This is a genomic window from Ruegeria sp. AU67 (assembly GCF_900312795.1).
Lineage (GTDB): Bacteria > Pseudomonadota > Alphaproteobacteria > Rhodobacterales > Rhodobacteraceae > Ruegeria > Ruegeria atlantica.
In genome coordinates, this window is record NZ_OMPH01000011.1 from 345,566 (window position 1) to 451,347 (window position 105,782).

100 protein-coding genes, 4 pseudogenes and 2 riboswitches (1 of these 106 cut by a window edge) are annotated in these 105,782 nt (G+C 56.6%); of the genes and pseudogenes, 64 read left to right on the forward strand and 40 right to left on the reverse strand.

Annotation, left to right across the window (positions count from 1 at the left end):
• From DK510_RS23195 to DK510_RS04625, 6 genes and pseudogenes are all read left to right on the forward strand, one after another.
• A pseudogene (locus DK510_RS23195) lies at positions 1-74 on the forward strand (GH1 family beta-glucosidase) (its annotated part extends 1,228 nt beyond the left edge of the window); the annotation flags it as partial.
• A 42-nt stretch (positions 75-116) separates the two neighbouring features.
• Positions 117-1,097, forward strand: a complete 981-nt coding sequence (locus tag DK510_RS23200) for an ROK family protein (protein WP_234998917.1) — start codon at positions 117-119, stop codon at positions 1,095-1,097.
• Positions 1,098-1,134: 37 nt separating this feature from the next.
• A complete protein-coding gene (locus DK510_RS04610) occupies positions 1,135-2,061 on the forward strand; it encodes a carbohydrate kinase (protein ID WP_109311100.1) in 927 nt (308 codons plus the stop codon).
• Between the two features lie 17 nt (positions 2,062-2,078).
• Entirely contained in the window at positions 2,079-2,744 is a 666-nt protein-coding gene (locus DK510_RS04615) for a D-lyxose/D-mannose family sugar isomerase (protein ID WP_109311101.1), read from the forward strand.
• Between the two features lie 170 nt (positions 2,745-2,914).
• Positions 2,915-3,178: a hypothetical protein gene (locus tag DK510_RS04620; RefSeq protein ID WP_109311102.1), complete on the forward strand. Its 264-nt coding sequence runs from the start codon at positions 2,915-2,917 to the stop codon at positions 3,176-3,178.
• Positions 3,179-3,188: 10 nt separating this feature from the next.
• The gene (locus tag DK510_RS04625) at positions 3,189-3,659 is read left to right on the forward strand and encodes a phage holin family protein (protein ID WP_109311103.1); all 471 of its coding nucleotides are present in this window, start codon (positions 3,189-3,191) and stop codon (positions 3,657-3,659) included.
• A gap of 6 nt (positions 3,660-3,665) precedes the next feature.
• On the opposite strand, the gene DK510_RS04630 is transcribed toward DK510_RS04625, so the two are convergent.
• Both DK510_RS04630 and DK510_RS04635 read right to left on the reverse strand, forming a co-directional pair.
• Positions 3,666-4,835: an acetate/propionate family kinase gene (locus tag DK510_RS04630; protein WP_109311104.1), complete on the reverse strand. Its 1,170-nt coding sequence runs from the start codon at positions 4,833-4,835 to the stop codon at positions 3,666-3,668.
• Entirely contained in the window at positions 4,828-6,267 is a 1,440-nt protein-coding gene (locus DK510_RS04635) for a bifunctional enoyl-CoA hydratase/phosphate acetyltransferase (protein ID WP_234998900.1), read from the reverse strand. Before DK510_RS04635 ends, DK510_RS04630 begins: the two co-directional genes overlap by 8 nt.
• 147 nt (positions 6,268-6,414) lie before the next feature.
• Positions 6,415-6,623, forward strand: a riboswitch (cobalamin riboswitch).
• Positions 6,624-6,723: 100 nt separating this feature from the next.
• On the opposite strand from DK510_RS04635, the gene DK510_RS04640 reads away from it, so the two are divergent.
• From DK510_RS04640 to DK510_RS04700, 13 genes are all read left to right on the forward strand, one after another.
• On the forward strand, positions 6,724-7,080 hold the full coding sequence (locus DK510_RS04640) for a DUF1636 family protein (protein ID WP_109311105.1): 357 nt from the start codon (positions 6,724-6,726) through the stop codon (positions 7,078-7,080).
• Positions 7,077-7,862 carry an ABC transporter ATP-binding protein gene (locus DK510_RS04645; protein ID WP_109311106.1) on the forward strand — a complete coding sequence of 262 codons (786 nt, stop codon included), beginning with the start codon at positions 7,077-7,079 and terminating at the stop codon, positions 7,860-7,862. The genes DK510_RS04640 and DK510_RS04645 overlap by 4 nt, the downstream gene beginning before the upstream one ends.
• A gap of 10 nt (positions 7,863-7,872) precedes the next feature.
• Entirely contained in the window at positions 7,873-8,823 is a 951-nt protein-coding gene (locus DK510_RS04650; RefSeq protein WP_109311107.1) for an ABC transporter substrate-binding protein, read from the forward strand.
• A gap of 1 nt (position 8,824) precedes the next feature.
• On the forward strand, positions 8,825-9,838 hold the full coding sequence (locus DK510_RS04655) for an iron ABC transporter permease (RefSeq protein WP_058272020.1): 1,014 nt from the start codon (positions 8,825-8,827) through the stop codon (positions 9,836-9,838).
• A gap of 149 nt (positions 9,839-9,987) precedes the next feature.
• Positions 9,988-10,503, forward strand: coding sequence for a ferredoxin-type protein NapF (locus DK510_RS04660; protein ID WP_109311108.1), 516 nt, complete (start codon positions 9,988-9,990; stop codon positions 10,501-10,503).
• The gene (locus DK510_RS04665; RefSeq protein WP_109311109.1) at positions 10,500-10,793 is read left to right on the forward strand and encodes a chaperone NapD; all 294 of its coding nucleotides are present in this window, start codon (positions 10,500-10,502) and stop codon (positions 10,791-10,793) included. Before DK510_RS04660 ends, DK510_RS04665 begins: the two co-directional genes overlap by 4 nt.
• Positions 10,790-13,282 carry a nitrate reductase catalytic subunit NapA gene (gene napA / locus DK510_RS04670; RefSeq protein ID WP_109311110.1) on the forward strand — a complete coding sequence of 831 codons (2,493 nt, stop codon included), beginning with the start codon at positions 10,790-10,792 and terminating at the stop codon, positions 13,280-13,282. The genes DK510_RS04665 and napA overlap by 4 nt, the downstream gene beginning before the upstream one ends.
• Before the next feature lie 27 nt (positions 13,283-13,309).
• On the forward strand, positions 13,310-14,128 hold the full coding sequence (gene napG / locus DK510_RS04675; protein WP_109311111.1) for a ferredoxin-type protein NapG: 819 nt from the start codon (positions 13,310-13,312) through the stop codon (positions 14,126-14,128).
• Complete coding sequence (gene napH / locus DK510_RS04680) at positions 14,125-15,042, forward strand: quinol dehydrogenase ferredoxin subunit NapH (protein ID WP_109311112.1); 918 nt, start codon at positions 14,125-14,127, stop codon at positions 15,040-15,042. Before napG ends, napH begins: the two co-directional genes overlap by 4 nt.
• Before the next feature lie 12 nt (positions 15,043-15,054).
• Positions 15,055-15,492, forward strand: a complete 438-nt coding sequence (locus DK510_RS04685) for a nitrate reductase cytochrome c-type subunit (RefSeq protein ID WP_058276667.1) — start codon at positions 15,055-15,057, stop codon at positions 15,490-15,492.
• A 29-nt stretch (positions 15,493-15,521) separates the two neighbouring features.
• Entirely contained in the window at positions 15,522-16,223 is a 702-nt protein-coding gene (locus tag DK510_RS04690; protein ID WP_109311113.1) for a NapC/NirT family cytochrome c, read from the forward strand.
• A 14-nt stretch (positions 16,224-16,237) separates the two neighbouring features.
• A complete protein-coding gene (locus DK510_RS04695) occupies positions 16,238-16,495 on the forward strand; it encodes a hypothetical protein (protein WP_058276668.1) in 258 nt (85 codons plus the stop codon).
• Between the two features lie 194 nt (positions 16,496-16,689).
• Positions 16,690-19,077 (forward strand): fatty acid cis/trans isomerase, encoded by a 2,388-nt coding sequence (locus DK510_RS04700; protein WP_109311114.1) that lies wholly within the window; start codon positions 16,690-16,692, stop codon positions 19,075-19,077.
• 42 nt (positions 19,078-19,119) lie between these two features.
• Here the strand turns inward: DK510_RS04700 and DK510_RS22735 are convergent, their stop codons facing one another.
• A complete protein-coding gene (locus DK510_RS22735) occupies positions 19,120-19,272 on the reverse strand; it encodes a hypothetical protein (protein ID WP_160116443.1) in 153 nt (50 codons plus the stop codon).
• A gap of 120 nt (positions 19,273-19,392) precedes the next feature.
• Positions 19,393-20,004 (reverse strand): TetR/AcrR family transcriptional regulator, encoded by a 612-nt coding sequence (locus tag DK510_RS04705; protein ID WP_109311115.1) that lies wholly within the window; start codon positions 20,002-20,004, stop codon positions 19,393-19,395.
• Positions 20,005-20,418: 414 nt separating this feature from the next.
• Between DK510_RS04705 and DK510_RS04710 the strand changes: the two genes are divergently transcribed.
• The 10 genes from DK510_RS04710 to DK510_RS04745 all read left to right on the forward strand — a co-directional run bounded on the left by DK510_RS04710 (position 20,419) and on the right by DK510_RS04745 (position 28,450).
• Positions 20,419-20,685: a hypothetical protein gene (locus DK510_RS04710; protein ID WP_109311116.1), complete on the forward strand. Its 267-nt coding sequence runs from the start codon at positions 20,419-20,421 to the stop codon at positions 20,683-20,685.
• Between the two features lie 66 nt (positions 20,686-20,751).
• Positions 20,752-21,816 (forward strand): hypothetical protein, encoded by a 1,065-nt coding sequence (locus DK510_RS04715; protein WP_109311117.1) that lies wholly within the window; start codon positions 20,752-20,754, stop codon positions 21,814-21,816.
• Positions 21,817-22,024: 208 nt separating this feature from the next.
• Complete coding sequence (locus DK510_RS04720) at positions 22,025-23,443, forward strand: MFS transporter (RefSeq protein WP_109311118.1); 1,419 nt, start codon at positions 22,025-22,027, stop codon at positions 23,441-23,443.
• Positions 23,444-23,613: 170 nt separating this feature from the next.
• Positions 23,614-23,886: a hypothetical protein gene (locus DK510_RS04725; RefSeq protein WP_108859614.1), complete on the forward strand. Its 273-nt coding sequence runs from the start codon at positions 23,614-23,616 to the stop codon at positions 23,884-23,886.
• A gap of 18 nt (positions 23,887-23,904) precedes the next feature.
• Positions 23,905-24,336: a DUF2141 domain-containing protein gene (locus DK510_RS04730; protein ID WP_109311119.1), complete on the forward strand. Its 432-nt coding sequence runs from the start codon at positions 23,905-23,907 to the stop codon at positions 24,334-24,336.
• Positions 24,337-24,501: 165 nt separating this feature from the next.
• Entirely contained in the window at positions 24,502-25,488 is a 987-nt protein-coding gene (locus DK510_RS23465; RefSeq protein WP_200833205.1) for a DUF1800 family protein, read from the forward strand.
• Between the two features lie 8 nt (positions 25,489-25,496).
• On the forward strand, positions 25,497-26,273 hold the full coding sequence (locus DK510_RS23470; RefSeq protein WP_255414859.1) for a DUF1800 family protein: 777 nt from the start codon (positions 25,497-25,499) through the stop codon (positions 26,271-26,273).
• Between the two features lie 4 nt (positions 26,274-26,277).
• Complete coding sequence (locus DK510_RS23475; RefSeq protein WP_200833206.1) at positions 26,278-27,309, forward strand: DUF1501 domain-containing protein; 1,032 nt, start codon at positions 26,278-26,280, stop codon at positions 27,307-27,309.
• A gap of 10 nt (positions 27,310-27,319) precedes the next feature.
• Positions 27,320-27,661, forward strand: coding sequence for a DUF1501 domain-containing protein (locus DK510_RS23480; protein ID WP_200833207.1), 342 nt, complete (start codon positions 27,320-27,322; stop codon positions 27,659-27,661).
• A 198-nt stretch (positions 27,662-27,859) separates the two neighbouring features.
• On the forward strand, positions 27,860-28,450 hold the full coding sequence (locus DK510_RS04745) for a TetR/AcrR family transcriptional regulator (RefSeq protein WP_109311120.1): 591 nt from the start codon (positions 27,860-27,862) through the stop codon (positions 28,448-28,450).
• 26 nt (positions 28,451-28,476) lie between these two features.
• Here the strand turns inward: DK510_RS04745 and DK510_RS04750 are convergent, their stop codons facing one another.
• The 3 genes from DK510_RS04750 to DK510_RS04760 all read right to left on the reverse strand — a co-directional run bounded on the left by DK510_RS04750 (position 28,477) and on the right by DK510_RS04760 (position 31,645).
• Entirely contained in the window at positions 28,477-29,538 is a 1,062-nt protein-coding gene (locus tag DK510_RS04750; RefSeq protein WP_160116444.1) for a ferredoxin--NADP reductase, read from the reverse strand.
• An 83-nt stretch (positions 29,539-29,621) separates the two neighbouring features.
• Complete coding sequence (locus tag DK510_RS04755) at positions 29,622-30,497, reverse strand: ABC transporter six-transmembrane domain-containing protein (RefSeq protein WP_109311122.1); 876 nt, start codon at positions 30,495-30,497, stop codon at positions 29,622-29,624.
• Positions 30,494-31,645, reverse strand: coding sequence for an aromatic ring-hydroxylating dioxygenase subunit alpha (locus tag DK510_RS04760; RefSeq protein ID WP_109311123.1), 1,152 nt, complete (start codon positions 31,643-31,645; stop codon positions 30,494-30,496). Before DK510_RS04760 ends, DK510_RS04755 begins: the two co-directional genes overlap by 4 nt.
• Before the next feature lie 335 nt (positions 31,646-31,980).
• On the opposite strand from DK510_RS04760, the gene DK510_RS04765 reads away from it, so the two are divergent.
• Positions 31,981-32,892, forward strand: a complete 912-nt coding sequence (locus DK510_RS04765; protein ID WP_109311124.1) for a LysR family transcriptional regulator — start codon at positions 31,981-31,983, stop codon at positions 32,890-32,892.
• A 28-nt stretch (positions 32,893-32,920) separates the two neighbouring features.
• Here the strand turns inward: DK510_RS04765 and DK510_RS04770 are convergent, their stop codons facing one another.
• The gene (locus DK510_RS04770) at positions 32,921-33,499 is read right to left on the reverse strand and encodes a TetR/AcrR family transcriptional regulator (protein WP_109311196.1); all 579 of its coding nucleotides are present in this window, start codon (positions 33,497-33,499) and stop codon (positions 32,921-32,923) included.
• A 193-nt stretch (positions 33,500-33,692) separates the two neighbouring features.
• Here DK510_RS04770 and DK510_RS04775 point away from each other — a divergent pair, with 193 nt between their 5' ends.
• Complete coding sequence (locus tag DK510_RS04775; RefSeq protein WP_109311125.1) at positions 33,693-34,880, forward strand: SRPBCC family protein; 1,188 nt, start codon at positions 33,693-33,695, stop codon at positions 34,878-34,880.
• 174 nt (positions 34,881-35,054) lie between these two features.
• Here DK510_RS04775 and DK510_RS04780 read toward each other — a convergent pair whose 3' ends face one another.
• Positions 35,055-36,605 (reverse strand): class I adenylate-forming enzyme family protein, encoded by a 1,551-nt coding sequence (locus DK510_RS04780; protein WP_109311126.1) that lies wholly within the window; start codon positions 36,603-36,605, stop codon positions 35,055-35,057.
• Positions 36,606-36,713: 108 nt separating this feature from the next.
• Positions 36,714-37,211, reverse strand: coding sequence for a flavin reductase family protein (locus DK510_RS04785; protein WP_109311127.1), 498 nt, complete (start codon positions 37,209-37,211; stop codon positions 36,714-36,716).
• A 186-nt stretch (positions 37,212-37,397) separates the two neighbouring features.
• Here DK510_RS04785 and DK510_RS04790 point away from each other — a divergent pair, with 186 nt between their 5' ends.
• Positions 37,398-38,837: a coniferyl aldehyde dehydrogenase gene (locus tag DK510_RS04790; RefSeq protein ID WP_200833208.1), complete on the forward strand. Its 1,440-nt coding sequence runs from the start codon at positions 37,398-37,400 to the stop codon at positions 38,835-38,837.
• Positions 38,838-38,947: 110 nt separating this feature from the next.
• On the opposite strand, the gene DK510_RS04795 is transcribed toward DK510_RS04790, so the two are convergent.
• From DK510_RS04795 to DK510_RS04815, 5 genes are all read right to left on the reverse strand, one after another.
• Positions 38,948-39,649, reverse strand: a complete 702-nt coding sequence (locus DK510_RS04795) for an ABC transporter ATP-binding protein (RefSeq protein ID WP_109311129.1) — start codon at positions 39,647-39,649, stop codon at positions 38,948-38,950.
• Complete coding sequence (locus tag DK510_RS04800; protein ID WP_109311130.1) at positions 39,649-40,413, reverse strand: ABC transporter ATP-binding protein; 765 nt, start codon at positions 40,411-40,413, stop codon at positions 39,649-39,651. Before DK510_RS04800 ends, DK510_RS04795 begins: the two co-directional genes overlap by 1 nt.
• Entirely contained in the window at positions 40,410-41,696 is a 1,287-nt protein-coding gene (locus DK510_RS04805; RefSeq protein ID WP_109311131.1) for a branched-chain amino acid ABC transporter permease, read from the reverse strand. Before DK510_RS04805 ends, DK510_RS04800 begins: the two co-directional genes overlap by 4 nt.
• Positions 41,693-42,649, reverse strand: a complete 957-nt coding sequence (locus DK510_RS04810) for a branched-chain amino acid ABC transporter permease (RefSeq protein WP_109311132.1) — start codon at positions 42,647-42,649, stop codon at positions 41,693-41,695. Before DK510_RS04810 ends, DK510_RS04805 begins: the two co-directional genes overlap by 4 nt.
• Before the next feature lie 81 nt (positions 42,650-42,730).
• Positions 42,731-43,975 (reverse strand): branched-chain amino acid ABC transporter substrate-binding protein, encoded by a 1,245-nt coding sequence (locus DK510_RS04815; RefSeq protein WP_109311133.1) that lies wholly within the window; start codon positions 43,973-43,975, stop codon positions 42,731-42,733.
• A gap of 379 nt (positions 43,976-44,354) precedes the next feature.
• Here DK510_RS04815 and DK510_RS04820 point away from each other — a divergent pair, with 379 nt between their 5' ends.
• The 11 genes from DK510_RS04820 to DK510_RS04870 all read left to right on the forward strand — a co-directional run bounded on the left by DK510_RS04820 (position 44,355) and on the right by DK510_RS04870 (position 56,613).
• Positions 44,355-45,188, forward strand: a complete 834-nt coding sequence (locus tag DK510_RS04820; RefSeq protein WP_109311134.1) for a xanthine dehydrogenase family protein subunit M — start codon at positions 44,355-44,357, stop codon at positions 45,186-45,188.
• Complete coding sequence (locus tag DK510_RS04825) at positions 45,181-47,931, forward strand: molybdopterin cofactor-binding domain-containing protein (RefSeq protein WP_109311135.1); 2,751 nt, start codon at positions 45,181-45,183, stop codon at positions 47,929-47,931. The genes DK510_RS04820 and DK510_RS04825 overlap by 8 nt, the downstream gene beginning before the upstream one ends.
• Positions 47,921-49,414, forward strand: coding sequence for a 6-hydroxynicotinate reductase (locus DK510_RS04830; protein ID WP_109311136.1), 1,494 nt, complete (start codon positions 47,921-47,923; stop codon positions 49,412-49,414). The genes DK510_RS04825 and DK510_RS04830 overlap by 11 nt, the downstream gene beginning before the upstream one ends.
• Positions 49,415-49,420: 6 nt before the next feature.
• On the forward strand, positions 49,421-50,284 hold the full coding sequence (locus tag DK510_RS04835) for a UPF0280 family protein (protein ID WP_109311137.1): 864 nt from the start codon (positions 49,421-49,423) through the stop codon (positions 50,282-50,284).
• Positions 50,277-50,858, forward strand: coding sequence for an amino acid synthesis family protein (locus DK510_RS04840; protein ID WP_109311138.1), 582 nt, complete (start codon positions 50,277-50,279; stop codon positions 50,856-50,858). Before DK510_RS04835 ends, DK510_RS04840 begins: the two co-directional genes overlap by 8 nt.
• Positions 50,855-51,436 carry an amino acid synthesis family protein gene (locus tag DK510_RS04845; protein WP_109311139.1) on the forward strand — a complete coding sequence of 194 codons (582 nt, stop codon included), beginning with the start codon at positions 50,855-50,857 and terminating at the stop codon, positions 51,434-51,436. Before DK510_RS04840 ends, DK510_RS04845 begins: the two co-directional genes overlap by 4 nt.
• A gap of 88 nt (positions 51,437-51,524) precedes the next feature.
• Positions 51,525-52,739 carry an ABC transporter substrate-binding protein gene (locus DK510_RS04850; RefSeq protein WP_109311197.1) on the forward strand — a complete coding sequence of 405 codons (1,215 nt, stop codon included), beginning with the start codon at positions 51,525-51,527 and terminating at the stop codon, positions 52,737-52,739.
• 67 nt (positions 52,740-52,806) lie between these two features.
• Positions 52,807-54,651 (forward strand): ABC transporter permease, encoded by a 1,845-nt coding sequence (locus DK510_RS04855; protein WP_109311140.1) that lies wholly within the window; start codon positions 52,807-52,809, stop codon positions 54,649-54,651.
• On the forward strand, positions 54,648-55,421 hold the full coding sequence (locus DK510_RS04860) for an ABC transporter ATP-binding protein (RefSeq protein ID WP_108859587.1): 774 nt from the start codon (positions 54,648-54,650) through the stop codon (positions 55,419-55,421). Before DK510_RS04855 ends, DK510_RS04860 begins: the two co-directional genes overlap by 4 nt.
• Positions 55,414-56,115: an ABC transporter ATP-binding protein gene (locus DK510_RS04865; RefSeq protein WP_109311141.1), complete on the forward strand. Its 702-nt coding sequence runs from the start codon at positions 55,414-55,416 to the stop codon at positions 56,113-56,115. The genes DK510_RS04860 and DK510_RS04865 overlap by 8 nt, the downstream gene beginning before the upstream one ends.
• A gap of 72 nt (positions 56,116-56,187) precedes the next feature.
• Entirely contained in the window at positions 56,188-56,613 is a 426-nt protein-coding gene (locus tag DK510_RS04870; protein WP_109311142.1) for a MarR family winged helix-turn-helix transcriptional regulator, read from the forward strand.
• Here DK510_RS04870 and DK510_RS04875 read toward each other — a convergent pair.
• Entirely contained in the window at positions 56,608-57,720 is a 1,113-nt protein-coding gene (locus tag DK510_RS04875) for a CaiB/BaiF CoA-transferase family protein (RefSeq protein ID WP_109311143.1), read from the reverse strand. The genes DK510_RS04870 and DK510_RS04875 overlap by 6 nt on opposite strands.
• Before the next feature lie 269 nt (positions 57,721-57,989).
• On the opposite strand from DK510_RS04875, the gene fdxA reads away from it, so the two are divergent.
• Complete coding sequence (fdxA, locus tag DK510_RS04880) at positions 57,990-58,319, forward strand: ferredoxin FdxA (RefSeq protein WP_109311144.1); 330 nt, start codon at positions 57,990-57,992, stop codon at positions 58,317-58,319.
• Between the two features lie 9 nt (positions 58,320-58,328).
• Positions 58,329-59,135: a ferredoxin--NADP reductase gene (locus DK510_RS04885; RefSeq protein WP_109311145.1), complete on the forward strand. Its 807-nt coding sequence runs from the start codon at positions 58,329-58,331 to the stop codon at positions 59,133-59,135.
• Between the two features lie 77 nt (positions 59,136-59,212).
• Here DK510_RS04885 and DK510_RS04890 read toward each other — a convergent pair whose 3' ends face one another.
• Together DK510_RS04890 and DK510_RS04895 are read right to left on the reverse strand one after the other, a co-directional pair.
• Positions 59,213-59,983 carry a crotonase/enoyl-CoA hydratase family protein gene (locus DK510_RS04890; RefSeq protein WP_109311146.1) on the reverse strand — a complete coding sequence of 257 codons (771 nt, stop codon included), beginning with the start codon at positions 59,981-59,983 and terminating at the stop codon, positions 59,213-59,215.
• 9 nt (positions 59,984-59,992) lie between these two features.
• Positions 59,993-60,754: an SDR family NAD(P)-dependent oxidoreductase gene (locus DK510_RS04895; RefSeq protein ID WP_109311147.1), complete on the reverse strand. Its 762-nt coding sequence runs from the start codon at positions 60,752-60,754 to the stop codon at positions 59,993-59,995.
• A 208-nt stretch (positions 60,755-60,962) separates the two neighbouring features.
• Here DK510_RS04895 and DK510_RS04900 point away from each other — a divergent pair, with 208 nt between their 5' ends.
• Genes DK510_RS04900 through DK510_RS04915 form a run of 4 tightly spaced genes read left to right on the forward strand, consistent with a single transcriptional unit; the run spans position 60,963 to position 66,022 of the window.
• Positions 60,963-62,807: a feruloyl-CoA synthase gene (locus tag DK510_RS04900; RefSeq protein ID WP_160116445.1), complete on the forward strand. Its 1,845-nt coding sequence runs from the start codon at positions 60,963-60,965 to the stop codon at positions 62,805-62,807.
• Complete coding sequence (locus DK510_RS04905; RefSeq protein WP_109311149.1) at positions 62,804-64,432, forward strand: acyl-CoA dehydrogenase family protein; 1,629 nt, start codon at positions 62,804-62,806, stop codon at positions 64,430-64,432. The genes DK510_RS04900 and DK510_RS04905 overlap by 4 nt, the downstream gene beginning before the upstream one ends.
• Before the next feature lie 16 nt (positions 64,433-64,448).
• Positions 64,449-64,862 (forward strand): Zn-ribbon domain-containing OB-fold protein, encoded by a 414-nt coding sequence (locus DK510_RS04910; RefSeq protein WP_109311150.1) that lies wholly within the window; start codon positions 64,449-64,451, stop codon positions 64,860-64,862.
• Positions 64,863-64,873: 11 nt separating this feature from the next.
• Positions 64,874-66,022 (forward strand): acetyl-CoA acetyltransferase, encoded by a 1,149-nt coding sequence (locus tag DK510_RS04915; RefSeq protein WP_109311151.1) that lies wholly within the window; start codon positions 64,874-64,876, stop codon positions 66,020-66,022.
• Positions 66,023-66,232: 210 nt separating this feature from the next.
• Here DK510_RS04915 and DK510_RS04920 read toward each other — a convergent pair whose 3' ends face one another.
• The 11 genes from DK510_RS04920 to DK510_RS04970 all read right to left on the reverse strand — a co-directional run bounded on the left by DK510_RS04920 (position 66,233) and on the right by DK510_RS04970 (position 79,117).
• Positions 66,233-67,402 (reverse strand): amidohydrolase family protein, encoded by a 1,170-nt coding sequence (locus tag DK510_RS04920; RefSeq protein ID WP_109311198.1) that lies wholly within the window; start codon positions 67,400-67,402, stop codon positions 66,233-66,235.
• A gap of 286 nt (positions 67,403-67,688) precedes the next feature.
• A complete protein-coding gene (locus DK510_RS04925) occupies positions 67,689-67,838 on the reverse strand; it encodes a hypothetical protein (protein ID WP_160116446.1) in 150 nt (49 codons plus the stop codon).
• A gap of 70 nt (positions 67,839-67,908) precedes the next feature.
• Complete coding sequence (locus tag DK510_RS04930) at positions 67,909-68,322, reverse strand: LLM class flavin-dependent oxidoreductase (protein WP_109311153.1); 414 nt, start codon at positions 68,320-68,322, stop codon at positions 67,909-67,911.
• A gap of 189 nt (positions 68,323-68,511) precedes the next feature.
• The gene (locus DK510_RS04935) at positions 68,512-70,281 is read right to left on the reverse strand and encodes an acyl-CoA dehydrogenase family protein (RefSeq protein ID WP_109311154.1); all 1,770 of its coding nucleotides are present in this window, start codon (positions 70,279-70,281) and stop codon (positions 68,512-68,514) included.
• A gap of 12 nt (positions 70,282-70,293) precedes the next feature.
• On the reverse strand, positions 70,294-72,591 hold the full coding sequence (locus DK510_RS04940; protein WP_109311155.1) for a 3-hydroxyacyl-CoA dehydrogenase/enoyl-CoA hydratase family protein: 2,298 nt from the start codon (positions 72,589-72,591) through the stop codon (positions 70,294-70,296).
• Positions 72,592-73,773, reverse strand: coding sequence for an acetyl-CoA C-acyltransferase (locus tag DK510_RS04945; protein ID WP_109311156.1), 1,182 nt, complete (start codon positions 73,771-73,773; stop codon positions 72,592-72,594).
• A 23-nt stretch (positions 73,774-73,796) separates the two neighbouring features.
• On the reverse strand, positions 73,797-75,446 hold the full coding sequence (locus tag DK510_RS04950; RefSeq protein WP_109311199.1) for a long-chain-fatty-acid--CoA ligase: 1,650 nt from the start codon (positions 75,444-75,446) through the stop codon (positions 73,797-73,799).
• Positions 75,447-75,484: 38 nt separating this feature from the next.
• The gene (locus tag DK510_RS04955; protein ID WP_109311157.1) at positions 75,485-76,873 is read right to left on the reverse strand and encodes an amidase family protein; all 1,389 of its coding nucleotides are present in this window, start codon (positions 76,871-76,873) and stop codon (positions 75,485-75,487) included.
• A 26-nt stretch (positions 76,874-76,899) separates the two neighbouring features.
• Complete coding sequence (locus DK510_RS04960; protein ID WP_109311158.1) at positions 76,900-77,277, reverse strand: nuclear transport factor 2 family protein; 378 nt, start codon at positions 77,275-77,277, stop codon at positions 76,900-76,902.
• Between the two features lie 48 nt (positions 77,278-77,325).
• A complete protein-coding gene (ribB, locus tag DK510_RS04965) occupies positions 77,326-77,973 on the reverse strand; it encodes a 3,4-dihydroxy-2-butanone-4-phosphate synthase (RefSeq protein WP_234998902.1) in 648 nt (215 codons plus the stop codon).
• A gap of 10 nt (positions 77,974-77,983) precedes the next feature.
• Entirely contained in the window at positions 77,984-79,117 is a 1,134-nt protein-coding gene (locus DK510_RS04970) for an LLM class flavin-dependent oxidoreductase (RefSeq protein ID WP_109311159.1), read from the reverse strand.
• Between the two features lie 179 nt (positions 79,118-79,296).
• Between DK510_RS04970 and DK510_RS04975 the strand changes: the two genes are divergently transcribed.
• The 5 genes from DK510_RS04975 to DK510_RS04995 all read left to right on the forward strand — a co-directional run bounded on the left by DK510_RS04975 (position 79,297) and on the right by DK510_RS04995 (position 86,077).
• A complete protein-coding gene (locus DK510_RS04975) occupies positions 79,297-80,268 on the forward strand; it encodes a TetR/AcrR family transcriptional regulator (protein ID WP_160116447.1) in 972 nt (323 codons plus the stop codon).
• 262 nt (positions 80,269-80,530) lie between these two features.
• The gene (locus tag DK510_RS04980; RefSeq protein ID WP_109311201.1) at positions 80,531-82,627 is read left to right on the forward strand and encodes a hydantoinase/oxoprolinase family protein; all 2,097 of its coding nucleotides are present in this window, start codon (positions 80,531-80,533) and stop codon (positions 82,625-82,627) included.
• The gene (locus DK510_RS04985) at positions 82,627-84,279 is read left to right on the forward strand and encodes a hydantoinase B/oxoprolinase family protein (protein WP_109311202.1); all 1,653 of its coding nucleotides are present in this window, start codon (positions 82,627-82,629) and stop codon (positions 84,277-84,279) included. Before DK510_RS04980 ends, DK510_RS04985 begins: the two co-directional genes overlap by 1 nt.
• The gene (locus DK510_RS04990; RefSeq protein WP_109311161.1) at positions 84,276-85,343 is read left to right on the forward strand and encodes a histidinol-phosphate transaminase; all 1,068 of its coding nucleotides are present in this window, start codon (positions 84,276-84,278) and stop codon (positions 85,341-85,343) included. The genes DK510_RS04985 and DK510_RS04990 overlap by 4 nt, the downstream gene beginning before the upstream one ends.
• Complete coding sequence (locus DK510_RS04995; protein ID WP_109311162.1) at positions 85,340-86,077, forward strand: Asp/Glu racemase; 738 nt, start codon at positions 85,340-85,342, stop codon at positions 86,075-86,077. The genes DK510_RS04990 and DK510_RS04995 overlap by 4 nt, the downstream gene beginning before the upstream one ends.
• Positions 86,078-86,232: 155 nt before the next feature.
• Here DK510_RS04995 and DK510_RS05000 read toward each other — a convergent pair whose 3' ends face one another.
• The 6 genes from DK510_RS05000 to DK510_RS05025 form a co-directional block, all read right to left on the reverse strand.
• Positions 86,233-86,964 carry an amino acid ABC transporter ATP-binding protein gene (locus tag DK510_RS05000; protein WP_109311163.1) on the reverse strand — a complete coding sequence of 244 codons (732 nt, stop codon included), beginning with the start codon at positions 86,962-86,964 and terminating at the stop codon, positions 86,233-86,235.
• Positions 86,961-87,821: an amino acid ABC transporter permease gene (locus tag DK510_RS05005; RefSeq protein WP_109311164.1), complete on the reverse strand. Its 861-nt coding sequence runs from the start codon at positions 87,819-87,821 to the stop codon at positions 86,961-86,963. The genes DK510_RS05000 and DK510_RS05005 overlap by 4 nt, the downstream gene beginning before the upstream one ends.
• A complete protein-coding gene (locus DK510_RS05010; protein WP_370246189.1) occupies positions 87,822-88,646 on the reverse strand; it encodes an ABC transporter substrate-binding protein in 825 nt (274 codons plus the stop codon).
• A gap of 293 nt (positions 88,647-88,939) precedes the next feature.
• Positions 88,940-89,737 carry an iron chelate uptake ABC transporter family permease subunit gene (locus tag DK510_RS05015; RefSeq protein WP_109311166.1) on the reverse strand — a complete coding sequence of 266 codons (798 nt, stop codon included), beginning with the start codon at positions 89,735-89,737 and terminating at the stop codon, positions 88,940-88,942.
• The gene (locus tag DK510_RS05020) at positions 89,737-90,489 is read right to left on the reverse strand and encodes a metal ABC transporter ATP-binding protein (protein ID WP_109311167.1); all 753 of its coding nucleotides are present in this window, start codon (positions 90,487-90,489) and stop codon (positions 89,737-89,739) included. Before DK510_RS05020 ends, DK510_RS05015 begins: the two co-directional genes overlap by 1 nt.
• A gap of 2 nt (positions 90,490-90,491) precedes the next feature.
• A complete protein-coding gene (locus DK510_RS05025) occupies positions 90,492-91,004 on the reverse strand; it encodes a Fur family transcriptional regulator (RefSeq protein ID WP_108859557.1) in 513 nt (170 codons plus the stop codon).
• A 56-nt stretch (positions 91,005-91,060) separates the two neighbouring features.
• Here DK510_RS05025 and DK510_RS05030 point away from each other — a divergent pair, with 56 nt between their 5' ends.
• The 8 genes from DK510_RS05030 to DK510_RS05065 all read left to right on the forward strand — a co-directional run bounded on the left by DK510_RS05030 (position 91,061) and on the right by DK510_RS05065 (position 100,701).
• Complete coding sequence (locus tag DK510_RS05030) at positions 91,061-92,113, forward strand: zinc ABC transporter substrate-binding protein (protein ID WP_109311168.1); 1,053 nt, start codon at positions 91,061-91,063, stop codon at positions 92,111-92,113.
• 231 nt (positions 92,114-92,344) lie between these two features.
• Positions 92,345-93,109 (forward strand): enoyl-CoA hydratase, encoded by a 765-nt coding sequence (locus tag DK510_RS05035; protein WP_109311169.1) that lies wholly within the window; start codon positions 92,345-92,347, stop codon positions 93,107-93,109.
• Between the two features lie 320 nt (positions 93,110-93,429).
• Complete coding sequence (locus tag DK510_RS05040; protein WP_109311170.1) at positions 93,430-93,918, forward strand: HPP family protein; 489 nt, start codon at positions 93,430-93,432, stop codon at positions 93,916-93,918.
• 24 nt (positions 93,919-93,942) lie between these two features.
• On the forward strand, positions 93,943-95,307 hold the full coding sequence (locus DK510_RS05045) for an ArsB/NhaD family transporter (protein ID WP_109311171.1): 1,365 nt from the start codon (positions 93,943-93,945) through the stop codon (positions 95,305-95,307).
• A 137-nt stretch (positions 95,308-95,444) separates the two neighbouring features.
• Positions 95,445-95,550: riboswitch (TPP riboswitch) on the forward strand.
• Between the two features lie 33 nt (positions 95,551-95,583).
• A complete protein-coding gene (gene thiB, locus DK510_RS05050) occupies positions 95,584-96,564 on the forward strand; it encodes a thiamine ABC transporter substrate binding subunit (protein ID WP_109311172.1) in 981 nt (326 codons plus the stop codon).
• Positions 96,540-98,087 (forward strand): thiamine/thiamine pyrophosphate ABC transporter permease ThiP, encoded by a 1,548-nt coding sequence (locus DK510_RS05055; protein ID WP_109311173.1) that lies wholly within the window; start codon positions 96,540-96,542, stop codon positions 98,085-98,087. Before thiB ends, DK510_RS05055 begins: the two co-directional genes overlap by 25 nt.
• The gene (locus tag DK510_RS05060) at positions 98,074-98,766 is read left to right on the forward strand and encodes an ATP-binding cassette domain-containing protein (protein WP_109311174.1); all 693 of its coding nucleotides are present in this window, start codon (positions 98,074-98,076) and stop codon (positions 98,764-98,766) included. Before DK510_RS05055 ends, DK510_RS05060 begins: the two co-directional genes overlap by 14 nt.
• A 102-nt stretch (positions 98,767-98,868) precedes the next feature.
• A complete protein-coding gene (locus tag DK510_RS05065) occupies positions 98,869-100,701 on the forward strand; it encodes an adenylate/guanylate cyclase domain-containing protein (protein WP_160116448.1) in 1,833 nt (610 codons plus the stop codon).
• A 31-nt stretch (positions 100,702-100,732) separates the two neighbouring features.
• Here the strand turns inward: DK510_RS05065 and DK510_RS05070 are convergent, their stop codons facing one another.
• Positions 100,733-101,698 carry a GlxA family transcriptional regulator gene (locus tag DK510_RS05070; RefSeq protein ID WP_109311176.1) on the reverse strand — a complete coding sequence of 322 codons (966 nt, stop codon included), beginning with the start codon at positions 101,696-101,698 and terminating at the stop codon, positions 100,733-100,735.
• Positions 101,699-102,129: 431 nt separating this feature from the next.
• Here DK510_RS05070 and DK510_RS05075 point away from each other — a divergent pair, with 431 nt between their 5' ends.
• Positions 102,130-102,321 carry a hypothetical protein gene (locus DK510_RS05075; RefSeq protein WP_109311177.1) on the forward strand — a complete coding sequence of 64 codons (192 nt, stop codon included), beginning with the start codon at positions 102,130-102,132 and terminating at the stop codon, positions 102,319-102,321.
• Positions 102,322-102,499: 178 nt separating this feature from the next.
• Positions 102,500-102,681 (forward strand): annotated as a pseudogene (locus tag DK510_RS23210) (IS5/IS1182 family transposase); the annotation flags it as partial.
• Positions 102,682-102,769: 88 nt separating this feature from the next.
• On the opposite strand, the gene DK510_RS23595 reads toward DK510_RS23210, so the two are convergent.
• The 4 genes and pseudogenes from DK510_RS23595 to DK510_RS23215 all read right to left on the reverse strand — a co-directional run.
• Positions 102,770-102,943: a GMC oxidoreductase gene (locus DK510_RS23595; RefSeq protein ID WP_370246190.1), complete on the reverse strand. Its 174-nt coding sequence runs from the start codon at positions 102,941-102,943 to the stop codon at positions 102,770-102,772.
• 116 nt (positions 102,944-103,059) lie between these two features.
• Positions 103,060-103,200 (reverse strand): annotated as a pseudogene (locus DK510_RS23600) (hypothetical protein); the annotation flags it as partial.
• 293 nt (positions 103,201-103,493) lie between these two features.
• Entirely contained in the window at positions 103,494-105,551 is a 2,058-nt protein-coding gene (locus tag DK510_RS05085) for an adenylate/guanylate cyclase domain-containing protein (protein WP_234998904.1), read from the reverse strand.
• Positions 105,552-105,649: 98 nt separating this feature from the next.
• Positions 105,650-105,782 (reverse strand): annotated as a pseudogene (locus DK510_RS23215) (IS481 family transposase); the annotation flags it as partial.

Here is a 105,782-nt window from a genome sequence, read left to right on the forward strand (position 1 = left end):
TGGTTGATGTAGATTTCGATACGCTCGAGCGGACGCCAAAAGCCTCGTACAACGCGCTGAAATCGGCCTTGTCCGGTGGGCCTGTTTCTCTGCCGATGGCTCAGCCTGCCGGAACAATGCACGAGCACTGGAATCTTGTCGCGGACATCGGTGGCACAAACACACGACTGGGTGTCATCTCGAACGGACAACTGACGGACCTTCGCAAATACCCAACCGGGTCGTTGCAAGAGCTTCTGGATGCGTTCCACAGCCTGCGTGACGAGATTGGCACCGACCCACGCGCCGTCGTCGCGGCCGGAGCAGGTCCGGTCAAAGATGGGACAATCCGCCTGACAAATGCGCATCTTGATTTGTCCGAAAGCGACATCGGCAAGGCAACAGGCGCGCAACACACCTTTGTTATCAATGACTTCACCGCGGCCGCCTGGTCGGTCGCCGAAATCACCGGTGATCATGTCGAGGTCCTGCAAGGGGCTGAGACACCGCCGGTCGGAACCCGGCTGGTTGTGGGCCCCGGCACTGGCCTCGGCGTAGGCGCATTGCTGTATTCCCAGGGGCGATACCATACCGCGTCGGGTGAAGGAGGCCATGTCGGGCTGTCCCCACGCCACGAGGATGAGGTCGAAGTCTTCAAAGCGGCACGCCATATCGCGCCCGAATGCTTCTTTGATGACAGCCTAGTGCTCGAAGCGGAAATGTTCCTTAGCGGCACCGGCCTTCCCATTCTGTACCAAGCCGCCAGCATGGCCGCTGGACAGACCGATGCCCCAAGGCGCAGCGCCAAGGATATACTGCAGGACGCGCTGGCAGAATCCGACCCGATTGCGGTCAAAACTGCGCATATGTTCAAAACCCACCTTGGGGCTATTATGGGCGATCTGGCTGTCGCCTACATGCCGACAGGAGGTGTTTTCCTTGTGGGTGGCGTCGCCGAGAAAAACCGGTGGCTGTTCAAGGATGCGTTCCGGGATGCTTTTAACGCCGGTGGGCGGTTCAGTGACTTGCGACGTTCAATGAACCTGTATGTGTCCGAGCAGGATGAATTTGGCATTGTTGGCGCTAACAATTTCTGTAAAAGTGCGCTCGCGCGGTAAACTGGCCGCCTGACCTGATTACAGAAAGGACCACGGCATGATTTTGTGCTGCGGTGAAGCCCTGATCGACATGATCGCCGAGCCAACCGTTTCTGGGTCGCGCGGATTCGTGCCCCACTCCGGCGGCGCAGTGTTCAACACAGCCGTAGCGCTGGGTCGGTTAGGCGCGCCGGCGGGTCTTTTGACAGGACTATCGTCGGATATGTTCGGACAGCAACTGGAGGACGCGCTGCAAGCCAGCCATGTAGACTCGAGCCATGTGATCCAATCGGATCGCCCGACGACACTGGCCTTTGTCCAGCTGGAAGATGGCCATGCCAGCTATAACTTTGTCGACGAAAACTCGGCCGGGCGCATGTTGACCCCCGAGGATATGCCAAAACAACTGCCTACTGTTTCGGCGCTGTATTTTGGCGGGATTAGCCTGGCGTGCGAACCCTGCGCTGATGCTTATGCAGCCCTGCTTGAACGTCACGGAGCGGACCGAGCCGTCATGCTGGATCCAAATATCCGGCCTGGATTTATCAAGGATCAAACGCGGTATCGTACCCGGCTAAACCGTATGATTGCACAATCTGACATCGTCAAAGTCTCGGATGAGGATCTGGACTGGATCGTTCCAGGACCTGAAACACTTGCCGATAAAGTACCTTTGCTGCTGCAAGCAGGCCCGGCCGTCGTCATCGTAACGCGCGGCAGTGATGGGGCCTCGGGATATCTGGCAGACGGGTCCGAAACCTCGGTGCCCGTCAAGGCAGTCGAAGTTGTCGATACTGTGGGAGCCGGAGACACGTTCAACGCCGGTGTTCTGGCCGAGTTGGACGGCGCAGGTCGATTGACCAAGGCCAATCTACGAACGCTGGGCCTGGATGATCTGCGTGCGGCGTTGACCAAAGGGGCAGACGTCGCCGCAATCACAGTTTCCCGCGCCGGAGCAAATCCGCCTTGGGCACATGAACTTTGACCCCACGAGGGACCGAGATGAAAAGATCTGATATCAACACCATCAAATCCGAGGCCGAGGCATTCATACGCTCATTCGGCGCTGTTCTGCCCCCGTTTGCCAACTGGTCTCCGGAGCAATTGCGCAGCACCCAGGCGCAAGACATACGCGACCGCGGGCTTGGGTGGGACATCACCGATTACGGCCAAGGCCGATTTGATGAACTTGGCCTGTTCCTTTTTACCTTGCGCAACGGCGATGTGCAGGATCTGAACAAAGGTCGCGGGATGCTTTACGCCGAGAAGCTTTTGATTTCCAGAGATAAACAACTGTCGCCAATGCATCGCCACATCATCAAGGCCGAAGACATTATCAACCGGGGCGGCGGCGACCTGGTTATGGAGATTTATGCCTCGGACGCTGAAGGCGGCACTGACAGAGACAATCCGGTGGTCGTTCCCAGCGACAGCTGCCCCGTCACCATCCAACCCGGCGAGTTGCTGAGGCTAAAACCCGGCCAGAGTGTCACCCTGATGCCCGGCATTTGGCACGCATTCTGGGCGGAAAAAGGTGACTGCCTGATCGGCGAGGTTTCAACAGTGAACGATGACCGAACCGACAATGTGTTCGAGGATCCCATCCCACGCTATGCAACGATTGAAGAAGATGCCGAGCCGGAATTCCTGTTGGTATCGGACTATTGATAGAAAGTCAGCTCATACGTCAGCTTGCTTGCGCCTCATCCGAGCCAATTGCTGGTAGCAGCATCGGGATAACACCCTTTCCTCAATTCAAAAAATCGAATTAAACTGAGCCGGGACAAAGGAAAAAGTCGCGAGCCAGATTTTTGCGCGGCCATCGAAGGACCTGAGAGATGGTAACCAAATCACAGTTAGAAGCCGAAGTCGCAGAATTGCGGCGTCAGCTGGCCGAACAATCCGGCAACTCAGCGTCAAAGGACGACAAACAAGCCGATCCGGATAAATCGGTGTCGGACGGAATTGTCGAAACGTTGGACGAGTGGTCAACACAGCTGGAAGAAGTCATGACTGAGCTAGAAGAATTTCCCCACAAAAGGCCGATCCTGTTCGCCCTAGGGATTTTCACGGTTGGCTATCTTCTAGGCCGTTCCCGGTAGGAGCACGATCATGAGCCGCATTTCACGTAACGTTTCGATCATCCTGCGCGCCGAACGGCTGATTGCGCAAAGACAACTGGCCGTGGCGGCCAAGCGCACGGGTTTTTATGCAGCTGCCGGGTTGGCCGTCGGGCTGGCGGTTATCATGCTGAACGTCGCAGGGTTCTTTTGGTTGTCCGAGACCATTTCAAAGTCTCTGGCCGCGATCATAGTGGCCGGGGTGAACCTTGTTCTGGCCGTGATCCTCGCACTGGTCGCAAATTCCATGACCGCCGAAAGTGACACTTCGGCTGCCGTCGAATTGCGGGATATGGCGCTGCACGACATCGAGTACGAAGTCAGGGACAACTTCGCCGAGGCGCGCAACACAATCGTCGGCCTAAAGCGCGATCCGATCGGGATGCTGTCACCCGATATTATCAGCACGGTTCTAGGCGTTCTGCTCAGATACGCGCGGCGTGGAAAAAACAATCCGGATTAGAAGCGATCATGCCATTCTCGCCGCTGCACGCGCGATCACCATCTCTTCGTTCGTGGGAATAGCCAGAATACGCACCCGGCTGAAATCAGTGGACAGAACCGTAGCGTTGTCGGCATTTCGGTTCGGATCCATATCAATGCCGATCCAGCGCATCCCTTCGCAGACCATCTGACGGATACGGGCGGCATTTTCGCCGATGCCTCCGGTAAAGACCAAAGCGTCAATGCCTTCCAGCGCGGCAGACAAGGCGCCCAGTTCACGGCGGATGCGGAAGACATAATACTCAATCGCCTTGCGCGCGTCCGGAGTGTCAGCAGCCAACAGGGTGCGCATGTCCGAAGACATGCCGGACAGGCCAAGCAAGCCGGACTTTCGATAGAGAAGCTCGGCGATTTCGTCTGCCTTCATTCCCTCTTGCTGCATCATGTAAAGCACGACCCCCGGGTCCAATTGCCCGCTGCGGGTGCCCATGGGCAGACCGTCGAGCGCCGAAAACCCCATGGTCGAGGCCACGGCCCGACCGCCCGACACCGCACACATCGACGCGCCATTTCCCAAATGCGCAATGACGACGCGGCCGTCGTACAAACCCGGCGCAATTTCTTTCAACTTTTGCGAGACGTAGTCATAGCTCAGCCCGTGAAACCCGTATCTGCGAACGCCCTTTTCGTAGAATCTTTGAGGCAATGCGAAGGTATCATTCACCCAAGGGTGTGTCCTGTGAAACGCGGTATCGAAGCACGCAATCTGGGTGGTACCCGGAAAGGCTACCGCGGCCGCCTTGATACCCGTAAGGCTGTAGGGTTGGTGCAAAGGCGCGAAGGGAATGAAACCGTTTAGCGTATCAAAGACGTGCTCGTCCACCACGACAGGTTCCGAATAGACTGGTCCGCCGTGAACGACGCGGTGGCCCACGGCCCGGACGTGAATGTCCGGCAGGTATTCGCGGGTAAGTTCAAGAAACGCATTGATGGCCTCGTCATGAGTTTTAGCCCCAGACAGCTGGCGGTCGACAGATCGCCCCCCCGCCGATTGGGCCAATAGACGTGGGGCATCCCCCAACCTCTCGATTTGACCGCGCCAGCGCATACTGGGGCGGCGATCCTCGACCAGTTCGTACAACGCGAATTTCAAGGAGGACGACCCGGCATTCAGCGCCAGAACATGTTCAGCCATGGATTTTGCCTTCATTCGCAATTGCATGCAGCGCCGCGACAGCACAAGACGCCAGCCGCGAAGCATCATCATCTGCCCGAGATGTCAGGATAATCGGTGCCGCAGCACCTATCACAACGCCGGCAGCCTCGGCATGAGAGATATATGTAAGCTGTTTGGCTACCATGTTGCCGGCTTCGATATTCGGAACAACCAGAATATCTGCGACCCCTGCGACTGGTGAGGTGATGCCTTTTGTCCGCGCCGCGTTCAGATCAACCGCGTTGTCCATAGCCAAGGGGCCATCGACCAGCCCGCCGGTGATCTGTCCACGCTCGGCCATTTTCGACAACAGCGCGGCATCGACAGACGACGGTAAATGCGGGTTGATGGTCTCAACCGCTGATAAGACGCCAACCTTGGGCATCTCGATGCCAATAGAATGCGCAAGATGGATGGCATTCTGAACAATGTCGGCCTTGGTTTCGAGATCCGGTGCGATATTCACCGCCGCATCAGTAACCATGATAGGCCGGGACATGCCCGGCACGTCCATGACGAACACATGCGACAAGCGTCGCCCGGTCCTCAGGCCGTTTTCGCGGCGCAGAACGGCGCGTAGAAGGACATCTGTGTGCAAGTGACCTTTCATCAACATCCGGGCCTTACCTTCAACGACCAGCCCGACCGCGCGTTGGGCGGCCACTTCGTGGTCTCGCGCTTCAATGATTTCAACTCCGGACAAATCGGCCCCAAGCTGGGTGGCAGCGGAGGTGATTTTGTCTGGGTCGCCCACCAAAATCGGAGTAATGATGCTGTTTTCCAACGCAAGCAATGCCCCGCCCAGCGAATTCGCCTCTTCCGGTGCGACGATCGCTGTGGGCATCGGGTCCAGAGGACGTGCCTTTTCCAACAAAGCGTCGAAATGCCGGTGACGCTGAACGATCAGTCCCGGCACCTCGACCGAGTCGAAGGTCAAATGCCGCGACGGTGGCGTGACTTGTACGGTACCGCTGAGGATCAATGCGTTATCCCCGACCCGGCGCACTTCGGCGGAACAGGTCAGGTCGCCGTCTTCACGCTTTTCGGTAACAGCCACAAAGGCGGTCAGTTCTTCGCCCGCCATAACCGGAGCATGAAAACTCAGGTCCGCCCGACGTGTTTGCGTACCGGCCCCTGGTAAGATGTTTCCGATGACTGCAGCCACCAGACCCGCGGGCCACAAGGCGGGCGCGACAGCCTCGGGGCGCCCATCTCCATCTCCGTCATAGGCCGCCAGATTCAGCGGGTTGTGGTCACCCGAAGCCGAGGCAAACGCGTACAAGTCGTCCACGGTGCACAATCGGGTGACCTGCGCCTTGTCGCCTACCTTCAGTTGAGAATAGGTTCTGTTTTCTTGAGTTTTCATCTCGACCGGCTTTGTTTTTGAATGCGTGTTCGTTGTTTCAAACATTGGATGTGCGCCCCCCCGGAACCAGAACATATCCGCCTTTGTTGCTACATTTCTGCAACGCAGCGTAGTCAGATCATTGGCAAATGACAAATGACCTCTGTGCGTGGGGCGCTGAGTATTATCGCTTGACCCAAAATCGGAACTCGGGCAAGCATCACCCACGATGGTTCCCTATGGTTCGCCAAGGGATGAAAAGGGAATACGGTGAGGTTGCCAACAAGCGCCAAGTCCGTGACTGCCCCCGCAACTGTAAGCGGTGAGCGACGCCAAATACCCACTGACCCCAAATGGGTCGGGAAGGATGGCCAAGCCACGACCCGCAAGTCAGGAGACCTACCATCCGATGTTCAACCAACCCGGGGCGGGGCGTCCTGGAAGGAGGCTTTATGACACGTCTAAGACGTGATGACATGATTGGCACCTTCTGCCCGCGCTTGGCAACAGGCGGAGTGGGCCATGTCGATCAGTCCTGATCATTTCCTTCTGATTTGCGAGACCTGCGAGGGTTCTGACCGGGCGGATTCATTGCGCGCTGCGCTTGCAAGCAAGCTTCCATCCAGTTTTGACATCCAAAGCGTTTCCTGTATGGCCGGTTGCGGTCGTCCCACAACCGTCGGGTTTCAGGCATTCGACAAAGCGCGGTACCTTTTCGGTGACATCCAATCGGCTGAGGACGTGGATGCTTTGGCCGAATTTGCACATCAATACTATCGCATCGCGGATGGGTGGACCAACGCAACGCAGCGCCCGCCTGCCCTTCTTGAAAAGACTCTGGCGCGCCTGCCGCGGCTAAAAGTGGAGACAAGCGCATGACCTGCGGAGCTTTCCTTGAGGCGCGCGGGCTGGAGTATTACGCCCTGAACGGCGACGTACTGCTGCAAAACATCAATTTCGAACTGAATGAAGGGGCCACTCTGGCAATTGCCGGCCCAAACGGTGCGGGTAAGACAACGCTGCTGAATCTTTTGTGCGGCGGTGAAGAGATTGTGCTGGGGGACGTTTTGGTAAAGGGGCGCAGCCTTCGGCAGCTTTCGGCGATGGACCGCGCCCGAATGATCGCCGTGGTCAGTCAGCAGGAATCGCCGGACGGGCGTTTGTTTCTGCGCGATTACGTGGCCCTTGGGCAAATCCCCATCCGCGCCGATCGATCTGCGGCTGAGCACGCCTTGGAATTGGACCGCATCCTGAAGCTGACCGGACTCGTCGCCCTCGCCGACAAGCGGATGGCCGTGTTATCCGGCGGGGAACGCCAGCGCGCTCATATCGCAAGGGCGCTGGCGCAAAACCCGTCGCTTTTGTTCCTGGATGAGCCGACGAACCATCTGGACCCGGACGCCAAGGGACGCATGCTGTCGCTGGTAGCCGAGCTGGGCATTACGGTGGTCATGATCGTCCATGATCTGGTCATGATCCCGGAATTCGCGACCCATGTCGCGTTGATGAAATCCACGCGTCTGACCGGTTTCGGCCCCGTGCACGAAGTGCTGACACCCGAAAGGGTCCGTGAAACGTTTGGTGTCGATTTTCTTAGCTTTCAGCACGAAGGCCGCATGATCCCGGCACTGGATATCCGAAGAACCACTACCTCAAACTAGGAAAAATAACATGAACAAAACTCTCTGGTGCGCTGCACTGATCACTGGCATTGCAAGTGCCGCAACAGCGCGCGAGATAACCGTTGACAATTGCGGCGAGCCGCTGGTGTTTGAAACTCAACCCGAGCGGCTGGTCGTACACGACATGAACATGACCGACATGGCCTTTGCGCTGGGTTTGCAGGACAAGGTCGTTGGCCTGACGGGCATCACTGGCTGGTACAAAACCAGCCCCGAGTTTGACACACTGCGCGGCGACATCCCGGAACTTGCGCCTAAGTACCCGACAGTTGAAAATCTGGTCGCTGTCGAACCCGACCTTTTCTTTGCGGGCTGGTACTATGGGATGAAGCCGGGCGGTGACGTGACCCCCGACACGCTTGCGCCATTTGGCATCAAAACGATGATCCTGACGGAAAGCTGCGTACACCTGGATAAGGATCGCCCCGAAGCCAGCATGGACTTGCTGTTCACCGACGTCCTTCGCTTGGGCAAAGTAATGCACGTTGAAGACGAGGCAGAAGAGCTGGTTTCCGGCTGGAAAGAGGAACTGTCTGCGATTGAAATACAGACAGCCGATCTGCCGAAACCCCGCGTTTTCCTGCTGGACGGCCCCGCCGATGCCCCGTTTACGGCTGGTAAGTTTGCCATTCCCGACGCGATGATTGCTGCCGCTGGCGGCGAGAACGTCACCCATGATATGGACACCAGCTGGGGACGTTCCTCGTGGGAGGCTGTTGCCGCTTCGAACCCGGAATTCCTGGTTTTACTTGATTATCAAACTGGAAATGGCGCCGCAGATACCTTCAAGTTCCTCCAGGACCATCCCGTGATGTCTCAGACGGACGCGGTCAAGAACGAACGCTGGATTGGTCTGCGCTACGAGGAACTGACACCCGGACCGGCAAATATCGAAGCAATTTCGAAAATGGCCAAAGCCATGCACCCGGGCCTGAACTGATATGGGCCGACTTGGCCTTACACTCTTGCTGGGGGCGGCTGTATTGGCCGCCCTTTTGCTAACCTCGACGGTCTACGGGACCACATCCATTCCGGCCTCTGACGCACTGGCCGGTGTCTTGTTGGGCACGGGAATAGTGGAAGGGGAAATGTCTCCGCTCCACCGCATCGTGTTTGACCTGCGCTTACCACGCGCGCTGTTTGCCGCCGTGATTGGTGCCGGGCTGGGCATCGTCGGCGTTGTCCTGCAAACCACCACACGCAACGATCTGGCGGACCCGTTTCTGTTCGGCCTGTCCTCTGGCGCTGCGGCGGGAGCTGTCTTTGTCATTACAGTAACCGGAGATGTGCTGGGCTTTTGGACCCTGCCACTGGCCGCGTTTTTCGGAGGGCTTGTCGCATCAGGCATTGTGCTGGCTTTGGTTCATGGGCTGCGCACAAGCGCACCCGAAAAACTGATCCTCGCGGGGCTCGCGGTTTCGTTTTTGTTTTCAGCTATTACCAATTATCTGATTTTCGCGGGCGACAGCCGTGCGGCCCATTCGGTTATTTTCTGGATGCTTGGGGGTTTGGGTCTTGCCCGGTGGGAGACATTCCCGCTGGTCTGCGCAGGTTTAGCATTGATCCTCGCCTATGCAATGTACCGTAGCCGCTGGCTTGATGCACTGCTGACTGGTGATTTGACGGCCGCCACCCTGGGTGTGCCCGTTCAGGGATTGCGGTTCCGAATGTTCTTCGTCGCAGCTCTTGCAACCGCTGTATTTGTGTCCGTCGCGGGTGTGATCGGTTTTGTCGGCTTGATGGTTCCCCACATCGCACGCGGTATCGCAGGGCCTTTGCACAGCCAGCTTGTGCCTACCGCCGCCATTGTCGGAGCAGCTTTGCTTACAGGCTCGGATATCCTGAGCCGTCTGTTGCTTGCCCCGCAAGAGCTGCCTGTTGGGATTGTCACGACATCGCTGGGATCGGTTTTTGTTTTTCTTCTACTAATCCGAACTGCGCGCCCTCGCAGATGATCTCAAAGGGTCGCTTCGGCAAAAAAATTAAAGTTTCCTAAATGACTAATATTTAACAGGCCAAATGACCTAAATCAAAAAAGGCCCCCACAGATCACGGTATGCGATACACTCGATTACAGGAATCGAGTGTAGCCAGGTCGCATGCAATGCAACAACTGACCAGCCGACGCGCGTTTCTAAGCGCAAAGATCAGACCAGAGGACGGCAATATCGCCAGACCTCCGGGCTCGGTTGAGCTGTGCTTTGTTGAAACATGCAGTAAATGTGGTGATTGCGCAGATACTTGCCCCGAAGATGCGATCGTCATCGGGACAGATGGATATCCCCGCTTCCAGCCCACTGACAATCCCTGCACCTTCTGCGGTGACTGCGCCCGGATTTGTCCAACCGAAGCGATATCGATTGACCGTTTGCCAGATTGGCCATGGCGCGCCGCGCTTACAGCGGACACCTGCCTATCTATGAACGGCATCAGTTGCCGCATCTGTCAGGACAATTGCGAACAAAGCGCGATCCGTTTCAAACTGATGACCGGCGGCCGCGCAGAGCCGGTGCTTGACCTTGATACATGCAACGGCTGCGGGATTTGCCCAAGTTTATGTCCCGCCGATGCCATTGCGCTGGAACGCCAACCTCAACCACAAATGGAAGCTACTCAATGAACATCTGCGGTTGTCTCGCCCATGTCGCACCTGATCACACGAGCGCAGCAGCGCGCGTGATGAAGGGCACGCCGGGTGTCGAAATTCACGCTGAAACGAAAGATGGCCGATTTGTTGTCGTCGTCGAAGACACTCCAACCCGTCTTGCATCCGAAACCATCATGGATCTGCACCAGATCCCAGGCGTCATCTCTTTGACCCTGACTTATCACCATTTCGAGGATCTCGCGGACGCCCATCCGCAGCCCGATGCCCCAAGCCCAACCACCAGCCGGAGGCCCACGCAATGACACATTCTGAATCCCGTCGGACTTTTCTCAAGGCCTCTGCGGCCGCAGCAACGGCGTCAGCCGCTGGTATTCCGCTGGCGGCCGGTCAAGCCAATGCCCAGGCCGGAGCGCCAGACATCCGGTGGGACAAGGCGGCTTGCCGGTTTTGTGGTACAGGCTGCTCTGTTCTGGTTGGCACCAAAGAAGGTCGTGTCGTTGCGACGCAAGGCGACCCCGACGCGCCGGTGAACCGGGGGCTGAACTGTATCAAGGGTTATTTCCTGTCCAAGATTATGTACGGCAAGGATCGACTGACTACACCTTTGCTACGCAAGACCAATGGCGAATACGACAAAAACGGTGAATTCGAGCCGGTAAGCTGGGACGAAGCGTTCGATGTCATGGCCGCAAAATGGAAAGAGGCGCTGGCCAAGAAAGGCCCGACCAGTGTCGGTATGTTTGGTTCCGGGCAATGGACGGTTTGGGAAGGCTATGCGGCATCCAAACTGATGAAAGCCGGGTTCCGGTCCAACAATATTGACCCCAACGCAAGGCACTGTATGGCATCAGCCGTTGTGGGCTTTATGCGCTCCTTCGGCATTGATGAGCCGATGGGCTGCTATGACGATTTCGAGCACGCGGACACGTTCGTTCTGTGGGGTTCGAACATGGCCGAGATGCATCCGATCCTGTGGTCGCGCCTCACCGATACACGTCTGACCAAACCGGATTGCGAAGTGCATGTACTGTCGACGTTTGAGCATCGCTCGTTCGAACTGGCGGACAACGGCATCGTTTTTGAACCGCAAACCGATCTGGCGATCCTGAACTACATCGCCAACTACATCATTCAAAACGGCGCGGTAAACGAAGACTTCGTCAAGAAGCACGTCAACATCACCAAAACCGCCACCGATATCGGCTATGGCCTGCGCGACACCAACGCGCTGCAGCAAGAAGCGGAAAATCCGAACTCGGGCAAGATGGATCCTATCAGCTTCGAAGAATACGCCGAAGCCGTCGCGCCCTACACGCTGGAATATACCTCTGAACTGTCTGGCGTCCCTGCAGACAAGCTGGAGAAACTGGCCCAGCAATATGCCGACCCGAACCGTAAAGTGATGAGCTTGTGGACCATGGGCTTCAACCAGCACACCCGTGGGTCCTGGGTGAATTCGCTGATGTATAACGTGCACTTGCTGGTGGGAAAGATTTCCGAACCCGGAAACTCACCCTTTTCGCTGACGGGTCAGCCTTCGGCCTGTGGTACGGCGCGTGAGGTGGGGACCTTTGCCCACCGTCTGCCGGCGGACATGGTTGTTACGAATGATAAGCACCGCGAAATCTGCGAAACCGCATGGAACATCCCCGAGGGCACTATCCCGCCCAAGCCCGGCTTCCACGCCGTGTTGCAGCACCGCAAACTGAAGGACGGCGAACTGAATGCCTATTGGGTCCAGTGCAACAACAACATGCAAGCCGCGCCCAACATCAACGAAGAAGGCTATCCTGGTTACCGTAACCCGGAAAACTTCATCACAGTCTCGGATCCTTACCCTACTGTCACCGCAGTTTCGGCCGACTTGATCCTTCCCACGGCCATGTGGGTTGAGAAAGAAGGCGCCTATGGCAACGCCGAACGCCGTACGCAATTCTGGCGTCAGCAGGTGCAGGCACCGGGTGAGGCCAAGTCGGACCTGTGGCAGCTGATGGAATTCGCGAAACGCTTTACCATCGAAGAGGTCTGGGGCGAAGAACTACTGGCCAAGATGCCCGAGCATCGCGGCAAGACCATGTATGACGTGCTTTATGCCAACGGTAAGGTCGACCAGTTCCCGCTGTCGGAAACGGCGGAAGGGTTCCACAACGACGACGCGGAGCATTTCGGATTCTACGTTCAGAAAGGTCTGTTCGAAGAATATGCCGATTTCGGACGCGGCCACGCGCACGACCTTGCTCCGTTCGAGATGTATCACGAGGCCCGCGGCATGCGCTGGCCTGTCGTCGACGGCAAGGAAACACTCTATCGCTTCCGCGAAGGGTATGATCCGTATGTGCCGGAAGGCGCAGACGTTAAGTTCTACGGCTACGAGGACGGCAAGGCCAAAATCATCTTTGCCCCCTTTGAGCCCGCCGCCGAGGTACCGGATAAGGAATTTGATCTGTGGCTATCCACCGGTCGTGTGCTGGAACACTGGCATTCGGGTTCGATGACCCGCCGCGTGCCCGAACTGCATCGCGCGTTTCCGTCAGCCGTTGTCTACATGCACCCGGAGGACGCCAAAGATCGCGGTCTGCGCCGTGGGCAAGAGATCGTACTCTCCACCCGCAGGGGCGAAGTGACCAGCCGGGTTGAAACGCGCGGCCGCAACAAGGTGCCACGCGGATTGGTCTTTATGCCATGGTTCGACGAGCATCAGCTGACCAACAAGCTGACGCTGGACGCAACCTGCCCGCTGTCGAAAGAGACCGACTACAAGAAATGCGCCTGTAAAGTCGAGCGCGCGTAACGGACAAGCGAGGCAAAGGCCGTCCCCATGCCCTTTGAAGGTAAACCTCTTTCGCCGCAACGGCGTCGCTTCCTGCAGGATGCGGCGCGTGCGTCGGGCGGCTGTGTGGTCGCCGGGTCATTGTTGGCCTGGCTTGCCCGCGATGCCCGCGCGTTGCCGGCCGAAGCGTTGCGTCCCCCCGGCGCGCTACCGGAAGCGGCGTTTCTGTCTGCATGCATTCGCTGCGGGCTTTGCGTGCGGGATTGCCCTTACGACACATTGAAACTGGCGGAATTGGGCGTGGATGCGGTTGCTACAGGGACGCCCTATTTCACAGCGCGGGATGTGCCTTGTGAAATGTGTGACGACATCCCTTGCGTGGCCGCCTGCCCCACCGGTGCATTGGATCCGGCCCTCGACAATATTGATGATGCCCAGATGGGTGTTGCCGTCCTTGTTGATCAGGAGAACTGTCTGAACTTTCTTGGCCTGCGCTGCGATGTCTGCTATCGCGTCTGCCCCGTGATTGATGAGGCAATCACGCTGGAAACGGCCCATAACGAACGTTCAGGCCACCACGCAATGTTCATCCCAACCGTTCATGCGGACCACTGCACAGGCTGCGGCACGTGCGAGAAAAGCTGTGTTCTGCCCGAGGCTGCGATCAAGGTCCTGCCTGCGCGCTTGGCCCGCGGCAGCAGTGCCGATCACTACCGCAAAGGCTGGGAAGAGAAAGAGGCCAAAGGCGGTCCCCTAGTCGAAGGCATCATCGATCTGCCGGACCGACTGCCCGGACCGGGCACCGACAACCTTGCCGCACCGGGCGGGTTCGCACCAGCATACGATTTGCCGGGGGTCGGACAATGAGTGCACGCACACATATGCCGGCCGGAATGGAGGCCATCGAAGAAAAAGGTTGGGTGCGCGCCCACAAATACCTGCTGCTGCGCCGCGCAAGCCAGTTGCTCTTTCTGGCTGTGTTTCTTCTGGGACCGTGGTTCGGCATCTGGATCGTGCAAGGCACGCTCGCGGGTTCTTTGACGCTGGGCGTGCTACCGCTGACCGACCCATTTATCTTACTGCAAAGCGCGATCGCCGGGCATTGGCCGGAATTGACGGCCCTGATCGGCGGAGTGATCGTTCTCGCCGCTTACGCTCTGATTGGTGGGCGCGTCTATTGTTCATGGGTTTGTCCGATCAACCCAGTCACCGACGCAGCCAACTGGTTGCACAGACGTTTGGACCTGCCGAAAGGCTGGCAGCCCAAGCGCAGCACCCGCCTTTGGATATTGGCCACCGTCCTAATCGTCTCGGGCGCTACAGGCATGATCGCATGGGAGCTGGTCAACCCGATCACCATGCTGCATCGCGGGCTGATTTTTGGCGCGGGGTTCGTGTGGGCCATGATCATTGCCATCTTCGTGTTCGACCTGTTCGTTTCGCGCCACGGCTGGTGCGGTCACATCTGTCCGGTTGGCGCATTTTACGGCCTGATTGGTGCCAAAGGTTTGCTGCGGGTCAGCGCCTCAAATCGCGCAGCCTGCGATGATTGCATGGATTGCTATGCCGTTTGCCCAGAAAATCAGGTCATATCTCCTGCGCTGAAGGGTAAGTCGGGTTCCACACCACTGATCCTTTCCCCTGACTGCACCACCTGCGGTCGTTGCATCGACGTGTGCGCCGTCGACGTCTTCAAATTTACTCACCGGTTCGACGACAAGGTCGCCGCACCTACTGATCCAGTTCCCGCGCCCGATCCGCGCGCAGCCAGACCTATCTGAGGGAGTGCCAAGATGAACAAGCCAACCCGAACAGGCCTTATAGCCCTTATCCCCGTTTTACTCTTGGGCGGATTCGCCCTTGCGCAATCAGCTCAGGTAGAATCCCTGCGGGGTGCCGATGTGGATGAACTGATCCCTCTGGAACAGATCCACAAGAACGTCGAAGGGCGCATGCAGCGCAACTATCGCCAACAACCGCCGCTGATCCCGCACTCGGTCGAGCAATATCAGATCGACACGCGCACAAATCAGTGCCTGTCCTGCCACGACTGGACTAAAGCCGGCGAACGCAACGCCCCGACATTGTCGATGACTCACTATCTGGATCGCGACGGCAACGAGTTGGATCACATCGCAGGCACCCGCTATTTCTGCAACCAATGCCACGTACCACAAGCAGACGCACCGCCATTGGTTGAAAACGTCTTTCAACCGTCCTCGGGCAATTAATCCAACGCAAGAATGAAAGGAGCACCAACATGGCAGACTCTCCTGAAAAACGCGGGTGGATTGGCCGCATCTGGAACTGGATCTGGACCCCGGCGGTTGCCTTTAGCTCGGGCTTTCTAATCCTTGCGGGTTTTCTGGCTGGAATCCTGTTCTGGGGCGGGTTCCACTGGACGCTTGAGCTGACGAATACCGAGGAGTTCTGCACCTCGTGCCATACGATGGAGACTAATCTGGGCGAGTATCGTGAGACGATCCACTACAACAACCACTCCGGTGTGCGGGCCATCTGTTCCGATTGCCATGTGCCGCATGAATGGAACCACAAGATCAAAGCCAAGATCATGGCGGTCAAGGACGTCTATCACGAGCTGGCAGGTACGATCAGCACACCCGAGAAATACGAAGAGCATCGTCTGAGTATGGCGACCGCCGTCTGGAAAAAGATGAAGGCCTCCGACAGTCGCGAATGCCGGAATTGCCACAACTTCGACTATATGGATTTCACGTTGCAGGAAACGCGCGCTGCCTCTGAGCACCAACGCGCCATTGATGAAAACATGACCTGTATCGATTGCCACCAGGGCATCGCCCATAGCCTGCCGCCCGGCTATCAGGAGCGGTATCAGGAAGTGACCGAAACTCTGGCCAGCAAAGCGCAGGGTTCGTTGCAACAACAGGCCGCAACTGACGGCGATGACATCAAGTCATTCCTGAGTACTCGGGCAGACTGAAAAAAGGACATGACATGCTGGAAATTCTGGGAACAATCGGGGCCAACGTCATCAGTCTGCCGGGTATCCTTGGGCTGGCCCTGGGAATGATGACTCGCCGCGTTTGGCTGGGCGCATTGATGGGGGGCATTGTCGGGGTGTTGGCAACCTTCGTATTCGCTCATGGTTCATTTGCCGCGGTCGATACATTTGAGCTGTTGGTCGCAATTGGCATTGGCCTTTGCGCTGGTAGCGTGGGATCGGCCATACGCATCAAGGGGGCAACCGTCTGACACTATTGGCAATCTAAGATCCAATTACATTTACTTTGCCGCATGTGAAACTGCGGCAAACACCGCCGGCGTTGCCTCAACGTAAAAGTTCAGGAAACGCGACAAACGATATCAATTCAGTAGTATAACCCTGTTAAGGCCTTTGGGCTTGGCGTGATGGTCAATGAAAACAAACCTTTCAGACGGGGGCATCTATGCTGCGAACATTACAAGATTGGTGTTTTATCACCCGTGTTTTAGCGGCTTCGATTGCATTTTTGCTTGCTGATCAGGGTTTGGCCCAGTCAGATGCAGCAGCGCCCGGTGCGACCAATGACGATAGGCTGGAAAATGCGGACTGGGCCAACGTGCAGGATATCCTGAACCACCGCTGCGTGGTCTGTCACAGTTGCTATGACGCACCCTGTCAACTCAAGCTGACATCCCCTGGCGGCCTTTTGCGCGGCGCCAGTAAAGAGGCGGTCTACCACTCCGAACGACTAAAAGATGCGCAACCAACACGGCTTGGCATCGACGCGCACACAATTCCCGGGTGGCGGGATCTTGGTTTTTTTCCCGTTCTTCCGTCATCCGAGGTGACCGGCACGGGCGGGTCGGTGTTAGAGCGCTCCCTTAACCTCGGCAGGCAAGCCCGTTTGACGCCTAACGCACCTGTCCCAACCCAGCTTGGTTTGTCAATTGATCGCCCCTTAAACTGCCCTACAACGCAGGAATTCGACGCCTTCAGCACGGCAAACCCAAGGGCGGGAATGCCCTACGCCACCGCCCCACTGAGTGAACAAGAATACCAGACCCTCATGTTATGGCTTAAAAATGGTGCACCCTTGCCAGCGGCCACACCAGAAATCCCTCAGGGCATTCAGGATCAGATCACACAGTGGGAGGCCTTTCTGAACGCGCCCGACCTGCGCCATCAATTGATGAGCAGATATGTATACGAACATCTGTTTCTGGCGCGTCTCCATTTTCCATCCGACAATCCAAGACAGTTTTTTCAGCTGGTGCGGTCCGCCAGCCCGCCAGGATCAAAGATCGAGATCATCGCGGCACGCCGTCCCTTCGATAGCCCCGGCGCAGGGCCGTTCTATTATCGGCTGCAGGCATTCGACGAAACGATCGTGCACAAAGATCATCTGGTCTATAGTTTTGGTCCGGATCGTCTGGCGCGATACCAGCAGCTATTCCTTGATCCGGCCTGGTCCGTCACCGACTTGCCTGCGTACGGAGAAGACGAAGGCGGCAACCCCTTCAGCACCTTTGCCAACATACCGGCCCGCAGCCGTTATCAGTTTCTCTTGGACGACGCATTGTTTTATGTGCGCAGCTTCATCCGCGGACCGGTCTGTCACGGCGAAACCGCTGTTGACGTGATTGAAGATCGGTTCTGGGTCAGTTTCCTTGATCCGGATGCCGATCTGTCCGTCACAGACCCCAACTTTTTGGCGGACGGGGCGGCCTTTCTGGAATTGCCGGTGAGTACTGAAGATATAGGGTTCTTGGGGGACCTTCACGGAATGTCTCACGAAAACCAGATCAAGTACCTTGAGTTTCGGGATGCCCGATATCGCAACAGCGCGGCGCACAAAAACGGGTTTGGATATGACGCAATCTGGGATGGTGAGGGCACCAATCCCCAGGCGCTGATTACCGTGTTTCGGCATTTCGACAATGCCTCTGCTATGACCGGGTTCCACGGCGGCATCCCCGAAACCGCATGGGTTATCGATTATCCGGTGTTCGAACGTATTTATTACGACTTGGTCGCAGGCTTTGATGTTTTCGGTCGGCTCGAACACCAGCTTTCAACCCGGTTATACATGGACGAGCTGCGGATGGAGAGTGAGGACACTTTCCTGAACTTCATGCCGCGCGGCGACAGGCAAAGGATGCACAAAACCTGGTACCAAGGAGCTCTGGCCGAGCTGCACACGTATTGGCACCGGCGCCGTGTCGATGACAGTTTTCCGACTGGCATAGATTTTAAAACGGACACGCCAAAGCAAGAGTTCCTCCTGGAACTTCTAAATCGCGGCAACGGTCTTTGGGCCCTCGAGGACATGATCAACAGATGCAAAGGGGCCGTCTGCTCGAATAGCAATGCAGAAATTGTGAAAGCTTTGCGGGACATCGCAGATCAATCCGGCGATTGGGTCAGGTATCTGTCAGATGTTTCTCTGCTTTTGGTGGACAACGAAGGTGATTCCACGTCTCTCTATTCGCTGCTCCACGACAAGGCCCATTACAATGTGGCGTTTTTGTTTGAAGAAAAAGATCGCAGGAATCCGCAAGCCGACGTGCTGACCATCCTGCCGGGGGTGATCGGAAGCTATACGAATTTCTACTTTCGAGTTCAGGAAGCCCAACTGGCGTCTTTTGCAATCGACCTCAAATCAGTGCAGTCGCAGGCCGAATGGCTCGATTTCGTAGCCACTTATGGCCTGCGCAGGACAAGCCCGGGGTTCTGGGAAACCAGCGATCAGGTGATGACTATGTTTCTGGCAAGCGACCCCGTTCAGGCAGGCGTGCTGGACCTGAACCGGTATAAGGACCCTCCATCCGATAGCGATCCTGAAAACAACTAAGTCAGCCCATTGAAACAGGGGAGCCTGATCATTCGCATTTTATCAACTCAACGCAGAAAGAAAGCTTAATACCTGCGTCACGTCATTGAGCCAAACTGAAGTAGCAGTAAGCACAGCAAACGCGGTTGTTACGGCATTTTCAAAAGCCGATGCCGCCTCGTTTACTTTATTTTCTGGCATGACAATATACTGCATGCAAGAGCTCCGTCAGCCCCAGATAATCGGCGGGAAACCTTGTTTGTAACCCGAGCGGAAACAGAACGAAAATACACCCCGGCAAGCGAATAGCGAGATGGCGGAGAATTGGTCCACAACTTAATTTTCACCCGTCAGGTAGCCTATGATGCGTTTTAGGTGCTGCGCGATGTCCTCGGCGGTGATTGGCATCCCGGCAATGCTTTGCTGGATGTAATACCGATAGGCGCCGTCCAGCATCACATAGATGTCCACACCACGCACATCATTGATCGCAAACTTCTTTCCAAGCTCGTCACAAATTGCGATATACCGGGCCTCGACGTCAGCAACTCGCGGCCTGAGCAAACCATCGAACATAGCCTGATTGCGGATATCATACCAAAGCCTGTGCAGATGCGCATAGTTGATGATCGAATGGGCAAACAGATCGATATAGGCGCTGCGCGCCTCGCGTGGGCTGAGTTCTGCATCAAGAATTTCGTTCAGCTGTGACGTGAACCGGTCGACCGACAGATCTACGCAATACAACAACAATCCCTCTTTTTCGGGAAAATAATACTGTATTTTGCCCAGCGATACGCCGGTAGAGGCCGCGATATCCCGCAAGGTGGTATTGGCATATCCAGCACGCGCAATTGTCGCAATCGCGTTCTCGGCAAGTTCCCGTCGCTTCTGTTCTCGGTTCCTGTCGCGCTGTTTGGCCCGATTCTCTGTCAAATTTCGCGTCATCTGCCTTTCCTAGCGCAAATCCCGCAAAAGTGTGAGCGGAACCATGGTGTTTGTGGGAACTGGATCAAAGCCCTGAGAATACAACGTTTGCCGCGAAAGATTATTCCAATTCATAAGTACAATACAAACGTATTGAAAACATGTCAGATATGTGTAACAGATAACTGTCATATCCGACAAACTAAAAATCGACGGGTAAACAGCACGGGCTGATCCATGACCAATCCAGAGCACATTTGGGTCATTGATGAGGTTCGTGCAGGGCAGTTGTTCGGTAACGCGGCGCAGACCCAAGAGGAGCGTGCCAATCAAAACATCTAAACAACGAGGAGGTGTCAGCCCGGGGATACTCGCACCGCAATAACCAGACCAAAAACCCGGCCTAAGACTGGGCTGCAATAAACGACAGGGACTATGAAAAATCGCGCAATCGGCTTGTTTGCCGAACCAATTGGTATTGCCTGCTGCAAAGCGGCCCACATCAGGGTCGAGGCATTGCATTCAAACGGAAGAAAACGTTCCGCCATCGCACTTAATTGCGACGGCCTCACGCTGCGCGCCTCCCTGCTGCACCACAAACATTTTCACAGGCCGGAAACGCAACCATTTGAAGACACGTCATTCGATGGTTGCACGACCATGCGCAAACCACGGCGCTTTCAACAGGCCGCCGCGCCCTAGCGCCACGGTCACATCAGGTCCCCTCGGCACAATTAAAGACACAAAGCCGAGGAAAGGGAGGGAAGAATGAAGAAAATTGCAACATTGGCATTGGGCGCGGGCTTGATTTCAAGCCCAGCATTTGCCGGCGGAATCGAGGGGTTTCCGTCGGTAAACCGGTTCCTTTTTGAGCAGGGCCGTTATGTCGAAATCACCGGAGGATGGGCCGATTCAAAAACCAAAGGCACTGAGTTCGGACAGCCAACAGGTAATGTTACACCCAGCATTAGCGGCCTGTCCCTGGCTTACAAACAGGATGTAGGCGACAAATGGGCAGTCGCAATCCACGGCTTCAACTCGGTCAACTATAAGCTTCTATACCCAACTGGTACGGGCGCCCCGTCTGCTGGCACCAACGTCCGGTATCGCGGCACCGAAGTCGCTTTGATGGCGCGCTACAAATTCAATGAGAATTTTAGTGCTTTTGCCGGGGTACGATTCGAAAAGATTAACGATTTCAGCGGTGCACTGATAAATCCCTCTCTCAGCTACTCGCTGGATTCCGAGGGTGACTTCAATCCCGGTTTCCTTGTGGGTGCCGCGTATGAGATCCCGTCGATCGCGTTTCGCGCCGACCTGACATACTACTCGGAAATCGATCACGATCTGGATGGTGTCGAACAGCTGCAACCCCTTTCGCCATCTGACGTGACGACGCAATTGAGCACCCCTCAGACAGTCGCACTGAACGTGCAAAGTGCGATCAAGGGCCCTTGGGGTGCCTTTGGATCGATCCGCTGGAGGAACTGGGATGATGTCGCCGTACAGTCTCCGGTTCTTGGCGGTCCGCTTGCAGAATTTGCGGAAAACTCGGTCGACTGCCAAATTGGCGTCGGCTACCTGCTGAACCCGAAATGGTACTTCTACGGCATTCTGTCCCGCTCTGAACCTGAAGGCGGTTTTGTTGGCTTTGACTACGAAGGCGGAGGCAAAGGTATCACACTGGGTGCCGTGCACTCGATCGGTCAGACCCGAATTCTGGTTGATGTCACGTATGGCACGCTTGGCGATGTGAACGAACCTGACGCGGGCCTGCAGATCCGGGATGTTTCCGGGACCGCTGTACGTGTGAGCCTGTCGCATAACTTCTGATCAAGCACCCGACCGCGAACCCGGTCGGGCTTGGCACTCCACTAAGCGAATGGCCCCTGCTTGTTGCCTCTTGCTTCGGCGGTCATTTGCTTCTCAAACGCGGTCGTTAGGCACCTTTTCTAACACCTTTGACAAAAAACGATCCTTGTGATCTGATTTGAGTGACCGATCACTCACCACCTTGCTGCAAGAAGATCCGGAGGAGAAAATGAACACCAGTACTGAAAGCCCACCGGTCAGCATGCAGTTGTTTTACGGGGCGGGCGGCATAGCCAACGGCATCTTGTCGAACGGGCTGAGCTTTTTCCTGCTTATCTACTACAATCTGGTCATCGGCCTTCCGGCCGAGACGGTGGGGTTTGCGCTTTTCATTGCTCTGATGTTCGACGCTGTGTCCGATCCTGTTGTCGGTTACTTGTCGGATAACACACGTTCTCGGGCCGGCAAGCGCCACCCGTTCATCTACGCAGCGATCATACCTGTCGCACTCCTGTTCTGGTTTATTTGGAACCCACCTGCAGCACTGACCTCAGAGACCCAGCTGTTCTGGTTCCTGCTGATCACAACGATTCTTCTGCGGACGGCGATGACGTTGTTTGACGTTCCACACAACGCGATGGTGCCAGAGTTGACCAAGGACTATGGCGGACGAACCATGTTGTCTGGCCTCAAGGTCTCGGTCACCTGGATTGCCGGTCAGATCATGGTCATCGCGATGTATGTGATCTGGTTGGTTCCGACCGACACGATGCCTTACGGCATCCTCAACCAGGCCGGCTATCAGGAAGCAGGCCTTGTCGGCGCAATCCTCATAGCGCTGGCTATCACTGTCACCGCCTTGGGCACGCGCAAATGGCAGAATAGAATGCTGGATATTTCGCATGTGGCGACCTACAGCATCTCTGGGTTTTTCAGACAGTTCTTCGCAGCGTTCAAGCTGCCTGCATTACTTGCCATCTTTGTCAGCTCGGCCGTTTTCGCGGTGGGCGCCGGGATCGGAGCAGCTTTGTGGACCTACCTGACCTCGTTCTTCTGGGAGCTGAACAATGACCAAATAGCTCTGATCCTGTTGGCCAACCTGATCGGCGCTTTGATTGCGGGCGTAACCCTGAAACCTATCGCACGATCCGGCGACAAAAAATCGAGCGCCATATACTTGTCGATCCTCTCGGCAATTGTCGGTGTCGCCCCTTACGTGCTGCGTGAAATCGGGTTCTTCCCTGCAAATGGCACCGAGCTTCTGATCTGGTTGCTGTTTGTTCACGGCATTCTGCAAATCATCCTGATTGTCTGGACCACGTCTTTGCTGACGTCGATGACGGCCGACGTCGTCGAATTGGGTACCAGCCAGAACGGCTTCCAGAACGAAGGAATTATCACATCGGTCATCACATTCGTGCTTAAGGCGGGGTCGGCTGGCGGGTTGGCGATCTCTGGAATGTTCCTGGCATATGTTGGCTTTCCGGAAGCGCCAGATCAATCGAATCTGACCCCCGAGGTCACCCGTGCACTAGGATGGAACTATGCCTGCCTTAGCCTCGTCATATACATGGCATCGATTGTTGCCCTGATGTTCTACCGGTTGGACAAGGCGCAGTTCGACCAGCTTCAGGCAATCCATGACTAAACAGCTGGCACGTCGCCCGCGTGGACGGAACTTCAACTGATCAGCAATGGCGGCGAGCCAGAATATTACACAGCCTCTTCAAAGCCACGCAGTTTTTTGAGGCATAGGTAACCCTTCGTCGTGCTCACTTTGATGCGGGTACAAACCCCGAAAATAGATAGAGAAGTTCAATGCAGTATCTCAAATCCCACCCCCTTTCTTGGATCATCTTCTTATGTTTGCTGTTGGCCACATGGTTTCAGGTCTACGCGATCTGGGGGTTGCTGTTCATGTGGTGGGCCGCCTCATCCTTCATGACCGGCCAGGCCTTTTTGATTGAAACAATCGACAGCCGAGAAAACCCGCCGCTTTTCTACGCCATCACGATCATGTGGTTCGCCTTCGGGCTGCTTTACGTCGTGCAGGATCTCGCATGGCGTCTGTTCGGAATTTACATTGGTTAACTGTTCAGGAGAAACTCAATGACCAAGATTGCATTCTTCGCTGGCCTTATGGCTCTGGCGACCTCTCAGGCTACGGCTGGGGACATACAGATCGATATCACTGGTGTCGACGCCGGACGCGGGGGCGTCATCCACGTACTGGCATTTGACGATAAGGCCGCATTTGACCAAAGCCAAATGGCGAAAATCGTGGGCTACGCGAAGATCCCGGCATCAGGTAGCTCGGTTTCCGGAACTCTCAAAAACCAGAATCCCGGACAGCTTGCGATCATGATCCACCATGACCAGAACGATAACGGCCAGTTCGAGATGAAGGGGCCGATCCCGCAAGAAGGTTGGGCATATTCCAAGGGCGCAGGCGTCAGATCGTTGCCGGCGTTCGAAGATGCGGCGATCGAATACGATGGCAATACCTCATCGCTTGGTTTGAAAATGAATTACGCAAACTAAAGCTACCCTACAGACTTAACCCCAACTGCCCCGGAAACGGGGCATTTTCTTAGGGATATCGAAATCTTCGGGTTGAAACGGCGGAACTAAGTTTTATTTTGTCTTGTTTGACAGTCTATACAAATTGCAGCCACTGTCGTCAGATCTAGAGGACCGCCATCCACCATGAAGTCATCCCTGGAAGACACCAGCCGATTCTTGATGCAGGCCACGCTTGGGGCCGATCAGAGGTTACTGTATCAGGTTAGTAAGACCGGCCCGGAACGCTGGTTGGATGATCAGCTGAACGCCTCGATCGGAAACAAAGGGCCGCTCGAAAAATCCACCCGCAAGATTTGGAAGAGCTTCCGAAAGCGCCTGAAGCGCGCGCATGGCGAAGGGGCGATCAACGGCGACGGCAACAACCCCGCCCTGCCCTATAAATGGTATTTCCACATGGCTTGGTGGAACCACACGCTGACGCAACGCGACGACCTGCTGCGCCAGCGTGTTGCGCAGGCACTGTCCGAGATCCTGGTCATCTCGGACGCGTCATCGCTGGAGCTGGATGCCATCGGGATGGCGAATTACTATGACCTACTCTATAAGCACGCGTTCGGCAGTTATTCAGACCTTCTGTACGATGTGTCGATGCACCCGATGATGGGTATCTACCTGTCGCATATGACCAATCAAAAGGCGAACGAGGCCAAGAACATCCATCCGGATGAAAACTATGCGCGTGAGATCATGCAGCTGTTTTCTATTGGCTTGTTCGAGCTGAACCCCGATGGCTCGGAAAAACTGGATGCCAGTGGGGATCCGATCCCGACCTATGACAATCGCGACATCAAGGAACTAGCTCGGGTCTTCACCGGCTTGTTGCCCGCTGCCTATAAGTACGAGTGGAACACATCGTTCTGGGAAAACAGCTATAACGGCTATCCCGTTCAGTTTGATGACGGGGTCGAAAACGCCTGTAAGACAGTGCCTTTCATCGACGCCACAAAACCGATGATCGTGGAAGAAGCCTTTCACGACCGCGGCGCAAAGTCCCTGCTGAACGGTCGTCTGACCCTGCCCGGCGATCAGTCCGGACCAAAAGAAATTCGTTCGACCATCGACCAACTGGTTGCCACCCTACGACCGCGCCGTTCATCGCAACCCATCTGATCAACCGGCTGGTCACCTCCAATCCCTCGCCCGCCTATGTCGAAGCGGTTTCGCAGGCATTTGGTCCAAACGGAGATCTGAAAAGCGCAGTTCGCACAATCCTGACCTACCCATTGACCAATGACGTTGCCGCCAAACGTCTGCCTTCGGCATACAAATCCCCGACAAAGATAGTACAGTCCCAAAAGCTAAAATCGCCCTTGCATCGCGTCACGCAGGTTCTGATTGCGTTTGGAGCGCATAACCAGACCGGCAAGCTGTGGCTGCTGGGTGATGACATTCAAGAGGCGCTGCAGATGCATCCACTGTCCGCGCCCACGGTGTTCAATTTCTACAAACCCGATTTCACCCCGCACGGCGCATTGCAGAAAATGGGCCTTCGCGCGCCCGAGTTCGAGCTGCACACGGCCGCAACCTCGGTCGCTTATGTCAACAACACCTACTATTGGTTCTTTGGTGGCTACCTGCCGCTGGTCTCGACCCAGATCGGTTCGGGCCCCGAGCAGATGATGGTGATGGAGTTTGACCCCGAAACGCTATGGGCCAATTCCAAGAACGCGCTGCGCTTCGATCTGAGCGAAGAGATCAAAATCGCACAGAACCGAGGCCGTCATGATGAGCTGATAGATCGGATTTCGGTTCTATTGACCGGTCGGACTGATGCCGAAGTGCGCAAACGGATCAAGCAGGCCTATGTGCAGTATGCGGACAATCCCGAATGGGTGGTGCAGACCATCGCCTTCATGATTGCCGTTTCCCCAGAATTCACCGTGCAGGAGGCCTGAGCCCATGCTGACCAAATCCTTTACGCGCCGGCAGTTTTTGGCCTCGACTGGTGTTGCCGCAACTGGCGCAATGATGGGTGCCGCCCTGCCCGGCTTGGCGCAAGCTGGGACGGGAATGATCAAGCCCGCCCGCAGGGCGCTTGTTTTTGTTATGCTGGATGGCGGCAATGACAGCTTCAACATGCTGGTACCAAAGGACAAAATCGCGTACGGCCAATACTCGGAAACGCGGGCCAATCTTGCCCTTTCGCGCGGTGAGTTGCTGGCCTTGGATACGCCCAAAGATCGCCTGGGCCGCAGCTTTGGCCTGCACCCGTCGATGCCCGAAATGGCCGAGCTGTTCGATCAAAGGCGCCTCTCATTTGTCGCCAATGTTGGGCCCTTGGTCGAACAGGTCCGGAAAGAGCAGTTCTATGACGGCTCGGCCGCACTCCCCCTGGGACTGTTGAGCCACGCGGACCAGTTCAAACACTGGCAAACCTCGCGCCCGGATCTGCGTGTGAACGACGGATGGTTCGGGTTCTTTGCTGACGACCTACAGCCCTCAAAATCGGCGCACGAGATCGGAATGAACATCTCATTGGCCGGAAACAACATTGCGCAAAACGGCAAGATCGACTTGCCATATGCAATCACAGACAAAGGCAGCGTCGGTCTGTACGTAAAAGAAGAGAAAAGCCCGCTCAACGACCTGCTTTTGGACAGTTTCAACCGAATGATGAACGCCGATCAAAACGGCGATCCCTTCCGCGAGACATATCTGAACCTGACCCGTGACGCGCAGTTCAAACACGAGACATTCAAATCTGCAACCCGCGGGATCAAGATACCCCGGTCCTTCCCCTCCTCGGACCTTGCACAGCAATTGCGTATGGTTGCCAAGACGATTGCCGCCTCGGACCGGCTGGGTCACGAGCAGCAAACGTTTTTCGTGCGCTATATTGGCTGGGACCATCATGATGAACTGTTGGCGAACCATGCCCGTATGCTGCGCGTATTGTCCGAAGCGTTGGGGGGCGTTTCAGGCAACGCTTGACGATATGGGCTTGGCGGATCGTGTTGTGACGTTCACGGGATCAGATTTCGGCCGGACGCTGACGTCGAATGGCAACGGTACGGATCATGGTTGGGGCGGCAATACCCTGGTTATGGGCAATGCTGTCAAAGGCGGGCAGATTCTGGGGGATTACCCCGAGCTTGGCCTGGCCAGCGACAATGCGCTTGATGTGGGCGACGGTGTATTGATCCCAACGACCTCGACCGATCAACTTTATGCTGACCTGTCGCTTTGGTTTGGTGTGCAACCTTCGGCACTGGACACTCTGTTCCCAAATCTCAACAGATTTGCGGATGTGGCGGGCGGAGAAAGGCTTGGGCTTTTCACCTAGGCCCACCGCCCTCAAACACTTCGCCCCACTGGGACGCTTGAACACTGCTTGCGTTAGATTATCGTCTGGAACGATGGGCACTAATGTAGAAAGCGCTGAAGAGCGGCAGACACTTTAAACTTAAATTGACTGTCATTATTGACAGTCAATTTCAATTAAGATATCTCTAAAATTCCGTTTCTGTGTAAGGGTAATCGCATGGGTCGCCCCTCGGTACAAGATCAACGTAAAAAAGAAGTCCTCGATGCCTTTATGTCTTGCGTCGTTCGCTACGGCGTCGAAGGCGCCACACTTGAACATATCGCGGCACAAGCCGGGCTGAAGCGCCCACTGATCCGCCATCACCTTGGCAACCGCAAAGCCATGGTTCTGGCGTTAAGTGAGCATGTCGTCGAAACGTTCAGCAAACAGACCGAAACATTGCGCGTTGCGCTGGACAAACATACCGATATCCGCAATCTGATCGAGGCCCTGTTCAACTCTGACGGTGAGATGGATCCCCGGATCAACATTTGTTACCAGGCGCTCGTCAACTCGATTGAGATCTACCCAGAGCTTCGCAAGCCATTGCTGGAATCGATGGAGGCTTTTTACAAGGTCGCGATAGACATCGTTCTTGCCTCACACCCAAAAGCCGACAAACAAGCCTGTGAGATCGTCGCGCACGGAATCATAAACCTGTTTATCACCACGGATGCTTTCGTTCCGCTCAAGCCGCCGAAAACATGGGGTTATTCGTCCTATTTCGCTGCGCTGAAATTGGCTGAAACACTGGAAGACAAAACCTGACGGAGACGGCCCGGCCAATGGCCGGGTTAATCGTAACTGACCGCAAGCTTGTCCATCGTGGCAACCGCCTGGCAGGACAGCACGGCACCTTTCGCGATCTCATTGTCATCCAAAGCGGTTCGCGCCCGCATATGAACTGCGCCCTTTTTCACCTGACACCGGCACGCCCCACAGACCCCAGACTGGCAGGAATATGGCGGCTCCAACCCAGCCTTTTGAGCAGCCTGTAAGATCGTCTGTCCAGATGCCATCTGAACCGATTGTCGCTGACCGTTCAGCGTTATGTCCACAATGGCATCAACGCCCTTGACACTGTCATCGGTTTCTTGCGCTCCGCCGTAGCTTTCCATGTGAATCCGATTGGCAGGCACATCCAAAGACATAAGCGCGTCTTTGACCGCTTTGTTCATCCCGCCGGGACCACAGATGTAGTACTGGGCATTCTGGGCATACGGAGGATTTTCCGTGATCAGCGCCTCGAGCGCATCCTTGTCGATGACACCCCGGCGCCAATAAGCGAAACTGGACCACATTGAGGGTTTGGACAGAAGGTGATGCACCGTCAGGCGTTCAGAAAAAGCCTGCTGGTATGCGGCAAACTCATCTTTGAACAGGATACTGTCCGCGTTCGCATTACCATAGGCCAGATGCGCAACCGACCACGGTTCGGCCAAAAGCACAGACTGAAGCATGGAATGCAACGGGGTGATGCCACTGCCAGCCCCAAAGAAGTAGTGTGTGCGCCGTTCCTCCGGGTCTGTATCCAGACAAAAACTGCCGAATGGCGGCATGACGTCGATCACATTACCCTTTTGAACCGTATCGTTGATATGATTGCTGACGAGCCCCTTTTTCACCCGTTTGACGGTGATGCGCAGCGGATCCCCTGAGACGGGCGAATACGAGATCGAATAGCTTCTGCGCACCTCTTCGCCTTTGATCCAAAAGCGAAGGGTCAAATGCTGGCCGGCACGCCAGGCAAAGTCTTGGGCTAGATGCGCCGGCACGGCGAACATGACGGATTTGGCTTGCCCGCCGATCTCATTACACGTTTCAAGCACCTCAAGCGGGTGAAAGTCTCTGGCCATGTGAGCCTCCGAAATTCGTGCCATGCGAATGGGCAGGTTGTGTGATGATACCCAATATGGGCCGGGTGTTTGAATTGAACGGATTAGGCATTGGCACCCTGTTTCGATGCTGGCGCGTTGATCCGCTCGGTGATCTCGGACAAGCGCGCGAGGCTTTGCAGGACCATTGGTAAAACCACGACCGATTGCACAAACTCGAACGAATAGGTGGCAACCGAGAAGATCTGCCCTGCCGTCGCCCCGCTTTGCGTCGCCGCAAACCACAGGCTGAAGGCCAGCATGCCGAGCAAGACAGAAAAAATCGCAGCGTAGACAAGCGCCTCGGAATCCGACAACCGAACCTCATGCCTGCGCAATCGAAACAAGTGTTGGCCGATCTTTTTCAAATCCATGCTTTGCAACGCAGTCACCTGTCTTTCTGACTGGTGGTTCAACAGCCCATCCAGGCGGAAGAAGCGACGCGAAAACAGGGTGAAGATGATCAGGATAATCACCGCAGCGGTCCCTGCGGCGGTGGCAAGTGCCCCGTGAAAGGACATCAGAATACCGACCGAGACCATAACCTGAACGACCGCACCCATTGATTCAGGGGCCTCATTCTCCAGAAAATCAACCAGTTCGCGGGCTATCAGCACCCGCGCATTTAGCACCGAGACCTCGCCTCCCGCATCCCGTTTGGCCTGCGCCTTGCCCAATTCGACGCGGATCGTGCCATAGGCCCGCGTGTTGTAAATACGCCGCAACGTCGACACAACCAGCAGCGCTGCCATCGCAACACCGAAATAGATGAACGACGTGTAGTCCCCATTCGACAGGCCGTCGATCGAATAGCCGATCAACAGGGGAAGGAGAGTAGACAACGCCGTTCCAACCAGGGTCAGATCCCAGGTCGTTGCGATTTTTGTGCGAAGGACCCGCAGCAAAGTCGCAATCGACAACCGGTCGTCGGGGTTGATCATTCTTTTTGCAACCAATCGCGAACGACCCTTTGGTGTTGAACCACGGGGCTTTCCCCAACGGCGGCTGGAGCAACCTCGAAATAGGGCGATGTCAGGGATTTCTGTTGCTGTTCACAGGCATAGATGTCCTCTTGCGTGAAATCGCCTGAGGCCATCGGATCGTTTTCATCATACGCATCATCACCGTCATATTTGCCTTTGATACCGAAATTGTTCCAGAAGGACGCCGACCGGGTGGCCTGTTTCGAAAACTCCCAGCCTGAGGCATTGGCAACACGCGTCCGGTTCAGAATCCGCGTCCTGTCCGGAGCAAGCGGGGTAATGATAAAGACGTTCCACACGTCCTCGGACGCGCCAATTCCAACCCCTGGAAACAGCATCGGCACCCATGCACCATTCTGATCTTCGGGAACGACCCGAGGCATCTGAAGCTTTTTGTTCTGATCTTTGGCGAACTCTTCGACCGGCGGCTCCCAAAAGATGTAGTGCGGCCCGTACCAGCCATATTGCGCATTGGCGTGGTCATACATTTGCAGGGTATTCGAATGCAGGTGGCTCAAATGGTAGACGTCGATGTAGTTCTCGACGACGATCTTCCAGTTGGCCTTGATCTCATAGGTGTTCGAGGTGTCCTCGTGTTCCACCAGTTCTTCTGGCACGTGCGGCCCGACTTTGTCGTCCACACCGCCGAACCATTTCATGATCGACCCTGCGTTCGGGTCGGGATGCACAAACAACATACCCTTCCAGATATCGACCGAAGCAGGTTTCAGGCCAAGGCAGGATTTATCGACGGACTTATATTCGCGATGCTCATCCGGGACCGAGATCAGGTTGCCCTCTAGATCATAGGTCCAGTCGTGATAGGGGCAGGTCAGCGCTTTTTGGGTCTTTCCCACAGCGCGGATCAATTGCGTGCCCCGATGTCTGCAAATGTTGTGGAAGGCTCGCAGCCTGCGATCCCTCCCCATAACGATGAACAAGTTGTTCAATCCCGCCTGAACCGAAAGATAATAGCCCGGCTCGGGCAAATCTTCCATAAAACCAGCAAAACGCCATGTTTTTGAGAATATCTCTCGCTGTTCTCGGTCGAACCACTCCTGCGATGTATACGCCTCTGCAGGTAACTCATGGTACATTTGCGGCATGCTGTCCCCTCCTAGGGCCGTCGTCTTCACGGTTGGCAAGCTAAACGTTTTGACCTCGGCAATGTGCTTAATACCTGCCTGATCTTACGTTGCTTCAAATCGAAATAGGCAAACAGTTGAGTACTGTCAACTGTGACAATCTAAAAAGCGCGACCTATACGTCAGCCTAGCATTAGATTGGACAGCATTAGGGTGGTGCGTTTGTGACCCTCGGGTGTGGCAATTGCGAGGCTCAACTGCGCAGACAGTCTTCGCAACTAACGCTCAATAAGATTGTTTGAACAAATCGCAAATAACTGCAAGATGACGGAGCAATTCATGAGCAGACCGCATAGATGGTAACGCCACGCCGCCTCTTCCCCTCAATTTCATCACTCCGCGCCCTTGAAGCGCTGGATCGCTTAGGCTCGGCTTCTGCGGTCGCTGATGAGCTTGTCCTGACCCAAAGTGCCGTCAGCCGGCAATTGCAAACATTGGAAGCCCAGCTAGGTGTCGATCTGATCCGTCGGGATCGCAAACGCCTGCTGCTGACGCCAGTTGCGCAGGAATATGTTGCCGAGGTTCGGCAAGGCCTGAACCAGATCGCTCAGGCCTCGCTAAAGCTGCACATGGCTCCTATTGGTGGCACCTTGAACCTTGCGATTTTGCCGACGTTCGGAATGCGGTGGCTAGTGCCCAGATTACCCGAATTTGCCCGAATGCACCCGGAAATAACCATCAACATGTCGACCCGCCTGCGTCCGTTCAGTTTCACCGCTGAACCCTTCGACGCGGCGCTGCATTTTGGAGAACCCGATTGGCCCGGCACGGATCGGCTGTTGCTGCGTGTGGAAAGTGTATTGCCGGTTTGCGCGCCATCCCTGCTGCCCAAAGGCGCGCCGCCATCACCGCGAGATCTGCTGAAACTACCATTGCTGCACATCCAGACCCGGCCCCACGCCTGGCAAGAATGGTTCAGTCATATGGGGACAAGCCATCCCGACGCATTGCCCGGAACGATTTACGATCAATACACAACGATCAATCAGGCGGCGGTTCACGGTCTTGGCGTTGCGTTATTGCCCAATTATTTGATCGAACAGGACCTCGCGACAGGCAAACTGATCGCAGCCTTCCCGGACGCGGTTGAGATGATGGGCGCCTACTATCTTGTTTGGCCGAAAACCAAGTCGGACGACCCGTCGCTGCGCAGCTTTCGTCACTGGCTGTCCACGCAGGCCCAAACCGAAGAGGGCCTGCCGCGCTGACGTCGTCGGATGCGACCCGACTTGGCAATCACAAAGTTTTCGTCAGCAATGAAGCCGCGCGCTTCAATTCGGTGCGCCAATCGGACGGCGCATCAAGTGCGGCTAGTGAATCGAGGGACAGGAAGATCGTTGAAATGCCCTGCGACACGGCCTTCACCCGTTCTGGTGTGGCATCGGGCGACACGCGAGCAAGGAACTTCTCAAGAACCGCCACAAAACGTGCTAGGACTTCCAGCAACGCCTCCGCAAGTTCGGGATGATCCCCGACTGATGCGGATAACCCCTGCCACGCAGCAGCAAGCCGTGGGTCGATCTCTTCATCTTCGGCAAATAGGGTTTCCAAGAGCTGATCGCCTGTTTCGATCTGTGTAAGATGACAATCCAACTCCAATGTCAGATTGTTGAACGCGTCTGCGACATGCTGATTTAGCGCACCAATCATCTGGTCACGATTGCCAAGGTAGTGCCGTAACAAAGGTCGCTTCACACCCGCCTCGGCCGCGACACGCTCTTGAGTGGCGCCATCAAGCCCGTACCGGGCCACGCAGGTCATATAGGCATCAAGGATTTCTTCTGACCGTTGCGGTTTTAAACTCGGGCGCGGCATAGCGTTTCCAGTCTCTTCATCAGGCTCAGGACAATAACCCTTGAAATCCTGATTAACCGCAGTTTTTGCGGCCAATTTCTTCCAAATTGTCAGGATTAGTGAACGATCACTTTATATTGACATATGCCGCGCTCAAGGTTATCTGTCAATGCTGACAGTAATGAAAACTTAGCAGCCATTTGTGAGATCATTCATGCAACAGCCAAACCAAATGCCAGAGGTCGCTACCCAGGAATTGCCACCCGAAGCCTACACATCAGATGAATGGCTGGCGCAGGAAAACAAGAAGCTGTTTTCGCGCAGCTGGGTGTTCGCTGGCGTCGAGTCAAAGGTTGCCAATGCGGGCGATTACATGACGACCAAGGCAGGGCACTTTACCCTTGTCGTAATCCGCGGGAACGACGGCGAACTGCGTGCGTTCCACAACATTTGCCGCCATCGCGGAACCGAACTGCTGGATCACGGCTGCGGAAATGCGGGCAAGACGATCGTGTGCCCCTATCACTCGTGGACTTTTGGCCTGGATGGAGCGCTGCGTGGCATCCCGGACCAGCAAGCCTGCTTCCCTGACATCAACAAAAAAGAAAACGGCCTACACAGGGCTTCGGTCGCGGTGTTCAAGGGCATTGTTTTTGTCAATCCCGAACCCGATCAGGACTTGTCAGAATGGCTCAGCGGATTGGATAATGTCGTCTGGCCGCACGACATCACCAGCCCTGAACTGATATCCTACGGTGAACCTGTAACCTATGAAATGCAGTGCAACTGGAAAGTGTTCTTCGAGAACGCGATCGACGGATACCATCTGGCCTATCTGCACAAGAACACACTGGGCGGTCCAACTCAGGACAAGAACATCTGGGACCCTTATGGCGACAATCAGGTTTGGTACTCGACCGAGAACGAAACCGTGCGTTCGCGTGTTCCGAATTTCGTGTCAACGCGCATGGACAAATGGAACGCGAAGAAAATCCCGCATGCTGAGAAAGAAGGCTATGGCGGCGTCTACATGTTGTTCCCGACGACCCTGATCGTGGCAAGCCCCTGGTCTTTTTCGATATCCGTGATGGAACCTGTAAGCGCCGGTGTGACACGGCTGCATGCTTATGTCTGGGCCGCAAAATCATGGATGTCGAGCCGCGGTTCCGTCAAGGATATCCCCGGCTATGACAAAGTATCCGGCATAATCAAAAGCTCGCACTGGAAGGTGCATCCGCTGGCAACACAAGACTTTCAGACTGAAGATGTGTATGTCGTCGAAAAAATGCAGCGTGCGATGATGTCCCCCAAATACGCGGTCGGCAAAATGGCCGCTGGTCCGGGGGCTGAATCTCCGCTGACCTATTTTCAGAGATCCGTACTGCGCCACATGGAGGCGTAGATACACAAGGCAAGCGACAGAGATTTCACTGGGTCACTTGCTCAACCGGATGGCCTGCTTCATTTGAGGTGGGCCATTGAAACGACGAGGCTTGACCGCATTTCAACGATCAAGCCTCACACTGTTTTTCGAACTTTCATTCCCTGACCAAGAGCATTCGGTCAGGAACGGCGCTTATACCGCACCGCTTTGGTCGTCGCGACTGCAAATCTCGATGATCTCGCGTTTTTGAATTTTACCTGTCGGGCCTTTGGGCAATGCGTCCCAAATCTCGATATCTTTCGGGATCTTGAAGTTGGCAATCTTACCCCGGCAGTACTCACGCAGTTCCGCGCCGCTAACAGCGGTATCCGAGTTCAGGGTGACAACGGCATGAATCCGATCCCCCCATTTTGGATCGGGCAAGCCGAACACACTGACTTCGTCGATTGCATCATGTTCAGCCAGACAGTTTTCGACCTCGACCGGGAACACGTTATAACCGCCGGACTTGATACGGAACTTTGCCCGGTCCTTGAGATGCACGTAACCCTCTGCATCGATCACTGCGATATCCCCGGTATGCAGCCAACCATCGCGGACAGTTTCCGAATACTCCACCGCTTGGTTCCAATAACCCGGTATCACATAGGGCGAGTGTATCAGCACCTCACCCGCCTCTCCGCTGGGAAGGTCATTGCCCTGCTCATCCACCACACGGACGTCCACGTAGTAAAGTGGTCGACCCGCACTTTCCAGACAGTTGTGCCCGTCTTTCAACGCGCGTTCGTGATCGGTTGCGGTCAGCATCATACCCATGCCCATCAGCTCGGTCGTGCCAAACATCTGCAGGAATTTGCACCCGAAAGCCTTGAGCGCATCCCGCACCGTCGCAGGTGGAATTGGCGCAGACCCATACCCCAGTTGCCGGATCGACGAGCAATTGTATTGCGTAATCAGGCCGGAAGACAGCAGGTCGTTCAGCATCGTTGGCACCAGAACGCAGATCGTCGCCTGCTCACGGTCAATAAGCCTAAGCGCCGTTTCAGCATCCCATTCGCCTACAATTGCGCATTTGGTACCGTGGAACATGTTACGCAGCAGGTGAATGATCGGAACCCCCGATGCCGGCATCGCGTGCAGCCAGACATCGTCCGGACCCGCACCTTCCGTCAGAGCGATTACACCCATCGACTCGATCATCAACGCATGAGGATAGATCGCACCTTTTGGCAAACCGGTTGAACCGGTGGTGTAGCAGATCATCAATTGCTCATGCGGGGTATGGGTGAAAGCCCCGCGATCAGATGCCGCTGCGATCAGGGTTTCATAGTCCCGCTCCAACGCATGTTGGGAACCGATCCCTACCGGCACCGGCTGGCGCTTGCTGAAGGTCAACGCGTCTTGGGCGATTGCAACTTTCGTGTCCTGCACGATCAGAACATCCAAGCCCGCGTCATCAATCAGCGCGCCGATTTCGCGCGGGGCAAGGCGATAGTTCAGACCCACTCGAATCGCACCGGCCTTGGCGCAAGCGCCAATGGTTTCCGCAACCTCTATGCAGTCAGGCAGGATCACCCCGACCCGATCACCCTTGCGGACATCCAGCGACCGCAACGCATGCGCCAGCGCATCCGTTCGCTGGCCCAACTCGCGCCAACTTCGACGGCGCTCCAGTTCCACATAAGCATCCTGATCCCCAAAGCGGTGTGCGTTTCGGTCGATCAGCTGTCCAAGCGTCGGCATTGGTGTCTCCTCCCGGGCATCATCACGGCAAGTTTTCAGTTACGTGATTGTCGTATTTTGGTGGTGTGGGGCGTGCGGAGTCTGGTGAAATTTCACTTTGACCCTGCATCAGCCTTCCAGCGGTGTGAGTTTGTGAAATCCCTTGCGCCCATAAATAAGCGCTGACTTTTCCGGGTTCAGGTGAACTTCTTTCACCATACCGAAGAACACCGCATGTGTCTTCGTGTTTGCCCAGTTGTCGACCACGCATTCAAAGGACACGACGGACTCTTTCAAAACAGGCAGACCCAGATCCCCTTTGATCCATGTCCCGGCTGCCTGAAACTGTTGTTCCTTGTCCATTTTCGACGAAAAGGCACCGACAACCTCGGTCATGTCATCAGGTATGAGGTTTACGGCAAACTTTCGGCTGTCCATCACGACACCATATGTTCGCGCTGTTCGGTTGATGCAAACCAACAAAGCTGGCGGATCGGCCGTTAGCGAACATACCGCTGTCGCCGCCATTCCAGCGCGCGAATCTTCGAATTCTGAAGTGATGATGGTCGTTGAGGCCGCCAGCAACTGCATGCCGGTCTTGAACCTGTCTTCTGTGGTCAGGGTCATACTGCGCTCTTGCTAATTAGTGAACGATCACTTACCTTCCACATCGCCGAATAAATGTCAACGCAGACTTCGCAGCCCGGCGGCAAAGAAACGAAACCCGACCCTTGTGACCAAGGGGACAGAACGGGCACACAGACCAACAGGAAGGCGGTTGCGCACCGCAAAACCAACCGCAGGAGACGCGTATTGAACCAGCATAGCCCCAACCCCGCCGAGAGCCTCGCGACGCTTTTGGAGACACAAAAAGCCCACCAGGCCGAACATGACGAGCCAAACGCGGCTGAACGCAAGGATCGCATCACGCGGTTAATCGACCTGGTACTGGATAATCGCGATGCCATGATTGACGCGATCTCGACCGATTTTGGCAATCGGTCACAACATGAAACGATCGCGGCCGACATCGTTGGCACGGTAAAACAGTTAAAATTCGCGCGGGACAACCTTGATCGCTGGATGCGCCCTGAGAAGGCAAAAGTCGAGTTTCCCCTGGGATTGCTGGGCGCGCGCGGTCGCATCCATTATCAACCCCTGGGTGTCATTGGTATTGTCAGCCCCTGGAACTTTCCGATCTATCTGGCCATCGGCCCAATGGCCGAAGCCTTTGCGGCAGGCAACTCGGTCATGCTGAAGCCGTCAGAGTTCACACCCCGCACATCCGACCTTTTGAAGTCGCTGATAGAAGCAAACTTCGCCCCGCACGAAGCCGTGGTTGTGACCGGAGGCGTCGACGTCGCACAGGCGTTCACTGCCCTGCCTTTTGACCACCTGCTGTTTACCGGCGCCAGCAGCATTGGCCCGCACGTCCTTCGTGCAGCAGCTGAACATATGGTGCCGACAACACTGGAACTTGGTGGCAAGAATCCCACCATCATCGCCCCCAGCGCAGATATGAACCTTGCGGTCGCCCGGATTGCGGCGGGCAAAGGATTCAATGCGGGTCAGGTTTGCCTGGCACCGGACTATGTCTTGGTCCCACGCGCAAAGATGGAAGAATTCGCCACCCAGCTTGCGGCAAAACTTGCCGAGGCCTTCCCGACCCTGTCCGGCAACCCGGATGTCACCCATATCGTGACCGACCGCCAATTCGACCGGCTCAAGGGCCTTGTGGAGCAGGCACGTTCGGCAGGGGCGCGGGTCGTTCAGGTCAATCCCGCCAACGAAGATCTCTCAGCCACGAATGAGAAAATTCTGCCCCCGACACTGATCGTCGACGCCGATCCGGCGCTGGACGTCATGCAGGACGAAATCTTTGGGCCGATCCTGCCCATCCTGCCTTACGACTCGTTGGATCAGGCCATTAGCTTTGCCAACACCCGTCCGCGCCCTCTGGCGGCTTACGTGTTTGCCAAAGACGCGGGCGAGCAGGAGCAGGTGATGGAAAGCACCATTTCCGGCGGAGCGTGCATCAACGAGACCATCATGCATTCGACCCAGAACACCCTGCCCTTTGGCGGCGTCGGGAATAGTGGCATGGGCGCTTATCACGGCCTGCACGGCTTCAAACGGTTCAGCCACGCAAAGGCTATTTTCAAGCAGATCAACATGGACGGCGTCTTCAAGGCTCTTCGCCCGCCCTATGGCGAGAAGTTCTTTAAGACAATGGCACCGTTCCTGAAAAAATAACCTGGCGCACCAACAAAAGAAGGGAACTCCGCATGTACGGAGTTCCTTTCAATTTTTTACGGTATAGCTGACAACACGGCTTGCTATAGCGAAATGCCTGCAGCGATGCTTCAGACCTCCAGCCATTCCTTCCGGATTTCGTCATTTTCGCGCAATGCCTGCGGGGTGCCTTCGTAAACCATGTGCCCGTGACCCATGACGTAAACCCGGTTGGTCACACGCAAAGCGATGGTCAGCTTTTGCTCGACCAACAAGATCGAGACACCACGCTCGGCAATTTGCAGCAGCATATCCCCCACTTGCTCAACAATCTTCGGGGCCAGACCTTCGGTCGGCTCGTCGATCATGATGAAATCGGGGTTGCCCATCAAGGCGCGGCAGATCGTCAGCATTTGCTTTTCGCCGCCCGACATGACTGAGGCATCCACATCCGCACGATTGCGCAGGTTGGGAAACATCTCGAACATATCCTCGATACACCAGCGGCCATCGCCGTCCTTTTGGCCAGGTTTCAGCCCCAATATCAGGTTTTGGCGCGTTGTGAGACCGGGAAAGATATCCCGGTTTTCAGGCACGTAGCCAATCCCGGCCTTGGCAATCTCAAAGCTCTTGCGGCCAGCGATCTCCTGGCCGCGGAACTTGATCGACCCATGTGGCGCGACCTCGCCCATGATCGCCTTGCAGGTGGTTGATCGCCCAACCCCGTTGCGCCCCAGCAGCGAGACGATTTCGCCCTCGCCCACTTCAAGGTTCACCCCCTGAAGAATGTGACTTTTTCCGTAATAAGCGTGCAAGTCGGTGACCTGAAGCATTACACCGCCTCCTCTTCCAAACTTGCGCCCAGATAGGCTTCTTTCACTTTCGCCGATGCGCGCACTACGTCCGGCGTGTCGGATTCGATCACTTCGCCATAAACAAGGACCGAGATCTTGTCCGCCAAATCGAAAATCACGCCCATGTCGTGCTCGACAATCAATAGCGTCTTATCCTCGGTCACGTTACGGATCAGGTCGACGATCAGGTCGGTTTCCGAATGGCTCATCCCGGCGCAGGGTTCGTCCAGCAGAATGATATCTGCCCCACCTGCAATCGTGATCCCGATCTCAAGCGCGCGCTGTTCGGCATATGCCAGCGTGCCAGCCAGTTCATTCCGGCGCGAACTCAGATTGATCTGCGCCAGAATACCGTCAGCCTTTTCTGTAACGTCCAGTTGGCGGCCAATCATGTGCCAAAAGGAGTAGCGATACCCCATTGTCCACAACAACCCACACCGAATGTTTTCGAACACGGTCATGTTGGGAAAAATGTTGGTGATCTGGAAAGATCGGCTGAGACCACGGCGGTTGATCTCGAAGGGCTTCAACCCGGTGACATCTACGCCGTGCAGAAACACCCCGCCCGAGGTCGGCGCGAACCGCCCGGTGATCAGGTTGAACAGGGTCGATTTCCCGGCCCCGTTCGGCCCGATGACCGCGTGGCGTTCACCCTTGGCGATCTGCAGGTTCACGCCTTGGATAATCTTGGCCAGACCAAAGCTCTTCTCGAGATTTTTTAGCTCAATAGCAGGAGCGCTCATGCCCGATTCTCCGCATGGTTCGCATTGTCCCAGGCTTCACGGGTTTCCGGCAAAACACGCGACACTAGGAAGAGGGAGATTGCGGCGATGATTGTTGCAAACGCTACGGCCTGATAGCCGCCACTATCAAAGGCAATGCCATAGAGATGCATCTCGTGATCGCCACCGTATCCGTGCCGCTTGTGGAAAAGGATTTCCAAAATGGCGGCCAGGGACAAGACACTCGTGATCGCAGGGATTGCCACCTTGAGATACGGCTTGATCAGCAATTTCAGTCTACCCAAGGCGAGCGGGCGTCGATGCATCGCGATCAACCCGGCAAAACCAGACGGGAAGAACATCACACAGGCCACGAACAAAATGCCCAGATACAACGCCCATAATTCGGTATGCAGGCCAAGAACCGTTTGAAGCAAGGTGAACACGACCGCACCGATGATAGGCCCGACAAAGAAACCAGCCCCACCAATGAAGGTGATCAGCAGGATCGAGCCTGACGTCGCAAGGTTCAGGTTTTCCTCGGTCAGAATCTCAAAATTGATCGCGAACAACGACCCGGCAACACCGGCAAAAAAGCCCGAAGCACAGAAGGAAATCCAGCGAACATTGCGCTGAGAATACCCCAAAAACTCGGCGCGTTCTTCGTTGTCGCGTACTGCGTTGGCGATCCTCCCGATCGGCGTACGCGAGAACAGATACATCAGCAGCGCTGCCACCAAAAGCCACACGACTGTAAGGTAATAAACCTCTTGCTGTGTAAGGAATTCATATCCGAACACTGGCGGTCCCATGGTCCGGTCGCCCGAGATGCCTTCTTCGCCGCCAAAGAACACGACGATGATGACAGAACAGGCGGCGATCAGCTCTCCGACACCAAGCGAGATCATAGCGAATACCGTGCCCGCCCGGCGGGTCGAAAAACTACCGATCAGGAAGGCGAAGATCATGCCGAACATGCCTCCGACTATCGGAAGAAACGGCAAAGGCAACCACAGCTCGTCCTCGACCATGTTCATCACGTGCATGGCGAAGAACCCGCCAAGACCCATATAGACCGCATGACCAAAGGACAGCATGCCGCCCTGTCCCAGCAATATGTTGTAGCTCAGCGCAAAGACGATAGTGATTGCCATCTGGTTCATGATCGTCAGCGCCGAACTGGACTGGAACACAAATGGCAAGCACAACAGGAACAGAGAGGCAAATGTCCAGGGCATCACGTTCGATAGCGATATCAGCCGGGTAGTCCCCGCAGTTAAGGGCGTCTTACTAGCGATACTCATGATTCACGGTTCCCCATAAGACCTTGCGGGCGCAGAACAAGAACGATGATCATCAACAGGTACGGCAAGATCGGGCCAAGCTGAGGCAGCGTAAGTGTCCACAGGTCCTGCAGCGGATGATCCCAGATCATCTCTGGCTTGGTAAAGCCGATCGCGGTCAGCACTTGTTCGGCCGTGACGTCGTAGGCGGTGGCAAAGGTCTGAAGCCAGCCGATAATCAGGGATGCAACCAAGGCGCCCCAAAGCGAACCCAGGCCGCCGATCACAATGGTCACAAAAACGATCGAACCCAGCTGCAAGGCCATACCAGGGAAAACCCCCAGAACCGGACCAGCGATGACACCGGCCAGCCCGGCCATCGCGGTTCCCACGCCAAACACGCACATAAAGACCAACGGTACGTTGTGACCCAGGTTCTGCACGGTTTCGGGATAGCTGAGCGCGGCCTGAATTGTCATGCCAATACGGGTCTTGGTCAGAATGTATAGCAGTGTCAGGAAGATCCCCATTGCGACGGCGATCATGAAAACCTTGTAGGCAGGGAAAGCATTTCCAGCGATAGCGAAAGCTGCAAAATCCAGCGCGGCAGGTTCCGAGAAGGGAAGCTGACTTTTGCCCCAGAAGAATTGAATCGTTTCTTCAATCAGCAGCGCAAGACCAAAGGTAAAGATCAGTTCCGGCACATGCCCGTATTTGTGAACTCGTCTTAACCCGTATCGCTCGATCAGAGCTCCGATCAAACCGACAATCAATGGCGCGACAAGCAAGCCGACCCAGAACCCGGTGACGAGGCTGATCTGATAGGCGAAATAGGCACCCAGCATGTAAAAACTGGCATGAGCAAAGTTCAGAACGCCCATCATGGAAAAGATCAGTGTCAGACCGCTGCATAGCATGAACAGCAACAAACCAGTCACAAATCCATCCAACACGTTCACGAGGAACAGCGCCATTACGTGTCTCCCTGCATTTTATTGAGTGGTAGCCTGGCGGCCCGCCCGGATTTCGGACGGACCACCAGAGTGGTTAGAGGGTTATGGGCGCTTCATCTCGCACGTGGTGGACGAGTCATTGGACGCCAGTTCGACAACCGTTTCTGCAACCATACCACGGCCAGAATTGTCATAGTCGAATGCAGCCTCGGGTGTCTGCCCTTGCACCGTCACTGTTTGGATCGTCTGGTGATCGCTTTCGCGCATCAATGTCTTGCCTGTGACAATGCTGTCGTACTCCATGCCTTCCAGCGCGTAGGCGATCGCCTTGATATCCGTGGCGTTGCCCACTTCGTTGATCGCGGCCGCCAGCATCGGTGCAACATTCGCCATCTGAGGCTGACCGAAGTCCAGATCCGGGAAGCTTACATAGAAGGCTTCGATGAACTCTTGCGCTTCCGGTGTTGGGGCGGGGTTTACCTGACCTGCGCCAACCAGCTTGACGATACCGTCGCCTTCTTCACCAAAGGCCGCGGTGATGCCCGAGGTCGCGCCATAGTAGGTGTAGATCGGCTTGTCGAAACCGGCACCCATGACCGCCTTGCCCAGACCGACCATATCGCCGCCCCAGTTACCGGTGATCACGGCATCTGCGCCCGAACCAACAATCTTGCGCGCGTAAGGCGTGAAGTCTTTGACTTTGCCGATCGGATGCAACTCGTTTCCGACAATCTCAATATCGGGACGCTTTTCCTGAAGGAACCGCTGCGCTGCCGCAGCAACAGCCTTACCGAACGAATAGTCCTGACCGATCACATAGACTTTTTTGATATCCGGATTGGCCGCAATATCATCGGTCAGCGCGTCCATTTTGATGTCAGCATTGGCGTCAAAGCGGAAATGCCAGAACTGGCACTTGTCATTGGTCAACGCCGGGTCAACGGCCGAGTGGTTGAGGAAGATAACCGGATCATCATGATTGCGACGATTGTGCTTGGCAATGGCTTCGGTCAGCGCGTTCGCCACGCCGGATGATGCGCCCTGAGCGATGATGCGAATGCCTTGATCCATGGCAACCTGCAACTGGATGAGCGATTCCTTTGCGCTGATCTTGTTGTCGAAAGGCACCATCTCGAATTCGGCATTCCCATCCAACAGCGCGCCTGGTTCGTTCACCAGCTCTTTGACGCTGTGGCGATAGATCGCCAGGCCTTGTGTGCCCGTCGTCGCAAATGGCCCGGATAGCGGATCAATGAAAGCGATTCGTACTTTTTCCTGTGCTGCAGCGGCCCCTGCAACAAGACCAGCAGCAAGTGCGGTCGCCATCATCAAATTGAACTTGTTCATTTCTTCCTCCCTATTGACACCAGGCGGTAGGTTTCAGCCCGTTGTAAGATCCACACATGGGTGAGTGATCGATCACTATCTTCATGTCTGTTTGTTAGTGTGTCAACGAATTACTGACGAATTTTAGAACTTCTGGACGTTCGTGAAACAAATTGGGCAATGCACTGTCATATCGCTCAATTTTATCGCGACTAAAGTGCGTGCTCCTCAATTGGCTTTGAAAATAAGGGGAAAGATCAATCGACTGAATATCCGCGACCCAATCCTCCGCCGGCGCTCATGATAAACACGAACCAGGCCAAACAAATCGTTGACATTTTTTTTGTTCGCGTAATATCATTTGTGTACTAACGAGAAATTTCTCATCAGGATAGACACTTTGCGGTATCTTTCTCCCAACACGCTCGATGATGCATTTGACTTGCTGACCAGCAAAGATCTGACGGTTGTCGCTGGCGGCACTGACTTTTTCCCATCCCGGCAGCGTCATGAGCTGCACACCGACATATTGGACGTCACACGCATCAATGGTCTTTCGGGCATCCAACTTGTGGATGACCGTTGGAGAATCGGAGCCACAACAAGCTGGACAGACATTGCCGGGGCCAATTTGCCCGTAGCATTTAGGGGCCTGCAAATGGCAGCGCGGGAAGTCGGTAGCCTGCAGATCCAGAACAGCGGCACGATTGCAGGGAACCTGTGCAATGCCTCGCCTGCCGCTGACGGCGTGCCACCGCTGCTGACGCTGGAGGCTAGCGTTGAGCTTGGCTCGGCCCGTGGCTTTCGCGAGGTTCCGCTGTCAAAGTTCATCACTGGCGTGCGCAAAACGGCGCTGTCCGGCGACGAGATTGTAACCGCGATCTACCTGCCCGATCCGCCCAAAGGGACTGTTGGACATTTCGAAAAACTCGGCGCGCGACGATACCTTGTGATCTCGATCACGATGACTTCTGTCATCATCGGCCTCGATGAAAACCGCCGGATCAACTATGCGCGCGTCGCCGTGGGGGCTGCGTCAGCCGTGGCACAAAGGCTGGTACAGCTCGAAGCCGATTTGATCGGGAAATCCCCTGAAACGGTTGAAGTTTCATCAGAGCATTTGGCACCGCTTAGCCCCATTGATGACGTCCGCGGGGACGCCGCATTCCGACTGGACTCTGTGACAGAACAATGTGTCCGGGCAATCGCAGAGGCGGGACAACACCATGGATAAACGCGCTGATGAAATCACGACCGAATTCAACCTGAACGGCCACCCCGTCAGCGCGGTGCCGCGCGTGGGTGAGCGCCTGTCGGAAATGTTGCGCGAGCGGCTGTCAGCACGCGACGTCAAGATCGGATGCAACGCCGGCGACTGCGGTGCTTGCACCGTTCTGGTCGATGGTGATCCGGTCTGTGCCTGCCTGGTTCCGGCGCAACAGGCTGCTGGGCGGTCTGTGGAAACGGTGTCCGGGCTGACGCAAGATGACCAGATTGCCAAACGTCTGGCAGAAAGCTTTCAAAACCACGGTGCGGCGCAGTGCGGAATCTGCACGCCGGGCATGATGACCGCTGCCGTCGCATTGCTGCGCGAGACTCCTGAGCCAAACAATGAGCAGGTCCAGGATGCCCTAGGCGGTGTTTTGTGCCGCTGCACCGGGTATCGAAAGATTATCGATGCCGTGGTCGCCGCTGGTGCGCCTGCTTTGCCCGAAGCATCATTGGGACACGCGGGCGAAGCCATCTGGCGCGTGGATGGGCACGACAAGGTCACAGGCACAGAGCTTTTTGGCGATGATGTTGCCCCGGCAGGTACATTGGAAATCTATGTCATCCGTTCCCCTTACCACCGTGCCAGGTTTACACTTGGCGATCTGGACACTTGGGCCAATAAGACCCCTGGGATCGAAGCAGTCCTGACTGCGGCCGACATTCCCGGGCGCAACAACTTTGGCGTTATTCCCGACTTTGCCGACCAACCTGTATTCGCGGAGACCGAGGCTCGGTTCCGTGGCGAGGCTGTCGCCGCCATCATTGGTCTGCCCGAGATTCTGGCAACATTCGATCCAGCAGATTTTCCAGTAACGTGGGAAGAAAGACCCGCAGCGCTGGATTCACCGGACGCCATGACACCCCTAGCCGCGCAGCTACACCCAGATCGCGACGGCAACGTTATGTGTGCCGGTTTCGTGAAATGCGGGACACCAGAAACCGCGTTGGCCAACGCAGATGTTGTGGTCGAAGGCCATTTCCGCTCGGGCTTTGTCGAACATGGGTATATCGAGCCTGAGGCCGGGTTCGCCGAGATCGTGAACGGGCGGGTCGAAGTCCATGCCTGCACGCAAGCTCCGGTGATGGACCTGGACGCGCTGGAGATCATCTTGGGGATGCCGCGCGATCAGATCCGTATTGCCCCGACCGGGGTCGGCGGCGGGTTCGGCTCAAAACTCGATATTTCGGTTCAGCCTTATCTGGCTCTTGCCGCGCTCAAAACCGGCAAGCCGGTGCGACTGACCTATTCGCGGACAGAGTCCATGCAGTCCACCACCAAACGCCACCCTTCCGACTTGCGGGTCAGGATCGGGGCAACCAAGGACGGCCGCATCAGTGGGATGACATTTGACGGGCTGTTCAACACAGGCGCCTATGCCAGCTGGGGTCCGACCGTGGCCAACCGGGTTCCTGTTCATGCCTCGGGGCCGTACAAAATCACCGACTACCGCGCCGAAGCCAAAGGCATCCATACGCATTGCCCGCCGTCGGGCGCATTCCGCGGCTTTGGCGTTCCGCAATCAGCCATCGCGCAGGAATGCCTGTTCGATGAGTTGGCGGACAAGTTGGGCATCGACGCGCTTGATTTCCGCATCAACAATGCGCTGGAGAATGGGGTCCCCACCGTTTGCGGGCAGATCTTCGATCAGGGTGTTGGCATTCGCGCCTGCCTCGAAGCGCTGCGTCCCGCGTGGACCGACGAAAATGCAGCGGTTCAGGAATTCAACGCAAGAAACAATACCTTGAAGCGCGGCGTTGGACTGGCGGCAGGTTGGTACGGGTGCGGCAACACTTCGTTGCCCAACCCGTCGACGATCAAATCGGGCATCCGGTCAGATGGCAGTTTGGTCTTGCACCAAGGGGCGATGGATATCGGCCAAGGGGCGAACACCGTGATCACGCAGATCTTTGCCACGGCGCTTGGCGTCCCGGTTGCGCAGATCGAAATCATCGGGGCCGATACGGATGTCACGCCAGACGCGGGCAAAACCTCGGCCTCACGTCAGACCTATGTCTCTGGCAGCGCTTCACGTCTGTCGGGTGAATCGATGCGGGCGCAGATTCTGTCCCGGGTTAACGCTGGTCCTGCTGCCGTGATCACCCTGAGCGCAGGAACGATTGTGGTGGACGACAACGGGCAACAACACTCAATCGACCTGACCGTGCTGGAACCGGACGCCGAAGGTTACGTCCTGCGCGCCGAAGAAACCTATGACCCGCCCACAAAGCCGCTGGACGAAAACGGTCAAGGGATACCTTATGCTCAATTCGGCTATGCTGCGCATTTGGCTGTTGTCGAGGTGGACACAAAACTTGGCACGGTGAAACCGATCAAATTCATGGCCGCCCATGACGTCGGGAAAGCGATTAACCCGATGCTGGTCGAGGGTCAGGTGCAGGGCGGTATCGCGCAGGGTCTTGGCATGGCGCTGATGGAAGAGTACCTGCCCGGCCTTACCGAGAACCTGCACGACTATCTGATCCCGACCATTGGTGACATCCCCCCGATCGAAACTCTAATAATCGAAGAAGAGGATGCCCACGGGCCCTATGGTGCCAAAGGCCTGGGAGAGCACGTGTTGATCCCCACGGCCCCAGCCCTATTCAACGCAATCAAGCGCGCCTGCGGCGTTCGACTAACCCAAGGTCCCGCCACGCCAGCAAAAATGCGTACAGCAATCAAGGAATTGACAGATGGCAACTGAGCGCACAACACCGGAAAAAATCCGCTGCGACGCCTGCCCGGTGATGTGCTATATCGGAGACGGCAAAATCGGGGCCTGCGACCGTTATGCCAACCATGGTGGCGATCTAGTCCGCCTGGATGCGCTGACCATCATCGAAAGCACAGAAGACACACGGCTTGTCCCCTTTCTGAAGGATGGCAAAGATCCCGAAGATTGGGACGGCGACATCGTACAGGGCAAACGGCCCTTTGTGACGGCCGTCGGCGCAGGCACGACCTATCCCGACTACAAACCAGCGCCCTTCATCGTCAGCCAAGATGTGGCGGGCGTGGATATGGTCACCGTCGTGACCGAGGGGATATTCTCGTATTGCGGCGTCAAGGTGAAGATCGACACCGACCGTCATATCGGCCACGAACGCGATGTCGTCCGCGTAAATGGTGAGCCGGTCGGGCACGTCATGACCTCGGAATACGGGTCGAAGATGTTGTCGTTGGGCGGTGTAGAACACTTGACCGGCGGCACCAAGAAAGAAGGCCGGATCACCTGCGATGCCCTGCTTCGGCTTTGCAATCGCGAGGCCGTCGAGATGGTGATCGGCGATGAAGGGCATGAAACCACGGTGGTTGTTCAGGCCGGCAAAGCACCCATCATCAACGGGGTTGAGGAAAAACTGATGCGGGTGGGCTGCGGCTCGGCCACAATCGGAATGTTCGCCAAGCAATGGATTGAACACGTGGATGACGTGGTAGTGGTCGACGACCACATTACTGGCGTTCTGTCCGAGCATCAGGCTGGTAAATTACTGGATGTCGAACCAACGGGCATCAAGATCAATGGTCGTCGTTCCACCCCGGGTCGGTATTTTCAGGTTGCAGAGCCCGGCACCGGCTGGGGCGGTACGGATATCGAGGATCCGCTGAAAATTCTGGGCGATTTCAATCCAAAATTTGCACGAGAAGGTATGAGCCTTCTAATGGTATCCACCACCGGCGAGCAATATGGTTATTTTGAACTGGATGCCGACTTGAAACCTCAGCCTGTTGAAGTCCCCCCGGCGTTGGAAGCCTCTGCTGAGTTAATTGCTGAAAACTGCGAACCTTCGGTCTGTTCGGTTCTGTTCATGGGCGGCGCTGGCGGTAGCCTGCGGGCAGGCGTCACGGAAAACCCGGTTCGTCTTACGAAATCGGTCAAGGACTCGCTAACTTTTGTATCCTGCGGTGGGGCCGAGGCTTATGTCTGGCCCGGCGGCGGCATCACCGTGATGATCGACGTTCTGGACATGCCCACCGGATCGTTCGGGTACGTGCCAACACCGGCGCTGGTCGCTCCCATCGAGTTCACGATGCGAGTCAGCGATTATGGCACGCTGGGCGGGCACATGGATGAGATCAAGCCAGTTGCAGATGTCATCTCGGACGAAATCCGCAAGGTAGATCAGTTCGAAAACCAGCCCGACCCCATGTCTTCGAAAAATTACCGCTGGGCGAAAGGAGCATAAGGTCAGATGCACCCCGTCTCTGCCATATTGCCGTGTGGTCGCAGATTGCATCTGCAACACGGCCCGATCGACCTGATCGTCGAGGCAGATGGGGCGCGCGATATTGCATTTGAAGCTGCCCAGTTACGGTTCCAATCCTTGCTGCAGGGCTTGGTGGATGAACTGGGTTTGCTGAAAATGCCCATGACCGCTGAATGCGCCCGCCCTCAAGGACGGGTAGCGCGCCGCATGGATGAGGCTGCGCGCCCTCATTCCAACGTGTTTGTTACACGCATGGCCGCCGTTGCCGGAGCTGTCGCGGACGAAGTACTGGCGGCCATGCTTCACGCCACACCTCTGGATCGCGCGTCGGTCAACAATGGCGGAGATATTGCTGTTTATCTGGGCTCGGGTCAGGACTATCGCATCGCAATGAGCGGGCTTAACGGGTGCGATCTGGGCAGCATTGCTATCCGTGCAAGCGACAAGATTGGCGGCATTGCCACGTCGGGTCGCGGCGGGCGCAGCTTGAGCCTTGGCATCGCCGACAGCGTTACAGTGTTGGCCAGCAACGCAGCAGTGGCCGATGTGGCAGCGACGCTGATCGCCAATGCGGTTGATCTGCCCGGGCATCCGGCCATCCGACGCCTTCCGGCCAATCAACTGCGCGATGACAGCGATTTGGGCGACCTGCCCGTTCCGGTTTTTGTCGGCCAACTCTCTGCCCAAGATATTCAAGATGCCCTGTCACACGGCCTGAATACTGCCGAGACCTTGCTTGGACGCGGTTTGATCTCTGCCGCCCATCTGTCTCTTGGCTCCCACTCCCGCCAGACGGGCGCGTCTCGACTGGTGATCTCAACCACTCAAAAGGTTTCACAATATGCCTGACGTTCAACTGCGAAAGAAGCTGTTTTCGCTTGAAGAAATCTATCACGAAGGCGGACCGCTGTCCGACACCCCGCTTATGCGGGTGGCTGCCATGGCCGTGATCGCCAACCCGTTCGCAGGCCGCTACGAACCCGAAATTCAGGGTTTTATGGAAGACCTCAAACCTTTGGGTTTGGAAATGGCGCAAACCCTGATCGACATGTTGGGCGGTCCGGAAAACGTCCAAGGGTACGGCAAAGGGTCCTTGGTTGGCGAAGGAGGCGAGCTGGAACACGGCGCGCTGTGGCACGCGCCGGGTGGCTATTCAATGCGCCAGTTGCTGGGCACCGCCAATGCGATTGTGCCCTCATCCAAAAAAGTCGGTGGCGTGGGTGCGCGGCTGGATGTGCCGATCACGCATATCAACGCCTCATATGTGCGTAGCCATTTCGACAGCATGGAAGTGGGCTGCAATGACGCCCCCCGCGCGGGCGAGCTGGCCTTTTCGCTGGTCATGACAACCGGGCCGCGGGTGCATTCGCGCTCGGGCGGGCTTGAGGCCTGGGACATCAAAGGAGAGGACGGCCTAAGATGACAAAGATCCGTAAGATCGCAGTCAACGTTGAAGAAACCCATATCGAGGCAGGGCGACCGATCTCGCCCGCCACGCGCAAGGCGGTCGCCGTGGCCGTGATCGAAAACCCCTTTGCCGGGCAATATGTCGAGGATCTGACACCCCTGATGGACACCGGGGCAGAGTTGGGCGCTTTGTTGGGTCGCCGCTGCGTCGAGGCCCTTAACATCACACCGGAACAGGCCGAAAGCTACGGCAAATCGGCGATGGTCGGTGAGAATGGCGAGCTGGAACATGCCGCCGCCATCCTGCACCCCAAGTTGGGCGCGCCACTACGCAAAGAGGTCGAAAAGGGCGCTGCCTTGGTGCCTTCTTCGAAGAAGATGGGCAGCCCTGGGCAAGTACTGGACGTACCGCTTGGTCACAAGGACGCGGCCTATGTGCGCAGCCATTTTGACGGCATCGAAGTGCAGTTGAACGACGCGCCCCGCGCGAATGAGATCATGGTGGCAGTTGCGGTCACCGACAGCGGACGACCGCTGCCGCGCGTAGGCGGACTGACGAATGAGGAGGCAGAAGGCAAAGACGGGCTGCGCTGAATGTAGAAGCTGCGCTCTTTAGGGCTGACAACACATTAAGAAGCCGGGATAACTGGCCGTGAACAATGATCATTGGGAGGAATTTGAAATGAATCTGATCAGACGCACGGTACTGGGCGCGCTTGCGGCGCTGCCCTTCACCGGTTTGACGGCTAGGGTCAGCCTGGCCCAGGACACAATCGTTTTGGGTGAAGTAAACAGCTATACCCGTCTGCCCGCCTTTACCGAGCCCTACAAGAAAGGTTGGCAACTGGCGGTCGAACAGATCAACGCCGCAGGCGGGATCGACGGCAAGCAACTGGAAGTGATCAGCCGGGATGATACCGGTGATCCAGCCACCGCAATCCGGATCGCCGAGGAACTGGTCTCAAAAGACGGTGCAGTTCTGATCTTTGGCACCTTCCTGTCCAATATCGGTCTGGCCGTTTCCGATTTTGCCAAGCAGAAAGAAGTCCTGTTCATCGCGTCCGAGCCCCTGTCCGACGCGATTGTCTGGTCCAAAGGCAACAAATACACCTATCGTCTGCGCCCCTCGACCCACATGCAGGCCGCGATGCTGGCCGAACAGGCCGCCAAGCTCGACGCCGTGAAATGGGCGACTGTCGCGCCGAACTACGCCTATGGGCAGGATGCGGTGAAGGCCTTCAAATCCGAACTGACCAAATTGCGCCCCGATGTAGAATTTGTCGAAGAACAATGGCCACCGCTGTTCAAAATCGACGCGGGTTCCACCGTACGCGCACTTGAGGCCTCGAAACCGGATGCGATTTACAACGTGACCTTCGGCGGCGATCTGGCCAAATTTGTTCGCGAAGGTTCGCTGCGGTTCCTGTTCGAGGATCGCGACGTGGCATCATTGCTGACCGGAGAACCGGAATATCTCGACCCGCTGGGGGCTGAGGCCCCTGAGGGTTGGATCGTCACCGGATACCCCTCGACCGACATCACAACGGACGAGCATCAGGCGTTTGCTGAAGCCTATATCGAGAAGTTCGGCGAAGCGCCCAAAACCGGTTCTATCGTTGGATATAACTCGATCCTTGCCATCGCCGCAGCACTAGAAAAGGCCGATTCCATAGACACTGACGCCTTGCTAGCCGCGATGGAGGGCCTGACCGTCGACAGTAGCCCAACCGGCCCCTTCACCTTCCGCGCGGCTGACCATCAGTCCACGATGGGCGCCTATGTCGGCAAGACTGGAACGGTCGACGGCAAACCATCGATGGTCGACTGGTCCTATGCCGACGGGGCAGATTACTTGCCCACCGAAGACGACGCAGCAGCCTTGCGTCCGTCGGAATAAGTCGACTTTGGCGGGGCAATAACTGCCCCGCCCCACAAAAAGAACACGAACAAGGGACGGTGGCCCGATGGGGTTCTATTTTGCACAGCTACTGACTGGACTGGCGAACGCTTCCTCGCTTTTCCTGATCGCATCCGGGCTTTCGATCATCTTCGGCGTCACGCGGATCGTGAACTTTGCGCATGGCTCGTTCTACATGGTCGGCGCTTATCTCGCTTACACACTGGTCACGCTCTGGAGCGGCAGCATCCTTGGCTTTTGGATTGGCGTCATTTTGGCGGCAATGATCGTCGGGGGGATCGGCCTGATCATCGAACTCACTATCCTACGCCGCATTTACCACGCCCCCGAGCTGTTCCAACTGGTCGCAACGTTTGGCGTCGTATTGATCTTTCAGGATGGCACGCTGGCGATCTGGGGCGCAGAGGACCTTCTGGGCCCGCGCGCGCCGGGATTGGATAGCGCGGTTCGCATCATGGGTGAACCAATTCCCGAATATGACCTCGCCTTGATTGCTATCGGGCCGGTCGTATTGCTGGCCATCTGGCTGCTGTTTCACAAAACGCGATGGGGTGTTCTGGTGCGCGCTGCAACCCAAGACCGCGAGATGGTCGGAGCGCTTGGCGTCAATCAAGCCTGGTTGTTTTCAGCGGCTTTCGTTCTGGGGTCATTCCTAGCTGGCTTGGGCGGCGCGCTGCAAATCCCGCGCGAGGCGGTATCGCTGCAAATGGATCTGTCCATCATTGGTGAGGCCTTCGTTGTGGTTGTCATTGGCGGTATGGGCAGCGTGTCCGGCGCGTTTGTAGCGGCGGTTCTGATCTCGGTCCTTAACGCTTTTGCCATCCTGATCTTCCCGCAGATCTCAATCGTTTTGCCCTTCGTCATTATGGCGATTGTCCTGATCTTCCGGCCGCATGGCTTGTTCGGCAAACCCGGCAGCGAAAAGGGCGCGCCGGAAGAACCGGACCAACCACTGGCGCTGATGGATCAGAAATCAGCAATGGTGCTGATGGCCGCGCTGCTGGTGCTGGCGCTTAGCCCCTTGTTCACTGCTGATTTTACTTCGGTCCTGATGGTCGATGTGATGGTCGCAACCCTTTTTGCCGTATCGCTTCATTTCATGATGGGTGTTGGCGGCATGGTCAGTTTCGGACATGCCGCCTATTTCGGCGTTGGCGCCTATGGTGCCGCGATGGCGGTCAAATTCCTTGGGCTCGGCATGATCTCGGCTATGCTTTTCGGTCCGGTTTGCGCGGCCATTGCGGCGCTGTTTTTCGGTTGGTTCTGCGTTCGACTATCGGGCGTTTACCTTGCAATGTTGACCTTGGCGGCGGCCCAGATTCTATGGGGTGTCACGTTTCAGTGGCAGGAATTCACCGGCGGGGATGATGGCATCCTTGGCGTATGGCCTGCCAAATGGGCCAGCTCTGACAAGGTTTACTTCTACATTGCCTTCGTCCTTTGTATCGGCGGCATATGGGCTTTGCGTCGTGTGGCCTTCTCTCCATTCGGCTATATCTTGCGCGGCATACGCGACAGCCAAACCCGGGCTGAATCGATCGGCATCGATACCCGGTTTCATCAATGGATGGGCTTTGTGCTGGCGGGTGGCTTTGCCGGTTTGGCCGGGGTTGTCTTTGCATTCTCCAAGGGCAGCGTCTTTCCTGACAGCCTCGGCATCGCGCTGAGCATCGACGGTCTGATCATGGTTCTTCTGGGTGGCATTCATGCACTGGCGGGTCCGATCCTGGGGGCCGGTGCCTTTGTCCTGATCGAGGATTGGGTCACGCGGTTAGATTACTGGCGCTTTATCTTCGGGGCCATCATTCTAATCGTTGTCCTAGTGGCACCTGACGGGATTGCGGGCGGTATTCAACGTCTGTTGCGCGGCCTGAAAGGAGGTCGGGCATGACCAACGTTCTCGAAGTCCGCAACCTGTCCAAATCCTTTGGCGGCGTGCAGGCCGTGAAGGATGTGAATTTCGATCTGAAGGAAGGGGAATTCCTTGCCCTGATCGGTCCCAACGGCGCGGGCAAAACCACATGTTTCAACATGCTGAATGGCTACCTAAAACCGAATACAGGTTCCGTATCCTTGCGCGGCCAGGCCCTGATCGGACACCCGCCGCGCAAGATATGGCGTATGGGTGTCGGTCGAACGTTCCAGATTACGGCAACCTTCCTGTCGATGACCGTTGTGGAAAATGTCCAGATGGCGCTGATCTCGTATCACCGCCGGGTGTTTGACCTGTTTTCACGCGCAACGCGGATGTATGTGGACGAGGCAATGGCGCTGCTGGAACTGGTCTCGATGCAGGACCAGGCCGGACGGGCATGTTCGGAATTGGCTTATGGCGATCTAAAAAGGCTGGAACTGGCGATTGCCCTGGCGCATGAGCCCGCCCTACTGCTGATGGACGAACCGACGGCGGGCATGGCACCGTCCGAACGGCTAGCCCTAATGGCGTTGACCGCGGAAATCGTGGCCAAAGGCGGCGTGAGTGTGGTGTTCACCGAACATGACATGGACGTCGTTTTTGCCCATGCCCATCGTATTCTGGTGCTGAACCGGGGTGAGTTGATCGCCGAAGGCACAGGGTCTGAAATCCGCACCAACCCATTGGTCCAAGAGGTATATCTGGGCGGTGGCTCAGTCTTTGAAGCGGAGAGCGCCCATGCTTGACGTCAAAAACCTTGGGGCCTGGTACGGCCGTGCTCAAATCCTCAATGGTGTTTCGCTGAGCGTCGGCGAAAACGAGGTGGTTGCGCTCATGGGCCGGAACGGCGCGGGCAAATCAACCACCATGAAGTCCATCATGGGATTGGTGCGCCACATTGATGGCACCATCCGCTATGCAGAACGCGAGGTTCAGGGGAATTCCCCTCATGCGATCTGTCGCCTTGGCATGGGTTATGTTCCCGAAGACCGTCGGATTTTCGGAGATCTGACCATCGAAGAAAACCTCGAAGTCGGACGCCGCGAACCACGTCCAGATGCACCCGAATGGACACAGGACCACTTGTTCGAGCTGTTCCCAAATCTGGCTGAGCGTCGCAAGAACCTGGGCAAACAGCTTTCGGGTGGGGAACAACAGATGCTGACCATTGCCCGTACATTGATGGGCAATCCCAAGCTGGTCCTGTTGGACGAACCATCAGAAGGAATTGCGCCGGTCATTGTTGAACAGATGGCCCGCGTGATTGCGGAACTGAAACGAGAGGGGCTGTCGGTGCTGATCAGTGAACAGAACCTACATTTTGCGCGTATCGTGTCGGACCGGGCTTATATCATCGAAAAAGGCGAAATGCGGTTCGAAGGCAGCTTTATTGACCTCGACGAAAACCCAGAAATTTCAAATACCTATCTTGCCGTCTAATACCTTGGCCTTGTGGGAAGGACATGGCTTCGATTATTATAGTACGAACAATTGAATCAGGCAGGAGCCGTCATGACGGAATCGATTGAAAGCTATGCGCTTGACGACCAGGTCGGCTATCTTTTGCGGCTGGCCAATCAGCGCCACGCGTCGATTTTCCAGTCACACACATTGGACGGCCTGACGCCAACTCAGTTTGCTGCGCTGATCCGTATTGCAGATTTGGGCAAATGCTCTCAAAACCGGTTGGGACGGCTAGCGGCAATGGATGTTGCGACAATCAAAGGGGTCGTTGATCGCTTGCGTCAAAAGGGATTTGCGGTTGTCGAGCCCGATCCGGACGACAAGCGACGCACACTGATTTCGCTATCCCCCGAAGGCGAGGCCATGGTCGCGCGCATGAAGGATGTTGGTCAGCAGATCACCAACGAAACGCTCAAGCCACTGACGGCCGCCGAACAGCGCAACCTGATCCGGATTTTGCGCAAAATCTCATGATTTGACGGGCCGTTTGGCCGACGCCTTGTCCAATTTCAATTCAGACCGGGAAAACCGGATCGGAGTGCGCAAGCCGGGCACGCCTTCCGGGTTGATCTGCATCTCGCGATGCTGAATCTGCGGGTCGCTCAGCGCCTCGTGCACTGAATTGATCGGGCCACCGGGCACGCCATGTTGTTCAAGGGCTGCCAACAGATCGGTCTTGGTCCATTCCAGACAGGAACTCGTCAGCAATTCAGTCAACGCTGCGCGATTTTCCACACGATCCGCGTTGGATATGAACCGTGTATCGTCGATCAACCCCGGCAGGCCTAGTATTTGGCACAGGCTAGCATATTGCCGGTCGTTTCCGCAGGCGATGATGATGTGTCCATCCGCCACCGGAAACGCCTGATAAGGCACGATATTGGGATGGGCATTGCCCAATCGCGTCGGGCAATTGCCCGAGGCCAGATAATTCATCGCCTGATTGGCCAGAACGCCCGTCATGCAATCCAGCAAGCTCAGATCTACGTGCTGTCCCTGCCCCGAGCGCTCTCGTTCAGCAAGAGCAGCCTGAATGCCGATTACCCCGTAGAGGCCTGTGAAGATATCTGCAAAGGCGACGCCGATCTTTTGCGGCTCTCCCCCGGGGTCGCCCGTCAGGTCCATGATCCCGCTCATACCCTGGATAAGAAAATCGTACCCTGCCCGATGGGCATAGGGTCCATCCTGACCGAACCCAGTGACGGATGCGTAAACAAGTCCGGGGTTGATCTGTTTGACTCTATCATAATCCAGGCCGAATTTTTTCAGCCCGCCAACCTTGAAGTTTTCAATCAGCACATCCGCATCGCGGATCAGATCCAGCAACTTGGCCCGATCACCCGCATCCCGGAAATCCAATGCGATACTGTCCTTGCCCCGATTGGCCGCGTGGAAATAAGCGGCTGTCTTATCGCCGTCGCGTTCAATAAACGGAGGGCCCCATTTTCGGGTATCATCCCCCTCGGGGCTTTCGACTTTGAGCACATCCGCCCCCAGATCAGCCAATGTCTGCCCGATCCAGGGCCCGGCCAGAATGCGGGCCAGTTCGATCACTTTCAGTCCGTGCAAGGGGGTGCTCATGGGTTGAACCTTTCAAAACTCTGCTGCGATCGGCCAACTTGTGTCCGGGATCGAATCCTGCATCTCCCCCAACAGCATAAGTCCAATGTTTCGACAACCCGCTTGTCAGTCATGCCACCCTGCCGAAGCGCAGTATTTTCGTTAGTACACTAACTTTTTTCACTTTTGGGTCAAGAGTCCGACTCAGGAAAATTTCATTCGTACAGAAACGTATTGACAGGCACGCACTTCTCACAATACTCATTTGTATACTAACGAATAGGCGCTCCATGACTTATGTCGTCACCGAAAACTGCATCAACTGCAAATTCACCGATTGTGTGGAGGTTTGCCCCGTGGATTGCTTCTACGAAGGGGAAAATTCTCTGGTCATCCATCCGGACGAATGCATCGACTGCGGCGTGTGTGAACCGGAATGCCCCGCCGACGCAATCCGCCCGGACACCGAGGATGGGATGGAAAAGTGGGTCGAACTAAACGGCAAATACGCAGAGGCGTGGCCCGTCATCACCGAAAAGAAAGACCCGATGCCTGACGCAGACGACTGGAACGGCAAAGAAGGCAAGCTTGCGCTCTTGTCTGAAGCCCCGGCAGAATAGGAGACTAATATGTCGTTGGATTCTACGACCAAAACTGAATTCCCCATTCCGGCGGGCGTGTTCGCCCAAACCGTGACCGAAGTGAAGCATTACACCGACCGGCTGTTCAAATTCCGCATCACCCGCCCGGCTTCCTTCCGGTTTCGGTCAGGTGAGTTTGTGATGATTGGCCTGCCGAACGCGGAAAAACCCGTGTACCGCGCCTATTCCATCGCATCACCCAGTTGGGACGAAGAGATCGAGTTCTATTCCATCAAAGTCCCCGACGGCCCGCTGACCGAACACCTGCAGAAAATTCGCGAAAGTGATACGGTTTTGATGCGCAAAAAGCCCACAGGCACGCTGGTCAATGACGCGCTGTTGCCAGGCAAACGGCTTTGGATGTTTTCGACCGGAACCGGCATTGCGCCCTTTGCATCGCTGATCCGCGACCCCGAAACCTATGAGAAGTTCGACGAAGTAATCCTGACCCATACCTGTCGGGAAAAAGGCGAGCTGGACTATGGCAAAGAATTGGTTGCGGCGCTCAAATCCGATCCGTTGGTGGGCGAGATGGCGCAGAATTTGCGGCACTATTGCACCCTCACGCGTGAGGACTATCCGTTCAAAGGTCGGATCACCGACCTTATGGCATCGGGCAAAGTATTCGATGATTTGGACCTGCCGCCAATCTCACCTGAAACAGATCGCGGAATGATCTGCGGCTCGATGGCGATGCTTCAGGATACCAAGGCCGCGCTGGAAGGGTTCGGTCTGGAAGAAGGTGCGAACAACAAACCTGCAACTTTTGTGGTCGAACGCGCCTTTGTCGATTGACCAACCGGGGCTCTGCCCCGGCCCGACACCGGGATCTGGTGAAACGCTCTCACACCAGATCCCGCGTGTCTCGGGACTTACTGATTGTCCCGCTTTCCTGTCTTGTTCAGAAACGCCTCCATACCGGCCCGCGCTTCGGGCGAGGATTGGGCAATCGCCGCAGCCAGACTTTCGGTAAAGAAGCCATCGCTGGCCGACATGTCGTTGATGCGCGTGATCGCCTGCATCATCATGTAATTTGACAGCGGCGCATTCTCGGTCACACGCCGGGCCAGCTCCATCGCTTTGTCGAACACGGTTCCGTCCGGCTCAACATAATGCGCCAGCCCCAGTTGCAACCCTTCGTCCGAGCCATAACGGCGACCGGTCAGCATCATCTCCATCATCCGGCTGGCCCCGATGATCCGGCCAACACGTACCGTTGCGCCGCCACCGACAAAGATCGCGCGGCGTCCTTCTGGCAGTTCATAAAACGTATCTTGCTGCGACACCCGAATGTGGGCGGTCATGGCCAGCTCCATCCCGCCGCCCAGAACACCACCGTTCATTGCGGCGACGACCGGAACCCGTCCGTATTCGATTTTGTCGAAAATCCGGTGCCACAGGCGGCATTCATGCATCGCCCCTGCGGCGTCGCGCATCGAATGTTCCAACAGGTCCAGCCCGGCACAGAAATGCTGACTGGAGCTGCGGATCACAACGGCACCGATCTCATCGGGAAGGGTGTCGAAATAGTGCTCGATCTCGAACAGCAGCCCGTGATTGATCGCATTGAACTTGGCAGGTCGATCCAGCGTCAGGATACCAACCGGGCCGTCTGTCTCTGGGGTAATATGTGTATATTCCATTGCAAAGCCTTACTTGGGTTCCAGACGGATCGCGCCGTCCAGACGCACGCATTCACCGTTCAGCATGGTGTTTTCGATCATGTGCCCTGCCAGGCGCGCAAACTCAGCCGGCTGTCCAAGACGCGACGGGAAGGGAACCTTTGCACCTAGACTGTCCTGAATCTCTTGCGGCAGCAAATCCATCATCGGGGTCGAGAAGATACCCGGTGCAATCGCCATGACCCGAACGCCCGAGCGCGCAAATTCCCGCGCCGCAGGCAAGGTCAGACTGGCCACCCCACCTTTCGAGGCAGAATAGGCCGCTTGCCCGATCTGTCCCTCAAAAGCCGCCGCCGACGCGGTGTTGATGATAATCCCCCGCTCGTTTTCCTCAAGCGGTTCATTTTGCATGATCCGCTCAACCGACAGGCGCATGACATTAAAGGTGCCGATCAGGTTGATCTGAACTGTTCTGGCGAACCCGTCCAGCGCCGCCGGGCCGTTGCGCCCTACGATCCGCTCGCCATGTGTGACGCCGGCGCAATTGACGACAACACGGGGCAAACCATTGGCGGCAATTGCCGTGTCCAGCGCCACAGCAACCTGGGCGTCATTGGTGACGTCGCAAGGCGCGGCTGTCGCCCCCAGTTGCTTTGCGGCCTCGTCCAGCTTGTCGCCGGGCAAGTCGAACAGGGCCACTTTCGCCCCGCAAGATGCAAGAAATTTGGCCGTCGCAAACCCCAACCCCGAAGCACCGCCAGTCACGATTGCGGATGCGTTTTCGATTTTCATCACATGTCTCCCTGTGTGCCCCGAACGCCATGACGCAACGAAATCAGGCTTCGGTCTTGCGCGATTTTCTGATGCGTCATACCCGTTGAATCGGAAATTAGTGAACGATCAATAATACATTTGCATACTAACAATTTTTTGGATAGCCTGATTTTCAAATGATGCATCATGTCGCGCCCAGTGCGACCCGATGACAAGGAGAGGAAAAGTGAGCATTTCAGCCCAGCAAAAAGAACACGACTTGGGGTATCTCAAAAAATTCGCCCCTTCACAGGTGTTACGAGAAGATCTGGGCGATGGCGCTTTTGTTTTACGCAGCCCCTACCTGCTGGATATGGACGTAAAGTGTGTTTCCGAATATTTGGAACGCTGGGCTGAAGAAGCACCTGATCGCCTTTTTCTGGCAGAACGTGGGCCAGACGGTGAATGGATCAGCGTCACCTATTCCGAGGCTTTGGCGCAAACCCGCTCACTGGCTGCGTTTCTTCTGAACAAGGGACTGGGAAAAGACCGCCCGCTTTTGATTCTGTCAGGCAATTCGGTCCGGCACGGTCTGCTGATGCTGGCTGCTATGCATGTGGGCATTCCGGTGGTGCCGGTTTCTGTTCCTTACTCTCTGTTCGACGAGTCGCTGGCCAAACTGCGCCATATCGTCAGGACCACACATCCCGGCATGGCCTACGCCGATGATGCCAAGGGCTTTGCCCATGCTTTTGAGTTTCTCGCCTCGGAAGGAATCGAACAGCTGTCGGACAATGGCGCACTGACCTTTGAACACGCCCTGGAAGCTACAGCTGGCCAACCGGTTGCCCAAGCGCGGGCCACGATTGACCATGACACGCTGGCCAAGATTCTGTTCACTTCTGGCTCAACCGGGTTGCCCAAGGGTGTCATCGTTACGCAGCGCATGATGTTGGCCACTCAAGAAGCCGTGGTGCAGATTTGGCCGTTTCTGGAAAGCGCCCCACCTGTCGTGGTTGATTGGCTGCCCTGGAACCATACGTTCGGCGGCAATTTCAACTTCAACATGATGCTGCGCAACGGCGGTAGCTTTTATGTCGATGATGGCAAACCCGTGCCGGGCGAGATTGAAAAGACAATTCGCAACGTGCGCGACGTTTCACCCACCCTATTCTTCAACGTCCCGCGCGGCTTTGACATGCTGTTGCCGGTCCTGCGCAAGGACGCAGCCTTTCGCAGCGCTTTTTTCAAACGGCTTGATTTGATCTTTTTCTCTGGTGCGGGGCTGCCCGAACATCTTTGGGAAGGTCTGGAACAATTGGGCGTGCAGGAACGGGGCGAGAAAATCCCGTTTGTAAGCGCTTGGGGCCTGACTGAGGCGATGATGGCCACTTGTGTGCACTTCCCCATCGACAAGGCAGGCGTCATCGGTGTGCCGGGTCCGGGATCCGAGCTGAAATTTCTGCCCAATGGTGGCAAGCTGGAAATGCGGGTCCGCGGACCGCATGTGACAACAGGTTATCTGAACAACGCCGAAAAAACCGCCGAGGCGTTTGATGACGAAGGGTACTTCCTGACTGGCGACGCGGGACGTTTGCAAGATCCAAATGACCCATCAAAGGGCATCGTATTCGATGGCCGCATCTCTGAGAACTTCAAACTGATGACCGGCACTTGGGTCGCCGTCGGCAACTTACGTGTTGCGTTACTGCAGGCCCTTAGCCCGATTGCCTCGGATGCTGTCATTACCGGCCATGACCGGACCGAAATTGGTGCGCTGCTGTTCCTGAACATAGATGAATGCAAAACCCTGACCGGACGGGGCGACACATTGGCGGGTTACGCCGATGATCCGACTGTGCGCGCCTTCATCACCAAACGTTTGGCTGCATACAATACCGGGCAAACCGGCAGCGCCACACGCGTGAAGCGCGTTCGCATCGAACACGACACCCCGTCGGTTGAAAAGAATGAAGTCACGGACAAAGGCTATATTAATCAACGCCTTGCGCTAGAGCTTCGGGCTGACGCGGTCACTGGCTTGTACGATAGAGCCGAGGATGTGATCGTATCAGGAAAGGCCACCACATGATCGACTACACCGCCTCAGAAGCCGAGATTTCATTCGTCCTCCAGCATATCGGTCGGCCCGAGCGGCTGCCAGATTGGAGCGACGATCTGGCCGAGGCCGTAATCCCAGCCTTAGGCCGCTTCATCAATACCGAGATTGCCCCTTTGGACATGATCGGCGAGGAACAAGGCGCGCGTCTGGAAAATGGCCGGGTGCGGATGCCACCGGGCATGGTCGCCGCCTATAAACGCTATGTCGGTGCCGGTTGGCCGGGCCTTTGTGCGCCTGAAGAATATGGCGGGCAGGAACTGCCGCACATTCTGGGCGCGGTTCTGGCGGATATGCTGGCTGGCGCGTGTATTTCCTATGAGATGGTGCTGAGTCTTGCGCAGGGCTGCATTCGAACTCTGAATGCCTCGGGCAATGACGATCAAAAGGCGCGGCTGTTGCCGCCGCTGGTGTCCGGCGAATGGATGGCATCGATGTGCCTGACCGAACCGGATGCGGGGTCAGATCTGGGTCGGATCAAAACGACCGCTACGCCCGATGGTGATGGCTATGTGCTCAGCGGAACCAAAATCTTCATTTCGGGCGGTGACCACGACTATACCGACAACGTCTTGCATCTGGTGCTCGCGCGCACCCCGGATGCGGCACCGGGGGTCAGGGGCCTCAGCCTGTTCGCCTGCCCTGCCGTGTTACCCGATGGGACACGTAACCGGGTTCAGACCGTGCGGATCGAAGAAAAGATGGGGATGCATGCATCACCCACCTGTCAGATGGCGTTCGACGGCGCAAAGGCCGAATTGTTGGGCCAGGAAGGCCAAGGTCTGGCCGCCATGTTCACCATGATGAATGCCGAGCGCCTGGATGTGGCCCTGCAGGCCGTGGGCCAAATGGACGTGGCCTTTCAGCGTTCGCGTTTGCATGCCGCAGGTCGGCGCCAGGGCACGACATCAGAAGGCACGGCGCTGATCACCGAACACGGTGACGTTCAGCGAATGTTGCTGGATATCTACGCCTATACGCTGGGATGCCGGGCGATGGTCTATCGCACTTTTGTGGATATGGATTTGGGCGCCGATCAGGGGTTGCTGGATATCCTTACTCCGACCTGCAAGGCCTTCGCCACCGACGCAGTCAACGCGGCCTCAAGCCAAGCTGTACAAATCCACGGCGGCTATGGATTCTGCAAGGAATACCGCGTTGAACAGATCATGCGCGACTGCCGCATCATGGCTATTTACGAAGGCACCAACGGCGTTCTGGCGACCGGAGTGGCCCGCCGCGCGATCCGCGCAAATGGCGGTGCGGCAGCGCAGGCTTTTAGCGATTTGACCTCAACGGGCCCCAGCTCAGTCGAGCTGGCCGATGCGATCGACGCCTGGGAAACCGCAACCCAAGCCATGCAAAGCTATACAGATATCGGTCCGTCGGTCTCGGACTATATGCGGCTGACCGGGTTGGTATATTTTGGTCGCGTCTGGGCGGATCTCGAGGCCGCCGCGGACAACGCCCCGGAGCCCGAATTGTTGCGCGCCACTGCGGCCCATGTCCGGGCGCGCATCCTGCCCGAAGCCGGTTTGCTGCGGCACCGCATCCTTAATCCAGAATCCACGCATTCTGCGGCAATCTTTGCCGCGTGAACATCAAGGACGACACATGACTGACTTTACTCTTCCCGAAGCCAGCCCTCAGGCCGACGCGGCATTCCGTGCCGGTCTGGCCGCTGGAAAATTTCTGATCCAGCGCTCAAAAACCACCGGTGAATACAACTTCTACCCACGCGCCCTTTCCCCTTCAACCGGAGCAGACGATCTGGAATGGGTCGAAGCATCGGGCCGCGGCACTGTCTTTGCCTCGACTATCATCCGGCGTCCGGCAAAATACCGCGGTGACATCAACAACGTGCTGATTGATCTGGACGAAGGTCCTCGCGTGTTCAGCCGCATTGTGGACGTGGACAACGAAGCGATCACCATCGGTATGAAAGTACAGGCCGTTGTCATGACCCCCGACTTCGGACCCAACGCAAAATCCGGCGAAGCCGCCGTGTTCTTCAAGCCCGCGGAATAAGGAATTCAATCATGGCACATGCACTTCGCGGCAAATCCGCAATCGTTGGCAAAGGCTATTGGGGTTTGGGCAAAACGCCCAACACCTCACCATTGGAACTGATCGCCAAAGCCACGCAGAACGCGCTGACCGATGCAGGTATGGACCTGTCCGAGATCGACGGCGTCTGTGGCGGGACATTCTACCACTTCTTCCCCACCCTCTCGATCGCCGAGTATTTGGGCATCAAGCCAACCTGGGCGAACTCGGACATGGTGGGCGGATCGTCCTTCATGTCCTATCTGGTCGAAGCGACCATGGCGATTCAGGCGGGCTTGTGTAAGAACGTGCTGATCTGCTACGGCTCGAACGCGAAATCCGCGCGCGATCTCAACGGGTTGATCGAAACCCCGCAATGGGAACGCGCCTATGAACCAATGGTGCCGGTGCCGGGATATGCCTTCACCGCGCAACGCTATATGCACGAGTTCAACGTACCCAAAGAGCATTTCGGCCATGTCGCCATCTCGGCCCGGAAATGGGCCCAGCTGAACCCCGATGCGACAATGCAGGATGACCTGACGATGGAGGAGTATCTGAACTCGCCCATGGTTGCCGATCCATTGGCGGTTCTGGATTGTTGCCTGATGTCGGATGGCGGTGCCGCGATCATCGTGACCTCAGCCGACCGCGCAAAGGATTATCAGGAAAAGCCCGCCTATTTCCTGGGCGGCGGCAACGCGATTTCCCACCGCGAGATCAGCCAGGCCCCTGCCCTGACAACCACCTGTGCCGCCGAAAGCTCGAAACGCGCGTTCGAAATGGCCGGCGTCACCACCAAAGACGTGGACGTCGTCGAGCTTTATGATGCCTTCACCATCAACACACTGCTGTTCCTCGAAGACATGGGCTTTGTGAAAAAGGGTGAGGCCGGGGCCTTTGTCGCCGATGGCAACATCGCGCCGGGCGGCTCGCTGCCGGTTAACACCAATGGCGGTGGGCTAAGCTGTGTTCACCCCGGCATGTACGGCCTGTTCTGCTTGATCGAGGCGGCCACCCAGATACGGGGCAACGGCGGCAATCGTCAGATCGATGATGTTAATATTGCGATTGCCCATGGCAACGGCGGCACGTTCTCGAACGAGTTCACGACCGTTCTGGGCAGCGAAGCGGCGCTTTGAGCGATCAAAATAGGGGCAAATTCGCCCCCCGCTCCCAAAGTTTGAGGTTTTGCCAGTGCGATAGAACGCAACCTACCGAAGACGAACCCTCGGAAAAGGTCCGTTAGCGTCAGAAGCAGACAATCCAATTTCGTATTTTTGGGAAAGCCCTAAGCCCGACTGCTCATCTGGCGGTCGGGCTTAGGCATCAAACCTACGTTTCCCGTGTCTTTAAAGTACGGGTACGCGCGCTGCAGGAGGGGTCGAACGTGACCGTCCGGTTCGCATTTTGCCATCAATCATAACGGCCCCAACTCCGGGGATGTTGCCGACCGCCATGCCCTCCAAAACGTTCTTACCGTCCGATCCTTCTGGGCGGTCCATGAACACCAGATCGGCTGGGCGGCCTGATGCGACGATGCCTTGTGCAAGATCCCGTCTCTTTGCCACGTTTCCGGTGCCACAGCACCAAGCTTGTTCGGCAGGCAATCCGCCAATACTGGCCAGCAGAGTTGCCATTCGCAGCATTCCGTTCGGCTGTACGCCGGAACCCGCCGGGGCATCAGTTCCAATCAGGAAATCGGCAAGGCGACCTTCGGCCAACGCGCCTTCCAGCGTCACTATTACCGACTTCTCGTTGCCATTGTGTACCGCTTCAAGCGCTCCTTTCGCGTGACGGCAAAGCTCTCGGATTTCATCCTGAGAAATTGAGGTTGGTCCGCCATTGATATGACTGACTACGTCCGGTTGCGCCTCTAGTACATCTGCTGCTCGAACATCGTGAGAGCCCGCAATCGAAGGGCCGCCAGTATGCATAATGGTTTCAATTCCCAATTCCCGACACCAGCCGGTGACGCGGGCCGCGTCGGGACCTTTGGCAACTGTCCCAAGACCGATCTCACCGATATGCCGGATACCGGCCGCTTTGACGGCGACATAGAAGTCGCGATTAAAATCAAGTTCCGGCACCGGCGCGCCCGCCAAAACCTTGGCACCGGACGGTCGGAAATTTGAATAGCAACGTTGTGCCACCATCGCCAATGCCTTGACGCCTTCGGCATCCTTGGGCCGACCAGGCAGATGTACTTCGCCCGCGGAAATAAAGCTTGTGACGCCACCGTTAACATTCATTTCGATCCAGCCAATCTGGCTTTGGCGCGGGGTCCAATCGCCGAAAACCGGGTGGCAATGGCCATCAATCAGGCCCGGTGCGACCGCACAACCAGAGGCATCGATGACGCGATCCGCGTCGCCGGCCTCAAGGCCCACAATCACTCCGTCTTCGATGACAAGGCAATCACTGTCCGCAATAGGCGAGTCCAAATCACCGGTCAGAAGCAAACCGATGTTACGGATTAGTGTGCGACCCTGTTCCGGTGTGTCTTTTGGTGCGTCAGCCATCTGATCCCCCATTTAACGTGTGATTTCTGTTTCATATTCGGATCGAAAAAAGCGCGCCAAGAAATCGTTCGGCCGTCGTGCTTCCTTCATCCATTTTCATTAGTATACAATCGATATTAAGGCGCCTGTGTCAAGACCTTCTAACTGGCGCTACGCCGGGATTGGCTACCCTTGAACGGTTGATTGACCAGAGCCGACCAATCCTCGCCTGTTAGTAAGAAACCTACCTTCGGCAAACCACCGACTAGTACCGCGGCTTGGGCGCTGTTGCCCCTATTGCCGCGGGTCAGGAAAACGCTGTGATGACTTTGGCGTAGTTGTTCAGGATCTCAAGATCTTCATCCTGCGTGAAGTAACCGACGTGATGCCAGACGACGAATTCTTTGGTACCGTGTTTCTCCTTCAACGCACCAACCTGATCGATCACCTGGTACACGGCGCCTTTCCAGACCCGCCACATCGGCACATAATATGGCGGGGCGTTAGGGGCGAAATTGAACAATTCCTCAAAAACGCGGTAGTGCTGCCCGGCCTGCGCTTCGGTCGATCCGATGGTCAGATTGGATTGTGATGATATAAAGATGCCACGCCAGTGTATTCAGCCAGCGCGGCGTGTTGTCCCAACCAAAACCACAGAACAGTCGGCCACCGGGCACGTGATCGATCGTTGCCAGATCCTCGGCCAGACGCATCGGATGATGCGCCGTCAACGCCATACCCACCTGCCCCGCCATCAGGATCTTGGTGTTTGCAGCGATGTGCATGTTCCACAAAGGCGGATTGGTCGTGGTTTCGATCCCTTCCACCTGAAAGTGATGCTCGGTCATGCAAAACCCGGCATACCCGTTTTCGTCGGCAAATTTCCTCTGCTCAGCTATCCGCTCTAACAGCGTTTCATACCGAGCCGGGCAGCACGTCATCTTCGCCCTTTGAATGCATATAAAGTCGCACAAGGATGCGGGTTTTCAAGACTATACCTGCCTTTAGTGCCCGTTCACGAAATTCTACTGCTGACCGCTCAACGGAACTTGATTTGGGTCAAGAAACGCAAAAAGGGCTCTCTGTTTCCAGAACGCCCTTTAGCACCGCTGTCTGTGAAGAAGGAGGAGTTACAGACAGCGATCAGCCCGACATACAACGCCGGGTTCACCGGCCTGCATGATTAATTCGTGGCTGACAGCACGGGGCAATGCCCGCGCCATAAAGGCGCGCGCTGCATCCACCCGATCCGAATAATATTCTGGCGATTGAGCGCCCTCTGCAGCGGTGGCTACCCGTGCAATACGGGCGGACATCCAGGCCGATACGCTGAGGGCTACAATTTCCAGATAGTCGCACGCACCGGACAGCACGTCACCTTGCGCCGTGCCCAGCACCCAATCGGTCGAACGCCCAAGCCGGGATGCCGCATCGCGCAAGTTATTCTCTAAGTCAGAGAGGTCGTCGCCCAGTTTGCCTGCCTCGTCCAGCATATCGGCCACCAGACCCTTGATGACGGCACCATTGTCGCCGCGCACCTTACGCATAATCAGATCGCGGGCCTGAATGGCATTGGTGCCTTCGTAGATTTCAGTGATCCGCACATCACGCACCAGCTGTTCGACGCCATAATCTTTGATAAAGCCATGCCCGCCATGCATCTGCACAGCCTCATTCGCCATTCGCGATCCCATGTCAGACAAATAGGATTTAGTCACCGGAGTCAGCAGCGACAGATGCGCATCCGCCTCTTTGCGCTGTTCAGGCGTATCGGCGCGATGCGCCGCGTCTAACAGACCAGCGCCGTAATAGGCCATCGCACGGGCGGCATCCATTTCGCCCTGCGCGGTCAACAATCGTCGGCGCACATCCGCATGAGCAATCAGCGGATCAGCTGGGCCCGTCGGGTTCATAGGTTCCCCGTCCGTGCGACCCTGTAGTCGTTCGTGGGCATATGATGTCGCGGTCTGAACTGCGGCTTCGGCGACGCCTAACCCTTGCAGGCCCACCGAAAGGCGCGCGGCATTCATCATCACGAACATCGCGGCCAAGCCCTTGCCCTCTTCGCCGACAATCCAGGCTTTGGTGTCCTCGAAGGAAATGGCGCAAGTGGGTGATCCGTGGATACCCATCTTGTTCTCGATCCCGGCAATGGTGATCGTGTTCTGCTCGTCCGTCGTGTTGTTATCTGTATCCAGCATGTATTTCGGCGCCAAAAACAGGGACAGTCCACGCGGCCCGGGCTCAGCGCCCTCGACTCGTGCGAGGATCAGATGGGCGACATTTTCCGACATGTCATGGTCACCCCAGGTGATGAAGATCTTGTTGCCGGTGATGGCATAAGATCCGTCATCATTTCGAACGGCCTTGGTGCGGATCAGGCCCAGATCGGTGCCGCAATGCGGTTCGGTCAGGTTCATGGTCCCGGCCCAGTTGCCGGACGTCAGCTGAGGGCAATAGACCGCCTTTTGTTCGTCCGAGCCATAGGCCATCAAAGCTTCGACAACGCCAAAGTTCAGTTCGTGGATCAGGGCAAAAGCCAGATTGGTTCCGGCCATCCCTTCACGCAGGGCAGCATGCAGGACGAAGGGCAGTTGTTGGCCGCCATATTCTTCTTCCAGCGCCAGCGCGTTCCAGCCGTCTTCGCAGAATACCTTGTAGGCGTCCCCAAAACCGGGCGCGGCATAGACTTGACCATCTTCAAGCCGTGCGCCCGGGCTGTCGCCCGCCTCATTGCACGTTGCCAGATTGTCGCGCACAAACCCGTTGATCGCGTCAACGACCGCAAAGAACGTATCTTTGTCGCAATGCTCATACCCAGGCAGCGCCAGCGTCTTGTCGAGGTCAAGAACCTCGTCCAACAGAAAAGTAATGTCCCGCTGCGGGAGTTGATAGTCCATACCTATGATCCCTCAGTTTTTAAGCGGCTTGCCGGTCATCATGGTGTGGCGCATCCGTTCGAGTGTCTTATCCTGTCGGATCAGGCGCATCATGCCTTCGGCTTCCAGCCTGTGCAGCGCCTCCTCGTCCAGAACGCCGCCGTCGCCTCCGGCCAGTACGTGCGCCGTTTCACGCGCAATCTCGACCGTGTAGGGAGCGTCTGGCATCGCCTCGGCCAGTGCGGCCAGCTTTGGCTCCAGCGCGGCGTTGATGGCTGCGGCATCCAGTGTTATCTCGGCCTTGGGCGCGGGTTTGTACGCGTCAGCCAGCGCCAGAGCCGCCGCCTTGGCCTCGGCCAGAAGGCGGTCGCGGTTCATTACAACGCCGTCCGGCGCGCGCAGATAGCCCGCGTGTTGCGCCATCGGGGCAGAGCTGGTCATCAGCGCCACAGAAATCACATCGAACGCAGCCTCGGCCCCTTTGACGGGATCACCCAACTCCGCCGCCTTGAGCAGCAACAGGGCTGTGGTTCCGCCCCACGCAGGTAGCAGGCCAACATTGGCCTCGACCAATCCGATATTGCTTTCCAAAGCGGCCATGACCCGATCCGAGTGCATCAGGATTTCGCAGCCGCCGCCAAGGGCAAGCCCACAGGCGGCAGAGACAACCGGGAACGGCGCGTACTTGATCTTGCGCATCGCGGCCTGACCGATGGCCAATTGCCCTTCGACTAGATCCAATTCCCCCGCATCAGCACGATCCAGCGCTTTTTTCAGGTTTGCGCCCACCGAAAAGTGGTTGCCGTCCGACCCGATGACCATCGCTTTGAAGTCTCGGCCCACGACGTCCAGTGCTTCGCTCACGCCGGTCATCACTTGATCGTCTAAAGCCGAATTAGGTGCCCTGATCGTCAGCAGAGCGACACCATCACCCATATCGCGCAGCACAACAGCCTCGGTCTGGAACACAGGAGCAACCGTCAGGTCCGATGCAAAGATCACCCCCGGCCCACGCGGTACGTCTGCCTGTTCGCCCGAAGGCAACAGCACCTTACGGTTACGGCCCTGACCTGAATAAATCCCGCCGCGTTCAGCGGCCAGCGCCAGCAAGGGCGGCGTGTCCTGACCCTCGGCCTTCAAGCGAGCCACAATCTTGTCCGCACCAATCTTGTCGATCAGCTTGAATGGGCCCATACGCCAATTGTATCCCAGCTCCATCGCTGCATCGATATCCGCCGGGTTGGCGGTAATCTCGGGCACGCAATAGGCCGCATAAGACAAAGTCGGCCCCATTACGGCCCAGGCATAATCAGCCAACCGATCACTGGCCTGATCAATAAAGTCGACGCCAAAGCTTTTGGCAAACTCCGGACCCTTGGCCTGCGCACGATACTCTAGCGTTCCCAGATCAACGGCTTCGGCGACTGTTTCGCCATTTTCGTCCTTGGATCTGCGATAGAAACCCGCACCGACCTTGCGACCGGCCAAACCCTTGGCGGCCATCTGATCGAACAGCTCCAGACCGTCGGTGTGGAATTGCTGCGGATCATCAGCCTCAAGCAGATTGCGCATGGACAGGCGCGATTTGCCCATCAGGTCGATGCCGATCAGGTCCATCAACGCGAATACACCCGTTCCGGGCACGCCGAAGGGACGGGCCAGCACTGTATCAGCCTCTTCAACTGTGATGCCACGCGCCACGGCCTCGCGGGCAGCGGCGTTCATCCACAGCCCGCCCAGACGGTTGGCGATGAAACCGGGGCGGTCGTTGCAGGGCACGACGGTTTTGCCGAGGCGTTCATCGCTGAACGCACGCGCACGTTCCGCAGCAGCCGGATCTGTGTCCGGTCCGGTCACAAGCTCAACCAAGCGCATATAGCGCGGCGGGTTGAAGAAATGCACGATGATGAACCGCTTGCGCAGGCTGTCATCCATCTGGCTGACCAAATCGGCCAGCGGAATGGTCGAGGTGTTCGAGCTCAGCAATGTATCGTCGCGCAGGTAAGGCGCAATTTTCGCATAGAGCGCGTGTTTGATGGCGAGGTCTTCCAGAACGACCTCAACCACCCAATCACAGGTCGAAAGCTGATCCAGATCATCATCCAGATTGCCCGCTTTCAGCCGGGCCGCATAGGCCGGGTCGGCCAGTTGCGGCGCGCGGCCCTTGGTCACGCGTGCAACAGCACATTTGGCCAACATCGAGCGGTCTTCGGCATCCTTTGGGACGATGTCCAGCAAAATGACTTCGGCACCGGCATTGGCGAAATGGGCGGCAATGCCTGCCCCCATCACGCCCGAGCCGATGACAGCAACTTTGTTGATCGCAGTCATTTAGAGAACCTCGAACAGACCAGCAGCACCCATGCCGCCGCCGATGCACATAGTGGCAACGATGTACTTCGCACCGCGTTTCTTGCCCTCGATCAGCGCGTGACCGACCATACGCGTGCCCGACATACCATAGGGGTGGCCCACGGAAATCGCGCCGCCATCGACGTTCAGGATCTCATTCGGGATGCCCAGCTTGTCACGGCAATACAGGGCTTGCGATGCAAAGGCCTCGTTCAATTCCCACAAGCCGATATCGTCCATCTTGAGGCCATTACGTTCCAACAATTTCGGCACTGCAAACACCGGGCCGATACCCATCTCATCGGGTTCGCAGCCCGCGACGACATAGCCCATATAGCGACCCAGCGGCTCAAGCCCGCGCTTTTCGGCCAGCTTCTCTTCCATCACAACCTGGGCCGAGCCACCATCGGACAATTGCGAGGCGTTGCCGGCGGTGATCCACTTGTCCTCACCCATCACTGGGGTAAGACCCTGCAGGCTTTCCAGCGTGGTCGAAGGACGGTTGCACTCGTCCTGCGTCAGCGTGACCTCTTCATAGGTGATCTCGCCGGTTTCCTTGTTCTTGTTTGCCTTGGTGACTTTGATTGGCACGATCTCGTCATCGAACTTGCCCGCAGCCTGAGCCGCGGCGGTGCGCTGCTGCGATTGGAGGGCAAATGCATCCTGCGCCTCGCGGCTGATACCATAGCGTTCGGCCACAGTATCGGCGGTCGCGATCATCGGATCGTAGAACCCACGAATGTTCTGCGCGATCCAGTCCTCTTTCAGGCGATAGGTGTTATCGCGGCCCATCACCAGCGAAATGCTTTCTGCTCCGCCGCCAACGACAACGTCACAGCCATCCACCATGACCCGAGAACACGCGCGCGTCAGGGCCTCAAGACCGGACGAGCAGAACCGGTTGATGGTTTGGCCCGATGCGGTCACGGGCAGACCGGCGCGCATGGCGACCTGACGACCAAGATTGCCGCCGTTTGCACCTTCGGGGACGGCATTGCCGATGATCACGTCCTCAATTTCAGACGGGTCAACACCGGCGCGTTTGACCGCCTCGGCGACAGCATGGCCACCATAAACGGCGGGGTGAGTGTCGTTAAAAGCACCACGAAAGGCCTTGCCAATTGCAGTACGGGCGGTCGAGACGATTACAGCAGAACGCATTAGATTGATCCTTGAAGGAAGTATTAGATGTCAGTGGGCAGCTTGTAGTCGGCGTATTGCTCACGCAGATGCAGCTTTGAAATTTTGCCGGTCGCGGTGTGCGGAAGCTCGGCCTGGAACACCACGTCGTCGGGCGTCCACCATTTGGCGATCTGGCCGTCATACAGCGCCAGAATGTCCTCGCGGCTGACATCCGATCCCTCACGCTTGACAGCAACGATCAACGGGCGTTCATCCCATTTACGGTGTTTGGCGGCGATACAGGCAGCCTCCAGAATATCCGGGTGGCTCATGGCGATGTTCTCCAGATCGATCGAGGAAATCCACTCGCCGCCCGATTTGACGACATCCTTGGTTCGGTCGGTCAGGCGCAGATAGCCTTTCGGGTCGATCGCCGCGACATCTCCGGTGATGAACCAACCGTCCTCGGTAAAGGCATCAGCACCGGCCCCGCCCCAATAGCTTTCAGCAACCCAGTGACCGCGAACCTGCAACATGCCAGTGGCGACGTCGTCATGCGGCAACAACTCGCCTTCGTCATTAACGATGCGCATCTCGACCCCATAAAGCGCACGGCCCTGTTTGGTTTTCAGCGCAAGGCGGTCGTCGATTGGCAGTTTATCCTCGCCCCATTTGGGCACCGAAAGCGTCCCGACCGGGCTCAGCTCGGTCATGCCCCAGCCATGCACCACGTCGATCCCGTGGCCTTTTTCGATCTGCTCGATCAGAGACAGTGGCGCAGCGGAACCTCCCATCATAGCGCGTTTGACCGTTTTTAGCGTGGCGCCCTGCTGATCCAGATATTCGAACAAACCTAGCCAGACAGTCGGCACACCCGAGATCATCGTGACCTCTTCGTCGTCCATAAGTTCGCGCAGCGGGGCCGGATCCATGCCCGGTCCGGGCATTACCAGTTTGGTGCCGTTCATCAGGGCCGCATACGGAATACCCCAGGCACAGGCGTGGAACATCGGCACCACGGGCAAAGTGGCGTCACGCGAGCTGAGCGCCAGCCAGTCGCCGCCGGACACGCCCATGGCGTGCAGCACGGTCCCACGATGGGAATACAAAACGCCTTTGGGATTGCCAGTTGTGCCAGATGTGTAGCACAGCGCCATGGCCGCGTTCTCATCCAGTTCGGGCCAGTCATAAACCTCGGGCTTGCCAGCTATCAGAGATTCGTAGTCACTGACGGGAGTCTTCATTTGCGGCACCTGATCCGGGCCAGTCAGGCTGAACCAGGCCTGGACACTGGGGCAGCGGGCCGAGACAGCATTGATCAGCGGCGCAAAAGTCGTGTCGAAGAACATATGCGTGTCTTCGGCGCCGTTGATAATGAACGCGATCTGATCAGGTTGCAGGCGCGGATTGATCGTGTGGCAAATCGCACCGATGCAAGCCAATGCATAATAGAGTTCCAGATGCCGATTGTTGTTCCAGGCCAGCGTCGCGACGCGGTCACCCGGTCCCACACCCAGTTCGGTCAAAGCGTGCGCCAGTTGTTGGGTCCGTCGCCCCATATCCGCAAAGCTGTAGCGATCAATCGTCATGTCCGAGTTGCGCCAGACGATCTGGGCTTCGGGATGCGCACGCATGCCATGACGGAAAATGCTGGTCACCGTCAGTGGCATCGTCATGATCTGACCGGGAATCGTCGTTTTTTCTGCGCTCATTTTTTGCCTCTCAATGTGTTTTTCTGCATCTGCGTCCGTCACAGAGGCGCAGGCGGCATTTCTCCGATGTCCCGTTCGATCCGCCACGACATTTGCAAAACGCCCAGATCGTCAAAGCGATGTCCGACCAGTTGAATACCGATCGGCAACCCGTTGCGGTCTAGTCCGACCGGAATGCTGGATGCCGGTTGCTCAGTGAGGTTGAACAGGAAGGTATTGGCCCAGCTTTCGAACGGCTTATCGGGGTCAGACCCCGGCAGGTCGGCAGCAAAGGCGGTGTCCGGTGTCGATGGCAGCAGGACAAAATCATGGCCGTCAATCAGCGCCAACGCACGTTCGCGCAACACCTGCGTGTGGTCGAAATTCCGCTGATGCTCAACAGCGGACAAAGCGCGTGCATCGTTGGTCCAGTCGCGAATATAGGGCGTTTTCGCCTGTTCGGCCTCGGGTTGGCGCATCAGCTCGGACAGGGTACGTATTTTGTAGAACGCCTCGGCGGGACCCCAGTCCGTTCGACTGAACGGTGCGGTTTCAAGATAGGTGACCTGAACGCCCATATCCCGCAAAACCTGTGCCGTCCGTTCCAGCGCTGCCTGAACATCTTCCGCCACCGGTTCGCCCAAGCCCAGTTCGGGGATGACCAGAACCGACATGCCTTTGCGGTCGCCGCGCGTCAGGCGCGAAACATAGTTCACGCCGTCCCGTGCCAAAGCCGCGAAATCGCGCGTATCCTCTCCGGTCAGAACATTCATATGCAGCGCGACGTCGCCAAAATTGCGGGCCAAAGGCCCCGCCGTGATCGCCGGACTGTTGCAGACGTAATAGGGCACTCGCCCTTGGCTGGGCTTCAGCCCGGCCAGGCCGCAATACGAGGCCGGCAGACGAATGGATCCCACGATGTCGGTCCCAATCGAAACCGGCTCGATCCCGGCGGCAACACTGGCCGACGCGCCCGAAGATGATGCGCCTGTCGTGCGCGATACATCCCATGGATTACGGGTAACCCCATGCTTTGAGCTCACTCCGCCTGCAAGAATGCCATAATCGCACATGGTATTCTTGCCCAGGATCACGGAACCGGCCTCACGCATGCGTGCGACCGTGGGATGATCGGTTGTGCTGACCGATATCTCACCCGCCGCCGAGCCGCGATAGGCGGGCATACCGATGCAATCCATTGCGTCTTTGACTGTTGTCGGCACGCCATCCAGCGGACCCATCGGTATGTTGTCGTGCCAACGTTTTTCGGACGCCCGGGCCGCTTCAAGCGCGCCCTCGGCATCCACGTGGTAAATCGCATTGATCCTAGGGTTAATCGACTCAATACGGGCCAGCGCTGCCTGCGTGACCTCGACTGGAGACAGCTCTAGCCGGGCAAAGGCCTGCACCATGGCACGCGCCGAAAGTTGGGAATAGGGGGCGGTCATTCGGGGACTCGATCAGATAAAGGGGATCAGTCTTCGGTGCGCTGGACGTAATAGACCTTGGCCGCAATCTTCCAACCCTCGCCGGTGCGAACCAGCGACAGGTAGTCGATGAAGTATCGCGGCTGCACGGCGCAGTCGATCTTGACAAAGGCCGTGTTTGGCCCCGACTGGTCGATCGAAATCGTGTGGCCATAGACCGGATAGCCTTTGGATTCAGGGCTTTCGCGGCCGCCGATGACCTCTTTGTACTTCTCAAGCGTCATGTGGATATAGCTGCCATCCTCGTTGGCGCAGCAAAGATCACATTCCGGCAGAAACATCTGGTCGGTCTTGCTGATGTCTCCGTCATGCAGGTTTTCGATATACGCCTGCATCAGGGTTTCGATCTCGGCGAATGCGGTCATAGGATATCCTCGGTCATGAGTGTCTTGAAACGCAGGTGGTATTGGCTGTCAGGCGGCCTTGTTGGAAAGCAGGTCCTGGCGAAACCGTTTGAGGTCTTCGATCGTGCCGACCTTGAGGCCGTGCCGGGCCCCAAATTCCAGCAGATCCGGCAGGCGCGCCATTTCACCGTCATCATTCATGATTTCGCAGATCACGCCGGCATCCCCCTGCCCGGACAGGCGGGCCAGATCAACTGCGGCTTCGGTGTGGCCTTCGCGTTCCAGCACACCGTGCGATCTCGCCACCAATGGAAACAGATGCCCGGGCGAAACCAGATCGACCGAAGAGCCGCTGTCGGATGCCAAAAGTGCAATGGTCCGCGCCCGGTCGCTGGCGGAAATGCCGGTGGTCGTGCCTTCTTTCGCATCCACCGAAATGGTGAACGCCGTATGATGTGGATCCGTGTTCAACGCTGTCATGGGATAAAGGCTGAACTGCTCGGCCCGCTCGGGCGGAATGGCCATGCAGATCAAACCCCGACCAAAGCGCGCCATGAAATTTACCGCGGCCGCATCCGCGCAGGCGGCTGGAATCACCAGATCGCCCTCGTTCTCGCGGTTTTCATCGTCGACAAGAATTACCATACGGCCTTGTTCGCAATCCGAAATGATCTCTTCGATGGGCGACAGCTGATAAACTTCATGCAGATCGAACACGGTCTTCCCCTTATCCGTTCAGAGGCTTGATGACGCCTTCGGAAAATTCGATCAGAGCTTCCTGCTCGATCTCGTCGCCAAAGTAGTTCACGTGGTGCCAGACAAAGAATTCGTCGATCTGATACCGCTCGGCCAACTCACCAACCTGATCCAGAACCTGTTGGCGCGAACCGTCCCAGACACGGCCCAGTGGGACGTGATAGGGCGGCGCGTCGTAGGCCGAGAACCACAGGTTGTCGAACATTTCGCGGTACTGTTTGGTCTTGGCGGGAGTCTTGCCCATCATCAGATGCGCACCCAGAGCCAGAACGTCGTTGTTGGTGGTTTGAGGCAGCCCGTTTTCATGCGCGGCCTTCAGACAGTTCTCAAGGATCACCGGCATGAATTCTTCTTTGTCCGCTGTCACGAAGGACACCATTTTGGCCCCTTCTGAAGCCCAGAACTTGGCAGTTTCCATCGAATACGAGAACGGCGCATATACTTTTGGGTGCGGCTTTTGCAGCGGCCGGGGAACGATGCCCGATTTACGCAGAATCTTGTTGCTATCAACCGGGCTGTTACCGCCCCAAATTTTGGTCGGATTGAACTCCCACTCGACATTCGACGGGAAGTTCCAGAACTCGCCCTGATGTTCGGTCAGGTCGTCGGTCCACAGCGATTTGATCAGGCGCCAGTTTTCGTACAGCGCGCGACGGTTGCGCTGGTCGGCCTCGGACTTGTCGGATTCAGCCGAGGTGATGTCCAGGTGCTGCCCCATGGTCGCTGTCCAGCGCGGCGTGTTCCCGCGCGAGAACCCTGCGAAGACTCGACCGCCGGTCATGTGGTCCAGCATGGCGATGTCTTCGGCCGTCTTGATCGGGTTCATCGCGGTCAGGTTCATCCCCAACTGACCAACTTTGAAGTTCTTGGTGTGCTGGGCGATGTACATGTTCCAGAACAGCGGGTTCGTGGTGCATTCAACGCCTTCGACCTGCATGTGGTGCTCAGTCAGGCAGAAGCCGTCATAGCCCAGCTCTTCTGCAAGGACCATCTGATCACGCATCGTGTGCATCATCTTGTTGAACCGAGCAGGGTCACGTCCGGCAAGCTGAGTATCCTCGCCATACTGGCGTGCGAATGGAATGGCGAGAATCTTGAACTTCATGCAGGCGTCCCCTGGTGTGTTATTGAACGTTCACTAACATTCCCATGCAACCAGCAATTTCGTCAAGCCCCGAATTGTTTTTCCCGACGTCGCAACGACACTGCGACGATTTCCAACTGGACAAGAGATAGGGATTTCAACATGTTGCCCTCAGGTAGGGTCCTATGGAGGCAAGCCGCGTGTTTTTGTATTCCGCTGCGCAAGTTGATGAATTTATTAATAAATCGCAGCTAGATGGCGTGTGCGTTGCGCTGGCGATTGATGCTTCGCGCGAGGAACTCAAACGCCTCGGCGACACGTTGCATCCAACACTGGTCAACACGTCGGCCACGAATCTGGCAACCCCGGGACAGGGGCAAATCGAGGCTCAGGCCATCCGCATGTCGCCAGAAGATTCGCTGCTGACCTCATACCGTGTCTCGATCGTTCAGGCCGGGCACAATCCCGGGGAAGCCGCCACGCTGATGGAAGTGACCTGCACGTTCTCAGTCGATGCGCAACTGGCGGAAACGCCGAAATCCACACAGGCCGAAAAACCGCCCCGCGCCCTGTCCGAAACCGCCGAGGAACGTCGGCGACAGATCTTTGAAGGCGCGTGCAAGGTGATCGCCAAGCATGGGTTCGGCAATGCATCGATGCGCGAGATTGCCAAAACATCTGGGCTGTCGGTTCCGCTGATGTACAAGTACATCAAGGACAAAGATGACATACTGCACTTGATCACTACGATGTGCATGCAGGACATCATCGACTTTTTCGATACCGGAGAACTGTTCACTGGCCCCGCCGATCAGAACCTTGAAAAAGCGGTTGAACGGTACATCGACTACATTGGTGAAAATCGCCGCTATATCAATCTGGTCTATTCGGAAACACGGTCCATGTCTGCCGAGAACCGCGCGCGCGTTTTCGATATGGAACGTGATTTCATGGGGCGCTGGAAAGGTATTCTGGACAAAGGGGTCGAGCAGAAAGTGTTCCGCCCCATGAACACAGAGCTGATGGCCAATTATCTGTATTTCCTTTGTAATGTCTGGTCACTCCGGCATTGGAGCATCGGAAAGTTCCCGGAAAGCGAGATCCGGACCAGTCTGAAGGCGCTTATCATGGATGGCGTTTTGGTCAGGGCTGCTCCCTCCAAGAAATCCTGAGCGAACCATCAACCACTCTGGGTGGTTGATGCACAAACGATTAGGCAATCAAGTCGCACATCTCTGTCGCTTCCGGGCGATTTGGTCGCAAACCAACTTGCGACACGTCTTGGGCGTGTCAAACTGCGTATATGACAACGCTCTCTAGTCCAAACCCTCTGGATCGCCGCGCAACCGGTTGTGACCTCGTCGTGAGTGTATGATGGCTGGCGCTCTGCGCCCATTGCCATCTGCCCAGACAACGGACAATTCGGACACCCTCATGACATCTCAGACCTTACGCCTGGCCATTGATATCGGCGGCACCTTTACCGATACGGTGCTCGTCTCGGACGATGAGACCATTTTGGCTTCGACCAAGACGCTCACGACGCACCAAAATCCTGCAGATGGCGCGATGGAAGGCGCAAAACGTGTCATGGCGGAATCGAGCCGGTCGTTGAATGAGGTGACAGGTTTCATCCACGGAACGACGCTGGCGACTAATGCATTGATCGAACGTCGAGGCGCTGTTGTGGCAACTGTTACGACCGAAGGGTTTCGCGACATTCTGGAAATCGCGTATGAGCGGCGATATGCGCAATATGACATCAACCTGGAAAAGCCGGACCTGCTGGTCCCACGCGAACGGGCGCTGACCATTCGCGAAAGAATGGCTGCCGATGGGAATGTGCTGATCCCGCTGGACGCCAGTTCGATAGACGCGCTGTTGGCCGAACTGGATGCCACCGGTGCAGAAGCGGTCGCAATCTGTTTGATGCATGCCTACGCCAACCCGTCGCACGAACGCAGGTTGCGCGAAATTCTCGCGGAAAAACGCTCCAGCCTGACAGTTTCAATTTCCTCTGATGTCAGCCCCGAGGCGCGCGAGTTCGACCGGCTTTGTACCACGGTCGCCAATGCCTACATCCAGCCACTAATGGAAAGCTATCTGGCGCGCTTTGCCTCACGGTTCCAGACAGAAGGCGTGACCTGTCCGATCCTGATGATGACGGCCAGTGGCGGAATGTGCACCGTTCAGACGGCCTCACGCTTTCCGATCCGGCTGGTCGAAAGCGGCCCGGCGGGCGGAGCAATTTTGGCCGCACGGATCGCAGCGCGGGCTGGGATTGACGAGGTTTTATCTTTCGACATGGGCGGGACGACTGCGAAGCTTTGCCTGATTGACAATACAAGGCCTCAAACCTCGCGCCAATTCGAAATCGCGCGGGCCGCGCGGTTCATCAAGGGGTCGGGCATGCCTGTACGTATCCCTGTGGTCGAAATGATCGAGATTGGCGCGGGCGGCGGCTCAATCGCCGGGGTTGACCGTCTAGGTCGGTTGACAGTGGGTCCAAAATCGGCCGGATCAGAACCCGGTCCGGCGGCCTTTGGGCGGGGCGGCACCGAGCCAACCGTGACTGACAGCGACATCACTCTGGGCTATATCGTGCCGGACACATTTGCCGAAGGGTTTATCAAGATCGACCCCGAAGCATCTGAAGCTGCGCTGAACCGGGTCATCGCCGCGCGTCTGGACACGAACGGCACTGCGGCGGCGGACGGAGTCAGTCGCATCGTCGATGAAAGCATGGCCAGTGCGGGTCGAATGCATGCGGTGGAGTCGGGCAAGGACCTCGGTTCGCGCACAATGATTGCTTTCGGCGGCAACGGCCCCCTGCATGCAAGCCGGGTGGCCCGATCCGCAGGGGTCCGTCGCATCGTGATCCCGCCCAATCCAGGCGTCGGGTCCGCGGTCGGCTTTCTTTTTGCTCCGGTAAGTTTTGAGATAGCCAGATCACGCTACTCTCTACTGGAATCCCTGGATCTGGAACGGGTCAACACCCTGTTTTCCGACATGATCGACGAGGCAAGCCGTGTGGTTGCCCAAGGCGCAGGTGATGCACCCACCGAAACGCAACGCACGGCCTTCATGCGCTACAACGGTCAGGGCCACGAGATCGAGATTGCTCTGCCCGATCGCAATTTAACTTTCGAAGACATAGAGCCGCTGACTGATGCGTTCGAGGCGGAATACGGTAAACAATTCTCGCGTCCCGTGCCGGGAATGCAAATCGAGATCCTGAACTGGGCTGTCCGCGTCGCAACCCCAGATGCGGATGTTCCAGATTTGCCGGAAACACCGTCTCTGACAACGATCACACCAGCCCAGACCCGCCCCATCTCCTGCGATATAGATGGTCAGATAAAGCAGGCTGGTTTTGTGTCACGCGACAGCCTGAGCCCGGGCGACCGGGTTTGCGGCCCTGCGCTGATCACGGAACGGCAGACGACGACTTTGGTCTCATCAGACTTCTCGGCGTATTTGGATGCCATTGGAAACCTCATCCTTATCCAAGATCAGAAAGGAGGTGTATGATGACTGCCGATCAGTCCCCCGCCCGCCTGCAAGTCATGTGGAACCGCTTGCTTGCGGTGGTCGAAGAACAAGGCCAAACCCTGATCCGCGCCGCATTCTCACCCATTGTGCGCGAATGCGGCGACATCTCTGCCGGGATTTTTGACGCCGGGGGTCGGATGCTGGCACAGGCAGTTACCGGAACGCCCGGACACATCAACACGATGGCCGAAGCCGTGATGCATCTGCGCGGTCATTTCCCGGTTCAGAACATGAGGCCCGGTGATATCTACATGACCAATGATCCTTGGCTGGCTTCGGGACACCTCAACGACTTTTTGCTGATGATGCCCGCATTCAAAAACGGCAAAGTCGTCGGCTTTACTTCATGCACTTCGCATCTTGTGGATCTGGGCGGCCTTGGAATGGGCCCCGAAGGGTCAGACATCTATGATGAGGGCCTGCTGATCCCACCCTGCAAACTGGTCGAACAAGGCGTCCCGAACGCCTTGCTTTTGGACATTGTCCGCGCCAACAGCCGCGAGCCTATTGCTAATGAGGGCGACATATATGCACTGGTCGCTTGCTGCGAAGCGGGCGTGAACCGCCTGCTCGATATGATGGATGAGTTCGGATTCGACGATCTGGATCAACTGGGCAGCTACATCATCGACACCTCGCGCCGCGGCACGCTTGAAGCCATCGCTGAAGTGCCCGCAGGCACCTATAGAAACCTTCTGAGGATGGACGGTTATGAAAAAGAACTGGAACTGCACGCGACCTTGACGGTCAGCAAAACGGGCATGCATGTGGATTTCACGGGAACGTCGGGCTGTTCGAGCAAGGGTATCAATGTGCCGCTGAACTATGCGACCGCCTATACCGTCTTCGCCCTGCGCTGCATCGTCGGGTCTGACATCCCCAACAACGCCGGATCACTGGAACCGTTTACAGTGGACGGCCCAAAAGGCTGCATCCTCAATGCACAACGCCCCGCCCCCGTAGCAATGCGGCACACGCTAGGACAGGTAACACCGGATCTGGTGCTTGGATGCCTGCATCAGGCCCTGCCAGATCAGGTCCCCGCCGAGGGCGCGTCCTGCATGTTCGATCTGCCGATGCGGCACGCACCCGAAGTCGCGCGTGATGGAGGTCGGGAATTCGCGGTTGAACCTGTGCATAATGGCGGGACCGGTGCCCGGCCACATGCGGACGGCTTGTCTGCAACAGCCTACCCTTCGGGCGTGTTCGGATCTCAGGTCGAGATCACGGAAAGCGTGGCCCCGGTCACAATCTGGAAGCGCGAACTACGCCAGGATTCAGGAGGTGCAGGCAAGTATCGTGGTGGTCTCGGTCAACGGATCGAGATGACCTCGGCCAATGGCGCACCCTTCCTCGTTTTCCTGTCGGTTGAGCGCCTCAAATTCCCCGCCCTGGGACGCATGGGTGGAAAACCCGGTGCACCCGGGCGCATTCGTTTCTTAGGTGGCGAAAATGATATCCCGGGCAAAGGAGAGCTGCGCGTTGAACCGGACGATTTCCTGATCTTTGAAACCCCTGGGGGCGGTGGTTTTGGCGACCCGGCCGAGCGAGACCCGCAGGCAATCTCCCTAGACATCACGCGCGGTCTGATCAGCGCAGAAGGCGCAAAATCCTACGGGGGCGCATCATGATCCGCCCGGTTCCCCACATAAGTGCCATGGCGGCCTATGCGCTGGCCGACCTTGGCGGTGAAAACACCATCTCGTTGGCCCAGAACGAAAGCGCCTTTCCCGCAAGCCCCGCAGCCATCAAGGCGGGGCGGGACGCAATGGCCGATCTGCAATTGTATCCTGATCCGGAATGGTCGGAACTGCGCACAGCAATCGCAGATGTGCATGGGCTCGATCCGGCACGGGTGCTGTGCGGAGCGGGCTCGATGGAGCTGATCGGCTGTTTGATCCGCGCCTATGCCGGGCGCGGTGATCGGGTCCTCGGCACGGATTACGGATATGCGTTTGTCGCCTCAGCCGTCGCTCAGGTTCAGGCCGATTACGTCAAGGCGCGTGAAGTGGATCTGACCGTATCCGTCGACGATATCATCGCTGCGGTGACACCTGAAACGCGGATCGTCTTTGTCTGCAACCCTGGCAATCCGACCGGCACCCTGATTTCGATTTCCGAAATCATTCGTCTACGAGAAGGGCTGCCCACCGATGTTCTGCTGGTCGTCGATCAGGCTTATGCCGAGTTTTCCGATCACATGCATGATCCGGCCGACTTCTTCGCGCTGACCGATCGAGGGGACACCGTGATCAAGCGCACCTTTTCCAAGGCCTATGGCTTGGCGGGAGCGCGCGCAGGATGGGGGTACTTCCCGCCCGAGATTGCGGCTGAACTGCGCAAATTGCTTAACCCAAACAATATTTCCATCGCTTCACAGGCGGCGGCAACTGCCGCGATCCGCGATCAGGCGCATATGCAAAATGTGGTTGCCCGCACGAATGAAATCCGTGAACGATTTGCCGTGGAATGTCGTTCGTTGGGCCTAATCGTTCCTCAAAGCCACACAAACTTTGTGCTATTGCGCTTTGCCTCAACGCAGGATGCGCAACGGGCAGACGCGGCGCTGCGGGCGGACGACCTACTAATGCGCGGCATGGGAGGGTACGGCTTAACCGACTGCTTGCGCGCTACAATCTGCGAGACACCGGTCATGGATCGGTGCCTGACCGCCCTGAAGGGAGCACTGAAGTGACCGAAACACGAACCGCAGCCAAAATCGGTGTTCTGGTACCCTTCACCAACACCAACCTCGAACCGGATATGGAGTTGTTGAGGCCGCCCAACACTACAGTCCATTTTCAACGCATGGGCGGATATGACGTGGATGAAATCCCCGGTTCGGATCAGATGGCGGGGTTGGGCGCATCGGATATCACTCACGACCTGCGGATGATCTCGGGCATACGCCCCAATGTGGTGTTGTATGGCTGCACCTCGGCGACGCTGACCCACGGACCGTCTTTTGATGCAGAGTTGGCCCAGCAGATCAAGGCAGGCTCGGGTGCAGTTTCGCTGACCGCTGCGGGGGCGTTGATCGCTGGGATCAAAGCAGTCGGCGCAACAAAGGTCGGCTTTTCATCGCCCTATTTGGGAGAGATCAATGCCCAAGCGATGGATTTCATGGCCCTTAACGGTATTGAAACCGTCAAATGTGCCGATGTCGGCCGCGAGCTTGGCAATTATGGGCAAGGTGAACTGACCCCGGACGACGTGTTCGACCTGGCGTGCAGGGCCGATCACCCAAATGCGCAGGCAATCGTCCTAAGCTGCACAGACATGCGCTCGGTCGAGGCAATTGAACGGATTGAGGCCGCGCTGAACAAACCCGTCGTTACTTCCAATCAAGCGATGGTCTTCAGCCTATTTAGGGTGTTGAACTTGCCGCGTCACAAAGCGTTACCCGGGCGTCTGTTCGACAACTTGTGATCACGGCATAGCAAGCGCGGTTTTCCCAAGACCGCTCAAAGTTCTTGCTGCAAAAGACCGGTCGCCCGAACCTGCGCGTTCTTTGCCCTGCGGCCTGCCCGTTTTTCGGTACCACGCTTAGCGTAACCCTTCAAAAATGCAGGACCTCCGGGACGTCACAGCACGCGCGACAGGAACGCCTTGGTGCGTGGTTCGTGTGGTTGGGAAAAGAGCACCTCGGGCGGGCCCTGTTCCAGGATGCGTCCGGCATCAAGGAAACACACTTTGTCTGCCAGCTCACGTGCAAAACCCATTTCGTGGGTGGCTAGTACCATGGTCATACCCTGCTTTCGCAGGTCCCTCAGCACGTCCAGAACCTCGCCTACCAGCTCGGGATCCAGTGCGCTTGTAATCTCGTCAAACAGCATGATCTGCGGCTCCATCGCCAGCGCACGGATGATAGCCACTCGCTGCTGCTGGCCGCCCGATAGCTGGTCTGGATAGTGCTCCATCCGGTCACCCAACCCAAAGCGCGTGAAAAGCTGGGTCAGCCGCGGGCGCAGGTCGTCTCTGCTCAGTCCTCGTACACGACGTGGCGCGAGCATCACGTTTTCTGCCGCCGTCATGTGGGGAAAGAGATTATAGCTCTGGAACACAATGCCGATCTGTTGACGCACCGGCTGTGGGTCCAGTCCCGGTTCAGAGATGTCTTTCCCGTCCAGCCAGATCTCGCCGTCATCGATGGGTTCAAGCAGGTTCATGCAGCGCAAGAGCGTGGATTTGCCAGAACCTGAAGCGCCAATCAGGCACACCATTTCGCCCTCAGCCACATCCAGGTCAATGCCCTTGCATACCTCGTGATCATCGAACCGTTTCCGCACCCCGCGCAAGGATAGCTTCGCTGTCATGTACGGGCCCTGTTCTGCTTGTTCATAAGGTAGTCCGCATACCGCGTTGCTGGTATGGTCAGCGCAAGAAAGATAAGCGCTGCGCCCACGTAAGGTGTAAAATTGGCATAGAGCGATTTGTAAACACCAGCCTGACGGAAAATCTCAACAGGGCCGATAAAGGATAAAAGCGCCACGTCCTTCTGCAAAGCGATGAACAGGTTCATATTGGCAGGAACGACGTTTCGTATGGCCTGTGGCAGGACCACATAGCGCATGGTGTCCTGATCACTTAGCCCCAGTGAGGCCGCGGCGGATCGCTGCGACTGATGGATAGAGTCAATGCCCGAGCGGATCACTTCGGCCACATAGGCCGAATAGACCAAAACCAGCGCCAGCGTGCCCCAAATGTAGGGGCTGTTCCAGGGCCTCGGCAGGCCCAACCCGGGCACGCCAAAGCCAATAATGTAGATAACAAGAACCACGGGCAGGCCGCGGAAGATGTCCGTATATGCAATGCCGAAAAGCCGCAGCGGAAAAAGTGCTGGTGCGCGCGTGTCCCGACACAGCGCGATAACCAGACCCGTGATCGCGATAAGCGGTGCAGACCACGCAAAAATCATCACGTTCATCAGAAAGGCTTCGAGCAATCCAGGAAACGTCTCGGCGAAAACCCGGCCGTTAAAAAACGAGCGTTGTACGGCCTCCCAACCGGGCGCGAGGGGGACGAGGACGACGATGGCAAGAGCCACGCTGACCACTGAAATCAGCGCGATGCGATTTGAGCGACGCCGTACCTCAGCTTCATAAACCTCGCGACGCGTGGGCGTCGCGGCAGGGCGCTCAACCGAGTCTTTTTGCAATGACGTTTCTTCCATCTATTCGATGACCGGTACACCTGTAGCCTCGGACAGCCATTGGGTTTCAATCGCGGCAAGCTCGCCGCTTTCGGTCAGTTCTGTGATGGCTGTGTTGACGCAGTCCTTCAACGCATTGCCCTCTTCCATCAAAACGCCGAACTGATCAGGACTTTCGGATTGCCCCGCAGGGAACTGACCAAGCAAAGCACCGTTTTCGACCACGACAGCCGACAGATAGAGTGCCGTAGGAAGGTCATAAATTGCGGCATCGATCTGGCCGGCCATGATGGCCGCATTCACATCAGCATTGTCGTTGTAAAGCAGCGGTTCACTCGAAGGTTGGATCACGTCGTTCAGCATCGGGATCGCTGTCGTCGTGGCCACAGCGCCCCACTTCAAATCCTTGAGGCCGTCCAACGTCGCTTCTGCGCCGGAATCGACAACGTTCTGGGTGGTCAGAACCGCCATGGCCGAGGTGTAATAGGGCAGGCTGAAATCAACCATTTCTTCCCGTTCGGGAGTGATCGAGTACTGCTGCATGTTGAAGTCAAAGTTCTTAGCGCCGGGCTGAATCGCCTCGTCAAAACTTGTACGAACCCAGGTGACATTGTTCTGGTCGAATCCCATTTTTTCGGCGATTGCATAAGCAACGGCGGCTTCGAATCCTTCGCCGCTTTCGGGCGCGTCATTCATAACCCAAGGATAGTAGGCCGGATTACCTGTTGCGATTGTCAGGGTGCCTTCTGTTAGGGTCTTGCCTTTGGCGCAGGTCCCATCGCCTGCAGCAAACACCGAGGTCGTCGAGAAAAGTAAGGCCAGAGCTGGGCCAGCAATCAGTTTCATCAATCTTCTCCCTGTTTTTGTTTGGTCACAGGTTCTTATGCGCAGGGGGATTTGTCTAGGTGTTTGATCTCGCGAATTGATATCGCAGTCTTTTCATTGAAAAAGGAGGAGACACAATGCGACCAGCCTGTCGAGGCAACACCGCGCACGGTAGCCAAGCGGCTGACTTGCACGGCAAATCTGCCACGAAGGGATGCAAGTAAAATAAGGGAAGACGACGAATTTGAATGAAGACTAGCAGCCACTGAGGATGCTTCGCGCGGCATCCTGCTCGTTCCATGTTTGAACCGCCTTCAGGACTTGGTATGACGCTGCCAACCAAGCAGGCTGAAACAGGCAAACAAAATGGCGGCGACACAGACAATCGAGGGCCCGGCCGGCGTGTCGAAGACATAAGCCGCCCGCAACCCTGCCACAGCAGACGTCGCCCCGATTGCCGCAGCAATCAGAGCCATCGTTTCCGGTGACCGCGCCAGATTTCGCGCAGCAGCGGCTGGTATGATGAGCATCGCCGCTATCAACAAAACACCCACAACTTTGATGGCGACTGCCACCGTGACGGCCAGTGCAAGCGTCAGTATCAGTTGTTCGCGCTTGGGATCGAACCCGCTGGCATAGGCCAGTTCCTCGTTCAACGTCGCCGTCAACAGCTGGGACCAACGCCAGGCAATCAAAATTACAACCAGTGCAGCACCACCCCAGATGACGGCCAGATCCGAACGGGAAACGGCCAGAATGTCGCCAAACAAATAGGCCATCAAATCAATCCGGACACCGGACAGAAATGAAACCGCCACAAGGCCAAAAGCCAGAGCGGAATGTGCCATGACACCCAGCAACGTATCCATTGCGTACCCACGACCTGCCAACAGCGTCACGGTCAGCGCCATCAACAAGGCGACGGCCAGCGCACCTGTAAAAACCGACATCTGAAACGTTAGCGACAAGGCCACGCCAAGAATGGCTGCGTGCGCGGTGGCATCGCCGAAATAGGCCATACGGCGCCACACCACAAAACACCCCAACGGCGCCGCAGCAAAGGCCACGCCTACACCGGCCATCGTGGCTCGGGTCATGAAATCATCAAGCATTATTCTGCGGCTTCCTGTGAATCTGTTCCATGGTCATGATGATGATCGTGGTTGTGATCATGATCATGGCGGTAAAGGGCAAGCGCACCACCTGTTCCGGTTCCGAACAACGCGCGGTATTCGGGGGCCGAGGCCACAACCGCAGGTGAGCCCTCGCAACAGACATGGCCGTTCAGGCAGATCACCCGGTCCGAGGCGCTCATCACCACGTGGAGCTCGTGGCTTATCATGATGATAGCGCACCCTGTTTCCTGACGCACGTCTTCGATCTGGCGATAGAAAGCAGCCGACCCGGGCTGATCCAACCCTTGCGTGGCCTCATCCAGCAACAGGATTTCGGGTCGGTTGATCAAGGCCCGCGCCAGCAGCACGCGCTGGAATTGTCCGCCCGAAAGCTGTGACATCTGGCGCTTGAGCAGATCGGGCACACCGGCCGTTTCCAGCGCAGTCGCGCAATACTTCTTTGACGCGCGATGGGTCAGCCGCATAAACCGTTCGACGGTGATCGGCAGGGTCGGATCGATATGCAGCTTTTGCGGGACGTAGCCAATTCTCAGCCCCAGCTTTCGGTTTACCTGCCCGGCAGACGGTTTGATTGCACCGATTATGGCGCGCAGCAGGCTTGTCTTACCCGAACCGTTAGGGCCGACGATGGTCACAATTTCACCAGGTTCGACCCCCATGTTGATGTGCCGTAACACGGTATTGGCCCCATAGCTAACGCTGAGGTCTTCTACGGTAATCAGGTTCATTTCTACGCCTTTTCGGTGCAGTCGGGGCAAACGCCTTCGGCTTCTACAACGGTCCGCTCGATCTCGAAGCCCACTGCCCGCGCGGCTGCACCCAGCTCTCCCTTCGCGGGTGTTGAATGTGTTTCGGCCACAGCATCACATTTCCTGCAAATCATGAAGGCCGGGGAATGCGTTGCCCCGGGATGCGCGCAGGCGACAAATGCGTTCAACCGTTCGATTTTGTGGACAAACCCGTTCTCGACAAGAAAATCGAGGGCGCGGTAAGCCACTGGTGGCTGCGATCCGAAGCCTTCGTCGCGCAATCGATCAAGAATTGTATAGGCACCCAAGGCCCGATGTTCCTGCAGCAGCATCTCCAAAACCTTGCGCCGCACGGGAGTCAGCCGCAGACCTTCTTCTTTGCACCGGGTCTCGGCAACGGTCAGACTACTTTCGACGCAGTGCGCGTGGTCGTGCTTTTGGAATCCGACAAGGGCGGAGTCTTCAGCAGGTGCAGGTCTCATCTCACTTGTCATGTTATTCCATATCATATATACCACTCGCAACGTTATAAAATCACATAGAGGGATTGATGTCCAGAAAGCTTCTTCCTGTTTCGATCACGGCTGCGTTGATGGGGGGCACAGCGATGGCCGATGTCCCAAATGTTGCAGTTGATATTGCACCGGTGCACTCATTGGTGGCGCGCGTGATGGAAGGTGTTGGCGCACCGAACCTGATCGTACAAGCCGGCGCGTCCCCGCATGAATACAACCTCCGCCCTTCCGAGGCGGCTGCCCTGCAGAAGGCGGATTTGGTATTCTGGATGGGCGAGGACCTGACCCCATGGATGGAAGGCGCAGTCGAGAACCTGGCCAACGGAGCGACAGTCACCCCCCTGCTCGAAGCGGATGGCACCGTCCTACTGAATTTCCGCAAGGACGCGCTGTTTGAAGCGCATGATCATGGCGATGAAGATCACGCTGAAGAGGAAGACCATGACGATCATGGTCACGAGGATCATGCCGACGACAAAGACCATGACAATCATGACCACGAAGAGCATGCCGCGGATGAAGACCACGATCACGGGGATCATGCAGAACACGACGACCACCATGACCACGCGCATGGCGATCATGATCCGCATGCCTGGCTTTCGCCCAAAAACGCCGACATCTGGCTGAACGTGATTGCCGCGCAGCTTTCTACGGCGGACCCAGACAATGCGGGTGCATATTTCGCAAACGCGGCGGCTGCCCGCGAAGAGATGGCAGCCCTCGCCGCTGAAGTGAGTGCAACTCTGGAACCTGTACGCGGCAGTAACTTCATCGTTTTCCACGATGCTTATCAGTATTTCGAGAACGCCTTCGACTTCCCCGCGTCGGGTGCGATTTCGCTTAGTGACGCGTCAGATCCAAGCCCGGCGCGGATTTCTGAGATTCAGGGGCGCATTCGCGAAGAAGGGATCAATTGCGTTCTGTCAGAGCCGCAATTCAACCCCGGCATCGTCGCCACTGTCTTGGACGGAACCGAAGCGAATACCGGTGTGATAGATCCACTAGGTTCTGATATTGAACCCGGGGCTAAGCTGTACCCGCAAATGATCAGGAACATCGCAAAAACATTGGCGGAATGTCTGTGATCTGACCGGCAGCCCGTTTTGGCATGGAAATCCAGAGCGGGCTGACCTGAATGATCGCCGGGTGCAGAATAACCGGAGCTGCAGGACCACTCCGCACACTCGCCCGGCGACGTGAGGTAACCACCCTGATTTGTTGACGCAGGCTATTTGCCCGCATACGAACTTGCCCACATGCAGGAAACCCACAGCCGACGCGGCACAAATTCCGCCGGACATCCAAGGAATAACGCCATGAGCGAACATATCATCGTCAGCACTCAGGATCGCGTCACCACAGTCACGATTTCTCGCACAGACAAGAAAAACGCGATCACTTTTGCCATGTATACCGCGATAGCTGAAGCCATCGAAGAATACGGTCAAACCGATCAAGCCCGGGCGCTGGTCATCACTGGTGAAGGCGATGTGTTCACAGCCGGGAATGACCTGCAAGACTTTATGACAGGCGGTCTTCCGGCGGGTGACGCTGAAAATCCGATTATTCGGTTCCTGAATGCGATCCGGGATTGTCCGAAACCCCTGATCGCCGCAGTCAACGGTTCTGCAATTGGTGTTGGCCTGACCATGCTGCTGCACTGCGATCTGGTCTATTCCGCGAACAGCGCTAAATTCAGCGCTCCATTTGTCCAACTGGGTCTGGTGCCCGAGGCAGGTTCTTCGATGTTGCTGCCTGTGTCCCTCGGTATGGCAGTCGCCAATGACGTCTTGCTGGCCGGGCGGGTTCTGACGGCATCCGAGGCCCTGAACCACGGGTTGGTCGCGCGCGTCTTTGCCGACGGTGAGTTGATAAGCAAAGTCCAGGAGATCGCAAAAGCCATTGCAGCCTCATCCCCGGTAGCACTCAAACAGTCCAAGGCCCTGATCCGCAATCAGCGTGAGGAAGTGGCCGGACACATGGCCGCGGAAATCAAGATTTTTGCCGCGCAGCTACAATCCCCAGATTTCGCCGAAAGCGTTGCGGCCAAACTGCAAAAACGCGCACCGAATTACAGCTGACCCGCGCCTTTGAGGGACTACGGCTTTCCTCGCCTCGAAGGCAGCCCCGGTTATTTCGGAAACGAAAGCTGAGGCACAAAACGCCACTGACGCAAACCCAAGCTGAAACCAACCTTCCGTTATGGGCCTACATGGCGAATAACGGAAGGATAGCAACTTAATTTCATTACCGGGCTGGTCAATTCCGCCCGGCAATGGAATCAGTGCGCATCAACAAATTTTGATTCGCCCTGACACGCTTTAACAAGCCGAAAAAGGGCGTGCCCTGTGGCTGTTGGATGGCGTTTCACCCGATAGCCGCGTGAAGTCAGAGGAAAAGCATGGGCCTAACCTGCTATGACGTGATGGTACCGTCTGAGGTACAAAAGTCCATTCTGCCGGATGAAAGCATCGCCACGGCCTTCAACATCATCAGGGGCAGCCGGGCACGATTTCTGCCTGTCGTGGCTGAAGACGGAACTTATGTTGGCGTCTTTACTGCCCCAACGCTGCTGAAACTGATCCTGCCGAAAGCGGCGACAATCGGTCTGAATGATGATGCGTCGCGCGTCGCGATCGACTCGCTCAGCTTCATGAACCTGACGCGGGAAGATTTCGAACAACAGATGGAGCGGCTGAAGACCGAAAAGGTTCGCGACAACATGTCGAGGCCCTCGAACATCCCCGTTGCTGCACCCGACACGCCAGTGATGGAAGGTATCTTCCTGATCTACAAATACAAACGGCACGTGATCCTTGTTGAGCCCGAAACCAACCGTTTTGTTGGCACCGTAAGCGCCAACTCGCTTTTGGATCGCGCACTCAGCTAACCCTATACAAACCGGACTAAAACTTTGGCTACGCATTCGACGTCACACGGAGAGGCCGCTCTCTCTGTTCCACAACTATTGGGCATAGATCCGCTTTGGGTCGCGACCGGAATTCTGATTTTGGTTTATGCGGTCCTGATCACAGAAAAGGTCAACCGCGCCATTTTGACGATGCTGGGCGCGTCCCTGATGGTCCTGTTTGGCATCATCAATCAGGAACAGGCCGTGGCGGGTGTGGACGCCAACACTCTGGCACTGCTTATCGGCATGATGGTCATCGTGGGGATCACCAGCAAATGCGGATTGTTCCAATACGTAGCGATCAAGGCCGCAAAAGCGGTGAAAGCCAATCCAACCGGCATCCTGATCATGCTGACGCTGATTACGGCGGTGTTTTCGGCCCTGCTGGACAACGTAACGACCGTATTGCTGATCGCCCCGATTACGCTGCTGATCACTGAAGCCCTGGAAACGCGTGTGTTCCCGTTCTTTGTCGCCGAGATCCTGGCCTCGAACGTGGGGGGAACAGCGACGCTGATCGGTGACCCGCCCAACATCATCATTGGCTCGGCCGCAGGGTTGAGCTTCAACGATTTCGTGGTGAACCTGGCGCCTATCTCGGCCATATGTCTGGTTGTCCTGACCGGCATTATTTACCTTATGAACCGCAAGGAACTGGCCCGCATTCCGAAATCGGCCAGCGATCGGATTATGGGGTTCAACGAATCCGAAGCGGTCACTGATATTGTCTTGATGATCAAGTCTCTGGCCGTTTTGGCTCTGGTTTTGCTGGGGTTCACGCTGGGGCACAGCTACGGCATTCAGCCGGGTACGTCAGCGTTGGCCGGTGCGGGCCTGTTGATGCTGCTGGCCTATGGCCACCAAAGCGGTGAAGAACAATCCGAGTCGGTTCACCACATCTTTGGTGAAGTTGAATGGGTCACAATCTTTTTCTTCGGCGGGCTGTTCGTCATTGTTGCCGGTGTTGAACATGTTGGCCTCTTGGCGTTCTTTGGTGAGAAAGTGCTGGAGCTGACCCAAGGCGACATGATGTGGACCGCGTTCTTCATCTTCTGGGCCTCTGGCATCCTGTCGGCCATTCTGGACAACATCCCGTTTGTAGCAACGATGATCCCCCTGATCGAATCCACCGCAGATACATTTGGTGGCGAAGACGCGATTGAACCCCTGTGGTGGTCGCTGGCGCTTGGCGCCTGTCTAGGCGGCAACGGCACGTTGTTGGGGGCAAGCGCCAACCTTACGGTGGCTGCTTTTGCGGAAAAGGCCAAGCAGCCCATCGGCTTCATCGCCTTCGCCAAAATTGCATTCCCGATCATGATCCTCACCCTGATGATCGCGAACGTCTATATTTGGCTGCGTTACTTCTGACCTATGGCCCTTTGAACCAAACGTATTACAGGTTCAAAGGGCGTCCGACTCCGGACAGGTTTACTTGCCCGCATGTGACACGCACCGCGCTGAGGCACCGAATTTGGTTGTCTTTCTAGCCAATCCCCCCTAGTGACGGCCTCACCTCGGGGAGCACGGCCTGCCGCGCTGAGATGCTTATCAAGCGAACCCGTAGAACCTGAACCGGCTAGAACCGGCGGAGGGAAGGGTTTCGGTTTCATCCATCCTTGCCCTCTCGCCGCAATGGAGGATGACATGAAACATCTGCTAATTGCTGCGGGACTTCTGAGTGCAACTACGGCCATCGCCGCCGACAAGCCTCAGCTAACCGTTTACACCTATGACAGCTTTGTATCCGATTGGGGCCCCGGCCCGCAGGTCAAAGAAGCCTTTGAGGCAACCTGCGACTGCGAGCTGAACCTCGTGGGCGTCGAAGATGGTGCCGCACTTTTGTCGCGTGTCCGGCTTGAGGGTGAAAACTCTGACGCCGACGTCGTGCTTGGTCTGGATACCAACCTGATTGCAGCGGCCCGGGAAACCGGCCTGTTTGCGCCCAATTCCGTTTCTGCCGACTTCGCGCTGCCGATCGAATGGACCGATGACACGTTCACACCGTATGACTGGGGCTACTTCGCCTTCGTTCACAAAGCGGATGCGACCGCGCCTGCGAACTTCCGGGAGCTGGCGGACAGCGACACCAAAATCATCATCCAGGACCCTCGCTCGTCCACGCCCGGTCTGGGTCTGCTGATGTGGGTTAAAGCGGCGTATGGTGATGATGCACCCGAAATCTGGGCTGGTCTTTCCGACAATATCGTGACGGTCACAAAAGGCTGGTCCGAAGCGTACGGCCTGTTCCTTGAGGGCGAGTCGGACATGGTTCTCAGTTACACGACATCTCCGGCCTATCACCTGATTGCCGAGGACGATGGCAGCAAGGCAGCGTCCGCTTTTGACGAGGGCAACTATCTGCAAGTTGAGGTTGCGGCAAAGCTGGCCGCGACGGATCAGGCCGAATTGGCGGATCAGTTTTTGCAGTTCATGGTCTCGGATGCGTTCCAGCAAATTATACCGACAACCAACTGGATGTACCCGGCCGTAACCCCGGCAGAAGGTTTGCCTAAAGGGTTCGACACCCTGACAGTGCCGGCAAAGTCGCTGCTGTTCTCCCCCGATGAAGCCGCCGCCGTGCGGGATCAGGCCCTGGCAGAATGGCAGAACGCGCTCAGCCAGTAAGCCCATGGCCCGGTATCGGTGCGGCAGCTCTGGTCGCCGCGCTAATCCTGGGCACTCTTACGGCGGTTGCACTGCGTGCTGAAACCAGCGGCGGGTTCAGTCCCGCCGACTGGGCTGCGCTGCGCTTCACGCTGACCCAGGCCACGCTGTCCGCATTGTTCAGCGTGGTGTTGGCCGTGCCGGTTGCGCGGGCTTTGGCACGTCGGAGGTTCCCCGGCCGACGGGCTTTAATTGCGCTTTTGGGTGCGCCCTTCATCCTGCCGGTCATCGTTGCCATTCTGGGTCTGCTGCAAGTCTTTGGCCGGTCGGGATGGATCTCGGACTTCCTTGGCATTTTCGGCCTGCCGCCCATACGCATCTACGGATTGCATGGCGTCGTGCTGGCGCATGTGTTTTTCAACCTGCCCCTGGCCACACGCCTTGTGTTGCAAGCCTGGCAGGAAATTCCTGCCGAACGGTTTCGCCTGGCTGCACAACTGGGCTGCAATGGCAGGGCCATGTTTCGACTGATCGAGATGCCCATGCTCAAACGGACCCTGCCCGGGGTTCTGGCGGTAATCTTCGCCATCTGCCTGACCAGCTTCGCCGTCGCCCTGACCTTGGGCGGAGGGCCACGGGCCACAACGATCGAACTGGCAATCTATCAGGCCTTCACCTACGATTTTGACCTGGGCCGCGCCGCCTTGTTATCCGCCCTGCAACTTGCCCTGACAGCTGCGACCGCTTTAGTGGCGCTGAAGTTTTCGCGCGGGGACGGTTTTGGAACAGGTCTCGATCGCGCCTTGCGCCGCTGGGACGGGGGTGCGCCGACGATAGATATATTCTGGATCGTCGCAGCGGCCGTCTTTTTGCTACTGCCTTTAGCATCGGTCGTAATTTCGGGATCTGCCGGGTTGTTTGACATGCCCGCAATCGTTTTTCGGGCCGCGCTGATCTCGGTCCTTGTTGCCGCTGCAAGCACCGCAGTCCTGCTTTTGCTTGCTTTGCCTATGGCCACCGCCGTCGCGAGCGGCCGGTACGGGCTTGTGGAACTCAGCGGCATTTTGGGTTTGGCGGCATCACCACTGGTGATCGGTACGGGCCTGTTCATCTTAATCCGGCCTTTGGCAAACCCGACGACATTGGCTCTGCCTGTCACTGCTTTGGTAAATGCTGCGATGGCCCTGCCCTTTGCTTTACGCATTCTGGTCCCCGCCGCGCGCGACATAACCGCCAGGCACGGACGTCTCGCGCTTTCATTGGATATGACAAAATGGACGTTTTTCACGCGCATCTTGCTACCGCGCATGCGTCCACAGATCGGTTTCGCCGCTGGCCTTGGGGCGGCTCTGTCAATGGGTGATCTGGGTGTGATCGCACTATTCGCCGATCCGCAGATCGCGACCCTGCCCTTGCAAATCTACCGCTTGATGGGTGCCTATCAGATGCAGGCTGCTGCCGGCGGGGCATTACTGCTGCTGCTGCTGTCCATGGGCGCATTCTGGCTATTGGACCGAGGAGGGCGCTGGCATGCTGAAGCTTGACGACTGCGTGATTGAAAACGGGAATTTCACCCTAAACGCCGATATCCAGATCGAGGTTGGCAACAGCATTGCCATTGTCGGCCCGTCCGGGGCGGGCAAGTCCACATTGCTGGAGACCATCGCTGGATTTCGGGATCTGAAAAAGGGTCAGATTTTTTGGAGTGGACAACAGATTTCCAACTTGCATCCCGGCAAGCGCCCTATGGCGATGCTGTTTCAAGACGGAAACCTGTTTCCGCATCTGACGGCTGAACAAAACATCACCCTGGGACTGCGCCCAAACGGTCGGTTGTCCGAAGACGAGGATGCTCAAGTTCAGTCCGCTCTGGGCCGGGTTTCTTTGCATGGTATGGGCACGCGCAAACCCTCGGAACTGTCCGGAGGACAGCAAAGCCGGGTTGCCCTGGCCCGCGTACTTGTACAGCGGCGCGAACTGTTGCTTTTGGACGAACCGTTTGCAGCCCTTGGACCAGCCTTGAAAGCCGAAATGCTGGATTTGGTGGCCGATCTGGTGGCCGAAACCCAAACGACCCTGTTGATGGTCAGCCACGATCCGCAGGATGCACGCCGTATTGCCGACCAAACCATACTTGTTGCAGACGAAACGGTGCATGCCCCCGTTCAGACAGCGGAACTCTTTGACAACCCGCCGCCAAGCCTGCGTGCCTATCTTGGCTAGCGGTGATCCCGCCTTAGAAGTCAACGAGGCGTTGTAACGGGTCGCCAAGCTAAATATCGTTCAAAGATGGTCAACGAAGACAAGCATACGCAGCACACTGGCGTGATCGACAAAAGCGCCCAGGCGCAAAGCAACCGCCAAACAAGGTTGAAAATCCGAATTTCCACTCTGCTGACGCTGACCATTGGCGGACTGGTGGCAATATCGGCTGGCGCAGTTCTGTTGGTTTCGACTTATGCCAATTTTCAGAACACGACGGAATTGTTGAATACGTCTGCCGCGATGATCGTCGAATCCATCGAAGACGATATCTTCAGCCTGACGACACCGATCGAGGAACTGGCACAATCCCTACAAGAAGACGCAAGCACGGGTGAAGTCGATCTGCACGACACCGATTTTCTGAAAGCCTACTTCAAAGGCGTGGTGGCTTCGGTCCCATATCTGACCGATCTCGCCATCGTGTATCCTGACGGCAGCCTGTTCATTTCAACACATATCACCGATGTTGAGGGGCCACGTTTAATAACGTCATACGAGCCTCCGGCTGCAGGCACGCTTCAGTATCTTAAAGATGTCAAAGGCTATGATGGTTTGTTCTGGAACGAACCCTTCTTTGACCAGGGCCGGACACATATCTCAGCGACTGTACCTGCCTATAAAGACGGTATTTTCCTCGGGGCCGTGCTCGTTTCTTCTACTGTTCACCATTTCTCGGGCATGGTCGACGAGTTAAGCGGGAAATACGGGGCAACCGGTTTTGTTCTGTACGGTGACAACCGCGTTCTGGCCCATCCCAAATTGCTGAACTTGTCTGCAAACACTTTAAGCTCAACCGCCCCCTTACATTCGGTCGCAGCACTTGATGACGCGGTCATCTCACAAATGCTGATGCAGCCACCCGAGTTTCAGGGCAACGATGGAACATTTGTCGGATATGTGGTCGAGGCGCTGGACGGAGAACACCTGGTTTTGACAAGCATCGTCAGCGGCTTCGGATCTGAGCCGTGGGTGATCGGCCAGTATTCTCCACTGAGCGATTGGAGCAACCAATGGTCCCGGCTGAGTGATGCCGCCCTGGTCAGTCTTGGTTTATTGATCGCTTCGGTCATTGCGGCGCTTGTGTTGGCCAGACGATTGGCGGCACCCATTCACAGGTCGACCGAAGAAGCCATCAAAATCAGCGAGCTGAATCTGAACCAAATCGACCACCTGCCCCCCTCTCGGGTCTCTGAACTGAACCTTCAGGCTGTGGCCTTCAACAAGATGCTCGACGGGCTGCGCTGGTTTCAAACTTATTTGCCCCGAACCCTTGTACGGCAAATGCTAAAGACCGGAGACCCTAACCTTGTGTTGCCGCGCGAAGTCGAATTGACCGTCATGTTCGCCGACATCGTGGGGTTCACACCCGCATCCGAGGCCATGACGCCACAAGCCACGGCAGCAATGCTGAACCGGCATTTCGAAATCCTGAACCGCTGTATAGAAGCCGAGGGCGGAACGCTCGACAAATACATCGGCGACGCGGCGATGGCGTTCTGGGGCGCGCCCCAGGACCAGACGGACCATGCCGAACGCGCCTGCCGGGCTGCAATGGCAATCAAGCGATCACTAGCTGAGGCTGGCGTCGAGTACGGCGTCAAAATCGCGGTACACACCGGGCCGCTGATTGTCGGCAATATCGGGGCCGTCGACAGGATGAATTACACGGTGATCGGCGACACAGTGAACACCTGCGCCCGGATCGAAACCCTGGTAGGCGAGCTGCCAAGTGACGAGCAAACCAGAATTTTGATCAGCGATGCCACAGCCCGACTGATCAGCCCGGCTTTTCATCTGATCGACTGTGGCGAATTCACTGTCAAAGGACGTTCAAGGAAAGTGAATGTCTACCGCCTTTGCGATGCAGATAAGACCCTTCGACCCTCAGCATAACCTGCCAGGAATTCCAGTGGCCGTATAATGGTCACTCCGTGCGCCGCAGTTGTTTTGGTGTTTTGCCGTATTCGGCCTTGAATGTCTGGGCAAGCGTAGAGGTTGACGCAAAACCGCAGGCTATGGCGATGTCAATAATCGGCATTTGTGAGTTCGAGACCAGAGTAAACGCTTTTTTCAACCTGATCTTTCTATAAAATTTTCCGGGCGACGTGCTCAGGTGCAGCATGAACTGACGCTCTAACTGCCGGGTAGATACGCCCACGCGGCGGGCAAGGCTGGCCGTTGGCAACGGGTGTTCGGTGTTTTCTTCCATGATACGGATCGCGTTTTGCAGCCGCTTTTCCAGGAAATTCGGGTTCGCACTCAGGCCTTTGGGTTGCTCTTGCGCGTGGCCCCGAACGTCGTTCAGCATCAATTGACAGGCCAGTTCAGCCCTATCTTGAGGCTCAAGAACCTCGACCAGAATGCCGATGATCGCCTCGGCGGTATGACCGTGCCCGGCGCAAGTCAGCACTGTTCCATTTCGGGCAACAAGACTTTCAGAAAGCATTGGGTAATCCCCTATCTCACGCAGCAAACCAATGTCGCGCCAATGTGCCGTGACCGGCCCGGATTGTTGCACTGTCGCCTTGATGTATTCGCGTGCCGCGTCCGAAAACAAGGCAACCGGTCGTTTGTGTTTTTGCATTGCCCGGACGCGTCGCAGCCATGTGCTGACATCTCCCAACTGACCGCCCACAACACACAGGCAGTCGCTCAGATACTGGTCAGAGATGGCAGGCGTTGCCCGCACAATCAGGTCTGAACTGCTGGACACCAGACCGGGCGTGTCCGACGAAATCTGCCACCGAAAAAGATCGCGGTTGAGAACATCATTTGCCGTCTGCAAAACTGCAATGATGGATGACAGCTCCAGATAGGCAAATTCCGCCTGAACAAAAATCTCGAAAGCTATTTGCTGTTCAGTCTTCGATTTGTCTGTGGGTGTTAACATTCGACGAGATCTTGTTGTTCTTTATCAGCGCGATAGCCCCTTAAAAGACCCGATCAATCTTTAGGACAGCCGAACATCAATTGGCGAGGACCCAGTTTGAACCGATCGTGGGGTTGAAAGCAAGGAACAAGTCCGCGTGTCCGGTCGCAGAGGCAATCGCGACCGAGCTCTTCCGGCCACAACCGTACATACTGAAATGCAGGAGCCTATCTCCAACCTATGCTAGGTGAGCACCTGATGCGCGTGAAACGTAACGGTTTCACGGATTCCTAGAATTCAATAACCGGGCTGTCCGTAGACGGCAACAGTAAGACCTATTTCTCGCTCAGCCCTGCACTTGAAATTGGTCGGGATCGGCAGAACAGCGAGACGCTGGCACTGCGTGCATACGGAAAATCGGGGCGCCCTATTTCAACAATACTGACACGACCGTGACAGCCCGCCTTGGCGATGGGCCCAATTTCACCAACTCGACAGACGTCGACAACCTATTCGCCGATGTTGAGGCGGGTGCGACGTTCTTTACCAAGGGCGAAAAGCCCATTCAGATCGGCTATCAGGGTCGTTTCTCAGACAACACGTGCATCAACTGCGCCTTCATCAAAGGCAGCATCAAATTCTGAATGAATAAGATGTTCAATCGACCGCGCGCGCGACAGGGTGGAGGGCTCTTTCCCCTGTCGCAACACCAATACCAAATTGTTCTTCAGCGCGGAGATTACCAAGTTGCCCAGAGGATCCGCTAGTTTCCCAGACACCTACCTATTTTCATTTGCGCTATCTGATTTCGAAGTCAACCAGCGACGATGGAGCATACATCACCGCTGGTGCCGCCTAAAGACCATGTGTATTGCTTGAGACTGTTGGGACAGAGTCCCATGGCGCGGGACTTCGACAGTCAGGTGGCGGAGATCGAGATCCGTGTTGCCGTGCTCAACCGAAACACCGATTTTGGCATACCTGTGGCTGAGCCCGCGGGATAAACCTCTAAGGAAAAAGGGGAAGTACGACACCTGACCGATTTGTGCCACAAATCCAGAAGCTTGGACCAATTGCCACAATATCCGTCAATTAGTGAGTTTCTTCGCGGATCATATCCGCCGTTTTCTCTGCAATCATCACAACCGGAGAAGCCCTATTGCCGGATACGATTTTTGGCATGATAGATACGTCAACCACCCGTAATCCCGACAGTCCAAGCACCCTGATTTCCGCACCGACCACAGCAGATGCATCCGAGCCCATCTTGCAGGTGCCGACAGGATGGAAAATATCCTAGCGATATCACCTACACCTTTCACCAGGTCTTCCTCTGTTTCCATCGCTGGGCCGGGCAAGATTTCTTCAGGCTGATAGGATTTCAGAGCGTTCGCCGTCATAATATTCCGCGCCTGTCGCACCGATTTTGCTGCAACGCGTTTGACGTTTTCAGTCGACAGGTAGCTCAGGCGAATATCAGGCTGTGCTTCGATGTCTTTCGACTGAATATGGCAAGTGCCCACGCTTTCTGGTCGCAAGTTGCAAACCGAGATAGTAGTCGCAGGGAAGGGTGAAGCGAATCACCCAACTTGTCGGTGGACGGCGGCCGCACATGGTATTCCAGGTCGGGTTCGGCGGCTTGTCGATCTTTGGGATATGGTTGGCTTCCCGATGCATGTTCGAAGGCCAGCTGTCTACGCCATGGGTCTCAAGCACGGACAGAACCTTGCCCACCTCTTCATGCGTGCAATCAGTAGAAATCATGCCCGCGAAAAGACCCAGGACGTAAACACCTTAACTTGACCGGATTTGACTGCTACTTTTTTTTGGTGCTTGTAATTCCGCGCCAGTCTTCCGGTGGAGGCCTGTCTAACAGGCTTTGGGCGCGGGCCATCATGGCGACTGACGCTGGATCTCCGTTTCGTGTTCGGTCCGCAACCTCAAATGCGGCAACAGCTTTTTCAAACTGCCCTGCCCGGTAGTGCGCAAGGCCTTGTTCATAGGCCTCTATCCAGGCAAATGACCCGTCACCCCCATCTGCCATCGCTATCAGTTCGTAGACCACCAGCTCTTCAATGCGTCCGAATACGGTAAGCGTGTCCAGTTCGCGCACCTCGATTGTGCCGGCAGCCTGTTGTCTCGTTTCCGGCCCAATGAGGATCAGCGTGCCATAATCTTTGTTGGCTCCTTCCAACCGGCTGGCAACATTCACAACATCGCCAATCGCGGTGTAGTTCAACCGCTGCTCTGATCCGATATTTCCGACCAGAGCCTCGCCGCTGTTCAGCCCGATCCTGACACGCAAGGGATTGCCGTCATCGTCTTCAATTCCGGATGCGCCCACTGCAGCGACAAGGTCCAATGCTGCGCGGCAGGCGTTTTCAGCGTGATTCACATCCTTGCGCGGCGCCCCCCAAAACGCCATCACCGCATCACCCATGAATTTGTCGATCGTCCCACCATTTTTAGCGATAGCCGTGGAGGCCGCGCTAAAGAAAGGCTCCATCAGTTGGGTAATCTTGGGGCCAAGTTTCTCGGACAGCCCAGTGAAACCCGTGACGTCGCAGAATAAAACAGAGATTTGCTTCATCTCTCCGCCGGGCTGTATCTTGATACCCTCAGCAAGCAGCATGCGCACGAGATCTGTGGGTACGTATTTTCGGAATGCTGACAAACCAGCCGCCATGCTGGCGGTGGCCGCAGAAAGATTGGCTAGCTCAGACAGTTTGGACGGTCTGCGCTCAATTTGTTCGACGTCAAAGCGCTCAATCTTACCAAGGTCTTCGGCGATGCGGGCCAACGGATTTGCCACGACTTTGCGGATCAGCCAGATCGCTAATCCGGTTGCGACAACTACCACAATGATCAAAACGTAAATCAGATTGATCAGCGTCTCGTCGATCCCCGAAAGAAAGGCCGATTCAGGTATGACGGTGGCAACGCGCCAGCCGTAAAACCCCAGGGGCGTCAGCGCCACCGCATAAGGCACGCCGTCAATGACGACACGTTTCGTCAATGTGCCAGAGGCATTTGCTTGTGGGTCAGCCAACAGCCTTTCGCCCGAGATCATGGCGACTTCATAAAGTTTGCCTTCGCCCATGCGCGCCGGAGTAACCTCATCCGCTTCGGCATCGGGGACCGCAATAACTTTTCCATCTGCGCTCAGGATAAACGCCGCGCCAAATTCGCCGGGCGCAAGCGTGGCAAGAAACCGTGACAAACGATCCGTTTCGATCGCAACTGCCAGAACGCCTTGTCGCGCTCTATTGACGTCTATCGGACCGGCAAAGGCGTAAACGGTTCTGTCACTATCCGGAAGGTCGCGCGCTTCGATCCACCCAGAGGAGTTCAGGCCCATGAAGTTTTTAAACCAGGCATGTTCGCGTGGATCATAAGATGTTTCGGTAAAGGTCCGCTCTTCGAACTGTATGTCACCGGGAATGAAGATGTAGCGGTCTTTCCGCAGCATTCGGTCGCGGATTCCCTCATCGATTTCAATCATCTCAAGCCCACCATCACCCAGGCGATGTGACGCGAAAAAATTCCCGTCAGGCCAGCCGAAGAACATCCAAGAGATATTCGGCTGCGCCTGCAATTGTGACAGGAAAACAAACTCCCGCTTGTCGGCCTGTCGCGTCGCGATGACGTTCTGAACAAAGATCGTGCGAACGGCCGCCCAGGCGGCTTCGGCCGATCTGAGTGTCACGCCAACCTCGATACGGACAGTGTTCGCGATCTGGCCGTTTATTTCTGCTGCAAGCATGCGGCTATTGTCGCGCGCTGTTGTCCACCACAGGGAATGAACAATAAACGTCGACACTCCGATAGACACAGCCACCAGAATTGACACAGCAATGCCTACACTAAATCGCAATTAACTCTCCGCCAAAAAGCCACGTGTTTCAGTATTGAATTGAGACAGCTAAGAGAGCAAAGTTTTCTTAGACCCAGACCCTAAATCTCACGCAACTGTTAGGCGTTTAGTCCCGACATTTGTTGGATGGGATTGACAATGGATTGATCCGGTTCTGAAGTCCGGATTTTGCAGATGTATTCGTATGGCGTGAGACCGCTTAGTGTCTTCAAACGACGGGCGTAGTTGTAG

Excerpts from the sequence above, each read along its gene's own strand:
- DK510_RS04640 (WP_109311105.1), top strand. The coding sequence starts at position 6,724 with ATGTCGATCAGTCCTGATCATTTCCTTCTGATTTGCGAGACCTGCGAG.
- thiB (WP_109311172.1), top strand. The coding sequence starts at position 95,584 with ATGAAACATCTGCTAATTGCTGCGGGACTTCTGAGTGCAACTACGGCC.
- DK510_RS23475 (WP_200833206.1), top strand. The coding sequence starts at position 26,278 with ATGCTGACCAAATCCTTTACGCGCCGGCAGTTTTTGGCCTCGACTGGT.
- DK510_RS04685 (WP_058276667.1), top strand. The coding sequence starts at position 15,055 with ATGAACAAGCCAACCCGAACAGGCCTTATAGCCCTTATCCCCGTTTTA.
- DK510_RS04940 (WP_109311155.1), bottom strand. The coding sequence starts at position 72,591 with ATGACTGCGATCAACAAAGTTGCTGTCATCGGCTCGGGCGTGATGGGG.
- DK510_RS04785 (WP_109311127.1), bottom strand. The coding sequence starts at position 37,211 with ATGACCCTGACCACAGAAGACAGGTTCAAGACCGGCATGCAGTTGCTG.
- DK510_RS04720 (WP_109311118.1), top strand. The coding sequence starts at position 22,025 with ATGAACACCAGTACTGAAAGCCCACCGGTCAGCATGCAGTTGTTTTAC.
- DK510_RS04690 (WP_109311113.1), top strand. The coding sequence starts at position 15,522 with ATGGCAGACTCTCCTGAAAAACGCGGGTGGATTGGCCGCATCTGGAAC.
- DK510_RS04905 (WP_109311149.1), top strand. The coding sequence starts at position 62,804 with ATGATCGACTACACCGCCTCAGAAGCCGAGATTTCATTCGTCCTCCAG.
- DK510_RS04650 (WP_109311107.1), top strand. The coding sequence starts at position 7,873 with ATGAACAAAACTCTCTGGTGCGCTGCACTGATCACTGGCATTGCAAGT.
- DK510_RS04890 (WP_109311146.1), bottom strand. The coding sequence starts at position 59,983 with ATGGAATATACACATATTACCCCAGAGACAGACGGCCCGGTTGGTATC.
- DK510_RS05015 (WP_109311166.1), bottom strand. The coding sequence starts at position 89,737 with ATGCTTGATGATTTCATGACCCGAGCCACGATGGCCGGTGTAGGCGTG.
- DK510_RS04840 (WP_109311138.1), top strand. The coding sequence starts at position 50,277 with ATGCCTGACGTTCAACTGCGAAAGAAGCTGTTTTCGCTTGAAGAAATC.
- DK510_RS04970 (WP_109311159.1), bottom strand. The coding sequence starts at position 79,117 with ATGAAGTTCAAGATTCTCGCCATTCCATTCGCACGCCAGTATGGCGAG.
- DK510_RS04825 (WP_109311135.1), top strand. The coding sequence starts at position 45,181 with ATGGATAAACGCGCTGATGAAATCACGACCGAATTCAACCTGAACGGC.
- DK510_RS04865 (WP_109311141.1), top strand. The coding sequence starts at position 55,414 with ATGCTTGACGTCAAAAACCTTGGGGCCTGGTACGGCCGTGCTCAAATC.
- DK510_RS04950 (WP_109311199.1), bottom strand. The coding sequence starts at position 75,446 with ATGAGCGCAGAAAAAACGACGATTCCCGGTCAGATCATGACGATGCCA.
- DK510_RS05025 (WP_108859557.1), bottom strand. The coding sequence starts at position 91,004 with ATGACAAGTGAGATGAGACCTGCACCTGCTGAAGACTCCGCCCTTGTC.
- DK510_RS04895 (WP_109311147.1), bottom strand. The coding sequence starts at position 60,754 with ATGAAAATCGAAAACGCATCCGCAATCGTGACTGGCGGTGCTTCGGGG.
- DK510_RS04635 (WP_234998900.1), bottom strand. The coding sequence starts at position 6,267 with ATGTTTGAAACAACGAACACGCATTCAAAAACAAAGCCGGTCGAGATG.
- DK510_RS04710 (WP_109311116.1), top strand. The coding sequence starts at position 20,419 with ATGAAAAATCGCGCAATCGGCTTGTTTGCCGAACCAATTGGTATTGCC.
- DK510_RS05000 (WP_109311163.1), bottom strand. The coding sequence starts at position 86,964 with ATGACAGCGAAGCTATCCTTGCGCGGGGTGCGGAAACGGTTCGATGAT.
- napA (WP_109311110.1), top strand. The coding sequence starts at position 10,790 with ATGACACATTCTGAATCCCGTCGGACTTTTCTCAAGGCCTCTGCGGCC.
- DK510_RS04725 (WP_108859614.1), top strand. The coding sequence starts at position 23,614 with ATGCAGTATCTCAAATCCCACCCCCTTTCTTGGATCATCTTCTTATGT.
- DK510_RS04955 (WP_109311157.1), bottom strand. The coding sequence starts at position 76,873 with ATGACCGCCCCCTATTCCCAACTTTCGGCGCGTGCCATGGTGCAGGCC.
- napH (WP_109311112.1), top strand. The coding sequence starts at position 14,125 with ATGAGTGCACGCACACATATGCCGGCCGGAATGGAGGCCATCGAAGAA.
- DK510_RS04715 (WP_109311117.1), top strand. The coding sequence starts at position 20,752 with ATGAAGAAAATTGCAACATTGGCATTGGGCGCGGGCTTGATTTCAAGC.
- DK510_RS04610 (WP_109311100.1), top strand. The coding sequence starts at position 1,135 with ATGATTTTGTGCTGCGGTGAAGCCCTGATCGACATGATCGCCGAGCCA.
- DK510_RS22735 (WP_160116443.1), bottom strand. The coding sequence starts at position 19,272 with ATGCAGTATATTGTCATGCCAGAAAATAAAGTAAACGAGGCGGCATCG.
- DK510_RS04990 (WP_109311161.1), top strand. The coding sequence starts at position 84,276 with ATGATCCGCCCGGTTCCCCACATAAGTGCCATGGCGGCCTATGCGCTG.
- DK510_RS04835 (WP_109311137.1), top strand. The coding sequence starts at position 49,421 with ATGCACCCCGTCTCTGCCATATTGCCGTGTGGTCGCAGATTGCATCTG.
- DK510_RS04695 (WP_058276668.1), top strand. The coding sequence starts at position 16,238 with ATGCTGGAAATTCTGGGAACAATCGGGGCCAACGTCATCAGTCTGCCG.
- DK510_RS04830 (WP_109311136.1), top strand. The coding sequence starts at position 47,921 with ATGGCAACTGAGCGCACAACACCGGAAAAAATCCGCTGCGACGCCTGC.
- DK510_RS05055 (WP_109311173.1), top strand. The coding sequence starts at position 96,540 with ATGGCAGAACGCGCTCAGCCAGTAAGCCCATGGCCCGGTATCGGTGCG.
- DK510_RS04845 (WP_109311139.1), top strand. The coding sequence starts at position 50,855 with ATGACAAAGATCCGTAAGATCGCAGTCAACGTTGAAGAAACCCATATC.
- DK510_RS04730 (WP_109311119.1), top strand. The coding sequence starts at position 23,905 with ATGACCAAGATTGCATTCTTCGCTGGCCTTATGGCTCTGGCGACCTCT.
- DK510_RS04665 (WP_109311109.1), top strand. The coding sequence starts at position 10,500 with ATGAACATCTGCGGTTGTCTCGCCCATGTCGCACCTGATCACACGAGC.
- DK510_RS04780 (WP_109311126.1), bottom strand. The coding sequence starts at position 36,605 with ATGCCGACGCTTGGACAGCTGATCGACCGAAACGCACACCGCTTTGGG.
- DK510_RS04805 (WP_109311131.1), bottom strand. The coding sequence starts at position 41,696 with ATGAGTATCGCTAGTAAGACGCCCTTAACTGCGGGGACTACCCGGCTG.
- DK510_RS04655 (WP_058272020.1), top strand. The coding sequence starts at position 8,825 with ATGGGCCGACTTGGCCTTACACTCTTGCTGGGGGCGGCTGTATTGGCC.
- DK510_RS04700 (WP_109311114.1), top strand. The coding sequence starts at position 16,690 with ATGCTGCGAACATTACAAGATTGGTGTTTTATCACCCGTGTTTTAGCG.
- DK510_RS04810 (WP_109311132.1), bottom strand. The coding sequence starts at position 42,649 with ATGGCGCTGTTCCTCGTGAACGTGTTGGATGGATTTGTGACTGGTTTG.
- DK510_RS05030 (WP_109311168.1), top strand. The coding sequence starts at position 91,061 with ATGTCCAGAAAGCTTCTTCCTGTTTCGATCACGGCTGCGTTGATGGGG.
- DK510_RS04705 (WP_109311115.1), bottom strand. The coding sequence starts at position 20,004 with ATGACGCGAAATTTGACAGAGAATCGGGCCAAACAGCGCGACAGGAAC.
- DK510_RS05010 (WP_370246189.1), bottom strand. The coding sequence starts at position 88,646 with ATGAAACTGATTGCTGGCCCAGCTCTGGCCTTACTTTTCTCGACGACC.
- DK510_RS04910 (WP_109311150.1), top strand. The coding sequence starts at position 64,449 with ATGACTGACTTTACTCTTCCCGAAGCCAGCCCTCAGGCCGACGCGGCA.
- DK510_RS04815 (WP_109311133.1), bottom strand. The coding sequence starts at position 43,975 with ATGAACAAGTTCAATTTGATGATGGCGACCGCACTTGCTGCTGGTCTT.
- DK510_RS04800 (WP_109311130.1), bottom strand. The coding sequence starts at position 40,413 with ATGAGCGCTCCTGCTATTGAGCTAAAAAATCTCGAGAAGAGCTTTGGT.
- DK510_RS04765 (WP_109311124.1), top strand. The coding sequence starts at position 31,981 with ATGGTAACGCCACGCCGCCTCTTCCCCTCAATTTCATCACTCCGCGCC.
- DK510_RS04795 (WP_109311129.1), bottom strand. The coding sequence starts at position 39,649 with ATGCTTCAGGTCACCGACTTGCACGCTTATTACGGAAAAAGTCACATT.
- DK510_RS04960 (WP_109311158.1), bottom strand. The coding sequence starts at position 77,277 with ATGACCGCATTCGCCGAGATCGAAACCCTGATGCAGGCGTATATCGAA.
- DK510_RS04920 (WP_109311198.1), bottom strand. The coding sequence starts at position 67,402 with ATGGCTGACGCACCAAAAGACACACCGGAACAGGGTCGCACACTAATC.
- DK510_RS23595 (WP_370246190.1), bottom strand. The coding sequence starts at position 102,943 with ATGGGCTCGGATGCATCTGCTGTGGTCGGTGCGGAAATCAGGGTGCTT.
- fdxA (WP_109311144.1), top strand. The coding sequence starts at position 57,990 with ATGACTTATGTCGTCACCGAAAACTGCATCAACTGCAAATTCACCGAT.
- DK510_RS04980 (WP_109311201.1), top strand. The coding sequence starts at position 80,531 with ATGACATCTCAGACCTTACGCCTGGCCATTGATATCGGCGGCACCTTT.
- DK510_RS04625 (WP_109311103.1), top strand. The coding sequence starts at position 3,189 with ATGAGCCGCATTTCACGTAACGTTTCGATCATCCTGCGCGCCGAACGG.
- DK510_RS04855 (WP_109311140.1), top strand. The coding sequence starts at position 52,807 with ATGGGGTTCTATTTTGCACAGCTACTGACTGGACTGGCGAACGCTTCC.
- DK510_RS04755 (WP_109311122.1), bottom strand. The coding sequence starts at position 30,497 with ATGATCAACCCCGACGACCGGTTGTCGATTGCGACTTTGCTGCGGGTC.
- DK510_RS04935 (WP_109311154.1), bottom strand. The coding sequence starts at position 70,281 with ATGGACTATCAACTCCCGCAGCGGGACATTACTTTTCTGTTGGACGAG.
- DK510_RS05005 (WP_109311164.1), bottom strand. The coding sequence starts at position 87,821 with ATGGAAGAAACGTCATTGCAAAAAGACTCGGTTGAGCGCCCTGCCGCG.
- DK510_RS04760 (WP_109311123.1), bottom strand. The coding sequence starts at position 31,645 with ATGCCGCAAATGTACCATGAGTTACCTGCAGAGGCGTATACATCGCAG.
- DK510_RS04770 (WP_109311196.1), bottom strand. The coding sequence starts at position 33,499 with ATGCCGCGCCCGAGTTTAAAACCGCAACGGTCAGAAGAAATCCTTGAT.
- DK510_RS04945 (WP_109311156.1), bottom strand. The coding sequence starts at position 73,773 with ATGCGTTCTGCTGTAATCGTCTCGACCGCCCGTACTGCAATTGGCAAG.
- DK510_RS04850 (WP_109311197.1), top strand. The coding sequence starts at position 51,525 with ATGAATCTGATCAGACGCACGGTACTGGGCGCGCTTGCGGCGCTGCCC.
- DK510_RS04750 (WP_160116444.1), bottom strand. The coding sequence starts at position 29,538 with ATGGCCAGAGACTTTCACCCGCTTGAGGTGCTTGAAACGTGTAATGAG.
- DK510_RS04645 (WP_109311106.1), top strand. The coding sequence starts at position 7,077 with ATGACCTGCGGAGCTTTCCTTGAGGCGCGCGGGCTGGAGTATTACGCC.
- DK510_RS04620 (WP_109311102.1), top strand. The coding sequence starts at position 2,915 with ATGGTAACCAAATCACAGTTAGAAGCCGAAGTCGCAGAATTGCGGCGT.
- DK510_RS04885 (WP_109311145.1), top strand. The coding sequence starts at position 58,329 with ATGTCGTTGGATTCTACGACCAAAACTGAATTCCCCATTCCGGCGGGC.
- DK510_RS04745 (WP_109311120.1), top strand. The coding sequence starts at position 27,860 with ATGGGTCGCCCCTCGGTACAAGATCAACGTAAAAAAGAAGTCCTCGAT.
- napG (WP_109311111.1), top strand. The coding sequence starts at position 13,310 with ATGCCCTTTGAAGGTAAACCTCTTTCGCCGCAACGGCGTCGCTTCCTG.
- DK510_RS05035 (WP_109311169.1), top strand. The coding sequence starts at position 92,345 with ATGAGCGAACATATCATCGTCAGCACTCAGGATCGCGTCACCACAGTC.
- DK510_RS04660 (WP_109311108.1), top strand. The coding sequence starts at position 9,988 with ATGCAACAACTGACCAGCCGACGCGCGTTTCTAAGCGCAAAGATCAGA.
- DK510_RS04775 (WP_109311125.1), top strand. The coding sequence starts at position 33,693 with ATGCAACAGCCAAACCAAATGCCAGAGGTCGCTACCCAGGAATTGCCA.
- DK510_RS04930 (WP_109311153.1), bottom strand. The coding sequence starts at position 68,322 with ATGACGTGCTGCCCGGCTCGGTATGAAACGCTGTTAGAGCGGATAGCT.
- DK510_RS23200 (WP_234998917.1), top strand. The coding sequence starts at position 117 with ATGCACGAGCACTGGAATCTTGTCGCGGACATCGGTGGCACAAACACA.
- DK510_RS04875 (WP_109311143.1), bottom strand. The coding sequence starts at position 57,720 with ATGAGCACCCCCTTGCACGGACTGAAAGTGATCGAACTGGCCCGCATT.
- DK510_RS05020 (WP_109311167.1), bottom strand. The coding sequence starts at position 90,489 with ATGAACCTGATTACCGTAGAAGACCTCAGCGTTAGCTATGGGGCCAAT.
- DK510_RS05060 (WP_109311174.1), top strand. The coding sequence starts at position 98,074 with ATGCTGAAGCTTGACGACTGCGTGATTGAAAACGGGAATTTCACCCTA.
- DK510_RS05040 (WP_109311170.1), top strand. The coding sequence starts at position 93,430 with ATGGGCCTAACCTGCTATGACGTGATGGTACCGTCTGAGGTACAAAAG.
- DK510_RS04870 (WP_109311142.1), top strand. The coding sequence starts at position 56,188 with ATGACGGAATCGATTGAAAGCTATGCGCTTGACGACCAGGTCGGCTAT.
- DK510_RS04615 (WP_109311101.1), top strand. The coding sequence starts at position 2,079 with ATGAAAAGATCTGATATCAACACCATCAAATCCGAGGCCGAGGCATTC.
- DK510_RS23465 (WP_200833205.1), top strand. The coding sequence starts at position 24,502 with ATGAAGTCATCCCTGGAAGACACCAGCCGATTCTTGATGCAGGCCACG.
- DK510_RS04985 (WP_109311202.1), top strand. The coding sequence starts at position 82,627 with ATGACTGCCGATCAGTCCCCCGCCCGCCTGCAAGTCATGTGGAACCGC.
- DK510_RS04630 (WP_109311104.1), bottom strand. The coding sequence starts at position 4,835 with ATGGCTGAACATGTTCTGGCGCTGAATGCCGGGTCGTCCTCCTTGAAA.
- DK510_RS05070 (WP_109311176.1), bottom strand. The coding sequence starts at position 101,698 with ATGTTAACACCCACAGACAAATCGAAGACTGAACAGCAAATAGCTTTC.
- DK510_RS04860 (WP_108859587.1), top strand. The coding sequence starts at position 54,648 with ATGACCAACGTTCTCGAAGTCCGCAACCTGTCCAAATCCTTTGGCGGC.
- DK510_RS04915 (WP_109311151.1), top strand. The coding sequence starts at position 64,874 with ATGGCACATGCACTTCGCGGCAAATCCGCAATCGTTGGCAAAGGCTAT.